The 112,884-nt window shown below is 73.2% G+C and carries 101 protein-coding genes, 1 tRNA gene and 5 pseudogenes (1 of these 107 only partly in view); 59 read left to right on the forward strand and 48 right to left on the reverse strand.

Going from position 1 to position 112,884, the window contains the following annotated elements; genetic code table 11:
• Positions 1-245 precede the first annotated feature (245 nt).
• On the reverse strand, positions 246-845 hold the full coding sequence (locus ABZ783_RS20895) for a methyltransferase domain-containing protein (RefSeq protein WP_357440717.1): 600 nt from the start codon (positions 843-845) through the stop codon (positions 246-248).
• A 131-nt stretch (positions 846-976) separates the two neighbouring features.
• Here ABZ783_RS20895 and ABZ783_RS20900 point away from each other — a divergent pair, with 131 nt between their 5' ends.
• The 3 genes from ABZ783_RS20900 (at position 977) to ABZ783_RS20910 (ending at position 3,681) form a co-directional block, all read left to right on the forward strand.
• Positions 977-2,182 (forward strand): histidine kinase, encoded by a 1,206-nt coding sequence (locus ABZ783_RS20900; protein WP_357440719.1) that lies wholly within the window; start codon positions 977-979, stop codon positions 2,180-2,182.
• Positions 2,179-2,883, forward strand: a complete 705-nt coding sequence (locus ABZ783_RS20905; protein ID WP_357440721.1) for a response regulator transcription factor — start codon at positions 2,179-2,181, stop codon at positions 2,881-2,883. The genes ABZ783_RS20900 and ABZ783_RS20905 overlap by 4 nt, the downstream gene beginning before the upstream one ends.
• Positions 2,884-2,964: 81 nt before the next feature.
• The gene (locus ABZ783_RS20910; protein ID WP_357440724.1) at positions 2,965-3,681 is read left to right on the forward strand and encodes a DedA family protein; all 717 of its coding nucleotides are present in this window, start codon (positions 2,965-2,967) and stop codon (positions 3,679-3,681) included.
• 21 nt (positions 3,682-3,702) lie between these two features.
• Here the strand turns inward: ABZ783_RS20910 and ABZ783_RS20915 are convergent, their stop codons facing one another.
• On the reverse strand, positions 3,703-4,122 hold the full coding sequence (locus tag ABZ783_RS20915; protein WP_357440725.1) for a VOC family protein: 420 nt from the start codon (positions 4,120-4,122) through the stop codon (positions 3,703-3,705).
• Positions 4,098-4,670, reverse strand: coding sequence for a cob(I)yrinic acid a,c-diamide adenosyltransferase (locus tag ABZ783_RS20920; RefSeq protein ID WP_357440728.1), 573 nt, complete (start codon positions 4,668-4,670; stop codon positions 4,098-4,100). Before ABZ783_RS20920 ends, ABZ783_RS20915 begins: the two co-directional genes overlap by 25 nt.
• On the opposite strand from ABZ783_RS20920, the gene murA reads away from it, so the two are divergent.
• Together murA and ABZ783_RS20930 are read left to right on the forward strand one after the other, a co-directional pair.
• On the forward strand, positions 4,669-6,108 hold the full coding sequence (gene murA / locus ABZ783_RS20925; RefSeq protein WP_357440734.1) for a UDP-N-acetylglucosamine 1-carboxyvinyltransferase: 1,440 nt from the start codon (positions 4,669-4,671) through the stop codon (positions 6,106-6,108). The two genes, ABZ783_RS20920 and murA, sit on opposite strands and share 2 nt — an antisense overlap.
• A 136-nt stretch (positions 6,109-6,244) precedes the next feature.
• On the forward strand, positions 6,245-7,093 hold the full coding sequence (locus ABZ783_RS20930) for a 3-hydroxyacyl-CoA dehydrogenase family protein (RefSeq protein WP_357440737.1): 849 nt from the start codon (positions 6,245-6,247) through the stop codon (positions 7,091-7,093).
• A 46-nt stretch (positions 7,094-7,139) separates the two neighbouring features.
• Here ABZ783_RS20930 and ABZ783_RS20935 read toward each other — a convergent pair whose 3' ends face one another.
• Both ABZ783_RS20935 and ABZ783_RS20940 read right to left on the reverse strand, forming a co-directional pair.
• Positions 7,140-7,988, reverse strand: coding sequence for an ABC transporter permease (locus ABZ783_RS20935; RefSeq protein WP_357440740.1), 849 nt, complete (start codon positions 7,986-7,988; stop codon positions 7,140-7,142).
• On the reverse strand, positions 7,988-8,890 hold the full coding sequence (locus ABZ783_RS20940; protein WP_357440742.1) for an ABC transporter ATP-binding protein: 903 nt from the start codon (positions 8,888-8,890) through the stop codon (positions 7,988-7,990). Before ABZ783_RS20940 ends, ABZ783_RS20935 begins: the two co-directional genes overlap by 1 nt.
• A gap of 151 nt (positions 8,891-9,041) precedes the next feature.
• Here ABZ783_RS20940 and ABZ783_RS20945 point away from each other — a divergent pair, with 151 nt between their 5' ends.
• Entirely contained in the window at positions 9,042-11,048 is a 2,007-nt protein-coding gene (locus tag ABZ783_RS20945; RefSeq protein WP_357440744.1) for a protein meaA, read from the forward strand.
• A 154-nt stretch (positions 11,049-11,202) separates the two neighbouring features.
• On the opposite strand, the gene ABZ783_RS20950 is transcribed toward ABZ783_RS20945, so the two are convergent.
• Positions 11,203-11,820, reverse strand: coding sequence for a DUF4126 domain-containing protein (locus tag ABZ783_RS20950; RefSeq protein ID WP_073835941.1), 618 nt, complete (start codon positions 11,818-11,820; stop codon positions 11,203-11,205).
• Between the two features lie 71 nt (positions 11,821-11,891).
• Between ABZ783_RS20950 and nucS the strand changes: the two genes are divergently transcribed.
• The gene (gene nucS / locus ABZ783_RS20955) at positions 11,892-12,551 is read left to right on the forward strand and encodes an endonuclease NucS (RefSeq protein WP_076472317.1); all 660 of its coding nucleotides are present in this window, start codon (positions 11,892-11,894) and stop codon (positions 12,549-12,551) included.
• Between the two features lie 18 nt (positions 12,552-12,569).
• Here nucS and ABZ783_RS20960 read toward each other — a convergent pair whose 3' ends face one another.
• On the reverse strand, positions 12,570-14,072 hold the full coding sequence (locus ABZ783_RS20960) for an aldehyde dehydrogenase family protein (RefSeq protein ID WP_357440747.1): 1,503 nt from the start codon (positions 14,070-14,072) through the stop codon (positions 12,570-12,572).
• Between the two features lie 284 nt (positions 14,073-14,356).
• Here ABZ783_RS20960 and ABZ783_RS20965 point away from each other — a divergent pair, with 284 nt between their 5' ends.
• The 7 genes from ABZ783_RS20965 to ABZ783_RS20995 all read left to right on the forward strand — a co-directional run bounded on the left by ABZ783_RS20965 (position 14,357) and on the right by ABZ783_RS20995 (position 20,778).
• Positions 14,357-14,761, forward strand: a complete 405-nt coding sequence (locus ABZ783_RS20965; protein WP_357440750.1) for an FHA domain-containing protein — start codon at positions 14,357-14,359, stop codon at positions 14,759-14,761.
• Between the two features lie 86 nt (positions 14,762-14,847).
• Positions 14,848-15,912 (forward strand): alpha/beta hydrolase, encoded by a 1,065-nt coding sequence (locus ABZ783_RS20970; RefSeq protein ID WP_357440752.1) that lies wholly within the window; start codon positions 14,848-14,850, stop codon positions 15,910-15,912.
• Positions 15,913-16,142: 230 nt separating this feature from the next.
• Positions 16,143-17,933, forward strand: coding sequence for a 3-hydroxybutyryl-CoA dehydrogenase (locus ABZ783_RS20975; protein ID WP_357440755.1), 1,791 nt, complete (start codon positions 16,143-16,145; stop codon positions 17,931-17,933).
• A 41-nt stretch (positions 17,934-17,974) separates the two neighbouring features.
• Positions 17,975-18,469 (forward strand): SigE family RNA polymerase sigma factor, encoded by a 495-nt coding sequence (locus tag ABZ783_RS20980; protein ID WP_357440758.1) that lies wholly within the window; start codon positions 17,975-17,977, stop codon positions 18,467-18,469.
• On the forward strand, positions 18,466-19,512 hold the full coding sequence (locus ABZ783_RS20985; protein ID WP_357440760.1) for a hypothetical protein: 1,047 nt from the start codon (positions 18,466-18,468) through the stop codon (positions 19,510-19,512). The genes ABZ783_RS20980 and ABZ783_RS20985 overlap by 4 nt, the downstream gene beginning before the upstream one ends.
• A 57-nt stretch (positions 19,513-19,569) precedes the next feature.
• The gene (locus ABZ783_RS20990; RefSeq protein WP_073836015.1) at positions 19,570-19,902 is read left to right on the forward strand and encodes a hypothetical protein; all 333 of its coding nucleotides are present in this window, start codon (positions 19,570-19,572) and stop codon (positions 19,900-19,902) included.
• A 66-nt stretch (positions 19,903-19,968) separates the two neighbouring features.
• The gene (locus ABZ783_RS20995) at positions 19,969-20,778 is read left to right on the forward strand and encodes an alpha/beta hydrolase (protein ID WP_357440763.1); all 810 of its coding nucleotides are present in this window, start codon (positions 19,969-19,971) and stop codon (positions 20,776-20,778) included.
• Positions 20,779-20,797: 19 nt separating this feature from the next.
• Here the strand turns inward: ABZ783_RS20995 and ABZ783_RS21000 are convergent, their stop codons facing one another.
• From ABZ783_RS21000 to mce, 5 genes are all read right to left on the reverse strand, one after another.
• Positions 20,798-22,003 carry an AI-2E family transporter gene (locus ABZ783_RS21000; RefSeq protein ID WP_357440766.1) on the reverse strand — a complete coding sequence of 402 codons (1,206 nt, stop codon included), beginning with the start codon at positions 22,001-22,003 and terminating at the stop codon, positions 20,798-20,800.
• A gap of 455 nt (positions 22,004-22,458) precedes the next feature.
• Positions 22,459-24,771: a hypothetical protein gene (locus tag ABZ783_RS21005; protein ID WP_357440769.1), complete on the reverse strand. Its 2,313-nt coding sequence runs from the start codon at positions 24,769-24,771 to the stop codon at positions 22,459-22,461.
• 166 nt (positions 24,772-24,937) lie between these two features.
• On the reverse strand, positions 24,938-26,188 hold the full coding sequence (locus ABZ783_RS21010) for a DivIVA domain-containing protein (protein WP_357440772.1): 1,251 nt from the start codon (positions 26,186-26,188) through the stop codon (positions 24,938-24,940).
• Between the two features lie 276 nt (positions 26,189-26,464).
• The gene (ccrA, locus tag ABZ783_RS21015; protein ID WP_357441074.1) at positions 26,465-27,820 is read right to left on the reverse strand and encodes a crotonyl-CoA carboxylase/reductase; all 1,356 of its coding nucleotides are present in this window, start codon (positions 27,818-27,820) and stop codon (positions 26,465-26,467) included.
• Positions 27,821-28,089: 269 nt separating this feature from the next.
• Positions 28,090-28,560 (reverse strand): methylmalonyl-CoA epimerase, encoded by a 471-nt coding sequence (gene mce / locus ABZ783_RS21020; protein ID WP_357440775.1) that lies wholly within the window; start codon positions 28,558-28,560, stop codon positions 28,090-28,092.
• A gap of 61 nt (positions 28,561-28,621) precedes the next feature.
• Between mce and ABZ783_RS21025 the strand changes: the two genes are divergently transcribed.
• From ABZ783_RS21025 to ABZ783_RS21050, 6 genes and pseudogenes are all read left to right on the forward strand, one after another.
• A complete protein-coding gene (locus ABZ783_RS21025) occupies positions 28,622-29,818 on the forward strand; it encodes an acetyl-CoA C-acetyltransferase (RefSeq protein WP_357440778.1) in 1,197 nt (398 codons plus the stop codon).
• 44 nt (positions 29,819-29,862) lie between these two features.
• Complete coding sequence (gene meaB / locus ABZ783_RS21030; RefSeq protein WP_357441077.1) at positions 29,863-30,798, forward strand: methylmalonyl Co-A mutase-associated GTPase MeaB; 936 nt, start codon at positions 29,863-29,865, stop codon at positions 30,796-30,798.
• An 84-nt stretch (positions 30,799-30,882) separates the two neighbouring features.
• Positions 30,883-31,296, forward strand: coding sequence for an Asp23/Gls24 family envelope stress response protein (locus tag ABZ783_RS21035; protein WP_357440780.1), 414 nt, complete (start codon positions 30,883-30,885; stop codon positions 31,294-31,296).
• A 96-nt stretch (positions 31,297-31,392) separates the two neighbouring features.
• Positions 31,393-33,081: a methylmalonyl-CoA mutase family protein gene (locus ABZ783_RS21040; RefSeq protein ID WP_357440783.1), complete on the forward strand. Its 1,689-nt coding sequence runs from the start codon at positions 31,393-31,395 to the stop codon at positions 33,079-33,081.
• Positions 33,082-33,196: 115 nt separating this feature from the next.
• On the forward strand, positions 33,197-34,102 hold the full coding sequence (locus tag ABZ783_RS21045; RefSeq protein WP_073835956.1) for a tetratricopeptide repeat protein: 906 nt from the start codon (positions 33,197-33,199) through the stop codon (positions 34,100-34,102).
• A gap of 67 nt (positions 34,103-34,169) precedes the next feature.
• Positions 34,170-35,078, forward strand: a pseudogene (locus ABZ783_RS21050) (arginase family protein); the annotation flags it as partial.
• A 527-nt stretch (positions 35,079-35,605) separates the two neighbouring features.
• On the opposite strand, the gene ABZ783_RS21055 reads toward ABZ783_RS21050, so the two are convergent.
• Positions 35,606-37,573, reverse strand: a complete 1,968-nt coding sequence (locus tag ABZ783_RS21055; RefSeq protein ID WP_357440786.1) for a penicillin-binding transpeptidase domain-containing protein — start codon at positions 37,571-37,573, stop codon at positions 35,606-35,608.
• Between the two features lie 278 nt (positions 37,574-37,851).
• Here ABZ783_RS21055 and ABZ783_RS21060 point away from each other — a divergent pair, with 278 nt between their 5' ends.
• Positions 37,852-42,918 (forward strand): NAD-glutamate dehydrogenase, encoded by a 5,067-nt coding sequence (locus tag ABZ783_RS21060; RefSeq protein ID WP_357440789.1) that lies wholly within the window; start codon positions 37,852-37,854, stop codon positions 42,916-42,918.
• Between the two features lie 70 nt (positions 42,919-42,988).
• Here ABZ783_RS21060 and ABZ783_RS21065 read toward each other — a convergent pair whose 3' ends face one another.
• Together ABZ783_RS21065 and ABZ783_RS21070 are read right to left on the reverse strand one after the other, a co-directional pair.
• Positions 42,989-43,753, reverse strand: coding sequence for a class F sortase (locus tag ABZ783_RS21065; protein ID WP_357440792.1), 765 nt, complete (start codon positions 43,751-43,753; stop codon positions 42,989-42,991).
• On the reverse strand, positions 43,740-44,735 hold the full coding sequence (locus ABZ783_RS21070; RefSeq protein WP_357440795.1) for a hypothetical protein: 996 nt from the start codon (positions 44,733-44,735) through the stop codon (positions 43,740-43,742). The genes ABZ783_RS21065 and ABZ783_RS21070 overlap by 14 nt, the downstream gene beginning before the upstream one ends.
• A gap of 603 nt (positions 44,736-45,338) precedes the next feature.
• On the opposite strand from ABZ783_RS21070, the gene ABZ783_RS21075 reads away from it, so the two are divergent.
• Positions 45,339-47,069, forward strand: coding sequence for a glycoside hydrolase family 6 protein (locus ABZ783_RS21075; RefSeq protein WP_357440798.1), 1,731 nt, complete (start codon positions 45,339-45,341; stop codon positions 47,067-47,069).
• A gap of 114 nt (positions 47,070-47,183) precedes the next feature.
• On the opposite strand, the gene ABZ783_RS21080 is transcribed toward ABZ783_RS21075, so the two are convergent.
• From ABZ783_RS21080 to ABZ783_RS21090, 3 genes are all read right to left on the reverse strand, one after another.
• Entirely contained in the window at positions 47,184-47,588 is a 405-nt protein-coding gene (locus tag ABZ783_RS21080) for a hypothetical protein (RefSeq protein WP_073835962.1), read from the reverse strand.
• Positions 47,589-47,655: 67 nt separating this feature from the next.
• Positions 47,656-48,606 (reverse strand): hypothetical protein, encoded by a 951-nt coding sequence (locus tag ABZ783_RS21085; protein ID WP_357440802.1) that lies wholly within the window; start codon positions 48,604-48,606, stop codon positions 47,656-47,658.
• Between the two features lie 13 nt (positions 48,607-48,619).
• Positions 48,620-49,213 (reverse strand): hypothetical protein, encoded by a 594-nt coding sequence (locus tag ABZ783_RS21090; protein WP_357440804.1) that lies wholly within the window; start codon positions 49,211-49,213, stop codon positions 48,620-48,622.
• Between the two features lie 406 nt (positions 49,214-49,619).
• Between ABZ783_RS21090 and ABZ783_RS21095 the strand changes: the two genes are divergently transcribed.
• The 7 genes and pseudogenes from ABZ783_RS21095 (at position 49,620) to ABZ783_RS21125 (ending at position 58,191) form a co-directional block, all read left to right on the forward strand.
• On the forward strand, positions 49,620-52,040 hold the full coding sequence (locus ABZ783_RS21095) for a nitrate- and nitrite sensing domain-containing protein (protein ID WP_357440807.1): 2,421 nt from the start codon (positions 49,620-49,622) through the stop codon (positions 52,038-52,040).
• Entirely contained in the window at positions 52,040-52,459 is a 420-nt protein-coding gene (locus ABZ783_RS21100) for a roadblock/LC7 domain-containing protein (protein WP_073835966.1), read from the forward strand. Before ABZ783_RS21095 ends, ABZ783_RS21100 begins: the two co-directional genes overlap by 1 nt.
• Positions 52,449-52,838, forward strand: a complete 390-nt coding sequence (locus ABZ783_RS21105; RefSeq protein ID WP_357440810.1) for a DUF742 domain-containing protein — start codon at positions 52,449-52,451, stop codon at positions 52,836-52,838. The genes ABZ783_RS21100 and ABZ783_RS21105 overlap by 11 nt, the downstream gene beginning before the upstream one ends.
• Positions 52,819-53,422: pseudogene (locus tag ABZ783_RS21110) on the forward strand (ATP/GTP-binding protein). Before ABZ783_RS21105 ends, ABZ783_RS21110 begins: the two are co-directional and overlap by 20 nt.
• Before the next feature lie 128 nt (positions 53,423-53,550).
• On the forward strand, positions 53,551-54,585 hold the full coding sequence (locus ABZ783_RS21115; protein WP_357440813.1) for a lactonase family protein: 1,035 nt from the start codon (positions 53,551-53,553) through the stop codon (positions 54,583-54,585).
• 177 nt (positions 54,586-54,762) lie between these two features.
• On the forward strand, positions 54,763-56,508 hold the full coding sequence (locus ABZ783_RS21120) for a substrate-binding domain-containing protein (RefSeq protein WP_357440815.1): 1,746 nt from the start codon (positions 54,763-54,765) through the stop codon (positions 56,506-56,508).
• Positions 56,509-56,709: 201 nt separating this feature from the next.
• The gene (locus ABZ783_RS21125) at positions 56,710-58,191 is read left to right on the forward strand and encodes a sugar transferase (RefSeq protein ID WP_357440818.1); all 1,482 of its coding nucleotides are present in this window, start codon (positions 56,710-56,712) and stop codon (positions 58,189-58,191) included.
• Positions 58,192-58,231: 40 nt separating this feature from the next.
• Here the strand turns inward: ABZ783_RS21125 and ABZ783_RS21130 are convergent, their stop codons facing one another.
• Positions 58,232-59,362: a PP2C family protein-serine/threonine phosphatase gene (locus tag ABZ783_RS21130; protein ID WP_357440820.1), complete on the reverse strand. Its 1,131-nt coding sequence runs from the start codon at positions 59,360-59,362 to the stop codon at positions 58,232-58,234.
• A gap of 95 nt (positions 59,363-59,457) precedes the next feature.
• Here ABZ783_RS21130 and ABZ783_RS21135 point away from each other — a divergent pair, with 95 nt between their 5' ends.
• Positions 59,458-59,988: a MarR family transcriptional regulator gene (locus ABZ783_RS21135; RefSeq protein WP_357440822.1), complete on the forward strand. Its 531-nt coding sequence runs from the start codon at positions 59,458-59,460 to the stop codon at positions 59,986-59,988.
• Between the two features lie 9 nt (positions 59,989-59,997).
• Here ABZ783_RS21135 and ABZ783_RS21140 read toward each other — a convergent pair whose 3' ends face one another.
• The gene (locus ABZ783_RS21140) at positions 59,998-61,257 is read right to left on the reverse strand and encodes an ROK family transcriptional regulator (protein ID WP_357440825.1); all 1,260 of its coding nucleotides are present in this window, start codon (positions 61,255-61,257) and stop codon (positions 59,998-60,000) included.
• 49 nt (positions 61,258-61,306) lie between these two features.
• Between ABZ783_RS21140 and xylA the strand changes: the two genes are divergently transcribed.
• Genes xylA through ABZ783_RS21155 form a run of 3 tightly spaced genes read left to right on the forward strand, consistent with a single transcriptional unit; the run spans position 61,307 to position 65,394 of the window.
• On the forward strand, positions 61,307-62,494 hold the full coding sequence (gene xylA, locus ABZ783_RS21145) for a xylose isomerase (RefSeq protein ID WP_357440828.1): 1,188 nt from the start codon (positions 61,307-61,309) through the stop codon (positions 62,492-62,494).
• 11 nt (positions 62,495-62,505) lie between these two features.
• Positions 62,506-63,957: a xylulokinase gene (xylB, locus tag ABZ783_RS21150; protein WP_357440831.1), complete on the forward strand. Its 1,452-nt coding sequence runs from the start codon at positions 62,506-62,508 to the stop codon at positions 63,955-63,957.
• Between the two features lie 24 nt (positions 63,958-63,981).
• The gene (locus ABZ783_RS21155) at positions 63,982-65,394 is read left to right on the forward strand and encodes an MFS transporter (RefSeq protein ID WP_357440834.1); all 1,413 of its coding nucleotides are present in this window, start codon (positions 63,982-63,984) and stop codon (positions 65,392-65,394) included.
• Positions 65,395-65,471: 77 nt separating this feature from the next.
• Here ABZ783_RS21155 and ABZ783_RS21160 read toward each other — a convergent pair whose 3' ends face one another.
• From ABZ783_RS21160 to ABZ783_RS21180, 5 genes are all read right to left on the reverse strand, one after another.
• Positions 65,472-67,127 carry an alpha-amylase family glycosyl hydrolase gene (locus tag ABZ783_RS21160; protein ID WP_357441080.1) on the reverse strand — a complete coding sequence of 552 codons (1,656 nt, stop codon included), beginning with the start codon at positions 67,125-67,127 and terminating at the stop codon, positions 65,472-65,474.
• An 83-nt stretch (positions 67,128-67,210) separates the two neighbouring features.
• Positions 67,211-68,284: a LacI family DNA-binding transcriptional regulator gene (locus ABZ783_RS21165; RefSeq protein ID WP_357440837.1), complete on the reverse strand. Its 1,074-nt coding sequence runs from the start codon at positions 68,282-68,284 to the stop codon at positions 67,211-67,213.
• 64 nt (positions 68,285-68,348) lie between these two features.
• Positions 68,349-69,314, reverse strand: coding sequence for a carbohydrate ABC transporter permease (locus tag ABZ783_RS21170; RefSeq protein WP_357440840.1), 966 nt, complete (start codon positions 69,312-69,314; stop codon positions 68,349-68,351).
• A gap of 1 nt (position 69,315) precedes the next feature.
• The gene (locus ABZ783_RS21175) at positions 69,316-70,365 is read right to left on the reverse strand and encodes a sugar ABC transporter permease (RefSeq protein WP_357440843.1); all 1,050 of its coding nucleotides are present in this window, start codon (positions 70,363-70,365) and stop codon (positions 69,316-69,318) included.
• 70 nt (positions 70,366-70,435) lie between these two features.
• Entirely contained in the window at positions 70,436-71,782 is a 1,347-nt protein-coding gene (locus ABZ783_RS21180) for an ABC transporter substrate-binding protein (protein WP_357440845.1), read from the reverse strand.
• A gap of 263 nt (positions 71,783-72,045) precedes the next feature.
• Between ABZ783_RS21180 and ABZ783_RS21185 the strand changes: the two genes are divergently transcribed.
• Positions 72,046-72,825: a peptidoglycan DD-metalloendopeptidase family protein gene (locus tag ABZ783_RS21185; protein WP_357440847.1), complete on the forward strand. Its 780-nt coding sequence runs from the start codon at positions 72,046-72,048 to the stop codon at positions 72,823-72,825.
• 175 nt (positions 72,826-73,000) lie between these two features.
• Here ABZ783_RS21185 and ABZ783_RS21190 read toward each other — a convergent pair whose 3' ends face one another.
• The 4 genes from ABZ783_RS21190 to ABZ783_RS21205 are packed head-to-tail and all read right to left on the reverse strand — an operon-like array spanning position 73,001 to position 74,845.
• A complete protein-coding gene (locus tag ABZ783_RS21190) occupies positions 73,001-73,147 on the reverse strand; it encodes a GPGG-motif small membrane protein (RefSeq protein WP_167402562.1) in 147 nt (48 codons plus the stop codon).
• Positions 73,148-73,183: 36 nt separating this feature from the next.
• Positions 73,184-73,912, reverse strand: a complete 729-nt coding sequence (locus ABZ783_RS21195; protein ID WP_357440851.1) for a metallophosphoesterase — start codon at positions 73,910-73,912, stop codon at positions 73,184-73,186.
• A 13-nt stretch (positions 73,913-73,925) separates the two neighbouring features.
• Entirely contained in the window at positions 73,926-74,135 is a 210-nt protein-coding gene (locus ABZ783_RS21200; protein WP_357441083.1) for a hypothetical protein, read from the reverse strand.
• A gap of 56 nt (positions 74,136-74,191) precedes the next feature.
• Positions 74,192-74,845 (reverse strand): nucleotidyltransferase, encoded by a 654-nt coding sequence (locus ABZ783_RS21205; protein ID WP_338013298.1) that lies wholly within the window; start codon positions 74,843-74,845, stop codon positions 74,192-74,194.
• 83 nt (positions 74,846-74,928) lie between these two features.
• On the opposite strand from ABZ783_RS21205, the gene ABZ783_RS21210 reads away from it, so the two are divergent.
• Positions 74,929-75,660, forward strand: coding sequence for a dTMP kinase (locus ABZ783_RS21210; protein WP_357440854.1), 732 nt, complete (start codon positions 74,929-74,931; stop codon positions 75,658-75,660).
• Here the strand turns inward: ABZ783_RS21210 and ABZ783_RS21215 are convergent.
• Positions 75,645-76,400, reverse strand: a complete 756-nt coding sequence (locus ABZ783_RS21215) for an SDR family NAD(P)-dependent oxidoreductase (protein WP_357440856.1) — start codon at positions 76,398-76,400, stop codon at positions 75,645-75,647. The two genes, ABZ783_RS21210 and ABZ783_RS21215, sit on opposite strands and share 16 nt — an antisense overlap.
• A gap of 300 nt (positions 76,401-76,700) precedes the next feature.
• On the opposite strand from ABZ783_RS21215, the gene ABZ783_RS21220 reads away from it, so the two are divergent.
• The 3 genes from ABZ783_RS21220 to ABZ783_RS21230 all read left to right on the forward strand — a co-directional run bounded on the left by ABZ783_RS21220 (position 76,701) and on the right by ABZ783_RS21230 (position 80,000).
• Positions 76,701-77,615: a MurR/RpiR family transcriptional regulator gene (locus ABZ783_RS21220; protein ID WP_357440857.1), complete on the forward strand. Its 915-nt coding sequence runs from the start codon at positions 76,701-76,703 to the stop codon at positions 77,613-77,615.
• Complete coding sequence (gene murQ, locus ABZ783_RS21225) at positions 77,612-78,559, forward strand: N-acetylmuramic acid 6-phosphate etherase (protein WP_357440860.1); 948 nt, start codon at positions 77,612-77,614, stop codon at positions 78,557-78,559. Before ABZ783_RS21220 ends, murQ begins: the two co-directional genes overlap by 4 nt.
• Before the next feature lie 451 nt (positions 78,560-79,010).
• Positions 79,011-80,000 carry a sigma-70 family RNA polymerase sigma factor gene (locus tag ABZ783_RS21230; RefSeq protein ID WP_357441086.1) on the forward strand — a complete coding sequence of 330 codons (990 nt, stop codon included), beginning with the start codon at positions 79,011-79,013 and terminating at the stop codon, positions 79,998-80,000.
• 88 nt (positions 80,001-80,088) lie between these two features.
• Here the strand turns inward: ABZ783_RS21230 and ABZ783_RS21235 are convergent, their stop codons facing one another.
• Positions 80,089-81,057, reverse strand: coding sequence for an NlpC/P60 family protein (locus ABZ783_RS21235; protein WP_357440863.1), 969 nt, complete (start codon positions 81,055-81,057; stop codon positions 80,089-80,091).
• Between the two features lie 501 nt (positions 81,058-81,558).
• On the opposite strand from ABZ783_RS21235, the gene ABZ783_RS21240 reads away from it, so the two are divergent.
• The gene (locus ABZ783_RS21240; protein ID WP_357440865.1) at positions 81,559-82,083 is read left to right on the forward strand and encodes a DUF6232 family protein; all 525 of its coding nucleotides are present in this window, start codon (positions 81,559-81,561) and stop codon (positions 82,081-82,083) included.
• Position 82,084: 1 nt separating this feature from the next.
• Here the strand turns inward: ABZ783_RS21240 and ABZ783_RS21245 are convergent, their stop codons facing one another.
• Positions 82,085-82,414 carry a DUF3817 domain-containing protein gene (locus tag ABZ783_RS21245; RefSeq protein ID WP_357440868.1) on the reverse strand — a complete coding sequence of 110 codons (330 nt, stop codon included), beginning with the start codon at positions 82,412-82,414 and terminating at the stop codon, positions 82,085-82,087.
• Positions 82,415-82,440: 26 nt separating this feature from the next.
• Positions 82,441-82,881, reverse strand: coding sequence for a hypothetical protein (locus ABZ783_RS21250; protein ID WP_357440871.1), 441 nt, complete (start codon positions 82,879-82,881; stop codon positions 82,441-82,443).
• Positions 82,882-83,002: 121 nt separating this feature from the next.
• Here ABZ783_RS21250 and ABZ783_RS21255 point away from each other — a divergent pair, with 121 nt between their 5' ends.
• From ABZ783_RS21255 to ABZ783_RS21265, 3 genes are read left to right on the forward strand one after another with little or no spacing between them, the layout of a single operon-like run.
• Complete coding sequence (locus ABZ783_RS21255) at positions 83,003-83,320, forward strand: DUF6158 family protein (RefSeq protein ID WP_357440874.1); 318 nt, start codon at positions 83,003-83,005, stop codon at positions 83,318-83,320.
• Positions 83,320-83,649 (forward strand): hypothetical protein, encoded by a 330-nt coding sequence (locus ABZ783_RS21260; RefSeq protein WP_357440876.1) that lies wholly within the window; start codon positions 83,320-83,322, stop codon positions 83,647-83,649. Before ABZ783_RS21255 ends, ABZ783_RS21260 begins: the two co-directional genes overlap by 1 nt.
• 31 nt (positions 83,650-83,680) lie before the next feature.
• The gene (locus ABZ783_RS21265) at positions 83,681-84,220 is read left to right on the forward strand and encodes a DUF1360 domain-containing protein (protein ID WP_357440879.1); all 540 of its coding nucleotides are present in this window, start codon (positions 83,681-83,683) and stop codon (positions 84,218-84,220) included.
• Positions 84,221-84,294: 74 nt separating this feature from the next.
• Here ABZ783_RS21265 and ABZ783_RS21270 read toward each other — a convergent pair whose 3' ends face one another.
• The 3 genes from ABZ783_RS21270 to ABZ783_RS21280 form a co-directional block, all read right to left on the reverse strand.
• Positions 84,295-84,504, reverse strand: coding sequence for a hypothetical protein (locus ABZ783_RS21270; RefSeq protein ID WP_357440882.1), 210 nt, complete (start codon positions 84,502-84,504; stop codon positions 84,295-84,297).
• A gap of 96 nt (positions 84,505-84,600) precedes the next feature.
• Positions 84,601-84,825 carry a hypothetical protein gene (locus ABZ783_RS21275; RefSeq protein ID WP_357440885.1) on the reverse strand — a complete coding sequence of 75 codons (225 nt, stop codon included), beginning with the start codon at positions 84,823-84,825 and terminating at the stop codon, positions 84,601-84,603.
• 146 nt (positions 84,826-84,971) lie between these two features.
• On the reverse strand, positions 84,972-86,057 hold the full coding sequence (locus ABZ783_RS21280; protein WP_357440888.1) for a 3-deoxy-7-phosphoheptulonate synthase: 1,086 nt from the start codon (positions 86,055-86,057) through the stop codon (positions 84,972-84,974).
• 470 nt (positions 86,058-86,527) lie between these two features.
• Here ABZ783_RS21280 and ABZ783_RS21285 point away from each other — a divergent pair, with 470 nt between their 5' ends.
• Positions 86,528-86,740: a hypothetical protein gene (locus ABZ783_RS21285; RefSeq protein ID WP_357440891.1), complete on the forward strand. Its 213-nt coding sequence runs from the start codon at positions 86,528-86,530 to the stop codon at positions 86,738-86,740.
• On the opposite strand, the gene ABZ783_RS21290 is transcribed toward ABZ783_RS21285, so the two are convergent.
• Complete coding sequence (locus tag ABZ783_RS21290) at positions 86,707-87,429, reverse strand: phosphodiesterase (RefSeq protein ID WP_357440893.1); 723 nt, start codon at positions 87,427-87,429, stop codon at positions 86,707-86,709. The two genes, ABZ783_RS21285 and ABZ783_RS21290, sit on opposite strands and share 34 nt — an antisense overlap.
• Positions 87,430-87,509: 80 nt before the next feature.
• Here ABZ783_RS21290 and ABZ783_RS21295 point away from each other — a divergent pair, with 80 nt between their 5' ends.
• The 7 genes from ABZ783_RS21295 (at position 87,510) to ABZ783_RS21325 (ending at position 95,128) form a co-directional block, all read left to right on the forward strand.
• Positions 87,510-88,808 carry a pitrilysin family protein gene (locus ABZ783_RS21295; protein ID WP_357440896.1) on the forward strand — a complete coding sequence of 433 codons (1,299 nt, stop codon included), beginning with the start codon at positions 87,510-87,512 and terminating at the stop codon, positions 88,806-88,808.
• Positions 88,805-90,151: a pitrilysin family protein gene (locus ABZ783_RS21300; protein WP_357440898.1), complete on the forward strand. Its 1,347-nt coding sequence runs from the start codon at positions 88,805-88,807 to the stop codon at positions 90,149-90,151. The genes ABZ783_RS21295 and ABZ783_RS21300 overlap by 4 nt, the downstream gene beginning before the upstream one ends.
• A gap of 232 nt (positions 90,152-90,383) precedes the next feature.
• Positions 90,384-91,409 carry an aspartate-semialdehyde dehydrogenase gene (locus ABZ783_RS21305; protein ID WP_357440900.1) on the forward strand — a complete coding sequence of 342 codons (1,026 nt, stop codon included), beginning with the start codon at positions 90,384-90,386 and terminating at the stop codon, positions 91,407-91,409.
• Between the two features lie 91 nt (positions 91,410-91,500).
• On the forward strand, positions 91,501-91,941 hold the full coding sequence (locus tag ABZ783_RS21310) for a PPOX class F420-dependent oxidoreductase (protein WP_357440903.1): 441 nt from the start codon (positions 91,501-91,503) through the stop codon (positions 91,939-91,941).
• Between the two features lie 168 nt (positions 91,942-92,109).
• Positions 92,110-92,526: a CBS domain-containing protein gene (locus ABZ783_RS21315; RefSeq protein WP_073836006.1), complete on the forward strand. Its 417-nt coding sequence runs from the start codon at positions 92,110-92,112 to the stop codon at positions 92,524-92,526.
• 167 nt (positions 92,527-92,693) lie between these two features.
• A complete protein-coding gene (locus ABZ783_RS21320; RefSeq protein ID WP_357441089.1) occupies positions 92,694-93,065 on the forward strand; it encodes an SCP2 sterol-binding domain-containing protein in 372 nt (123 codons plus the stop codon).
• Entirely contained in the window at positions 93,065-95,128 is a 2,064-nt protein-coding gene (locus ABZ783_RS21325; RefSeq protein WP_357440905.1) for a glycogen debranching N-terminal domain-containing protein, read from the forward strand. Before ABZ783_RS21320 ends, ABZ783_RS21325 begins: the two co-directional genes overlap by 1 nt.
• A 50-nt stretch (positions 95,129-95,178) precedes the next feature.
• Here the strand turns inward: ABZ783_RS21325 and ABZ783_RS21330 are convergent, their stop codons facing one another.
• Positions 95,179-95,838 (reverse strand): alpha/beta hydrolase, encoded by a 660-nt coding sequence (locus tag ABZ783_RS21330; RefSeq protein WP_357440908.1) that lies wholly within the window; start codon positions 95,836-95,838, stop codon positions 95,179-95,181.
• A gap of 122 nt (positions 95,839-95,960) precedes the next feature.
• Here ABZ783_RS21330 and ABZ783_RS21335 point away from each other — a divergent pair, with 122 nt between their 5' ends.
• Positions 95,961-96,710 carry a lysophospholipid acyltransferase family protein gene (locus ABZ783_RS21335; RefSeq protein WP_357440911.1) on the forward strand — a complete coding sequence of 250 codons (750 nt, stop codon included), beginning with the start codon at positions 95,961-95,963 and terminating at the stop codon, positions 96,708-96,710.
• Positions 96,711-96,762: 52 nt separating this feature from the next.
• Here the strand turns inward: ABZ783_RS21335 and ABZ783_RS21340 are convergent, their stop codons facing one another.
• The 5 genes from ABZ783_RS21340 to ABZ783_RS21360 form a co-directional block, all read right to left on the reverse strand.
• Positions 96,763-97,506: a hypothetical protein gene (locus ABZ783_RS21340; RefSeq protein ID WP_357441091.1), complete on the reverse strand. Its 744-nt coding sequence runs from the start codon at positions 97,504-97,506 to the stop codon at positions 96,763-96,765.
• Positions 97,507-97,579: 73 nt separating this feature from the next.
• On the reverse strand, positions 97,580-98,296 hold the full coding sequence (locus tag ABZ783_RS21345) for a response regulator transcription factor (RefSeq protein ID WP_357440914.1): 717 nt from the start codon (positions 98,294-98,296) through the stop codon (positions 97,580-97,582).
• Complete coding sequence (locus ABZ783_RS21350; RefSeq protein WP_357441094.1) at positions 98,266-99,432, reverse strand: hypothetical protein; 1,167 nt, start codon at positions 99,430-99,432, stop codon at positions 98,266-98,268. Before ABZ783_RS21350 ends, ABZ783_RS21345 begins: the two co-directional genes overlap by 31 nt.
• A 43-nt stretch (positions 99,433-99,475) precedes the next feature.
• Positions 99,476-100,654, reverse strand: coding sequence for an ATP-binding protein (locus tag ABZ783_RS21355; RefSeq protein WP_357440917.1), 1,179 nt, complete (start codon positions 100,652-100,654; stop codon positions 99,476-99,478).
• A gap of 247 nt (positions 100,655-100,901) precedes the next feature.
• On the reverse strand, positions 100,902-101,702 hold the full coding sequence (locus ABZ783_RS21360; RefSeq protein WP_357440919.1) for a class I SAM-dependent methyltransferase: 801 nt from the start codon (positions 101,700-101,702) through the stop codon (positions 100,902-100,904).
• 9 nt (positions 101,703-101,711) lie between these two features.
• Here ABZ783_RS21360 and ABZ783_RS21365 point away from each other — a divergent pair, with 9 nt between their 5' ends.
• On the forward strand, positions 101,712-101,882 hold the full coding sequence (locus tag ABZ783_RS21365) for a hypothetical protein (RefSeq protein ID WP_357440921.1): 171 nt from the start codon (positions 101,712-101,714) through the stop codon (positions 101,880-101,882).
• A gap of 199 nt (positions 101,883-102,081) precedes the next feature.
• Here the strand turns inward: ABZ783_RS21365 and ABZ783_RS21370 are convergent, their stop codons facing one another.
• Both ABZ783_RS21370 and ABZ783_RS21375 read right to left on the reverse strand, forming a co-directional pair.
• Positions 102,082-102,561 carry a hypothetical protein gene (locus ABZ783_RS21370; RefSeq protein ID WP_357440923.1) on the reverse strand — a complete coding sequence of 160 codons (480 nt, stop codon included), beginning with the start codon at positions 102,559-102,561 and terminating at the stop codon, positions 102,082-102,084.
• Between the two features lie 174 nt (positions 102,562-102,735).
• Positions 102,736-102,811 (reverse strand) — tRNA-Arg (locus ABZ783_RS21375).
• A 165-nt stretch (positions 102,812-102,976) separates the two neighbouring features.
• Here ABZ783_RS21375 and ABZ783_RS21380 point away from each other — a divergent pair.
• The gene (locus ABZ783_RS21380) at positions 102,977-103,717 is read left to right on the forward strand and encodes a hypothetical protein (RefSeq protein WP_357440926.1); all 741 of its coding nucleotides are present in this window, start codon (positions 102,977-102,979) and stop codon (positions 103,715-103,717) included.
• Positions 103,718-103,725: 8 nt separating this feature from the next.
• On the opposite strand, the gene ABZ783_RS21385 is transcribed toward ABZ783_RS21380, so the two are convergent.
• Entirely contained in the window at positions 103,726-104,754 is a 1,029-nt protein-coding gene (locus ABZ783_RS21385) for an alpha/beta hydrolase (protein WP_357440928.1), read from the reverse strand.
• 282 nt (positions 104,755-105,036) lie between these two features.
• Between ABZ783_RS21385 and ABZ783_RS21390 the strand changes: the two are divergent.
• A pseudogene (locus ABZ783_RS21390) lies at positions 105,037-105,194 on the forward strand (single-stranded DNA-binding protein); the annotation flags it as partial.
• A 5-nt stretch (positions 105,195-105,199) separates the two neighbouring features.
• On the opposite strand, the gene ABZ783_RS21395 reads toward ABZ783_RS21390, so the two are convergent.
• Positions 105,200-107,167: a zinc ribbon domain-containing protein gene (locus ABZ783_RS21395; protein WP_357440931.1), complete on the reverse strand. Its 1,968-nt coding sequence runs from the start codon at positions 107,165-107,167 to the stop codon at positions 105,200-105,202.
• 188 nt (positions 107,168-107,355) lie between these two features.
• Here ABZ783_RS21395 and ABZ783_RS21400 point away from each other — a divergent pair.
• From ABZ783_RS21400 to ABZ783_RS21410, 3 genes and pseudogenes are all read left to right on the forward strand, one after another.
• Positions 107,356-107,568: pseudogene (locus tag ABZ783_RS21400) on the forward strand (single-stranded DNA-binding protein); the annotation flags it as partial.
• A 393-nt stretch (positions 107,569-107,961) separates the two neighbouring features.
• Positions 107,962-108,978, forward strand: a complete 1,017-nt coding sequence (locus ABZ783_RS21405; protein WP_357440934.1) for a cobalamin biosynthesis protein — start codon at positions 107,962-107,964, stop codon at positions 108,976-108,978.
• Positions 108,975-110,629: pseudogene (locus ABZ783_RS21410) on the forward strand (cobyric acid synthase); the annotation flags it as partial. The gene ABZ783_RS21405 and the pseudogene ABZ783_RS21410, both read left to right, overlap by 4 nt.
• On the opposite strand, the gene ABZ783_RS21415 reads toward ABZ783_RS21410, so the two are convergent.
• A complete protein-coding gene (locus tag ABZ783_RS21415; protein WP_073836632.1) occupies positions 110,528-110,929 on the reverse strand; it encodes a rhodanese-like domain-containing protein in 402 nt (133 codons plus the stop codon). The pseudogene ABZ783_RS21410 and the gene ABZ783_RS21415 overlap by 102 nt on opposite strands.
• 333 nt (positions 110,930-111,262) lie before the next feature.
• Here ABZ783_RS21415 and ABZ783_RS21420 point away from each other — a divergent pair, with 333 nt between their 5' ends.
• On the forward strand, positions 111,263-111,991 hold the full coding sequence (locus tag ABZ783_RS21420) for a hypothetical protein (RefSeq protein ID WP_357441097.1): 729 nt from the start codon (positions 111,263-111,265) through the stop codon (positions 111,989-111,991).
• A 45-nt stretch (positions 111,992-112,036) separates the two neighbouring features.
• A protein-coding gene (locus ABZ783_RS21425; RefSeq protein ID WP_357441100.1) for a dipeptidase crosses the window boundary here: on the forward strand, positions 112,037-112,884 show its 5' portion. Its footprint extends 505 nt past the window's final position; the window shows 848 of its 1,353 coding nt (coding positions 1-848); its start codon is at positions 112,037-112,039; its stop codon lies off the right edge, out of view.

A 112,884-nucleotide genomic window follows, 5' to 3' on the forward strand; every position in this document is an offset into this window, starting at 1 on the left:
ACGGGCGGGCAGGGCCCACGACGGGGCTGGGGGCGACCGTGACCGGCGGAGGGATCAAGCCTGACCGCCCGGAGCCGGGCACGGTCGCCCCCAGCCCCCAAGCGGAGAGCAGGGATCAAGCCAGCCGGGCACGGTCGCCCCCAGCCTCAGCGGAGAGCAGGGGTCAAACCCGAAGCCCCTCACCCTCGCCCCCAGCCCCCAACAGCAACCAAGAAGCAACCGCGAGACGCGCAGCACCCGGCCGGTCAGAGTTCACGGCGGAGCGGGCGGCGGCAGTGGTAGACCAGGGCCGGCGGCAGGTTGGCCCAGACGGTCCGGCCCACGGTCACCTCGTCGAAGACACCGGTCAGCAGCCGGTGGAAGCGCCGGGCCGGGCGGGTCGGCAGGGCGTGGCGGTACGCGAAGGTGGTGAACACCCCGCCAACGTTGAGCGCCCCGACCACCGCGTCGAGGATCGCCCGTTGCCGTCCGGCCGGAAAGGCGGCCCAGGGCAGCCCGCTGACCACCACGTCGGCCGACACCAGCCGGCGTTCCGCCAGCAGTTTTCCGAGCGCGGCGGCGTCGGCGCGGACCACTTCGACGGCGGGGTGCCGGCGGGCCAGGCCGGTGGCGAACGTCGGGTTGAGTTCGACCGCCAGGTGGTGGCCGCGGCCGGCCAGCCGTCGCTGGATCGCCCGGGTGAACACTCCGGTCCCGGGGCCGAGCTCGACCACCAGCGGATGTCCCGCCCGCGGCACCGCGGCCGTGATGTCCCGGGCCAGCGTCGGCCCGCTGGGCAGCACCGCGCCGGTGGCGAGTGGGTGCCGGGCGAACTGGGTGAGGAAGGTCGGCGCGTCGCTGATCACGCTGGTCGACGCTAGGCGTGGGACGGCGGGGCAACCCTCGTGCCGGCGGCCGGCTTACCGGCCACCTGGAGGAGGTGCGGCGGCCGATGGGAGGGCCGCCGGCGGGACTGCTCCTCCGTATGGTTGGCCAGGTGACGGGTGGGTGGCGCGGCTGGTGGCGGGAGCTGCTGCTCGGGTTGGTCGCAGCCGGACTGGGCCTGGCCGGCAGCTGGATGGCCCGGGCCGGGGTGGCCCGCGAGGAGTGGGCGGCGGTCTTCGCGGTCCTCGCCGGGCTCGCCCTGGTGGCCGTACGGCGGTGGCCCTGGCCGGTGCTGCTCGCGGAGTCGGCGCTGATGGTCGTCGGCGGCGCGGTGACGCTGGCCGGTGGCGGCGTCCCGCAGCTCGCCGGGGCGGTCGCGCTGGGCTACGTCGCGTACTGGTGCGGCCGGTCGGCGACGGTGGCGGCGTACGCCCTCTACCTCGGGGCGACGCTGGTCGACGTCCTGTACCGGGGAAACGCGGGCGTCCTCTCCGGCGGCACGGGGGTGATCCGCCTGGTCATCCTGGCCGCGGTCGTCGCCGCGCCGGTGGCGTTCGGCCGGTACCTGCGCGGGGTGCGGCAGGCCGCAGCGGCGGCCGAGGAGCGGGCCCGGGAGGTGGAGGAGCGCCGCGCGGCGGAGACCCGGGCGGCCCGCCTCGCCGAGCGGGCGGGTATCGCCCGGGACCTGCACGACATCGTGGCCCACCACATCGCGGCGATCGCCCTGCGCGCCGGCGCGGCCCGGTACGCCGTGCAGCACACCGGCCGCACCGACGAGGCGGTGTCCGCCTTCGGCGAGCTGCGCGACACGGCCGGGCAGGTGCTGGACGAGCTGCGGGAGCTGCTGGAGGTGCTCCGGGACCCGGAGGCGGTCGAGCCGACCGACCCGCAGGTGGAGCCGGAGCAGCTGATCCGGGACGCCGCCCGGCGGGTCCGCGAGGCGGGCGTGGCGGTCCAGGTGACCGTGTCGTCCGCGCTGGCCGGGGTGCCGCTGGTGGTGGGGACGACGGCCGCGCGGGTGGTGCAGGAGGCACTGACCAACACCCTCAAGCACGCCGGGCCCGGGGCGATCGCCTCGGTGGACGTCCGGGGCGTAGACGGTGCGCTGCTGCTCGAGGTGCTGGACAGCGGGCCGGTGCGGCACCAGCTCGTCGAGCCGGACCGCGGCCGGCCGGGGCCGGCGCTGCCGGTGTCCGGGTACGGGTTGAGCGGGATGCGGGAGCGGGTCGGCCTGCTCGGTGGCACGCTCACCGCGACGGGCACGGAGGGTGGTGGCTGGCGGGTGCAGGCCCGGCTGCCGATCAGGGAGAACGCATGATCAGGGTGCTCGTGGTCGACGACCAGACGCTCGTCCGGGCCGGGGTCGGCCTGCTGCTGCGGACGGCCGGTGGTTTCGAGGTGGTGGGCGAGGCGGGGAACGGCCACGACGCGGTACGCCTCGCCGAGCGGCTGCGGCCGGACGTGATCCTCATGGACCTGCGGATGCCCCGGATGGACGGCATCGAGGCGACCCGGCGGATCCTGGACCGGCAGCCGTCCGCCCGGGTACTGGTGCTGACCACCTTCGCCGACGACGTCAACGTGTACGGGGCGCTCGGCGCTGGGGCGATCGGCTATCTGGTGAAGGACGGCGCCCCGGAGGAGCTGATCGACTCGGTACGCCGGGCGGCGCGGGGGGAGACCCTGCTGGCGCCGCCGGTGCTGGCCCGCGTACTGCGTCGGGCGCTCGCCGCCCACGACCGGGACCGGCGGCCGCACCCGGACCCGCGCGCGGCGGGCCTGCGGCTGCTCAGCCCCCGGGAGCGGGAGGTGCTGGCGCTGGTCGGTGCCGGGCTGTCGAACGCGGAGATCGGCGTGCGGCTGCACCTGGGGGTGACCACGGTGAAGACGCACGTGTCGGCCGCCATGGAGAAGCTGGAGCTGCGTAACCGGGTGCAGGCGGCGGTGCTGGCGCACCGGCTCGGCCTGGTCGACGACGACTTCAACCCCCTCCCGGGTGCCTCGGGAAACAGCCCGTAAGGGGGTCGCCGGCCACCTGGAGGATCCGGGCCGGCCGGTGGGAGGACGGCGGGGCCGCCCCGGCGCGGCACGCTGGTTGACGTGACCCTCCTGGATTCCCTGCTGGACCGGCTCGACACCCTGCCGCCGGGTTACGTGTTGCTGGCCGCCGCGGCGGTGCTCGCCGCCGAGGTGGGCCTGCTGGTCGGCCTGGTGCTGCCGGCCGCCACCACCATGCTGACGGTCGGCCTGCTGGCCCGGGCCGGTCGTCTCGACCTGGGCCTCGCGCTCGCCGTCACCACGCTCGCCGCGTTCGCCGGGGACCAGCTCGGCTACCTGGAGGGGCGGCTGCTCGGGCCCCGGCTGCGGCGCGGCCGGCTGGGCCGCTGGGTGGGGGAGCGCCGCTGGCAGCGCGCCGAGACCCTGGTCGCCGCGCGGGGCGGCCCGGCGGTGCTGCTCGGACGATGGACCGCGTTCGTCCGTACCCTGGTGCCCCGGGTCGCCGGGGCGGCCGGGCTGCGGTACCGCCGGTTCGTGCTCTTCGACGGCCTGGCGGTGGCGGTCTGGGTGCCGGGGACGGTGCTGCTCGGCTGGGCGGTCGGCGCGGCGCCGACGGCGCTGCCGGCCGCCGCGGGGGTGCTGGTCGCGGCGACGGTCGCCGCCGCGGTCGGCCACCGGGTACGCCGGGCGCGCCGCCCGGCCGGGCGGGCCTGTTCCGGTCCGGTCCGGGGAAGTCGCCAACGCGGCGGCCGGCGGGGTGGTTCCCGCCGGCCCGGCGCCGGCCACAGCGCGCCGGCCCGCCGGGGTGCCCTGTTCTGAACGCCGGGCCGGGGTGACCGGTCAGTCGGGTGCGGCGACCAGCTCCACCTCGTACCCCTGCCCGTCGGCCAGGTAGGCGGCGTACGTTCCGGGGCCGCCGGCGTGCGGGTGGCGATCCGGGAAGAGCAGCTCCCACCCGTGCCCGGGTGCGGCCGCGACCAGCCGCTCCACCGCGGCCGGCGGGCCGGCGTGGAAGGCCAGGTGGTTGAGGCCCGGCGCGAGCCGGTCGTGCACCCGTCCGGAGAGCGCGGGAGACTCCTCGATCACCAGGTACGTCGGGCCGAGCCGCCAGGAGCAGCCGGCCGGCCAGTCCTGGTACGACGTCCAGCCCAACTCGCCAAGGAGCCAGCCCCAGCTGTGTCTGGCGGCGGCGAGGTCGGGTACCCAGACCTCCACGTGGTGCAGGGTCCCGGCGGTCAGCGCTTCCCGCCCGGCACCCATAGCACATCTCCGTTCGGATTTGCCGTTCTTGACAGGATAAAGAGCAGATCGGAGAGCCGGTTGAGATACTTTGCCGGGAGCGTGCTGGTCCGGTCCGGATCATGCGCGATCAGGGCCCAGGCCGCCCGCTCGGCGCGCCGGGCGATGGTCCGTGCCACGTGCAGCAGCGCCGCGCCAGCGGTGCCACCGGGGAGGATGAAGGAGTCGAGCTTGCTCAGGCGCGCGTTGTACTCGTCGCACCAGCCCTCGAGGCGCTCGACGTACGCCTCGGTCACCCGCAGCGGCGGGTACGCCGGCTCCGGCTCCACAGGGGTCGCCAGGTCCGCCCCGACGTCGAACATGTCGTTCTGGATCGACCCGAGCACCGCCCGCAGCTCGTCGTCGAGCTGCCCGAGGGCGAGCGCGACGCCGATCGCGGCGTTGCACTCGTCCACGTCCGCGTACGCGGCGATCCGCGGATCGGTCTTCGGCACCTGCTCGTTGTTGCTCAGCCTGGTCATGCCGGCGTCGCCGGCCTTTGTGTAGATGCGCGTGAGGTGGACGGCCATGACGCACAGCCTACGGATACCGGACCTGACCATCCCGGCGCGGCCAGGCCAGGCCGGCTGGCCGGCCGGGGTCGGGCCGGGCGACGCCGGTGACCCGGCGGTCAACGACGTCGACGTCATCCGGGTGCTCGGTGAGGCCCGGCTGGCGGGCACGGTGCACGTGGTCGGTGCGAAGAACTCGGCGCTGAAGCTGATGGCCGCCGCGCTGCTCGCCCCCGGACGCAGCGTGATCACGAACGTGCCCCGGATCACCGACATCGCCATCATGGGGGAGGTGTTGCGCCGGCTGGGCTGCGGTGTCCGGTTCGCCGAGGACGACCCGGTCGACCCGATGGTGGCGCGGGGCGGGGTGGAGCGCTCCCGGTCGGTGGTCATCGACGTGCCGGAGCAGCCCGGCGCGGAGGCCGACTACGACCTGGTCCGCCGGCTGCGTGCGTCGATCTGCGTGCTCGGCCCGCTGCTGGCCCGGCGGGGGTACGTGCGGGTGGCCCATCCCGGCGGGGACGCCATCGGCTCGCGCGGCCTGGACATGCACATCTCCGGCCTGACCCGGATGGGTGCCGACATCTCCGGCGAGCACGGCTTCGTCATCGCCGAGGCCCCGGACGGCCTGCACGGCGCGGACATCGTGCTGGACTTCCCGAGCGTCGGCGCCACCGAGAATTTGGTGATGGCGGCGGTGCTGGCCGGCGGCACGACGACGATCGACAACGCCGCCCGGGAGCCGGAGATCGTCGACATCTGCACCATGCTGAACTGCATGGGCGCCCGGATCGAGGGGGCCGGCAGTTCGACCCTGCACATCGTCGGGGTGCCCGAGCTGCAGCCGGTGCGGCACGCCACGGTGGGCGACCGGATCGTCGCCGGCACCTGGGCGTTCGCCGCCGCGATGACCCGCGGGGACGTGACGGTGACCGGCATCGACCCGGCTTTCCTGGAGGTCGCGCTGGACAAGTTGGTCTCGGCCGGCGGCCTGGTGGAGACCCGGGCCGACGCCTTCCGGGTGCGCGTCGACGACCGCCCCGCGGCCGTCGACGTGGTGACCCTGCCGTTCCCGGGTTTCGCCACCGACCTGCTGCCGATGGCGATCGGGCTGGCCGCGGTGAGCGACGGGGCGTCCCTGATCACCGAGAACATCTTCGACGGCCGGTTCATGTTCGCCAACGAGATGATGCGGCTGGGCGCGGACATCAAGACCGACGGCCACCACGCCCTGGTGTGCGGCCGCGAGCGGCTCTCCGGCGCCCCGGTCCGCGCCACGGACATCCGGGCCGGCGCCGGCCTGATCATCGCCGGGCTCTGCGCCGAGGGGGTCACCGAGGTCTCCCACGTGCACCACGTCGACCGCGGCTATCCGGACTTCGTCGCCGACCTGCGGGCGCTCGGCGTGGAGGTGGACCGCGGCACCGCGCCCGAGGAGCCGGATCTCGCCATCTGACGGCTCGCACGGCGCTCGCTCGGCGGCGCCCGCGAGACCGACCGCCTCGCCCCGGCCCCGAAGACGTGCCTTAGCACTCGTTCAGGCTCGCCGACTAGGGTGCTGGCAGACACTCAATCAGGCGAGGGAGAAGCAGATGGCGGGTCGACTCGCGGTCGTCGGTGCTGGGCTGATGGGTTCGGGCATCGCCCAGGTCGCGGCGCAGGCGGGCTGGCAGGTGACGCTGCGGGACCTGGACGACGCGGCCACCAAGCGGGGTGTCGACGGCATCCGGAAGTCGCTGGAGAAGTTCGCCGAGAAGGGGAAGATCGAGGCGTCCGAGGTCGAGGCCACCCTGGCCCGGATCACCCCGACCACCGATCTGGAGGCGGCGGCCGACGCGGACATCGTGGTCGAGGCGGTCTTCGAGAAGATCGAGATCAAGCACGAGGTGTTCCGCGCGCTGGACAAGATCTGCAAGGCGGACGCGGTGCTGGCCACCAACACCTCGGCCATCCCGGTCACCCAGATCGCCACCGCCACCGAGCGCCCGGAGTCGGTCGTGGGCACCCACTTCTTCTCGCCGGTGCCGATGATGAAGCTCTGCGAGCTGGTCCGCGGCTACAAGACCAGCGACGAGACCCTGGCGACCGCGAAGGCGTTCGCCGAGGGGGTGGGCAAGACGGTGGTGGTGGTCAACCGGGACATCGCCGGCTTCGTCACCACCCGGCTGATCTGCGCGCTGGCCATGGAGGCGGTCAAGCTGGTCGAGTCCGGCGTGATTTCCGCCGAGGACCTGGACACCGCCTGCAAGCTGGGCTTCGGTCATGCCATGGGCCCGCTGGCCACGGTCGACCTGACCGGGGTGGACGTGCTGCTCAACGCCACGAAGAACATCTACACCGACACCGCGGACGAGAAGTTCTTCCCGCCGGAGCTGCTCCAGCGCATGGCGACCGCCGGCGACCTGGGCCGCAAGACCGGCCAGGGCTTCTACCCGTACTGAGTCGGGCGGAGGGCGCCCCCGGCCGAGGCGGCCGGGGGCGTCCCGCTCAGCCGTCGCGCTTGGTGGTCCACCGGAAGGTGGTCAGGCAGAGGACCAGGCCGATCACGCACCACAGCGCCAGCACCAGGGCGACCCGGCCCAGCTCGAACGAGCCGGCCGGCTCCTGGGCGCCGAAGCTGTCCGGCAGGAAGACGGCGCGCAGCCCCTGGCACATCCACTTGAGCGGGAAGAGCGCCGCGACCTGCTGCATCCAGCCCGGCAGGCCGGTGAAGACGAAGAACACGCCGGAGATGAACTGCAGGATCAGCGCCACGGGGGTGACCACCGCCGAGCCGCTGCGGGCGGTCCGCGCCAGCGACGAGATGGCGATGCCGCACAGGGTGCAGGCGGTGACCCCGAGGGCGGCGACCCAGCCGAAGGTCAGCCACCTGCCCGCCGTGCTGGGCAGGTGCAGATCGAAGAAGACGGCCGAGACGGCGAGCAGCAGCACGGTCTCGGCGACGCCGATCGCCACCACCATGAGCACCTTGCCGGCGAAGTAGACCCATTTCGGCATCGGGGTGCCCCGGTAGCGCTTGAGCACGCCCCGGTCCCGCTCGATCGGGATCCAGATGCCGAGGTTCTGGAAGCTCACCGTCATCAGCCCGGTCGCGATCATGCCGGTGACGAAGTACTGGGTGAACCGCACTCCGGGTGTGATCTCCCAGGTGAAGATCGAGGCGAAGATGGCAATCATCACGACCGGGAAGAGCATGGTGAAGACCACGGACTCCCGGCTGCGCAGGAACTGGGTGATCTCCAGCCGGCCCTGCCGCAGCGCCAGGGTGCCCGCACCCGGCCGACGCGCTCCGGGGGCGGCGGCGACCGGGGTCGCCGGCTTCGTGGTGGTCGTCATCAGTGTCCGATCATCCGCAGGTAGACGTCTTCCAGGGTCGGCCGGGTCACCGTGAGCCCGGGGACCTCGCCGCCGAAGCGCGCGGCCAGCTCCGCGACCAGCGCCGTCGGCGTCGCGGTCGCCGCGGTCTCCAGCGTTCCCTCCGGGGTACGCCAGGAGACGGTGGTCAGGGCCTCCTGCCGGTTGCCGAGCCGGTTCGGCGGGGCCACCTCGACCACCCGACCGGCGGCGATCACGCCGACCCGGTCCGCGAGGGCCTCGGCCTCGTCCAGGTAGTGCGTGGTCAGCACGATGGTGGTGCCGGCGGCGGCGAGGTCCCGGATCAGCTCCCAGAACTCGCGCCGGGCCTCCGGGTCGAAGCCGGTGGTGGGCTCGTCCAGGAACAGCAGTTCGGGGCGGCCGATGATGCCCAGCGCCACGTCCAGTCGGCGCTTCTGCCCGCCGGAGAGGGTGTGCGTACGGGCCTTGGCCTTGGCGCCCAGCCCGACCCGCTCGATGACCTTGTCCGGGTCGTCCGCGCCGGGGTAGAAGCCGGCGAAGTGCCGGACCACCTCGGCGACGGTCAACTCGTCGAACTCGCCGGTGCCCTGGAGCACGATGCCGACCCGCGAGCGCCAGTCGCGGGCCGGGTGTCGCGGGGCGCGCGAGGAGCGAGCTTGCGAGCCCCGCAGTCGCGACCCGGAGACGAGCTCAGGGTCGACGCCGAGCACCCGCACCTCGCCGGCGTCGCGCTGCCGGTAGCCCTCCAGGATCTCCACGGTGGTGGTCTTGCCGGCGCCGTTCGGGCCGAGCAGGGCGAACACCTCGCCCCGGTGGACGTCCAGGTCCACGCCGGCCACCGCGACGTTGTCGCCGTACGCCTTGCGCAGCCCCCGGACCGAGATCGCCAGCTCGTCTTCCATGACGTCCAGTGTGCGACTCCGGCACACCCACCGGCGGCGCGGGGGGTGGTGGTCTCGGACATGTCGCGCCGCTCGTGCCCGGTGGTCCGCTCCATGGACCTGTGTGGTTTTCCACAGCCCGTTTTACTGAACGGTAACTTAGACTCCGGCCATGGACGAGAAGGCTCCCTCGGGGCGGTTGCCGGAGCGCGACCGGCCCTGGGTGATGCGCACCTACGCCGGGCACTCCTCCGCCGCGGCCACCAACGCGCTCTTCCGCCGCAACCTGGCGAAGGGGCAGACCGGTCTCTCCGTCGCCTTCGACCTGCCCACCCAGACCGGGTACGACCCCGACCACGAGCTCGCCGCCGGTGAGGTGGGCCGGGTGGGGGTGCCCGTGGCGCACCTCGGCGACATGCGGGCGCTCTTCGAGGGCCTCCCGCTGGCCGAGCTGAACACCTCGATGACCATCAACGCGCCGGCCATGTGGCTGCTCGGCCTCTACGGCACGGTCGCCGCCGAGCAGGGCGCGGAGTTGGCCCGCTGCGCCGGCACCACCCAGAACGACATCATCAAGGAGTACCTGTCCCGCGGGACGTACATCTTCCCGCCGGCGGCGTCGCTGCGGCTGACCGCGGACGTCATCGCCTACACGCTGCGCGAGATGCCGAGGTGGAACCCGGTCAACATCTGCTCGTACCACCTGCAGGAGGCCGGGGCGACGCCGGTCCAGGAGGTCGGCTTCGCTTTGGCCACCGCGGTCGCCGTGCTCGATGCGGTGCGCGACGCCGGCCAGGTGCCCGCCGACCGGATGGGCGAGGTGGTGCAGCGGATCTCCTTCTTCGTCAACGCCGGGGTGCGCTTCGTCGAGGAGATCGCCAAGATGCGCGCGTTCGGCGCGCTCTGGGACGAGATCACCCGCGACCGGTACGGCGTGGCGAACCCGACGCAGCGCCGCTTCCGGTACGGCGTCCAGGTCAACTCCCTCGGCCTCACCGAGGCCCAGCCGGAGAACAACGTCCAGCGCATCGTGCTGGAGATGCTCGGCGTCACGCTCTCCCGGGACGCCCGGGCCCGCGCGGTACAGCTGCCCGCCTGGAACGAGGCGCTCGGCCTGCCCCGCCCCTGGGACCAGCAGTGGTCGCTGCGGATGCAGCAGGTGCTGGCGTACGAGTCGGACCTGCTGGAATACCCGGACCTCTTCGCCGGCTCGCACGTGATGACCGCGCTGGTCGACGACATCGTCGCCGGCGCCCGGGTCGAGCTGGCGAAGGTGCTGGAGATGGGCGGCGTGGTGGCCGCCGTGGAGACCGGCTACCTGAAGAGCGCGCTGGTGGCCTCGCTCGCCGACCGGTGGCGGCGGATGGAGGCCGGCACCGACGTGGTGGTCGGCGTCAACACGTTCACCGAGACCGAGCCGTCGCCGCTGACCGCGGCCGGCGCCGAGGCGATCGAACAGGTCGATCCCGCCGTCGAGGATGCCGCCGCGACCGCCGTACGCGCATGGCGGGCCGGCCGGGACGCGGCCGCGGCGGCCGCGGCACTGGCTCGGCTGCGCGCGGACGCCGCGACCACGACGAACCTGATGCCGGCGACGCTGGCGTGCGTGCGGGCCGGGGTGACCACCGGCGAGTGGGCCGGCGCGCTGCGCGAGGTTTTCGGCGAGTACCGGGCCCCGACCGGCCTCTCCGGCGCCGCCGGGTCGGGCGGGGACGCGGGGCTGGCGGGGGTCCGCGAGCGGGTCGCCGCGACGGCACGCGAACTGGGCAGCGGCCGGCTGCGGCTGCTGGTCGGCAAGCCCGGCCTGGACGGGCACTCCAACGGCGCCGAGCAGATCGCGGTACGCGCCCGCGACGCCGGCTTCGAGGTGATCTATCAGGGCATCCGGCTGACCGCCGGGCAGATCGTCGCCGCCGCGGTCGAGGAGGACGTGGACCTGGTCGGCCTGTCGGTGCTCTCCGGCTCGCACCTCGCCGCCGTGCCGGCGGTGCTGGACGGGCTACGCGTCGCCGGGCGGGGCGACCTGCCCGTGGTGGTCGGCGGCATCATCCCCGGCGGTGACGCGGCGGCGCTGCGGTCGGCCGGTGTGGCCCGAGTCTTCACCCCGAAGGATTTCGCGCTGACCGGCATCATCGACGACCTCGTCACCGTGATCCGCGAGGCCAACGGCCTGAGCTGAGAGAGCCCCTGGTCAACGCCTCGGGCACCTCCTCAGCCGGGCCGTGATCGACGCCGTGTCGGCGATATAGCGGTATCGCAGCGTGCCGGATACCGCCGGTTGCGCGATCTGGTGTGAATACCCGAGTCCTGGCTGGCGCCCGCCGCAGGAAGGATCAGACCCGGAACCCAGCCGCGCGGGCTGCCGCGCGTTCCCGACGCCGATCCTTGCGCCGCCGCAGGAACCAGCCGAAGAACAGCACGAACCCGAGCAGGAACGCCAGCACCAGCACCGGCAGCAGGATCGCCACCACCGACATCACCGCGCTCGTGGCGTCCTCGGCGGTGCTGGCAACCGGGGCGCCGAAGCCAGCGGTGGTCGCGTTGATGACCGGGCGGGCCGCCGACTTGAGCAGGTGCACGCCGAGCGCGATGAGGACGCCGACCACCACCGGCACCCACTGGTGCGAGGAGAAGAAGGTGTCCGGGTCGCTGACCGTGACGGTCTCCGAGCTGGAGCCGGCGCCGAAGGCCAGGCCGCCGGCGGTCGGCCGGACCACCGTCTGCACCACGTCGTTGACGTGGTCGACCACCGGCACCTTGTCGGCGACCACCTCGATGGTGAGCAGCACGGCGAGGATCAGGATGACCCAGCCGTTGCCCAGCCACTGCCACCCGCCGGGCAGGTCGACCAGGTCGGTGTAGCGCGCCAGCAGACCCATGAGGAGGAGCGGGATGTAGGCGTTCAGGCCGGCCGAGGCGGCGAGGCCGGAACCGGTGAGGACTTCGAGCACGATCTCAATATCGCACCGGTACGCCAGTGGCGCTCGCCGGCGGGCGTCGGGTGCTCGGCTACCCTCGTCGGGTGCGGTTGGTGATTGCGAAGTGCTCGGTGGACTACGTCGGACGGCTCTCGGCACACCTGCCGCCGGCCACCCGGCTGCTCATGGTGAAGGCGGACGGCTCGGTGTCGATCCACGCGGACGACCGGGCGTACAAGCCGTTGAACTGGATGAGCCCGCCGTGCCGGTTGGAGGAGGCCCCCGGCGTCTGGCGGGTGGTCAACAAGGCCGGCGAGGAGCTGCGCATCACCCTGGAGGAGATCTTCCAGGACACCTCGTACGAGCTGGGTGTCGACCCGGGCCTGCGTAAGGACGGTGTGGAGGCCCACCTGCAGGAGCTGCTGGCCGCCAACCCGGAGACCCTGGGCGAGGGCTTCACGCTGGTCCGGCGGGAGTACATGACCGCGATCGGCCCGGTCGACCTGCTCTGCCGGGACGCCAACCAGGGTGCGGTCGCGGTCGAGGTGAAGCGGCGCGGCGAGATCGACGGCGTGGAGCAACTCACCCGCTACCTGGAGCTGATGAACCGCGATCCGCTGCTGGCCCCGGTCGCCGGTGTGTTCGCCGCCCAGGAGATCAAGCCGCAGGCCCGGGTGCTCGCCACCGACCGCGGGATCCGCTGCGTCGTGGTCGACTACGACAAGCTGCGCGGCATCGAGCGCGACGAGCTGACCCTGTTCTGATTCCGGGTCCGCCGACCGTCAGCGGCCCCGGCCGTACCTCAGCTTGGCGGCCTTGACCAGGCGGGCGACGTCGGCCGGGGTGCGTTCGAAGGTCATCGACGGCAGCAGGGAGGGCCCCCGGCGGCGGGTGATCGCCTTGGCCCGGCCGAACTCGCGCAGCCCGTCCTCACCGTGGATCCGGCCGAAGCCGGAGTCGCCGACCCCGCCGAACGGCAGGGTGGACATGCCGGCGAAGGTGAGCGTCGAGTTGATCGCGGCCATCCCGGAGCGCAGCCGCCGCGCGACCGCCACCGCCCGCTTCCGGCCGAAGACCGAACCCCCGAGACCGTACGGGAGGGCGTTGGCCCGCTCGACGGCCTCGTCGACGTCGCGGACCCGGTTGACCGTCAGGGTCGGGCCGAAGGTCTCCTCGCGGACGGCGGCCGAGTCCTCCGGTACGTCCACCAGCACGGTCGGGTGCACGTACGGCGGTCGCACCGCCTCGGGGCCGCCGAGCACCGCCCGGCCGCCGCGGGCGACCGCGTCGTCGATGTGCCGGCGGATGATGTCGAGCTGGGCGGGCATGGTGATCGGGCCGATGTCGGCACCCTCCGGGCCGACGGTGAGCCGGCCGGCCTTCGCCACCACCTTGTCGAGGAAGGCGTCGTAGACCGGGTCGACGGCGTAGACCCGCTCGATGCCGATGCAGGTCTGGCCGGCGTTGGTCAGCGCGCCCCAGACGCATGCCTCGGCGGCGGCGTTTAGGTCGGCGTCGGCGTCCACGATCATCGCGTCCTTGCCGCCCGCCTCGAGCAGCACCGGGGTGAGGGTTTCGGCACAGGCCGCCATCACCTTCTTGGCGGTGGCGGTGGAGCCGGTGAAGGCGAGCTTGCCGACCCCGGAGCGGCACAGCGCGGCACCCACGTCGCCGAGCCCGTGCACGGCGGTGAGGACGGGCTGCTCCGGCACCACCTCGGCGAAGCGGTCCACCAGCCACTGCCCGACGGTCGGGGTGTACTCGCTCGGCTTGAACACCACCGCGTTGCCGGCGGCGAGGGCGTACGCGGCGGAGCCGATCGGGGTGAAGACGGGGTAGTTCCACGGGCCGATCACCCCGACCACCCCGTACGGCTGGTATTCGAGGTGTCCGGCGAACTCGGCGAGGATCAGCCGGGTGCGCACCCGGCGTGGCCCGAGCACCCGGCGGGCGTTGCGGGCGGCCCAGTCGATGTGCTCCAGCGCGGTGAGGATCTCGACGACCGCGTCGCCGACCGGCTTGCCGCCCTCGGCGTGCACCAGTTCGGCCAGTTCCTCGATCCGTCCGGCGAGGACGCCGCGCCAGCGCAGCAGCCGCTGCCGGCGGCCGGTGAAGCCCAGCCCGGCCCACCACTGACTGGCGGCGCGCGCCTGTTCGACCGCGTCCCGTACGTCCGCCGCGGTCGCCACCGGGAGCCGTCCGGCCTCAGCGCCGGTGGCCGGGCTGGTGGACACCAGCCGACCGTCCTCGATGATCGGGGTCCCCGGGACATGCACAGCCGTCATGGCCGAAGTCTAGACCCGAACGTTACTCGCCGGTAGGTCCGGCGTCCCGCGTGACCTGCCCCTGGCTGCGACGCCGGAAGTCCGGGGGATCGACGGACGTGACTGGTGAATGAAGCCGAAACGGCGAACGGAAGTTGACCGGCCGGGGTCGCGGGGGTGACCACCCGGTGGTGACGGCGATTACGGTGAGCTGGCAGGCTGACGCCGCAGGGCGACCGGAGGGGCGACTGTCAATGGAGGAACATCCGGAGCTGATGCCGCTTTTGACGGTGTCGGGTGGGGCGATGCGCGGACTCAGCTTCCGCGTCGGTCGGGACCCGCTGGTGATCGGCCGGGCGCCGAGCGCCCACATCGTGCTCGCCGACGCGCATCTGAGCCGGCGGCACGCCACGGTGCAGCTGACCCCCGAGGGGGCCTGGCTGACCGACCTCGGCTCGACCAACGGCACCTGGCTCAACGACCAGCGGATCAGCGGTAGCGTGCCGCTCTCCGACGGTGACGTGGTCCGGCTCGGCCGTACCGACCTGCGCTACTTCGACCCGGGCGTGGCCCGGACCGACCCGGTCGGGATGAGCTTCGGCCTCCCGGCCCCGAGCCACCGGCCGACCGTGCCGCTGCCCCGGCCGTCGGCCCCACGGGTGCCCGTGCCGCGCGAGGCCCGGTCGCTGCCGGTCGACGCGCACTCCTGACCACCGGGCCCGTCCACACCGGGGAGCGGCCCGGGATGGGGAGCGGGCACATGGACCGGGTCGGGCCGGTGTGCCAGCATGCGCGGATGCGGAGCACACGGCACACCGTCCAGGCCAACGGCATCACCCAGTCGGTGCGGGTGGCCGGTCCGCCGGACGGCGTACCGGTGCTGCTGGTCCACGGCAACGTCTCGTCGTCGGCGTTCTGGGAGCCGCTGCTGCGCCGGCTGCCGGAGACGCTCCGCGTGATCGCGCCCGACCTGCGCGGGTACGGCGACACCGCCACCGCCCCGGTCGACGCGACCCGGGGCCTCGCCGACTTCGCCGACGACGTGGCCGCCCTGCTCGATGCCCCCGGGCTGTTCGCCCCTGGCGCGCGGCCGGTGGTGGTCGGGCACTCGCTGGGCGGCGGGGTGGCGATGCGGCTGCTGGTCGACCACCCCGAGCGGGTGGCCGGGCTGCTGCTGGAGGCGCCGGTCTCGCCGTACGGGTTCGGCGGGACCCGGGACCTCGACGGTACCCCGACCACGCCCGACTTCGCGGGCACCGGCGGCGGCACCGCCAACCCCGACTTCGTCGCCCGGCTCGCCGCGCAGGACCGGGGCGAGGAGGGCCCGACCAGCCCGCGGAACGTGCTGCGCGCGGCGTACGTGGCTGACCCGGCGTCGCTGGGCGAGGACGAGGACCTGCTGCTGGACAGCATGCTCACCACCGCGACCGGGGACGACAACTACCCGGGCACGGCGATCACCTCCGCGCACTGGCCGGGAACGGCGGCCGGCGAGCGCGGGGTGCTGAACGCGTTGGCACCCGCCTGGTTCCGGGTCGCCGACGAGCTGGTCGCCGTCTCGGCCAAGCCGCCGGTGATCTGGGTACGCGGCGACGCCGACGTGATCGTCTCGGACACCTCGCTGTTCGACCTGGCGTACCTGGGATCGCTGGGGGCGGTGCCGGGCTGGCCGGGAGCGGCGGACTGCCCGCCCCAGCCGATGGTGGGCCAGACCCGGGTGGTGCTGGACCGGTACGCCGCCGCCGGCGGGACGTACCGGGAGGTGGTGCTGCCCGGTTGCGGCCACAGCCCGCACCTGGAACGGCCGGCCGAGTTCGTCGCGGAGCTGCTGGCACTGGTCGGGGCGCCCGCGGAGGCCTGACCCGGCAACGCCGGCGGAGGCCTGACCCGGCGGCGCCGGCGGGCGTCGGTGCCCGGCCTGCGGTGGCGGCCCACCCCCGGGGCCGGCCGTGCGCCGGGGCGGAGAGTGACGGACGTCGTGAAATATCCCACGGCGTCTCGACAACGTAGAGTCACGTGGCAGACTCCGGCGCATAACCTTAGCGGCCGTTCATGTCGGCAACGGCGGAGTCAACCAAGGGGAGGCCGGTCGTGGCGCGCGAGTTCACCAGGGTGGGTGTGGTGGGTCTGGGCACCATGGGTGCCGGCATCGTCGAGGTGTTCGCCCGCAACGGCATCGACGTGGTGGCCGTGGAGATCTCGGCGGCCGCCCTGGAGCGTGGCCGGGCCACCCTCACCGGGTCGACCGACCGCGCCGTGGCCAAGGGCAAGCTCGCCGAGGCCGACCGGGACGCCCTGCTGAGCCGGGTCGACTTCCAGGTCGGGCTGGGTGCGCTGCACTCGGTGGACCTGGTGATCGAGGCGGTGCCCGAGCACCTGGACCTGAAGCAGCGGATCTTCGCCGAGCTGGACCGGGTCTGCAAGCCCGAGGCCATCCTGGCCACCAACACCTCCTCGCTGAGCGTCACCGAGATCTCGGTCGCCACCACCCGGCCCAACCAGGTCATCGGCATCCACTTCTTCAACCCGGCGCCGATCATGAAGCTGGTCGAGGTGGTCCGCACCGTGGTCACCTCCGCCGACGTGGTGGCCGACGTGGAGGCGCTCTGCACGCGGCTCGGCAAGGTCGACGTGACCATCAACGACCGGGCCGGCTTCATCGCCAACGCGCTGCTCTTCGGCTACCTGAACCACGCGGTGAGCCTGTTCGAGGCGCGGTACGCGAGCCGCGAGGACATCGACGCCGCCATGAAGCTCGGCTGCGGCCTGCCGATGGGCCCGCTCGCGCTGATGGACCTGATCGGCCTGGACACCGCGTACGAGATCCTGGACACCATGTACCGGCGCGGCGGCCGGGATCGCCGGCACGCCCCGGTGCCGCTGATCAAGCAGATGGTCACCGCCGGGCTGCTCGGGCGGAAGTCCGGCCGCGGCTTCTACACCTACGAGCGGCCGGGCTCGCCGAAGGTCGTACCGGACGAGCAGACGCCGGTGGCGACGAAGTCCTCGCTCGCCGACGGCGCGCGGGCCATCGCCAAGGTCGGCATCGTCGGCTCCGGCACCATGGCCACCGGCATCATCGAGGTCTTCGCCAAGGCCGGGTACGAGGTCATCTCGGTGACCCGGGGCGCGGAGAAGTCCGCGAAGGTCTGCGAGGCGGTCAAGACCTCGCTCAACAAGGGCGTGGTCCGGGGCAAGCTCAGCGAGACCGACCGGGACGCCGCGCTGGGCCGGGTCACCTGGTCGGCCACCCTCGACCACCTCGCCGACGTCGACCTCGTGGTCGAGGCGGTGGTCGAGGAGTTGAGCGTCAAGAAGGCCCTCTTCGCCAGCCTCGACGAGATCTGCAAGCCGGGCGTGGTGCTCGCCACCACCACCTCCTCCCTGCCGGTGATCGACGTGGCGATGGCCACCCAGCGCCCGGCGGACGTGATCGGCCTGCACTTCTTCAACCCGGCGCCGATCATGCCGCTGGTGGAGATCGTGCGGACCATCCGCACCTCGGCGGAGACCGCCGCCACCGCCCGTGCGGTCTGCGCGGTGCTCGGCAAGACCGGCGTGGTCTGCGGTGACCGGTCCGGCTTCATCGTCAACGCGCTGCTCTTCCCGTATCTGAACGACGCGGTGAAGATGCTGGAGGCCAGCTACTCGACCGCCGACGACATCGACCACGCCATGAAGCTGGGCTGCGGCTATCCGATGGGCCCGTTCGAGCTGCTCGACGTGGTCGGCCTGGACGTCGCACTGGCCATCCAGCGCGAGCTCTACCTGGAGCTGCGCGAGCCGGGCTTCGCCCCCGCGCCGCTGCTGGAGCACCTGGTCACCGCCGGCTACCTCGGTCGCAAGAGCGGGCGCGGTTTCCGCGACCACACCAACCGCTGATCCGGGTCAACACCGGAGGCCGGTGACGGCGTCTTGAGGGTGTGACCTTCGAGGAGTACGTCGGCAGCCGCGGCCCGGCCCTGTTACGCCTGGCTCGGCTGCTGACCGGCGACGTGCACCGCGCCGAGGACCTGACCCAGGACGTCCTGGCCCGCGCGTACGTGCACTGGCGAAAGATCGCCCGGGCCGACCGGCCGGACGTGTACGTGCGGCGGATGCTGGTCAACGCCAACGCCTCCTGGTGGCGCCGGCGGTCGAACCACGAACTGGCTGTCGACACCTTCGCCGAGCAGGCCCACCGGGGCGACCTCGGCGGCGAGGCGGCCGCCCGGGATGAGATGTGGCGGCTGATTCGGGCGCTGCCCGACCGCCAGCGTGCCGTGCTGGTGCTGCGCTACTACGAGGACCTGGACGACGCCACGATCGCTCAGATCCTCGACTGCTCCCCGGTCACCGTCCGTACCCACGCGATGCGGGCGCTCGCCCACCTCCGGGAGCGCTGCGGCATCCCGACGACCGACGGGAGCCGGCCGTGACCGACCTCGACGACCGGATCGCCTCGGTGCTGCGCGAGCGCGCCGAGGGGGATATCGACACTGACCGGCTGCTGAGCCGGTCCCGGGCCCGGGGACGCCGGAGGCAGGTGCGCCGCCGGGCCGCGACAGGCATGGCACTGGCCCTGGTCGGGGTACTCGGCCTCGCCACGATGACCGCACCGGGGCTACCCGGCCTGCCGGGAAGGCTGCCCTGGACGACCGCCACCCCGGCCATCGTCAACCCCGTGCCACCCCGGGCCGGCGGGGTGCCCGGCGCCGCCCAGCAGCCCGAGCTGGTGGGTACCGATCCGCAGGTGCTGCACCTGGGCGTCGACCCGGCGAAGGGACGCTACCTGGGCTGGCAGGTCGTGGGCGATGGCGTGGAGACCCTCCGGATCGGGCCCCCGGGTGGGCGGCCGGTCACGATCGACGTGGCCAGCACGGCCGCCGCGGTCGATGGTCTCGCGATCGATGGGCTTTCGATCGATGCGCCGAGGGGAGGTGCCTTCGACGGCAAGGTGTGGCAGCTGGGGAGCAACCCGGGCGGCTTGGTCATGCTCTGGCAGCCCGCACCGGGCGTGTACGCCCGAGCCGCCATGCCAGGGAGGGACCGAGCTGCTCTGGCGCGGGCGGTAAAGGCCCTGAAGTGGGACGAGGCGCGCCGGTGCGGCGGACCGCTGCGACTCACCGCGCTGCCCGCAGGGGCCCGGATCGCTGGATGCCGGGTGGACGTGTCTTCCTTCCCTGGCACGATGGACGTGGTGGTGACCCTCTACCGCGGCACGTCCGACATGATGTCCGTCCGCCTCCAGTACAACGCCGGAATAACCGGCGCGCGCAGCGACAGCAACCGCACCATCGGCGGGCGTCCCGCCTACCTCTATCCGGATGGCATGGGACTGGAGCTGCTCGGGCTCCCGAAGGCTCACCTGATCGCCGAGTTCGGCTCGCCGTGGAAGGGCTTCACCGAGGCCGACGCGACGACCGTACTGGCCGGGGCGCAGGTGGCGAAGGATCTGACCGACCCGGAGACCTGGAAGTGAGGGGCGCCGGCCGGGCCGCCCGATCCGGGCCGGTCCGGCCGGCGGAACGTACGCTTGTTGACCGTGAGCCCCCGTCGCAACCGTCCCCGCCGGGACGAGACCACCCACCTGGACTCCGAGCGGGCCCGCCAGGGCGTGCCCACCGTCCAGCAGTGGCGCGACGGCGACTGGCAGGTACGCGGGATCACCGGCGGGGCGTCCGTCAAGACGTACCGCTGTCCCGGCTGCGACCAGGAGATCCGTCCGGGGGTGGCGCACGTGGTGGCCTGGCCGGCCGACGACCGGGGCGACCTCACCGACCGGCGGCACTGGCACAGCGGCTGCTGGCGCGCCCGGGACCGGCGCGGGCCGAACCTCCAGCGCGGACGCGGCGCCCCCCGGTACGGCTGAGCGATCTGCGTCACCCTGTTTCCGCCCGGGCAGGCGGCGAGGGCGGCGGCGCGCGAGACTGGGACGGTGAGCACCCCGATCCGTGCGTCGTCGATCCTGCCCGGTCACCGGGAGGACATCGAGCTGCACACCGCCGACGGGCTGACGCTGGTCGGTGAGCTGGCCCGGCCGCTGGACCGGGCACCGGCCGGCACGCTGGTCTGCCTGCACCCGCTGCCCACCCACGGCGGGATGATGGACAGCCACGTCTTCCGGAAGGCGGCGTGGCGGCTGCCCGCGCTGGCCGACCTGGCCGTGCTGCGGTTCAACACCCGAGGCACCAGCAGCGTCCGGGGGACCAGCGAGGGAGCCTTCGACGGCGCGGTCGGCGAGCGCTTCGACGTCGCCGCCGCCATCGAGTACGCCGAGTTCCACGAGCTGCCGAACATCTGGCTGGTCGGCTGGTCCTTCGGCACCGACCTGGCGCTCAAGTACGGCTGCGACCCGGCGGTGGCCGGGGCGATCCTGCTCTCCCCGCCGCTGCGTTTCTCCGAGCCGGCGGACCTCGCCGTCTGGGCCGAGTCGGGCCGCCCGCTCACCGCCCTGGTGCCCGAGTTCGACGACTACCTGCGCCCGGAGGAGGCCCGGCAGCGGTTCGCGGCCGTGCCGCAGGCCGAGGTGGTCGGGGTGCCCGGCGCCAAGCACCTGTGGGTCGGCGACGCGGAGACCGTGCTGGACGAGATCGTCCGGCGGGTCAACCCGGCCGTGCCGGTGCCGCTGCCGACCACCTGGGACGGGCCGATGGAGACCGGCGACGTCAGCGCGTACGCCGACCGGACGGTGGCCGCGTTCGCCGACACCCCGGTCCCCGGCCCGCAGCAGCGGCAGGCGGGCTGACCCCGCGCACCCGGGTCGGTCAGCGGGAGTCCTGCCGGGGCAGGACCACCTCCCGGAGGATGAGCTGGAGGGCGGCCACCATCGGGATGGCGATCAGCGCGCCGACCACGCCCAGCAGCGACACCCCGAGCAACGCGCCGAGCAGCGCCGCCACCTCGTTGACCGAGACCGCCCGGCGCATGATCTTCGGATAGATCAGGTAGTTCTCCACCTGCTGGTAGACCAGGAAGAAGACCAGGCAGGCGACGCCGACGGGCAGGTCGGTGGCGAAACCCACCAGGGACACCACCACCGCGCCCAGGGTCGCCCCGATCTGCGGGATCAGGTCGGTCACCGCGACCACCACGGCCAGCGCGAACGGGTACGGCAGCCCGACCGCCAGCGCGAAGACGAAGGTGCTCGCCCCGGCCAGCACCGCGATGGCGAGCGCGCCCACCATGTACGCGCCGACCCGGGTGAGGATCTCGTCGCCGATCAGCCGGACGCGTTCCCGGCGGGTGCGGGGCACCAGCGCATAACCGAGGTCACGTAGGCGGTCGAAGTACGCCAGGAAGTAGATCGTCAGCACCAGCACGGTCAGCACCCGGAGGATGGTGCCGAAGATCAGCTGAGCGCCGCCCAGCACGCCGCCGAGGGCCCGGCTGATGGTGTCCGCGTTCGCCGCCGCGCGGACCCGTTCCATCACGTCGTACCGCTCGATGAGATCGTTGACGGTGGGGTTGCGGCGCAGTTCCTCGACGTAGCCGGGCAGGTGCGTGATGAACTGCCCGGACTGGGTCACCACCGGGGGCACCAACGCCAGCAGCCCACCGATGATCAGCAGCAGTACGGTCAGGGTCACCACCGCGACGGCCAGCCCGTGCGGCAGCCCCCAGTGGCGCAACCGGACCACCGCCGGGTGCAGACCCACCGCGAGGAACAGCGCGATGACCACCAGCACCAGGATGCCGGCGGCGTTGCGGATGCCCAGGAAGACCGCGTACGCCAGCAGCACGCCGAGCGCCCCGGTGAAACCGACCAGGAAGGCGCTGCGGCGCAGCGGCTTGCCCGGCACGCCGAACCGCCCGCTCGGCTCGAACTCGGTCGGTTCGGTCACCTGCTCGACGGTGCGCCGCCCGGACTCGTCGGTCGCGCCGTCCTCGGGCCGGAGCGCGCCCAGCGGGTCCTCGTCCTCCGGTCGGGCGTCGCCCGGCCGCCCGTCCTGCGCCACCTGACCTCCCCGCATCCCGCTCCGTCGTACGCGATCGGAGTCCAGCTCGCCGGGCCGGCCGGGTGACCCGGATCGGCCAGCCGGGCGTCGCCGTCCACGCGGCAGCCCGTTGCTCGGCAGGTTATCCGGCCGGGCTTTCCTCGGCCAGCCCTCCCACCGGCTGGCCAGGGCACGTCCCGCCTGAATCGTTTACGCCATCAGGTCCATAGCGTCCCAGTGGCAACGGTCCGGCCACCGTCGGCCACCGCCGCGGCCAGTCGGCCGCCAGGCCGGCGGTGCCGGGCGTGACGGCGGCGGCGGTGCGGCTGATCGGGCGGATGCCGGGCGTGGGGCCGTGACCACGTCGCCGATCCGGCGGGGTCCGGGCGGGTTGGATACCGCGAGGTCGCCGAACTGTGGCGCCCCGGCGGGCTACCCGCGGCAAGGGCGCCGACCTGGCGGGCGTGCCGTTCGGCGGGATGTCGCCTGCGTCAGTCGGACTCGACCTTCACGGCGCTCGGCTTGGCGCTTCGCTCGTCGGTGGTGGGCTTGGTCGGGCGCTTGCCGTTCTCGCCAGTGCTGGTGATCTTCGTGGGAGTGGCGCCCCGGCCGCCCTCGCCGGGTACGGCGGCCACGGTCGGCTCGCCCTCCACGCCAGCGGTGGCGGCGCCTCCGTCCACGGTGGTCACCGGTTCGGCGACCGGGCGGGCCGGGCTGCCGTCCGTCGCCGGCTCCGGGGCCGTCGCCGGCTCCGGGGCCGTCGCCGGCTCCCCGGTCGCCGCCGGCGCGGAATCGGCGCCCTCGGGGGAGACCGTCGCGGTGCTCTTCGCGCTGACCGGCGCGGTGTCCTTGCCGGTGGCTGGCGCCGTGACCGTGTCGGGCGTCATTTCCTTGCCGGCCACCGGCGTCGTGTCCTTCCCGGAGGTCACCGGCGCGGTCTCCTTGCCGGCCGTCGGCGTGGTGCCCTTGCCGGCCGCCGGAGTGGTGGCCTTGCTGGCCCCCGGCGGGGTGCCCTTGCCGGTGACCGGCGTGGTGTCCGGACCGGCCGTCGGCGCGGCCGCGCCGGAGTCACCCCCGGGCGTCGCGGCCAGCTCGTCCGGGTCCACCGGGGTGGTGGCCAGGCCGGCGCTGCTCGCCGACAACCGCAGCTCGGCGAGCTTGCGCTGGAGGTCGTCGGACTCCTGGCGGGACTTCCACGTCTCCGTCCGCAGGTCCGCCAGCTCCTGTTGGGCGTGGGCGATCTCCAGCATCACCTGGGCGAGCTGCTGCCGGCCGGCGGCCACCTCCTGCTGGGTGGCGGCGAGGTGCTGCTGGGTGGTGGCCAGGTGCTGCTGGGTGGTGGCCGCATACTCCTCGAACTGGCGGCGCGAGGCGGCGACGTGCTCGTCGGCCTTGCGGCGCTTGTCGGCGGCGTCGACCTCGGCCCGGCGCAACAGCTCGGCACCCTCCTCCTCGGCCTGCCGGCGCATGTTGAGCGCGTCCTGCTCGGCCGCCTTTCGGATCTTGGTGGCACCCTGCTCGATCTCCTGGCGGCGGGTGGCGTACGCCTTCTCCAGCTCGTCCTGCCGCTTCTTGTGCTGCTTGTCGAGCTCGTCGCGGCGCTTGGCGTACTCCTGCTCGGCGGTCGCGCGGCGCTGGGCGAACTGCTTGTCGGCCGCGTCCCGCCTGGCGTTGACCTCCTTCTCCACCCCGGCCCGCCAGGCGCCCAGCTCCTGCTGCGTCTGGGCGCGGGCCTGCTGGACGTACGCCTCGGTCTCGGTGCGCATCCGCTGGACGTACGCGTCGACCTCGGCGCGGTTGCGCTTGCCGGCCTCGGCAGCCTCGGCGGTGAGCCGGCTGGCCTCGGTGCGGGCCTGGCCCCGGGTGGCCTTCGCCGCCTCCTCCGCGTCTTCGACGATCTTCTTGGCCTCGGCGAGCGCCTTGGCGTGGGTGGCCCGGCCGGCCTCGGCCGCGGATTCGGTGAGGCGCTTGGCCTCCTGCTGCGCCTTGCCGTGCACCTCCTTGGCCGCCTCGCGGAGCTGGGTCGCCTCCTGCTGGGCCTTGGCCAGCGCCTCCTTGGCGGCCTCGCGCAGTCGGGCGGCCTCCTGCTGGGCGCGGCTGTGGATCTCCTTGGCGGTGTCCCGGAGCTGGGTCGCCTCCTGCTGCGCCGTGGCCAGCGCCGTCTGAGCCGTCCGGCGCAGCCTGGTGGCCTCGTCGTTCGCGTCCCGACGGAGCTTGGTGGTCTCCTCGGCGGCGTCCTTGCGAAGCTTGGTGGTCTCCTCGGTGGCGTCCTTGCGGAGCTTGGTGGCCTCTTGCTTGGCCGCCGTGAGGGTGGCCTCCGCCTCGGCCTTGCGAGCGGCGGTGAGTCGCTCCTCCTCGGCCCGCCGGGCGGCGAGGGCGATCTCGAAGTCCTTGAGGGCCTGGGCGGACTGCTCGCGGGCCTCCTCGATGATGTGCTCGGCGGCCGCACGACGGGCCTCGATCTCCTCGTTGGCCGCGGCGACGATCTCGTCCGCCTGCTCCTCGGCCATCAGGAGGATCTGCTCGACCCGGGGACCGAGGTGCCGGAACGAGGCCCGGTCCACCACGCCCACCTGCTTGCGCACCTGGGCGAGGTCGCGTTGCAGCACCTCGACCTGGCCGGCCAGCTTGTGGATCTGGGTGTACGCCTGCTCCCGCTCGGCCGTCAGCGCCGTGATCTCGTGCTCCGCACGAGCGACGTATCGGTCGACCTGTCGTTTGTCGTACCCCCGCAGCGCGGACTCGAAGCTGGGCTCCGTGGTCACGTCCCCGCCGAGAGCGAACAGTTCCTCGCCGTGCGACATGCTCCCATCCTCACACGCATCCGGCTCTGCTGGGGCGATACGGACGCCCCTGCTGGGACCTACTTCACTGACAGGTCGAAACGGGCGGGAAATGCATGACGGCGCGGGGTGACACCGGTTACCCGGTGTCACCCCGCGCCGTGGCTCATGCCCCGGTGCGGGTGTCTCAGCTGGCCGACTCGGCGGTCACCTTCTCCTCGGCGTCACCGGACTTGGCCGCCGGCTTGGCGCCGCCGCCCGGCACGCCAGGCACGATGCCGGCGAGGCCGGAGAGCATCTGCCCGAGCTGCGAGGTGACGGCGTCCTTCTGCCGGGTGAGGTCCTCGACCTCGCGGCGGGCCGCCTGGGTGGTCAGTTCCGCCTCGGTACGGGCCTCGCTGAGCAGGCGCTGCGCCTCGGCCTTCGCCTCGTTGAGGGTCTTGTCGGCCAGCGCCTTGGCCTTGTCCACCGTCTCGTTGGCGGTGCGCTCGGACTCGACCCGGCGGGCCTCGGCCCGCTGCTCGATCTCCTTGGCCCGCTCCTGGGCGGCCCGGGCCCGCTGCTCGGCCTCGCTGACCAGCTTCTGGGTCTGCGCGACCTGGGCGGCGTGCCGCTCGGACTCCTCGCGCTCGGCCTTCTCCCGCCGCTCGGCGAGCTGGAGCTCCAGGGCCTGGAGGTCCTTGTCGCGCTTGTCCCGCGCGTCGGTCAGCAGCTTGGTCGCCTCGGCGCGCTTCTCCTCGGCCTCCCGAGCGGCCTTGGCCCGCTGCTGGGTGATCTCCCGCTCGGCGGTGGCGCGCAGGGTGGCGACCTCACGCTCGACGGTGGACTTCAGCTCGGCCACCTCGTGGGCGGTGACCGTACGCAGCTGCTTGGTCTCCCGCTCGGCGTCGGCGCGCAAGGTGTCCGCCTCGCGGCGGGCCTGCACCCGGACCTCGGCGGCCTCCCGCTCGGCGGCGGTACGCACGCTGCCGGCCTCCCGCTCGGCGGTGGCCTTCATGGCGGCCGCCTCGGCGCGTGCCTTGTCGGTGATCTCGCGCGCCTCGAGGCGGGCCGCGGAGAGGATGCCCTCCGACTCGCGCTTCGCCTCGTTGCGGTGGTCGTTGGCCTGCTCCTCGGCCAGCCGGAGGATCTGCTCGACGCGGGTGCCCAGGCCGGAGAGGGTCGGCCGGCTGTTCTCCTCGAGCTGCTTGTTGGTGTCGGCGAGCTTCTGCTCCAACGCGCCCTGGCGCTGCTCGGCCTGGCGGAGCCGACGCTGGGCGTCGTTCATCCGCTGCTCGGCCTCGGCCCGGGCCTGCTCGGACTGGCTCAGCGCGGCGCTCAACCGGCCGATGAAGTCGTCGACCTGGTTGGTGTTGTATCCGCGCAGGCCAACGGTGAAATCTGGCTGCGTGTTCGCGTTATCGAAGAACGCAAGAGGGGAGGACTGCTGCTGGGGCATTGGGACATACTGGCAGACGCCCCAGGGTGCTTCGCAAGAGCGGTCCGCAGCTTTCGTGTCCTGTTTACATGGTCAACTTCGGGAGCCGGTTGGGACCGGACCGAACCGGCGATCTTGGCAGGTCCCAGGCGCGCCGGGCGGGACGCGAGGCGCGCGCGGAAAGGGCCGTGGGTCGGTGGCCCGCGGCCCTTTGTCGAGCATCGCCGAATCGCGCGCCGCGCAATGGAAAGCGCAATGCCGCCACCATGCGGATGGTGCCGGGACCACCCGGACGGGTCAGTGCCCGCGGAACCGGTTGATCGCCGTTTCGTGCCGGTCGCGCAGCTCGGTGTCCCGGACACCGAGGCCGTCGGTCGGGGCGAGGCAGCGCACACCCACCTTGCCCTGGTGTGCGTTGCGGTGCACCTCGTACGCGGCCTGGCCGGTCTGCGCCAACGGGTAGGTCCGCGAGACCGTCGGGTGGACCTTGCCGAGCGCGACAAGCCGGTTGGCCTGCCAGGCCTCGTGGTAGTTGGCGAAGTGGCTGCCGACGATCCGCTTGAGGTGCATCCAGAGGTAGCGGTTGTCGTACTGGTGCTGGTAGCCACTGGTGGAGGCGCAGGTGACGATGGTGCCGCCGCGCTTGGCGACGTAGACGCTGGCGCCGAAGGTCTCCCGGCCGGGGTGCTCGAAGACGATGTCCGGGTCCTCGCCGCCGGTCAGTTCGCGGATCCGCTCGCCGAAGCGGCGCCACTCGTCCGGGTCCTGGGTCTCCTCGTCGCGCCAGAACCGGAAGCCCTCCGCGGCCCGGTCGATGACCAGCTCGGCGCCCATCCGCCGGCACAGCTCGGCCTTTTCCGGCGAGGAGACCACGCAGACCGGGATCGCCCCGCCGCCCAGCGCCATCTGGGTGGCGTAGCTGCCCAGGCCGCCGGAGGCGCCCCAGATCAGCACCACGTCGCCCTGCTTCATGTTCGCCCCGTGGTGGGAGACGAGCTGCCGGTACGCGGTGGAGTTGACCAGGCCGGGGCTGGCCGCCTCCTCCCAGCTCAGGTGGCGCGGTTTCGGCATGAGCTGGTTGGCCTTGACCACGGCCAGCTCGGCCAGGCCACCGAAGTTGGTCTCGAAGCCCCAGATCCGCTGCTGCGGGTCGAGCATGGTGTCGTCGTGGCCGGCCGCGTCCTCCAGTTCCACCGAGAGGCAGTGCGCGACCACCTCGTCGCCGACCTTCCACCGGGTCACCCCGGGCCCGGTCCGCAGCACCACGCCGGCCGCGTCCGACCCCACCACGTGGTAGGGCAGGTCGTGCCGGCGGGCCAGATCGGAGACCCGGCCGTAGCGCTGGAGGAACCTGAAGGTGGGCAGCGGCTCGAAGATGCTGGTCCAGACCGTGTTGTAGTTGATCGCGCTGGCCATCACCGCGACCAGCGCCTCACCCGGGCCGAGCTCCGGGGTGGGCACCTCCTGGAGGTGCAGCGCCTTGCGCGGGTCCTTGTCCCGGGTGGCCATGCCGTCGAACATCCGGGTGTCCTCGGCGCGGACGACCACGCCCCGGTAGCTCTCCGGTACCGGCAGGCCGGCGAGGCCGGCGAGTTCCCGCTCCGGCTGCGCGGAGCCCTCCGCCGCCATGATCGCATCGAGGATGTCGTGCACGGTGACCTCCCGTTCGTCCGCACCCACACCGGGGCAGGGGTGCTGCCATCGTCGGCGCCGGTGCGACGGGTCCGCCATGTCGGCAATCGACACATCCGGCACCGGTCGCACTCCTGTGGGGCCGGACGTTACTGAACGGTAGCTAGGGCCGGAAGTCTCCTGTGAAAAACTGCATCCGCCGATGCGTGGAGGCGTCCGTGGGACCGCTGAACCGCGCACCGCCGCGCGTTTCCGCGGGTGGGGAGGGCCGCTCGGCCCTCCCCGGCGGCTCACCGGGTGGCCGGCTCGACCAGCTCGACCAGCACGCCGCCGGCGTCCTTCGGATGCACGAAGTTGATCCGGGAGTCGGCGGTGCCCCGCTTCGGGGTCTCGTAGAGCAGCCGTACGCCCCGCTCGCGCAGCGCCGCGCAGGCCGCGTCGATGTTGGTCACCGTGTACGCGACCTGCTGCACGCCCGGCCCGTTGCGGTCCAGGAACTTCGCGATCGTCGACTCCGGCGACAGCGGGGCGAGCAGCTGCACGCAGCCACCCTCGGTGGTCGGCCCGACGGCCAGCATCGCCTCGCGTACGCCCTGCTCGGCGTTCGTCTCGGTGTGCACGCAGCGCATCCCGAAGGTGCGCTGGTAGAAGTCGATCGCGGCGTCCAGGTCCGCCACGGCGATCCCGACGTGGTCGATGCGGCGCAGGCCGATGTCTGTGACATAGTCGGCAGCGGGCTCGACGGGGGAGTTCTCAGCCATGGCGCTAGTCTGACCGAACAATCGTTAAGGCGTACAGGTCGGCACCCCCTCGGAGGCAGGCATGGCTTCGGTGATCGTCAGCGGCGCGCGGACCCCGATGGGGCGCCTGCTGGGCAACCTCAAGGATCTCCCGGCGACGAAGCTCGGTGGCATCGCGATCAAGTCGGCGCTGGAGCGCGCCGGCGTGACCCCCGACCAGGTGCAGTACGTGATCATGGGGCAGGTGCTCCAGGCCGGCGCGGGTCAGATCCCGGCCCGCCAGGCGGCCGTCGAGGCGGGCATCCCGATGACCACCCCGGCGCTGACCATCAACAAGGTCTGCCTCTCCGGCCTGGACGCCATCGCGCTGGCCGACCAGCTCATCCGGGCCGGCGAGTTCGACATCGTGGTGGCCGGCGGCATGGAGTCGATGACCAACGCCCCGCACCTGCTGCTCGGCCAGCGCAGCGGCTACAAGTACGGCGACGTCACGATCAAGGACCACATGGCCCTGGACGGCCTCACCGACGCCTGGGACTGCTGCTCGATGGGCGAGTCGACCGAGCGGCTCGGGGCGAAGCACGGCATCACCCGCGCGGAGCAGGACGCCTTCGCGGCGGCCAGCCACCAGCGCGCCGCGGCCGCCCAGAAGAACGGCAACTTCGCCGAGGAGATCACCCCGGTGGTCATCCCGCAGCGCAAGGGCGACCCGCTGGTGATCAGCGAGGACGAGGGCATCCGTCCGGACACCACGGCCGAGTCGCTGGCCAAGCTGCGCCCGGCGTTCACCTCCGACGGCACCATCACCGCCGGCAGCTCCTCGCCGATCTCCGACGGCGCCGCCGCCGTGGTGGTGATGAGCAAGGCCAAGGCCAGGGAGCTGGGGCTGACCTGGCTGGCCGAGATCGGCGCGCACGGCAACGTGGCCGGCCCGGACAACTCCCTGCACTCGCAGCCGTCCAACGCCATCAACCACGCCCTGAAGAAGGCCGGCCTGACCGTCTCCGACCTCGACCTCATCGAGATCAACGAGGCGTTCGCCGCGGTCGGCATCCAGTCCACCCGGGACCTGGCCGTCAGCCCGGAGAAGGTCAACGTCAACGGCGGTGCCATCGCGCTCGGCCACCCGATCGGCATGTCCGGCGCCCGGCTGGTGCTCACCCTGGCGCTGGAGCTCAAGCGCCGGGGCGGCGGCACCGGCGCGGCCGCGCTCTGCGGCGGCGGCGGCCAGGGCGACGCGCTGATCATCCACGTGCCCTCGGGTGCCGCTGACCGGTGAGCGTGAGGAGTGAGCCATCGGTGCGCCGCAGCCGGGACGTACCGATGCTGGTGGAGCGGGCCCGCACGGGTGACCCCCGCGCGGTGGCCCGGCTGATCACCCTGGTCGAGTCCGGCGACGAGGTGCTGCCGCAGGTCGCGGCGGCCCTCGCGCCGTACGCCGGGCACGCCCAGGTGGTCGGGCTGACCGGGTCGCCCGGGGTGGGCAAGTCGACCACGACCAACGAGCTGGTCCGGGCGCTGCGGGCGCGCGGTCACCGGGTCGGGGTGCTGGCCATCGACCCGTCCAGCCCGTTCACCGGCGGGGCGATCCTCGGCGACCGGGTCCGGATGCAGGACCACGCCACCGACCCCGGCGTCTACATCCGCTCGATGTCCAGCCGGGGGCACCTCGGCGGGCTCTCCGCGGCGACGCCGCAGGCGGTCCGGGTGTTGGAGGGCGCCGGCTGCGACGTGGTGCTGGTGGAGACGGTGGGCGTCGGGCAGGCCGAGGTCGAGGTGGCCTCGCTGGCCGACACCACGCTGGTGCTGCTCGCCCCGGGCATGGGCGACGCCATCCAGGCGGTCAAGGCCGGCATCCTGGAGATCGCCGACGTCTTCGTGGTCAACAAGGCCGACCGGGACGGCGCCGACGCCACCGTCCGCGACATCCAGGGCATGATCGCGCTGGGCGAGCGCGGGCCGGGGGAGTGGCGGCCGCAGGTGGTCCGGGCGATCGCCGCGCGTGGCGAGGGGATCGACGACATCGCCGCCGCGATCGACAAGCACCGGGACTGGCTGGAGCGGCACGGCGAGCTGCGCCGCCGCCGGGAGGCGCGGGCCGCCGCCGAGATCGAGGCGATCGCGCTCGGCACCCTCCGGGCCCGGATCGGTTCGCTGCGCGACGGTACGCAACTGCCGACGCTCGCCGCCAAGGTGGCCGAGGGCGCGATCGACCCGTACGCCGCCGCCGCCGATTTGCTGGCCCAGCTGGGGGCCTGAGCGGTCCACTGCGGACCCGGCCCAACTAGTACGCTCGCACCGCCTCATGGCGGTCGTGGGGTTGGACGAGGGGGCGGGTGGAGCATGGCTGACGAGGCGACCCAGGAGCTGTCGGTGACGCCGGACGCGGTGGCGGGCGGCGCGACGCACGTCTCCGACGAGGTGGTGGAGAAGATCGCGGTGGCCGCCGCGAAGTCCGTGCCCGGGGTGGCCGAGCTCGGTGGCGACGTGGCGCGGTTCTTCAACGCCGTGCTGGACCGGGTCGGGCTGGACCAGGTCGGCGACGCGCGGCGGGGTTGCTCGGCGCACGTCACCAACGGCGCGGCGCTGGTCAACCTGGTCATCGTGATCGACGGCGGCCGGCCGGTCCCCGAGGTGACCGACGCGGTCCGCTCGGCGGTGACCTCGGCGGTGGAGGCGTACGGGCTGCGGGTCGACGAGATCAACATCCGGGTCGACGACGTGGCCCTGGGCGGCCCCGCGGCACCCTCGGCCTGAGCCAGGTTACCGGCCGGTACCCAGATCCTTAGCGATCGTTCAGGCCACCGTTCTACACTCGGTCTTCAGTCGAGGACTCGAGGAGGAGCTCCGCGCATGGACGCCGACGAGATCGCCGCCGGTCGGGCCCGCTGGCAGGCCCGCTACGACGCCGCCCGCAAGCGGGACGCGGACTTCACCACGCTCTCCGGCATGACCGTGGACCCGGTGTACGGCCCGCCGGAGGGCGTGCCCTACCCCGGATTCGAGCGGATCGGCTGGCCGGGCGAGTTCCCCTACACCCGGGGGCTCTACCCGACCGGCTACCGCGGGCGGACCTGGACCATCCGACAGTTCGCCGGCTTCGGCAACGCCCAGCAGACCAACGAGCGCTACCAGATGATCCTCGGCGCCGGCGGCGGTGGGCTCTCCGTCGCCTTCGACATGCCGACGCTGATGGGCCGCGACTCCGACGACCCGCAGTCGCTCGGTGAGGTCGGCCACTGCGGCGTGGCCATCGACTCGGCCGCCGACATGGAGGTGCTGTTCAACGGCATCGACCTGGCCGGCGTGACCACCTCGATGACCATCTCCGGCCCGGCCGTGCCGGTCTTCTGCATGTACCTGGTCGCCGCCGAGCGGCAGGGCGCCGACCTGTCCCGGCTGGACGGCACGCTCCAGACGGACATCTTCAAGGAGTACATCGCGCAGAAGGAGTGGCTCTTCGACCCGGAGCCGCACCTGCGCCTGATCGGCGACCTGATGGAGTACTGCGCCCGGGAGATCCCGAAGTACAAGCCGCTGTCGGTCTCCGGCTACCACATCCGCGAGGCCGGCGCGACCGCCGCGCAGGAGCTGGCGTACACCCTGGCCGACGGGTTCGGCTACGTCGAGCTGGGGCTCTCCCGCGGGCTGGACGTCAACGTCTTCGCGCCGGGGCTGAGCTTCTTCTTCGACTCCCACGTGGACTTCTTCGAGGAGATCGCCAAGTTCCGGGCCGCCCGCCGGATCTGGGCCCGCTGGCTGCGCGACGTCTACGGCGCCACCAGCGAGAAGGCACTCTGGCTGAAGTTCCACACCCAGACCGCCGGGGTGTCGCTGACCGCTCAGCAGCCGGTCAACAACGTGGTGCGTACCGCGGTGGAGGCCCTCGCGGCGGTGCTCGGCGGCACCAACTCGCTGCACACCAACGCCCTCGACGAGACCCTGGCCCTGCCCACCGACGAGTCGGCCGAGATCGCCCTGCGTACCCAGCAGGTGCTGATGGAGGAGACCGGGGTGACCAACGTGGCCGACCCGCTCGGCGGCTCCTGGTACGTCGAGGCGCTCACCGACCGGATCGAGGCCGAGGCGGAGGAGATCTTCGCCCGGATCAAGCAGCTCGGCGGCGAGGGCCCGCACAAGATCGGCCCGATGACCTCGGGCATCCTGCGCGGCATTGAGGACGGCTGGTTCACCGGGCACATCGCCGAGTCGGCCTTCGTCTACCAGCAGGCGCTGGAGAAGGGCGACAAGAAGATCGTCGGCGTCAACTGCCACACCGGCACCGTCGCCAAGGAGCTGGAGATCCTGCGCATCTCGCACGAGGTGGAGCTGGAGCAGCGTCGGGTGCTCGCCGAGCGCAAGGCCGCCCGCGACGACGCCGCGGTCAAGGCCGCCGTGCAGCGCATGGTCGAGGTCAGCCGGACCGGGGAGAACATGATCCCCGCCATGCTGGACGCGGTCCGCGCCGAGGCCACCCTCGGCGAGATCTGCGACGCGCTGCGCGCCGAGTGGGGCGTCTACCGCGAGCCCGCCCGCTTCTGAGTGGCCGCGCCGGTGCCGGGACGCCCGGTACCGGCGCCCACCTGGCGTGAGAGTTGCAACTGTCGCCGTCGCGGTTGATCTGAGTTCAGCGGGACACGTGCGAGACTAGATAACCATGAGCGACCCACGGATCACCTCGTCGATCTTCACCCGCGGCGCGGTCGACCTCAGCGCCCTGCGCAGCACCGCCCCCAACCCCGCCCCAGCCAAGTCCGGTCCCCCCGCCGGCGCGCCCGGCGGCGCGGTCGGTGGGGTCAGCGTCATCGACGTCACCGAGGCGACTTTCCAGTCCGAGGTCCTCGAACGCTCGCTGACCACCCCGGTGATTGTGGACTTCTGGGCCGAGTGGTGCGAGCCGTGCAAGCAGCTCTCCCCGGTGCTGGAACGGCTGGCGGTGGAGGGCGCCGGCGCGTGGGTGCTCGCCAAGGTGGACGTGGACGCCAACCCGCGGATCGCCCAGATGTTCCGGGTGCAGGGCATCCCGATGGTCTACGCGATCGTCGGCGGGCAGCCGATCGACGCCTTCTCCGGGGTGGTGCCGGAGGCCCAGCTGCGCCAGTGGATCCAGGCCGTGCTGAAGGCCGGCGGGGTCAGCGTCGAGGCGCCCGAGGACCCGCGCCTCGCCGAGGCCGACGACGCGCTGATGACCGGCGACCTCGACGCGGCCGAGCGGGCGTACCGGAAGATCCTCGCGGAGTCCCCGGCGGACGCGGCGGCGGAGGCGGGGCTGGCCCAGGTCGGACTGGCCCGCCGGGTGGCCGGCGCCGACCCGCAGGCCGCGCTCGTCGCCGCGCAGGCCAACCCCGACGACGTCGACGCCCAACTGCTGGCCGCGGACATCGAGGTGCTCAGCGGCCTGGCCGAGCAGGCCTACCAGCGCCTGGTCGGCCTGGTTCGCCGCACCGCCGGTGACGACCGGGAGAAGGTACGCCAGCACCTGGTCGGCCTGTTCACCATCGCCGGTCCGGAAGACCCCGCGGTCGCTTCGGCCCGGCGGGCCCTGGCGAGCGCCCTGTTCTGAGCACGTAGCACGCCAGCGCGGGCCGGCGTACCGGCCGGCCCGCCCCGATCATCGAGGACGGGAGCCCATGATGCGCCGAATCGCCGTCCTCGACGCGCCGACCAACCTCGGCTTGCGCCCACCCACGGCCAGCTCGGTCCCGGGCTGCGCCAAGGCGCCGGGCGCGCTGCGTGACCACGACCTGCTCGCCCGGCTGCGGGCCCGCGACGCGGGCTGCCTCACCCCACCCCGGTACGACCCGGGCGACTGGCGCCCCGGCGACGGGGTCTGCCACGCCCCGGAGATCGCCGCGTACTCGGCGGCGCTGGCCGACCGGATCGGCGCGATCATCGACCGGGGGGAGTTCCCGCTGGTGCTCGGCGGGGACTGCTCGGTGCTGCTCGGCTCGGCGCTGGCCATGCACCGGCTCGGCGAGGCGGTCGGCGGCCGGATCGGGCTGGTCTTCGTCGACGGCCACTCCGACTTCCGGCACCCCGGCAACGCCTCGTACGTGGGCGCGGCGGCGGGGGAGGACCTGGCCCTGGTCACCGGCCGGGGGCAGGCCGACCTGGCCGCCATCGAGGGGCGACGCCCCTACTTCCGCGACATCGACGTGGTGGTCCTCGGCATCCGGGCGCAGGACGAGTACCGGCTCGACCTGCAGGCCGCCGGCATCACCACCCGGCCGGTGCCGGCGCTGCGCGCCGAGGGCGCCGCCCGTACCGCCCAGTGGACGCACGAGCAGCTGGCGGACTGCGCCGGCTACTGGGTGCACATCGACGTGGACGTGCTCGACCCGGCGGTGATGCCGGCCGTCGACGCCCCCGACCCGGGCGGGATCGCCTTCGCCGAGCTGGAGATCCTGCTCACCGGGCTGGTGGACACCCCGCACTGCCTCGGGGTCGAGCTGACCGTCTTCGACCCCGACTACGACCCCGACGGGTCGTACGCCGCGGAGATCGTCAACACCGTGGTGGCCGGGCTCGCGCCGGTCTCCGCGCCCAGCGCGGCGCCGCCGCGGCTGCTGCCAGCCGGCCCGGTCGCACCCGCCCCCCGACCGGGCAACGGCCGTCCCGCGAACCGCCGCGTCCTGCCCTCCCCGGTGACGACCCCGGCCCCCGCGGTCGCCGTGGAGCCGATCGGCCCCGCACCGACGCCGAGCGAGCCCGCCGACGGCGACCCCGCTGTCTCCCTGGCCGCCGACGTGGACAGCGACGAGGCGCCGCCCGCCGGGACTGCCGGGCCGGGCCTGTCGCCACAGCTGGTGGCGGACGAGGGCGACGGGCCCGAGCAGGTCGGTCCGGGGTCGGGCCGGCTGCGGCGCGTCCCGGCACGGGACGAGTCTGCGCCCTCCGAGCCGGTCGGGCCGCCCGCGTCGGCGGGTCCGGGCCTGCTCCGCCGGGTGTCCGTCGCCGAGGACGGCCCGACCGCGTCGACCGGCAACGCCTCGTCGCGGCCGGGCATCGACATCGCCTGACCTCCGCCGGCGCTTGCCTGATCGGGAGAGGGGCGGCGGGACACGGGTCAGCGGGTGGGGAGGGCGCGGAGGAAGCGCGCGGCGATCGGGACCGCGCTGGCCGTGCTCGACCCGCCCTGCTCCACGAAGACCGCGAAGGCGATGTCGCCCTGCCAGCCGACGAACCAGGCGTGCGTGTGCGCCGGGTTGTTGTCGTATTCGGCGGTGCCGGTCTTGCCGTACACCGGGCCGCCCGGGACGCCGGCGAGGGCGCTGCCGGTGCCGCTGGTGACCACCGCGCGCATCATCGTCTTCAGCGCCGCCACCGACTCGGGCTTCAGGTCCGGGCCGGCCGGGGCGGGCTGCTGCGGGGCGGGATCGAGCAGCAGCTTCGGCTGCTCCCAGTGGCCCCGCGCGACGGCGGCGGTGGCGGCCGCCATGGCGAGCGGGCTGACCACCGTGGTGCCCTGGCCGATCGCCGCGGCGGCCTGCTCGGTGGGGCCGCCGTTCGCCGAGACCTTGCCGGTGAAGGCGTCCACGCCGAGGTCCCACTTCGCCTCCAGGCCGAGGGCGCGGCCGGTGACCGCGAGCCCGTCCGGCCCGAGCTGCGGCGCCAGGGAGGCGAAGGCGGTGTTGCAGGACTTCGCGAAGTCGGTGGTGAACGGGACCGACCCCAGCTCGAAGTTGTCGGAGTTCTTGAACGAGCGGCCGTCCACGTCCAGGGTCTTGGGGCAGTCCACCCGGGCGTCCGGAGTCACCGCCCCCTTGTCCAGCAGGGTGAGCGCGCTGACCATTTTGAACGTCGAGCCGGGCGGCACCTGGGCGGTGAAGGCGAGGTTCTCGCCGGCCGGGCCGGGGCCGTTGGCGGCGGCCAGCACGGCGCCGTCGCTGATCCGTACGGCCACCAGGGCGGAGCGCCGGGCCTGCCCGCGCAGCGCCGCGTCGGCGGCGTTCTGGGTGGCCACGTCGAGGGTCGTCTTCAGCGGCTGTCCCGGCTTCGGCTCGCTGCGGAAGACCTCGATGCCGGTGGGGGTGGTGGTGCCCTCGGACCCGGGACGCTCGGTGACCACGGTCAGCCCGGGGACGCCGCGCAGCCGCTCGTCGTACCGGCCCTGGAGGCCGCCGTGCCCGACCAGGTCACCGGCGACGTAGCGGTCGGGGTGGGCCTTGAGGTCGTCGGCCTGCGCCGGGTCGACCGAGCCGAGCAGGGCCCGGGCGAACTCCCGGGTCGGTGCCAGGTCGAGCTGGTCGGTGGGGAACCTCGTGCCGGGCAAGTCGTAGATCCTGGGCTTGATCTGGCGGTACGCCTCCTCCCGCAGGGTCACCACCTCGACGAGTGCTCCCTGGTCGGCCTCCTCGATGCGCTTGGGCAGGTCGGAGAGGTCGACCGGCGGGGTGAGCGGGGGCCGGATCGCCTTGAACGCGGCGTCCAGCTGGCGGACCAGCGCCGGGACGTCCTTGACCTCGGCGGGGTGCACGCCGACCCGGACCACCGGGCGGGGCGCGACGATCGGTTTGCCCGCGGCGTCCAGCACCCCGGCCCGGGCCGCGCGGTCGCGGCGCAGCGCGAGCCGGTCGCCCGGCTCCAGCTTCTCGTGCACCACGGCGGGCTCCCAGATCACCTGCCACTGGTCGTCGGCGCCGTGCCGGAGGCGTACCGGTGTCTCGTAGCTCCAGCGGGTCTGGCCGGGCAGCGTCCAGGTGACCTGGACCCGCGCGGTGGCGATGTCGGCGGTGATCTTCGGCTCGCCGGCGGCCTTCAGCTCCGGCGGGGTGCCGGCCAGGTCGCCGGAGAGCGCCTTGAGCTCCTTGGCCACCTCGGCGGCCGGGACGCGCGCCCCGGTGGGGTCGATGAAGCCCACCGCCTGCAGATCGCCGGAGCGCCAGCCCGTCAGGAACGCGGCGACGCTCCGCTCCGGCCCGTCCGCGCCGGAGCAGCCGACCAACCCGCCCCCGACGAGCACGGCGGCGGCCAGCGCCGCACGGACCGGCCGGCGAGGGGAGAGGCGGTGGCGAACGGGGTACGACGTGGGCATGCAGCAGTCCTCCGGTAGGAAACTGCCCTGCACGCTAGTACGGCGCGCCCTTCTCCACCGCCCCGCGAGCAGGCAAAGAGCGCAGCGGGGCAGTGTGATGAACATCGCCAGTCCGGGTACTCCGCGACCGGGCCGACCACGGAACCGCAACGGGTGAAAGGACAGAGTCCCGATCCGGACGTCCGGCCAGTGGTCCGCCGACGAACGGGCAGACCGGTAGGGCCTAGGCTGGGCGGGAGAGTGACCCACAACGCGGTGGGTCGAGGGGAGTGGCACCGATGGACCGGCGTCCGGCGATCAAACCGGGACCCGACCTCCGGCAGGTTGATACCAGTCGGGACGATGACAGCTTCGATTCGGCGACCGACGGGGACGGTTTCGGCCGTCTCGACACAGGAGCGACCGGGATGACCGGTTCGAGCGTCGACACGCTCTACGAGCTGGGCCTGCCCACGCAGGCGCTGGCCGAGGAGTCGGACGACGCCGAACTGGACGAGCCGGTACCCAACGCGGAGCGCCTGGTGGCCCAGGCGGTCGCGCTGGCCGGCGACGACCACGACGCGGCGACGCTGGTCAGCCGCTTCTGGCGGTTCGCGCCGGACGAGGAGCTGATCGGCTTCACCGCCGAGGAGATGCTCGACGCCGCCCGGGCGCACCGGGACCTGGCTCAGCAGCGCGTACCGGGCGAGCTGAAGCTGCGCATCCACGAGCCGGACGCCGACCAGCACCACACCGTCATCGAGATCGTCACCGACGACATGCCCTTCCTGGTCGATTCGGTGACCGCTCTGCTCAACTCGCACCACATCGACGTGCACCTGCTGGTGCACCCGCTGGTCGTGGTCCGCCGCGAGCCGCTGGGCCGGCTCACCGAGGTCTCCGCCGACGTGGAGCCGGACGACGCGATCGCCGGTGACCTGGTCGAGAGCTGGATGCACATCGAGATCGACCCGATCCGGGACCCGGCCGAGCGGGAGAAGCTGCGCAAGGAGCTGCAGCGGGTGCTCACCGACGTCCGGGAGGCCGTCGAGGACTGGCCCAAGATGCGCCAGCGGGCCCTCGCGCTCGCCGACGAGCTGGCCGCCGCGCGTACCTCGGACAGCCGGCCGCCGGTGCCGGAGAAGGACATCACCGACTCGGTGGAGCTGCTGCGCTGGCTGGCGCACGATCACTTCACCTTCCTCGGCTACCGCGAGTACCGGCTCGTCGACACCGACGGCGCGGACGGCGGCCAGGCCCTCGAAGCCGTCCTCGGCACCGGGCTGGGCATCCTGCGCTCCGACTCGCCGGAGGCCCGGGCGCTGTCCTCGATGACCCCTGAGGCGCACGAGAAGGTGCTCGAGAAGCGGCTGCTGATCATCACCAAGGCCAACTCGCGGGCCACCGTGCACCGCTCGGCCTACCTCGACTACATCGGCTTCAAGATCTTCAACGACGCCGGCGAGGTGGTCGGCGAGCGCCGGTTCCTGGGCCTGTTCTCCACGGCGGCCTACCGGACCAGCGTCCAGGAGCTCCCGGTGGTCCGCCGCAAGGTCGCCGAGGTGCTGGACCGCTCCGGACTGAGCCTGCGCAGCCACTCCGGCAAGGACCTGCTGCAGATCCTGGAGACCTACCCGCGCGACGAGCTGTTCCAGATCAAGACCGACGACCTCTACCACGCGGTGATCGGCGTACTGCGCATGGCGGGCCGCCGGCAGCTGCGGGTCTTCCTGCGCCGGGACGGGTACGGGCGGTTCATCTCCTGCCTGATCTACCTGCCCCGGGACCGGTTCACCACCCAGAACCGGCTACGCATGCAGGACATCCTGCTGCGCGAGCTGAACGGCGTCGGGGTCGACTACACCACCCGGGTCACCGAGTCGATGCTGGCCCGGGTGCACTTCATCGTCCGGACCGACCCGAACAACCCGCCCGGGGAGATCGACGCCGACCTGCTCGCCGAGGAGTTGGCCGACGCCACCCGGCTCTGGGACGACGACTACCGGCTGGTGCTCGAGCGCAAGCTCGGCGACGAGCAGGCCAAGCACCTGTTCAGCAGGTACGCCGACGCGTTCCCGGAGGGCTACAAGGACGGGCACACGCCGTACGAGGCGATGAAGGACCTGGCCAAGCTGGAGCTGCTGGAGGAGCCCGGCCAGCTCGAGATGCACCTGTTCCGCAAGCAGCTCGCACCGCGGGTGAACGGCGGCGGCCGGGGCGCGGATGTCGACGAGACGATGGACGTCCGGTTCAAGGTCTACCGGTACGGCGAGCCGATGATGCTCTCCGCCGTGCTGCCGGTGCTGCACTCGCTCGGCGTCCGGGTGGTCGACGAGCACCCGTACGAGGTGGAACGGGTCGACGGCCGGATCTGGCTGTACGACTTCGGCCTGCGACTGCCCGAGGTGCACCAGGACCTGGCCGAGGTGCGCCCGCACGTGGAGAACGCCTTCGCCGCCGCCTGGCGGGGGGAAGCCGAGGTGGACGGCTTCAACGAGCTGGTGCTCCGGGCCGGGCTCACCTGGCGGCAGGTGGTGGTGCTCCGGGCGTACGCGAAGTACCTGCGGCAGGCCGGCACGGTCTTCTCGCAGGAGTACATGGAGCAGACCTTCATCGCGTACCCGGCGATCGCGTCGCTGCTGGTGGAGCTCTTCGAGACCCGGTTCGCCCCGGGCGCCACCACCATGGACGAGCGGCGGCAGCGCAGCGGCGAGCTGGTCGGGGCGATCGGCGCGGCGCTGGACGACGTGGTCAGCCTCGACCAGGACCGCATCCTGCGGTCGTACCTGACGTTGATCCAGGCCACCCTGCGGACCAGCTTCTACCAGAAGCCGGTCGGCGGGCGGCCCAAGTCGTACGTCGCGTTCAAACTGGACCCGCAGGCGATCCCGGACCTGCCGGCGCCGCGGCCGAAGTTCGAGATCTTCGTCTACTCGCCCCGATTCGAGGCGGTGCACCTGCGGTACGGGCCGGTGGCCCGGGGCGGCCTGCGCTGGTCCGACCGGCGGGAGGACTTCCGCACCGAGGTGCTCGGCCTGGTCAAGGCGCAGATGGTGAAGAACGCCGTGATCGTGCCGGTGGGCGCCAAGGGCGGCTTCGTGCTGAAGCAGAAGCCGGGCGACCGGGACGAGGCGGTGGTCTGCTACAAGGAGTTCGTCGGGGCGATGCTGGACGTCACCGACAACATCGCCAGCGGGGAGATCGTGCCGCCGGAGGACGTGGTCCGGCACGACGGCGACGACCCGTACCTGGTGGTGGCGGCGGACAAGGGCACCGCGACGTTCTCCGACATCGCCAACGAGATCTCGGCCGCGCACAACTTCTGGCTGGGTGACGCCTTCGCCTCCGGCGGTTCGGCGGGCTACGACCACAAGAAGATGGGCATCACCGCCCGGGGCGCCTGGGAGTCGGTGAAGCGGCACTTCCGGGAGCTGGGGCACGACACCCAGACCCAGGACTTCACCGTGGTCGGCGTCGGCGACATGTCCGGCGACGTGTTCGGCAACGGGATGCTGCTCTCCGAGCACATCCGGCTGGTGGCCGCCTTCGACCACCGGCACATCTTCCTGGACCCGGACCCGGACGCGGCCACCTCGTACGCCGAGCGGAAGCGGCTCTTCGAGCTGCCCCGGTCGTCCTGGGAGGACTACAACCAGGAGCTGATCTCCGAAGGCGGCGGGGTGTACCCGCGTACCGCCAAGTCGGTGCCGATCTCGCCGCAGGTGCGTGCAGTGCTCGGCCTCGACGAGAACGCGACGCAGCTCAGCCCGCAGGAGCTGATGAAGGCCATCCTGACCGCGCCCGTGGACCTGTTCTGGAACGGCGGCATCGGCACCTACGTGAAGGGGTCGACGCAGACCAACGCCGAGGTCGGGGACAAGTCCAACGACGCCATCCGGGTGGACGGCAAGACTCTGCGCTGCCGGGTGGCCGGCGAGGGCGGCAACCTGGGCTGGACCCAGCTCGGCCGGATCGAGTACGCGCAGAACGGTGGGCGGATCTACACCGACTTCATCGACAACGCGGCCGGAGTGGACTGCTCCGACCATGAGGTGAACATCAAGATCCTGCTCAACACGGCGGTCGCCGACGGCGAGCTGGACCGGCCCGCGCGCGACGAGCTGCTGGCCGAGATGACCGACGAGGTCGCCGAGCTGGTGCTGCGGGACAACTACGAGCAGGCCCGCGCGATCAACAACGCCCAGGCGCAGGCCGCCTCGCTGCTCCCGGTGCACCGCCGGATGATCAACGAGCTGGAGCGTTCCGGGGCGCTGGACCGGGCCCTGGAGGCACTCCCGCCGGACGAGGAACTCGCGGTCCGGACCGAGAACGGGCTGACCGCGCCGGAGTTCGCGGTGCTGCTGGCGTACGTCAAGATCGTGCTGGAGCGGGAGATCGTCGCCGAAGGACTGGCCGACGAGGAGTGGACGACCGACATCCTGGTCAACTACTTCCCCACTCCGCTGCGCGAGCGGTTCGCCGGCCGGATGGGCCAGCACCGGCTGCGCCGGGACATCGTCACCACCGTGCTGGTCAACGAGGCGATCAACCGGGGCGGCATCTCGTTCGTCTTCCGGACGGTCGAGGAGACGGCCGCGTCGGCCGCGGACGTGCTGCGGGCGTACGTGGTGGTGCGCGAGGTGTTCGGGCTCCGCGAGCTCTGGAACGCGATCGAGGCGCTGGACAACAAGGTCTCGCCCGACTTGCAGACCAGCGTCTTCCTCGACACCCGCCGGCTGCTCGACCGCGCGGTGCGCTGGCTGGTGACCAACCGGCGCTCGCCGATCGACGTGCCGGGGGAGATCGCTCGGCTGCGGGACGGGGTGGCCCGGCTCCTGCCCGACCTGGAGAACCTGTTCTACGGCAGTGAGCGGGAGGCGATCGCCGCCCACATCGACTCGCTGACCGGGAAGGGGCTGCCCCGGGAGTTGGCCGCGCAGGCGACCCGGCTGATGTACAGCTTCGGCCTGCTGGACGTGGTGGAGACCGCCCAGTCGACGGGCCGGGACGTGGGCGAGGTGGCCTCGGTCTACTTCGTCCTCTCCGACCGGTTCCGGGTGGACGCCCTGCTGTCGAAGATCTCCCTGCTGCCGCGCGAGGATCGCTGGCAGACGCTGGCCCGGATGGCGCTGCGCTACGACCTGTACGCCGCGCTGGCCGCGCTCACGGCAGAGGTCCTCGGCTCCACCCCGGACAGCGTGTCGCCGGCCGACCGGGTGCAGGAGTGGGAGCAGGCGAACGCCACCTCGATCCACCGGGCGCACCGGGCGATGGGGGAGTTCGACGAGTCCCGCGCCGACCTCTCCGCGCTGTCGGTGCTGCTGCGGCAGATCCGTACCCTGGTGCGGACCTCGGCGGCGGCCTGACCCGTACGGACGCCGGCGCGGCCCGGTGGTCGGTCACCCGACCACCGGGCCGCGCCCGTTCCGCACCGCCTCACCGGGTCATGGTGGCGAAGGCGATGACGTTGTTGAGGTAGCTGCCGGAGCTCTGGTCGAACTGCCCGCCGCAGGTGACCACGCGGAGGCTGGGCTTGTCGCTGGGGCCGTAGACCAACTCGGTGGGGAAGGCGGTCTTCGGGTACGACTTCACCTCGTTGACCGTGAACGTGGCGGTCGAGCCGTCCTCCCGGGCGACGCTGATGGTGTCGCCCGCCTTGAGCGAGCCGAGGTTGAAGAAGACCGCCGGCCCGAGCTTGGCCGAGTCGACGTGCCCGACGATGACCGCGTTGCCGACCTCTCCGGGGCTGGCCCCGGGGGCGTACCAGCCCGCCTTCATGGCCTGCTCCAGCGGGGGCACCTGGACGGTGCCGTCCGCGTTCAGACCAAGGCGCATGATCTCGGCGTTCACCCCGATCCGGGGGATCGAGATGGTCGTCGGGGCCGACCGGGGCAGCGCGGCGGGGGCGAGATCCGGGTTCGGCGTCGCCGTGTCGTCGGCGGACGCCTGGTCGGCAGTCACCGTACCGCTGTCGTCGGAGGGGCCCGGGAGGGTGGGCGAGGTGGGGGTCGAGGCCGTCCCGGCGGCTCCGGCCTGGGCGAGCGGCTGGGGTGGCCGGGGAGGCGGCACGGTCCGGACGGAGGCCCCGATCAGGCCGGCGCCCAGCATGGCGATCAGGACGACGACGACCACGCCGGCGGCGCGCCACGGTCTCCCGTGACGGCCGCCGGCCCGAGTCGCCGTCCGGTCAGACGAGGTCATTGGCCCGACGCCGGCGCAGCAGGACCATCCCGCCCAGTGCGGCGGCGCCGATCACGCCCACCCCGCTGGCGGCCATGCCGCGGTCCATGCTGGTGGTGGTCATGCCACCGTCACCACCGTCAACGTGGCCCTTCGGGAAGCAGTGGTCCCGGTCCTCGTCCTTGCGGTCGAAGTCCTTGCGGTCGTGGTCCTTGCGGTCCTCGTCCTTGAAGCCGTTGTCCTTGCGGTCCTCGTCCTTGCGGTCGTGGTCCTTGCGGTCCTCGTCCTTCATGTCCTTGCGGTCGTGTTCCTTGTTGTCCTGGTCGTTCCGGTCCTCGTCCTTGGCCTCGTGGTCCTTGCGGTCCTGGTCCTTGCGGTCCTGGTCCTTGCGGTCCTTGTCCGACTGGTCGTCGACCATGCCGCCGCCCTGGCCGAAGGCACCGGGCTGCCAGCTGTCGTTACCCTGCCAGTCCTTGCCCTGCTCGTCCTTCTTGTTCTCTTCCTTCTTGTTTTCTTCCTTGCCGTGCTCGTCCTTCTTGTTCTCTTCCTTGCGGTCCTCGTTCTTGAAGTCGTGGTCCTTGCGGTCGTGGTCCTTGCGGTCCTCGTCCTTGAAGTCGTGGTCCTTGCGGTCGTGGTCCTTGCGGTCCTCGTCCTTGAAGTCGTGGTCCTTGCGGTCGTGGTCCTTGCGGTCGTGGTCCTTGCGGTCGTGGTCCTTGCGGTCGTGGTCCTTGCGGTCCTCGTCCTTGAAGCCGTGGTCCTTGAAGTCGAAGTCCTTGCGGTCCTCGTCCTTGCGGTCGAAGTCCTTGCGGTCGAAGTCCTTGCGGTCCCAGTCCCCGTGCCCCCCCGGGCAGGTCTCAAGAAGGCTGACCTGCGGCTTGGCGGCGACGTCGCCCGCGTACGTGCCGGGGCCGGCCGCGTTCGCCATCCCGGGCGAGAACAGCAGCAGGGACGCGCCGCCGAGAGCGGCACCCGCAACGACCTTCCCGAGCATCTTCTTTCCCATGACCTGCGTCACTCCATCCCTGTTTGTCCTGAGCCCGACGGCGGTCGAGCTACGCCCGACGTTAGACCTTTTCGCGAGCTATCCGGGGAAAGATTCGTGTTTAAGAGTTTGTTGGCGCTTAGGGGGATAGAGGTGCTAGGAGCCTTATGTGGCATTGCCGAGCCTCTTCGGAGGGTTCCGCAGTGCCGCAGCCCACCTGGACGTACCTGTGCCGCACGCCCCGCTGCGGCGCTGCCCTGCCGTGTTCCACCGGCTCGGGCCCGTCTGCCGGCAACCGGCCGTGCCGATACCGCCTGGGCTGTTCTCCCCTTTGCCGACCGGGAACTCATATCGAGGCATTGCCATGGAAGCGCTCCCATGCAAGAATCGCTGCACGCGGTTGGGGAGCCACACCGCGAGTCCAGACGTCGAGGGCACCCGGGTCGATCGGGCGGCGTCCGACTCCTCGGCCGGCGGTGCCGGCCGGTCGATCACCACCACCGCCCGTCCGGGTCGGGCATCCCCGAAAACACCCGTGGCGCCGACGGCCGTCCCAGCCGGACGTCCCGAGGGCCATTCGCCGGGCCGTACGCGGATCCGGCCTCGCCCAAGGAGATCAGTGGCATGAATCTGTGGAGAAGGCTGTCCGGCCGGAGCCGGGCACTCGCGCTGACCGGTGCGGGCGTCCTGGTCGCCGGCGGGCTGGTGACCCTCCCGGTCACCGCGGCGCAGGCCGCGACCCAGTGCGGTGTGGACTACACCACGAACGACTGGCCGGGTGGCTTCACCGCCACCGTGACGATCAAGAACCTCGGTGACCCGCTCAGCGCCTGGACGCTTGGTTTCACCTTCCCGGACAGTTCGCAGTCGGTCGTCAACGGCTGGTCGGCGCGGTGGTCGCAAAGCGGTCAGAACGTCACGGCGCAGAACGAATCGTACAACGGCTCGCTGGCCACCGGCGCCAGTACCACCATCGGGTTCAACGGCGCCTGGAGCGGCGCCAACCCGAAGCCCACCCAGTTCACCCTGAACGGCACGGTCTGCACCGGCGGCACGCCGCCCACCACCCCGCCGCCGTCCAGCCCGCCGCCCTCGAGCCCGCCGCCGGGGCAGAAGGCGGACAACCCGTACGTCGGGGCGAAGGGCTACGTGAATCCGGACTGGAAGGCCAAGGCGGACGCCGAGCCGGGCGGCAGCCGGGTCTCGAACAACCCGACGGGCGTGTGGATGGACCGGATCGCCGCCATCAACGGCACCCCCGGGGCCCGGGGCATGCGCGCCCACCTCGACGAGGCACTGCGGCAGGGCGCCGGCTACATCCAGTTCGTGATCTACAACCTGCCCGGCCGGGACTGCGCCGCGCTGGCCTCCAACGGTGAGCTCGGCCCGAATGACCTGCCCCGCTACAAGGCCGAGTACATCGACCCGATTGCGGCGATCCAGGCCGACCCGAAGTACGCCAACCTGCGGATCATCAACATCATCGAGATCGACTCGCTGCCCAACCTGGTGACCAACACCTCCGGGCAGGCGGGCGGCACCGCGATGTGCGACACCGTCAAGGCCAACGGCGCGTACGTGAACGGCGTCGGCTACGCCCTGGCCAAGCTGGGCGCGATCGGCAACGTCTACAACTACATCGACGCTGCGCACCACGGCTGGATCGGCTGGGACAGCAACTTCGGCCCGACCGCGGACATGTTGAAGAGCGCGGCCGTCGCCTCCGGCAGCACGGTACGCAACGTGCACGGCTTCATCGTCAACACGGCGAACTACTCGGCTCTGCGCGAGCCGTACGTCAAGATCACTGACTCGGTGAACGGCACGTCCGTCCGCCAGTCCAAGTGGATCGACTGGAACCAGTACGTCGACGAGCTGTCGTTCGCCCAGGCGTTCCGGCAGAAGCTGGTCTCCGTGGGCTTTGACAGCGGCATCGGCATGCTGATCGACACCTCCCGTAACGGCTGGGGCGGCTCGGCGCGGCCCACCGGGCCGGGCGCGACGACGAACGTCGACACCTATGTCAACGGTGGCCGCATCGACCGCCGGATCCACGCCGGCAACTGGTGCAACCAGGCCGGCGCGGGCCTCGGCGAGCGGCCGAAGGCCGCGCCCGAGGCGGGTATCGACGCCTACGTCTGGATCAAGCCCCCGGGTGAGTCGGACGGTTCCAGTAGCGCCATCCCGAACGACGAGGGCAAGGGCTTCGACCGGATGTGCGACCCGACCTACACCGGTAACGCCCGCAACGGCAACAACCCGAGCGGCGCGCTGCCCGACGCCCCGGTCTCGGGCCACTGGTTCGCCGCCCAGTTCCAGGAGCTCATGCGCAACGCCTACCCGCCGCTCTCCTGAGCCGGCGGCCGGCCCACCCGCAGCGGAGTGAGGCGCCGCCGCGCGGGTTCCCCCGGGCCCCTGGTCGGCACTCGGTCGACCAGGGGCCCTCGGGTCCCTCTCGGCGTACGGCCGTCAGGGAACCGTCTTCTCGATCGCCGCCCGGCCCAGCTCGGCCAGGTCACGGCGGGCCCGTTCGATGTTCTCCCGGGTGAGGTCCTGGCCCCGGGCCAGCACCAGGTCCTCCGGGTCCCACGGCTGCTCGGCGCCGGTCCGGATGTTGCGCCCGGCCCCCTCGGTGCCGGTGCCGGTGGCCCCGGTCCCGGTGCCGGTCGGCCCGGTGCCGGCCGCGTACGGGTCGCCGAGGATGTCCGGTGACCCGGTGTCGGGCACCGCGCCGTCGGGCTCGGTGAAGGTCGGGTTGTCCCGGTCGGCGCCGCCGCCGCTGCGCAGCTGCGGCACCGTGCTGTCGTCGTCCACCGCCGCGGCCACCTCGGGGGTCTCCTCCAGCGGCCGCTCGCCGCGGTCACGATCCGTCATGCTGCTGCCCTCCTGTCCCGTTCCGTGATCCCCCTGGCGTACCCCGCGGGGGCCGGGCCATGCCGCCTCAGCGCCCGAGGACCCGGTCCAGGAAGTCCCGGTAGTCGCGGACAGCCACCCGGAGCTGCTCGGTGTCGGTCGAGCCGGACGCCTGCCAGCCGCCGAGCCGGGCCTTCTGGTCGCGCAGCGCGGCCGACAGTGCCTCGATCGCCTCCTCGACCAGCGACTGCGCCGCGCCGACCGCGGCCTGCGGGTCGTCCACGAAACGGAGCTGGACGTCCCGCCAGCGGTCCCGGAAACCCTGCGCGATGTCCGGGGCGAAGAGCGTGGCGGCGTCCGACGGCACCGCGCCCGGGGTCGGCCGGGCCGCCCCGGCCAGGGCCGCGTCGGCTGTGGAACCGGCCGCGGCGGTGCTGGTGTCCGGGTCGACCATGGCCGGCTCGGCGCTGCCGTAGCCGGTCGCACCGGCCGCCGGCGCGTCGTCCCGCGACCCGGCGGAGCGCCCGGCCGCCGCGCGCTCGGGGCTGTGCAGCCGGTCGCCGGCCGTCGGGTCGGCCCGCTCGTCGTCGAACGCGTCGGTCCGCCCCGGTGCCCCGTCGCCCGGCTGGGCGGTGTCCTCGCCGCGCGGATCCCGCTCGTCCTCGGGCCGCCCGCTGGCCATCGCCGAGGCGGCCACCGCGTCGCCCACCGAGGTCGCGCCGAACACCGAGGGCAGCGGCGCCGGATCGTGGTACTCCGGCCGTTCGTCGACGTCGGCGGCCTCGGCGTCCCGTGCGTCGTACGCCCGGGTCTGGTCTGGCTCCGCGTCCCGCCGGTCGTCGGCGCGCTCGCCGGCCACCCCCGGGTCGTCGAAGGTGCCCCGGTCGTCCAGCGCGTCCTCGGGTACGTCGACCCGGGCGGCCCGGTCGGGCCGGGGCCCGTCGCGCTCGGCGGGCGCCCCGGCCGGCGGGACCGGCACCGGCGTGGACCGGACGGTCTCCGGGTGCTCGTGCGTGACCTGCTGCTTCTCCTGGCGCATCGCGGCGGCCTCCTCAGCGGCTCGGGACGTCGTGCTCGTGTTCGGGTTGGCGCTGCGCGGGCGGCTGGTGCCCGACCGGGTCCGCGCCGAGCAGATCGGCGAAGAGGGCCCGGTAGTGCACGAGCGCCTGCCGGAGTTCCTCGGTGCTCGCCTCGCCGCGCTCGTGGCGCAGCCGGATCTCGTGGGCGTCCCGGTAGTGGGCCAGGGTGCGGGCGTGCTCGACGGAGAGGTGGGCGATCTGGTCGTCGAAGTCCCCGGTCGGGTACCCGCGGTCGGCGATGAGCCGGGTGACCAGTTCGTCGGCGTCGCCGACGGTCTCGCCCGGGGAGTCGACGAAGCGGACCTGGAGTTCCTCCCAGGCGGCGGCGTACCGGGCCCGGGACTCGGGGGCGAGCGGGGTGAGCTGCAGCTCGGCGTGCCGGCGCTCCCGCTCCCGCAGCTCCCGCTCGGCGGCGCCCCGGCTGTCCTGCTCGGCGACGACCCGGTCGTACTCCGGGCCGAACCGCTGCTTGAGGGCGCGCCGGCGGCCGGCGCGTACGGCGACCGCGGCCAGCGCCGCGAGCACCACCAGCACGATGACTGTGACGACTACCTGCGTGGGCGACATGGCTCCTCCTTCGCCCGCTGGTATTCCCTCCGCGCACTGATCGCCAATCCCGGTCCGGGGCACTTTTCCTGGGATTTCCCGACCGAAACCTCGCGGAACCTGGGTGCGACCGACAGGTCGTACGTACCGCTGAAACTTGACTCATTCCAGAAGGTGCTGCGAGGTGGCGTGGGTGCGGAGCGCCGCTGCGACCAGTGGCCCGCCGGTCCCTTCCGGCGGGGTGCCCACTCCGTTGGTGTCCACAACGGAACATCCCGGACGGTAGCGACGAGCGAGACGGCCGGTAGTGCAACGGCCCGGGATTACGTATCCTGCCCAAGGCGCCCGGGCTGGGCTCGGCGTCACGGTCGGGGACCTTCCGGCCGGTGCCGGCGCCACCCCTGCGACACCTTCCGGGCGAGGTCTGATGAACACCCGTGACTGGCCGATCCGCGCCAAGCTGACCGCGCTGGTCGTCGGTCCGGTGACCGCGCTGCTGGCGCTCTGGATCTTCGCCACCACGCTGACCTTCGGACCCGCCCTCGACCTGCTCGCGGCGCGTACCTTCCTCTACGACCTGGGCCGGCCGGGTGAGGCCGTGGTCGCCGAACTGCAACAGGAACGGCGGCTCTCCGTCGTCCAGCTCGCCGGCGCCAGCACCCTGCCGGCACTGACCGAGCAGCGGACCCGCACCGACCGGGCGATCGCCGAGCTGCGCCGCCGGGTCGACGGGAAGGAGCTGCGCGACGCCGCCGACGAGCTGCTCGACGCCCGGCTGGATCAGCTGGTCTCCGCGCTCGATGCGCTGCCCGCCGGCCGGGGCTTCATCGACGGCCGGAAGGTGGACCGGGCCGGGGCGATCGGCCTCTACAGCGGGATGATCAGCTCCGCCTTCCAGGCGTTCTCCGCGATGGCCGCCTTCCCCGACCACCAGCTCAACCGGGAGGCGCTGGCGCTCACCGCGCTGGGCCGGTCCCGGGAGCTGCTCGGCCAGGCGGACGCGCTGCTCGCCGGCGCCGTCACCGCCGGCGGGTACGCCGAAGGCGAGCACGAACAGCTCGTCCGCACCATCGACAACCAGCGCTTCCTGGCCGAGACGGCGGTGGCCGACCTGCCGCCGGGGGAGCGCACGGCGTACCAGCGGCTCACCGAGGGGGACGCGTTCGTCCGGCTGCACGGCCTCCAGGACACCCTGATCCGCGCCCGCGACCTGCCGGCCCAGCTCGACGTCCGCGCCTGGGAGTCCAGCCAGAGCGCGGTCTGGCAGGGCCTGCGGGACTTCGAGCTGCGCGGCGCCGACGGGCTGGCCGAACGGTCCGTGCCGATGGCGGTGGGCATCCTGAGCCGGCTCGCCGCCGCCGGGGTGCTCGGCCTGCTCGCCGTGGTGATCTGCGTGCTGGTGGCGCTGCGGGTCGGCCGGTCGCTGGCCGGACGGCTGATCGGGGTGCGCACCGCCGCGCTGGAGATGGCCGAGCACCGGCTGCCGGACGTGGTCGCCCGGCTGCGCCGCGGCGAGCAGGTCGACGTCGCCCGGGAGGCGCCCGAGCTGGACCACGGTGGCGACGAGATCGGCCAGGTGGGGCGGGCCTTCAACGAGGTACGCCGGACCGCCGTGCAGGCCGCCGTCGACGAGGTCACCCTGCGCCGGGGGCTCAACGAGGTGTTCCTCAACATCGCCCGGCGCAGCCAGGGGCTGGTGCACCGGCAGTTGGCGCTGCTGGACCGGCTGGAGCGGCAGACCGAGGACCCGGACGAGCTGGCCGGGCTGTTCCAGGTCGACCACCTCGCCGCCCGGCTCCGGCGGCACGCCGAGGACCTGGTCATCCTCGCCGGCGCGGCCCCGGGCCGGGGCTGGCGGAACCCGGTCGCCGCGGTCGACGTGGTGCGCGGCGCCATCTCCGAGGTGGAGCAGTACGACCGGGTCGACATCGGCGAGGTGCAGCCGGCCGGGGTGCTCGGCCGGGCCGTCGGCGACGTCATCCACCTGCTCGCCGAGTTGGTCGAGAATGCCCTCGCCTTCTCTCCGCCGGGCACCCGCGTCGACGTCACCGGGCGGACGTCACCGGGCGGGTACGCCATCGAGATCACCGACCACGGGCTCGGCATGTCGCCGCAGGCCCTGGCGGACGCCAACCGCAAACTGTCCCGCTCCCCGGAGTTCGACCCGGCCGACAGCGCCCGGCTGGGTCACTTCGTGGTCGCCCGGCTGGCCGCCCGGCACGGCGTCCGGGTCGAGCTGCGGCCGGCCACCCCGAGCGGCAGCACGGCGCGGGTGCTGATCCCGGCCGATCTGGTCACCGACGAGCCGCCGGTGGGCGCCGGCCCGGACGCCGGGGCAGCGGGCGCCGGTGACCGGCGGATGGCCAAGGTGACCCGGCTGTCCACGCTGCCCCGGCCGCGTACCGCCCGGCCCGGCCGGGAACGCCCCGACTCGGCCGTGGTGCCGCGCTCCGTCGGCCGTACCTCCTCGGTCGAGGCACCCGCGGACGGCGACGGCCTGCCCCGCCGGGTCCGCCGGCGCGGGCCGGCGACGGCACCCCGGCCGGCCGCCGCGGACACCCCGGCGTACCGCCCGCCGGAGGAGGCCCGGCGCGCCATGTCCGCCCTCCAGGCCGGCACCGCCCGGGGCCGCCGGGACGGGGTGGCCCGCGCCGCCGCCGGCCCCACCGGTACGGCCGCCCCGACCGTCCGGGGTGTCGCCCGTCCGGCCGGCCAACCCGTCGACTCCGCTGCCCGGCTCCGAGGTGGCCCGTCCACCGACGCGGCCTGGGACCGGGCCGCCGAGCCCTCCCCTCCGGAGCCGGCGCCGGCCCCGGAACCTCCGACCGCGACTGAGAGGGACGCCTAGTGGTGTACACGACGCGGCAGAACGCCGATCTCGACTGGCTGCTCGACGACCTGGTGGAGCGGGTGCCGGCCGCCCGCCAGGCGGTGGTGCTGTCGGCGGACGGGCTCCTGCTCGGCGCCTCGGCCGAGCTGAGCCGTACCGACGCGGAGCACCTCGCCGCCATCGCCTCCGGCTTCTCCAGCCTGGCCAAGGGGACCACCCGGCACCTGGCCGGCGGCGCGGTCCGGCAGACCGTGGTGGAGATGGAGTCCGCGTACCTGTTCGTCACCGCCGCCGGGCCGGGCGGCTGCCTGGCGGTGGTGAGCGACGCCGACGCCGACATCGGCCTGGTGGCGTACGAGATGGCGATGCTGGTCATCCGGGTCGGCGAGAACCTGAGCGTCCCGGCCCGTACGGCGGGTGCCGTCGATGCGGACTGAGTCACCGGGGCCGCAGCACGAGTGGCTGGACGACGCCGCTGGTCCGGTCGTCCGTCCGTACACCCTGACCGGCGGCCGGGTGCGGCCGCCCGGAGCCGGCTTCGACCTGGTGGCCTTCGTGCTGGCCCCGCCGGCGGCCGACCCGGCCGGCGTGCCGGGCCTGCAGCCGGAGCACCGGCGCCTGGTCGAGCTGGCCCGGCGACCGGTGGCCGTGGCCGACCTCGCCGCGGACCTGGACCTCGCCGTCGGCGTGGTCCGGGTGCTGCTCGGCGACCTCCTCGACCGTGGGCTCGTCGCGGTGCACCAGCCGCCGACCGCCGCCCACCTGCCCGACGACAACATCCTCAAGGCGGTGGTCAGTGGACTTCGTGCGCTCTGAACCGGGGACGGCCGCGCCGCGGGTTCCGCTGGCCCTGAAGATCCTCATCGCCGGCGGCTTCGGCGCCGGCAAGACCACGCTGGTGAGCGCGCTGAGCGAGGTCCGGCCGCTGCAGACCGAGGAGGTCCTGACCGGCGCCGGCGTGGGCACCGACGACGTCTCCGGGGTGGAGGAGAAGTCCACCACCACGGTGGCCATGGACTTCGGCCGGATCACCATCACCGACGACCTCCAGGTCTATCTCTTCGGCACCCCGGGCCAGGACCGCTTCTGGTTCCTCTGGGACGAATTGGCCTTCGGCGCCCTCGGCGCGGTGGTGCTCGCCGACACCCGCCGGCTGGCCGACTGCTTCCCCTCGATCGACTACTTCGAGCAGCGCGGCATCCCGTTTGTGGTGGGGGTGAACTGCTTCGACGGGGCCCGGCGGTTCAGCCTGGAGGCGGTACGCGACGCGCTGGACCTGGACCCGGACGTGCCGCTGGTGCTCTGCGACCGTCCGGGACCGGCAGTCCGGGAAGCTGGTGCTGATCTCGCTGGTCGAGCACGTCGCCCGGCAGCGGGGCGAGCCGGTGCCGGTGGGCTGACCGGGCTGCGACGGGTCGCGGGCGTGCGGCCGACCGCCGAAACTGGTTCTTGGAAGACGGCCAACGGCCCGGCCGACCCGGAGGGCCTCTGGTTGGATCGACGGAGGAATCGGCGGAAGGTGGGACCGGTGACCGCGCAGCACGCAATCGTCCACGTCGGTGGCTACACGGCGGAGATGGGCGGGCGGGCCGAGGGCATCGTCGCGGCCCGGCGGGATCCGGTGTCCGGGGAGCTGACCCCGCTCGGCACGGTGGCGGTGACCTCGTCGCCGTCGTTCCTCGTCCGGCACCCGGCCCGGCCCGTGCTGTACGCGGTCAACGAGCTGTCCGAGGGCCAGGTCAGCGCGTTCCGGGTCGCCCCGGACGGCGATCTCGCCCTGCTCGGCGTCCGCCCGACCGGCGGGGCCGAGCCCTGCCACGTGGCGGTCGCCCCGGACGGGCGGCACCTCTTCGTGGCCAACTACGGCGGCGGCAGTGTGGCGGTGTTCCCGCTCGACCCGGCCGGCGTACCGGGGGAGCGCTCCGATCTGGTCCGGCACGAGGGGCACGGCGCCGACCCGCAGCGGCAGGAGGCGGCGCACTGCCACATGGTCTCGCCCGATCCGGGCGGTGGGCCGCTGCTCGCCGTCGACCTGGGCACCGACTCGGTCTACCGGTACGACCTCGACGCCGCCTCCGGTCGGCTGCTGCCGCGCGCCCCGCGGCTGCGTACGCCGGCCGGCAGCGGCCCCCGGCACCTGGCCCGGCACCCCGACGGGCGGCGCTGCTGGCTGGTCGGCGAGCTGGACGGGACGGTCACCGCGTACGACCTGACGGCCGACGGGCTGCACCAGCGGGTCCGGGTCGACGCGAGCGGGCGGGTTGGGCACGTGCAGCCCTCCGAGGTCGCGGTCGGACCGGACGGCCGGTTCCTCTACGTGGCCAACCGGGGAGTCGGCACGGTGGCCGTCTTCGCGCTGGCTGGTGAGGCGCCGGAGCTGGTGGCCGAGGTCGACACCGGCGGCGAGTGGCCGCGGCACTTCGCCCGGGCGGGCGAGCACCTGTACGTGGCCGACGAGCGGGCCGACATGATCAGGGTCTTCCGGGTGGACCCGGTCACCGGGGTGCCGGAGCCGGTCGGGGAGCCGGTGCCGGTGGCCAGCCCGACCTGCGTCCGGCCGTGACGGAGCGTTGCCGCGAGCAGCATCCATCATGGACCGGCATCACCTCTGATGACTGATCGGTCACTCAACGTAAAGTTTTGCAGATCAACTGTTTCTGCTGCGTAACTTTCGTCCGAACGGTTGTGGCACTAACCCCACGAGATACGCAAGATGGTCACCGTGTCTGGCCGCCATCGCATGCGTTCGAACCTCCGTGGGGTAGGCGCCGCCGCTGCGGCCACCGCCCTCGTCGCCGTCGTAGCCGGGACCTGGTTCGGCTACCAGCAGCTGGCGGGGCCGTCCTGCTCGGGGCAGATCCAGCTCTCCGTCGCGGCCACCCCGGAGATCGCGCCCGCCGTCAAGGGAGCGGCCGACCAGTGGGTCAAGGACGGCGCGGCGGTCGGCGACACGTGCATCGCGGTGAACGTGACCCCCGCCGAGTCGGTCGAGGTGGCCGCCACGGTGGCCAGCAAGCACGGCGCCACCTTGGCCGGTGTGGGGCAGGCGAGCGGCACTGCGGTGACGCCGGACGTCTGGGTGCCGGACTCGTCCACCTGGCTGCTGCGGCTCAAGTCCGGCGGGGCCACCGCCTTCGCCCCGGCGAACGGCGCCTCGATCGCCCGTAGTCCGGTGGTGGTCGCGATGCCCGAGCCGGTGGCCACCCGGCTCGGCTGGCCGGACAAGAAGTTCACCTGGGCCGACCTGTTGGCGCAGGTCAACAGCAGCAAACCGCTGCACGCCGGCATCGTCGAGCCGACCCAGGACGCGGCTGGTCTGTCCGGCCTGCTCGCGCTGACCGCTGCCGCCAGCTCCACCGGCGGCGCCGGCTCCCCGCAGGCGCGGGAGGCGACGATCGGGGCGTTGCGGGCGGTGGCCACCAACAGTTCCCGGCTGCGGCAGGATCTCCTCGCGCGCTTTCCGCGCTCGTCCGAACCGACGGCGGTCGCCAACGGCCTCGGAGCGGCCGCGCTGTCCGAAGAGGACGTGATGGCGTACAACGCCACCAAGCCGCCGATCCCGCTGGCCGCCCTCTACCTGGACCCGCCGCCGGCCCCCCTGGACTACCCGTTCGCGGTGCTGCCCGGTATCGAGCCGGCGAAGGCGTCCGCCGCGAAGGTGCTCTTCGAGGTGCTGACCAGCCGCGGCTTCAAGAGCCGGCTGGCCGCCCAGTCGCTGCGCGCGCCCGACGGCAACTGGAGCGAGGGCTTCAAGGCGTTGCCCGGTGCCCCGAGCCCGGCGGGCGGGAACACCGCGCCGGCCGGTCAGGGCGCCGCGGGCGGACTCGACCCGACCGCCATCCAGAAGGCCACCAGCACCTGGTCGGCGGTCACGCTGTCCGGCCGCATGCTCTGCGTCATCGACGTTTCGGGCTCGATGAAGCAGAAGGTGGAGACCGCCGGTGGCGCCACCCGGGAGCAGGTCACCGTCGCCGCGGCGACCCAGGGCCTGAACCTCTTCGACGACTCCTGGTCGATCGGGCTGTGGACCTTCTCCACCAAGCTGAACGGGTCGCAGGACTACCGGGAGGTGGTCCCGATCAGGCCGCTGTCGAGCAATCGGGGCGCGATCCAGCGCGGCCTGGCCACGGTCAAGCCGTCGAACGGCGACACCGGCCTCTACGACACCCTGCTGGCGGCCTACAAGACCGTCCAGCAGGACTGGGAGCCCGGGAAGGTCAACTCGATCGTGCTGTTCACCGACGGCAAGAACGAGGACGACGACGGCATCTCCCAGAAGGAGCTGCTGGCCAAGCTGCGCAAGCTCCGCGACGCGGAGCAGCCGGTGCAGGTGATCATCATCGGCATCGGGAGCGACGTCAGCCAGGCCGAGCTGAAGTCGATCACCGACGTGACCGGTGGTGGTGCCTTCGTCACCGCCGACCCGACCAAGATCGGCGAGATCTTCCTGCAGGCGATCGCACTGCGCCCGCCCGCGCCGCGCTGATCCGCCACTCAACGGGCCGCCGTACCGGAATCCGGTACGGCGAGCCACTTCTCGCCTCCTCGACCGCAAGGCAACTGACGGTAATCCGTCCGAAGCAATCGGTGCCCATAGTTGTCGAGGCAGGATGTCCTGGTGCTCCGAGCCGGCCCGCCAGAGCCGTCACGCGGTACGGGGTGGTCCTGAACGAAGTGGGGAGGGCCGGTGATCTCGGCGACGCTGCTGACCCCTGCCAGGACGTCGTCGCGACCGGGCGGCGACCGTCCCGGCCCGACGCGGGCCGCGGAACGGGCCTACATCGGGGTCCTGCTGGTGCTGGACACCACCGTGCTGGCGGCGGCCACCCTGATCGGATACCTGGCCCGCTTCGGGGACGAGCAGCCGGTCGGATCGGAGATTCCGTACGTGGTGGTGGCGCCCGCCCTGCTGCTGGTCTGGCTGATCTCGCTCAAGGCGATGCGCTGCTACGACGATCGGGTGCTCGGTTACGGCGCCGACGAGTATCGGCGGGTCAGTTCGGCGAGCCTGCGGTTGGCCGGCGGCATCGCGATCGCGGGGTACATCGCCGACGTCGGCGTGTCCCGGGGCTTCCTGGCCATCTCCTTCGCGGTCGGCACGATCGGCCTGGAGGTGGCCAGGTACGCCGCGCGCAAGCGGTTGCACCGGGCCCGTGACCGGGGCGCCGGCTGGTCCCGCAAGGTCCTCGTGGTGGGCGACACCGCGCACGTGCTGGAGCTCGTGCACACCCTGCGCCGCGAGCCGTACGCCGGCTACCAGGTGGTCGGCGCCTGCATCCCGGACGCGCTGCTCGCCCCGGTGCCGCAGCGGCTGGGCGACGTGCCGGTGGTCGGCTCGTTCCGGGACATCACCGAGGCGGCCAGCGCCATCGGCGCGGACACCGTGGCCGTCACCGCCTCCGGTTCGCTCACCGCCACCCGGCTGCGCCGGCTCGGCTGGCAGCTCGAGGGGACCGGGGTCGACCTGGTCGTCGCCCCCGCGCTGACCGACGTCGCCGGCCCGCGCATCCACACCCGTCCGGTCGCCGGCCTGCCGCTGATCCACGTCGAGGCGCCCGAGTTCCGGGGCGCCCGGAAGCTGGTCAAGGGGCTGGTCGACCGCTCGCTGTCGCTGCTCGCGTTGCTCCTGCTGCTGCCGGTGCTGGTGGTGATCGCGCTCGCCATCAAGCTGGACAGCCGGGGGCCGGTGCTGTTCCGTCAGGTCCGGGTCGGCCAGGGCGGCGAGGAGTTCGGCGTCTTCAAGTTCCGCACCATGGTCGTCAACGCCGACGCCCTGCTGGCCGAGTTGGCCGCGCGCAACGAGACCGACGGCCTGATGTTCAAGATGCGCGACGACCCGCGGGTGACCCGGACCGGCCGGCTGCTGCGCAAGTGGTCCCTGGACGAGCTGCCCCAGCTGGCGAACGTGCTACTCGGTCAGATGAGCCTGGTCGGGCCCCGCCCGCCACTCCCCTCCGAGGTGGCCCGGTACGACGGTGACCTGGCCCGCCGCCTGCTGGTCAAGCCCGGCATGACCGGCCTCTGGCAGGTCAGTGGCCGGTCCGACCTGAGCTGGGAGGACGGCATCCGGCTCGATCTCTACTACGTGGAGAACTGGTCGCTCGCCGCCGACCTGACCATCCTCTGGAAGACCTTCGGCGCGGTCATCCACCGCCGCGGCGCGTACTGACCCCGCCCCCGCTGCAGCCCGCCGAGGCGGGACCGCCGGGTCAGGGCTGCGGGCCGAGCCAGTCGAGACAGACCGCCACCGCGTCGTCGATCAGGTCGCCGGCGACGAAGGCCCGCAGATCGCCGATCAGGGACCGGACCGCGTCCAGCGGCTCCATCGGCCCGGTACGCCGAAGGAAGCGGTCCAGCGCGGTCTCGCCGTAGCGGATCTGCCGGGCGGTGGCGTCGACCACCCCGTCGCTGACCACGAAGAGCCGGTCCCCGCGCCGGAGCTGGAACTGCTGCGCCCGGTAGTCCGTGGCCTCGAACATGCCGAGCGGGAACTGCTTCTCCAGGACCTGCTCGCTGACCTCGCCCTCGCGCAGCAGCAGCACGCGCGGCGACCCGGCGTCGACCACGGTCATCGCTCCCGACGCCAGGTCCAGCTCCAGCAGGAGCGCGGAGAGGTACTGCTCGCCCCGGTGCAGCGCGTAGATCGCCTGGTCGGCCAGGGCGGCCTGGTCGGCCAGGGCCAGCTCGGCGCGGCGGGCGTTGCGCAGCGCGTGAATGGCCAGCGAGGTGAGCATGGACGCGGCCACCCCCTCACCCGAGCCGTTGATCACCGAGAGCCAGAGCCGCCGACCGTCGTCCGACCAGTCGAAGCTGTCGCCGCGCACCGCGTACGCCGGCTCCAGCTGTCCGGCCAGGCGGAACGACGGCCGGATCCGGCTGCGACCGGGCAGCAGTTCCCACTGCATCTCGGCGGCCAGGGTCAGCCGGCGGTCCCGCCGGGCGGTGACGTAGACGTCGGTGCTGGCGGTCACGGCGGCCAGCTCGTGCCCGAGCGCGGTGGCCATCGCGTCCAGCTCCCGGAGGGCGGCCGGGCCGGCCGGCAGCGGCGACAGCCGGAGCACGCCGCGCCGCTCGCCGCGCATGCCGACCGGGAACCAGCCGGTGCCTTCCGACACCACCGGCTCCTGGTGGTCGAAGCAGCGCCAGGCCGGATGGCCCGGGCTGGTGATCGCCTCGCCGTCGCCGAGCGGCAGCAGCACCGCGAGCCGGTAGTCGACCTGGTAGAGCTCGGTGCGGGTGATCCCGTAGGCCCGCGCGAGCTCGGTGGCGAGCCGGTCGATCAACAGGTCGGCCGGGGCCTCACCGAGAGCCCGGCGCACCCGATCCTCCGGTCCGCTCATCTTTGCTCCTTTGCACAGGTCGGCCGCCTGGTACGGCGGGTAGTCTCGGGCGCACCATGGCCGAAGAACGCGGTCCTTACGGACCTGAAGCGAGTATGGCCGCCGCCCTGGACGAGGCGGCGGGCACCCTGCTGGCTGTCTGGGAGGCGGCCCGGGAGCGCACCACGAGCCGACTCTCCGGTGCCCAGTTACGCGCGGTCATGGTCGTCGAGCAGTACGACGGGATCAACCTTCGCCGCCTCGCCACGCTGACCGACATGCTGCTCTCCTCGGCGAGCCGGCTCTGCGACCGGCTGGTGGCGGCCGGGATGCTGGAGCGGGAGCCGGGCCGGTTCGACCGACGGGAGATCGCCCTGCACCTCACCCCGGCGGCGACCCGGCTGCTCGCCGAGCTGCGGGCCGACCGGCGGCACCGGCTGGAGCAGATCCTCGCCGGGATGAGCGCCGAGGGCCGCGCGGCGCTGCTGCGCGGGATGCAGGAGTTCGACACGGTCGCCCGGCGTGCTGAGGCCGGCGCCCCGGAGGGGTGGCCGGTGCTGCAGCCCTCCGGCGAGCGGACCGGCGACCCGCTGGCCGAGCCGGGGGCGCCGTCGACCGGCGAGCCGCCGGTGGCGCGTACCGCCTGAAGGCCGGGATCAGCCGGACCGGGCCAGCCAACCGACCGGGCGGTCGATGATCCGGCGGGCCACCGAGGCGGCCCCGCCGACCGCCGCGGACTGCGCGCCGAGCGCGGCCGGGCGCACCGTGACCGGTGACCATGCCGCGGTGAGCACCCGCCGGGAGATCTCGGCGACCACCGGCGGCGCGAGCCAGGGGGCGAGCGGGGCGTATCCGCCGCCGAGCACCACGGTGTCCAGGTCCAGCAGGTTCACGACGCCGGCCACGGCCACGCCGAGGGCCGCCCCGGCGCCGGCCAGGGCGGCCAGGGTGGCCGGATCGCCGGCGGCCGCGAGGTCCGCCAGCCGGGTCGCGGCGGTGTCGGCGGGCAACTCGCCGCCGGACAGCCCGGCGGCGGCCAGGATGGCCTCCTGGCCCGCGTACCGCTCCAGACAGCCGCGGCCGCCGCAGCGGCAGGGCCGCCCCTCGGGGTGTACCGGGATGTGGCCCAGTTCGCCGCTCCAGCCGCGCGCGCCCCGGTACAGCACCCCGTCGAGCACGATCCCGGCACCGATGCCGATCTCACCGGAGATGTGCAGGAAGCTGGCCGACCCGGGCGGGCCGGCGTGCAACTCGCCGAGGGCGGCGAGATTGGCCTCGTTGTCGACGACCAACGGCGGGATCCCGTCGACCGGCTCGGCGAGCGGGTGCCCGGCGAGCAGCCCGGGGACGTCCACGTCCCGCCAGCCGAGGTTGGGCGCCAGCCGGACCAGGCCACCGTCGCCGACCAGGCCCGGCACGGCGAGCGTCGCGCCGGCCAGGGTCAGCCCATCGCGTACGGCCGTGGCGCGGGCCTCGGCGGCGAGCGCGGCGAGCCGGTCCAGGGCGTCGGCGGGGGAGACCGGCCGCAGGTCGGCGCGGCGCACCACGTGGTGGCGTACCGCGCCGGCCAGGTCGACCACGCAGGCGGCCAGGTAGTCGACGTTGACCTCCAGCCCGAGCCCGGCCGGCCCGTCGGCGGCCAGCACCAGGCCGCGGGCCGGCCGCCCGGCCCCGGTACGTGGCGCGGGCTCCGCCTCGGCGACCAGCCGACCGGCGATCAGGTCGTCGACGACGGCGGAGACGGTGGCCCGGGTCAGCCCGGTCCCGGCGGCGATCTCGGCCCGGGAGGGGGGCCGCTCGGCGGCGGCGATCCGCCGGAGCACCACCGCCAGGTTGAGCTCGCGGAGGCTGCCCTGCCGGACCGCCCCGGCGGTGCTGGAGCTGGTCACCCCTTGACACTGCCACACCGTGGTCATTTAATTCAACCACTGAACTAATTGCGGACGACACCACCGGAGGTCTGCTATGGCACCCCGTCCCACCCCCGCCGACAAGTTCTCCTTCGGTCTCTGGACGGTCGGCTGGCAGGCCCGTGACCCGTTCGGCGACGCCACCCGGCCGGCCCTGGACGCGGTCGAGGCGGTGCACAAGCTCGCCGAGCTCGGGGCGTACGGGATCACCTTCCACGACGACGACCTGGTCCCCTTCGGCGCGGACCCGGCCACCCGGGACGCCCACCTGACCCGGTTCCGCAAGGCCCTCGACGAGACCGGCCTGGTCGTGCCGATGGTCACCACCAACCTCTTCACCCACCCGGTTTTCAAGGACGGCGGCTTCACCAGCAACGATCGCGACGTCCGCCGTTACGCACTGCGCAAGGTGCTGCGCAACGTCGACCTGGCCGCCGAGTTGGGTGCCCGCACCTTCGTCATGTGGGGCGGCCGGGAGGGCGCCGAGTACGACCTGGCCAAGGACGTCCGTGCCGCGCTGGACCGCTACCGGGAGGCCGTCGACCTGCTCTGCCAGTACGTCGTCGACCAGGGCTACGACCTGCGCTTCGCCCTCGAGCCCAAGCCGAACGAGCCGCGCGGCGACATCCTGCTCCCCACCGTCGGGCACGCGCTGGCCTTCATCTCCACCCTGGCCCACCCCGAGCGGGTCGGGCTGAACCCGGAGGTCGGGCACGAGCAGATGGCCGGGCTCAACTTCGCCCACGGCATCGCCCAGGCGCTCTGGCAGGGCAAGCTGTTCCACCTCGACCTCAACGGCCAGCGGGGCATCAAGTACGACCAGGACCTGGTCTTCGGCCACGGCGACCTGCTCAACGCGTTCGCCCTGGTGGACCTGCTGGAGCACGGCGGCCCGAACGGCGGTCCCGCGTACGACGGGCCGCGGCACTTCGACTACAAGCCCTCGCGTACCGAGGACATGACCGGGGTGTGGGCGTCGGCGGAGGCGAACATGCGCACGTACCTCCTGCTCAAGGAGCGGGCAGCGGCGTTCCGGGCCGACCCGGAGGTGGCCGAGGCGCTGGCCGCCAGCAAGGTCGGCGACCTGGCGACGCCGACGCTGGCCCAGGAGGAGAGCTACGCCGACCTGCTCGCCGACCGGTCCGCGTTCGAGGAGTTCGACCCGGAGGCGGCCGGGGCGCAGGGCTACGGCTTCGTCCGGCTCAACCAGCTCGCCGTCGAGCACCTGCTCGGCGCGCGCTGAGGCGGGCCACCATGCCGCTCGTCGCCGGGGTCGACTCGTCCACCCAGTCCTGCAAGGTCGTCGTCCGCGACGCGGAGACCGGCACGCTGGTCCGGCAGGGCCGGGCTCCTCACCCGGACGGCACCGAGATCGACCCGCAGGCGTGGTGGGAGGCCCTGCTGGCGGCCGTCGACGCGGCCGGCGGGCTGGCCGACGTCGCGGCCGTGTCGGTCGCCGGCCAGCAGCACGGCATGGTGTGCCTGGACGAGGCGGGCCAGGTGGTCCGCCCCGCCCTGCTCTGGAACGACACCCGCTCCGCCGGCGCCGCCCAGGACCTGATCGCCGAGGCAGGCGGCGGCGAGGCCGGCCGGCGGTTCTGGGCCGAGGCGACCGGCAGCGTGCCGGTGGCCAGCTTCACCGCCACCAAGCTGCGCTGGCTGGCCCGGCACGAGCCGGCGCACGCCGACCGGGTGGCCGCGGTCTGCCTGCCGCACGACTGGCTCACCTGGCGGCTGGCCGGCGCGCCGGGGCTCGACGCGTTGCGCACCGACCGGGGCGACGCCAGCGGCACCGGCTACTGGTCGCCCCGGACCGGCGCGTACCGTCTCGACCTGCTGGAACGCGCCTTCGGGCGGCAGCTCCGGGTGCCCGCGGTGCTCGGTCCGGCGGACCCGGCCGGGCCGCTGGACCCGGCGGCGCTCGCCGGCCGGGGCGGCACCGGTGGCGCCCTGCTCGGCCCCGGCACCGGCGACAACGCGGCCGCGGCGCTCGGGGTCGGTGCCGGCCCGGGCGACGTGGTCGTCTCGATCGGCACCTCCGGCACGGTCTTCGCGGTGGCCGACGCGGCCGCCGCCGATCCGAGCGGGGCGGTGGCCGGCTTCGCCGACGCCACCGGCCGCTTCCTGCCGCTGGTCTGCACGCTCAACGCGGCCCGGGTGCTCGACGCCGCCGCGGCCCTGCTCGGGGTCGGCCTCGACGAGCTGAGCGAGCTGGCCCTGGCCGCCCCGCCCGGCGCCGACGGGCTGGTCATGGTCCCCTACCTGGAGGGGGAGCGGACCCCGGACCGGCCCTCCGCCACCGGGTCGCTGCACGGCCTCACCCTGGGCAGCTCGACCCCGGCCCACCTGGCCCGCGCCGCCGTCGAGGGGATGCTCTGCGCGCTCGCCGACGGCCTGGACGCGTTGACCGCGCAGGGTGCCACCGCCCGCCGGGTCATCCTGGTCGGCGGCGGGGCCCGGTCGGCGGCCGTGCGGCGGATCGCCCCGCAGGTCTTCGGCCGGCCCGTGGTGGTGCCGCCGCCCGGCGAGTACGTCGCCGACGGCGCCGCCCGCCAGGCCGCCTGGGTCGCCCTGGGCGGCGCGGCGCCACCGGCATGGACGGTCGGCGACACCGAGGAGTACGCGGCGATGCCCGTACCCGCCGTCCGGGCGCGCTACACCCGGGCCCGGGACCTGGTCGTGGACCGCCTCGACACCGTCCCGTGATCTCCACCTGATTGGCTGCCGGGCATGAGCGGCACCAGGATCCCCCGGCGCGGCAGCGCGGCCCACCGGTTCTACAGCGTGCTCGTGTTCGTGGTGCTCGCCTCGCTGGACAACGTGGCGATCGGCCTGGTCCCGCCGCTGTACGGGCCGATCTCCGGCGCGCTGGGCGTGCCGCAGCGGCTCCTCGGTCTGGTCACCGCGGTGAGCTTCCTGGTCAGCGCGGTCGCCGCGGTCGGCTGGGCGTACGTGGGCGACCGGACCAACCGCAAGCCGCTGCTGATGGTCGGCACGCTGGCCTGGGCGGCCGGCACCGGCGGCAGCGCCCTCGCCCAGCACTATTCGACGTTCCTGGTCGCCCAGCTCGTCGCCGCGGTCGGATTGGGCGCCGTCGGCTCGGTCGGGTTCTCGGTGGTCACCGACCTGATCTCGCCCCGCCGCCGGGGCCTGGTGATGAGCTTCTGGGGGCTGTCGCAGGGCGTCGGCACCCTCGCCGGGACGCTCGTCGGCGGCATCCTCGGCGCCACCGACTGGCGACGGCCGTTCCTGCTGCTCACCGTGGTCGGCCTGGCCGCCACCGTCGCCTACCTGTTCACGTACGACATCCGGCGCGGGCAGAGCGAGCCGGAGTTGGCCGCGGTCCTCGACGCCGGCGCCGAGTACGACTACCGGATCAGCCGCGCCGACCTGCCCCGGATCCTGGGCCGGCGGACCAACCGCTGGCTGATCCTCCAAGGACTGACCGCGCAGGCGGCGTTCGGGTCCCTGGTGTGGCTGCCGGTGCTGTTCGCCCAGCGTGCCGAGGCGCAGGGCTACTCACCCGCCACCGCCGTGGTGGTGGGCAGCGTGTTCGCCACCCTGTTCCAGCTCGGCGGGGTGCTGTCCATCGTGGGTGGCCTGGCCGGCGACGCGCTCCAGCGGCGTACGCCCAGCGGCCGGGCCCTCGTCGCGGCGGTGGGCATCCTCGCGGCCGTGCCGTTCTACCTGGTGCTCTTCCTCGTGCCGATCCGGATCGACGTGCCGAACGGCGGCAGCTCCGGCGCGGTGATCGCCGCGGTGCTGGCCAGCGTGGTCACCGAGCCCACGGTCGGGCTGAGCCTGCTGACCGCGGTGCTGGCGCTCGCGCTTACCTCCGCCAACTCGCCGAACTGGTTCGCGCTGATCGCCGACGTCAACCCGCCCGAGCACCGGGGCACCGTCTACAGCCTGGGCAACCTGGTCAACGGGGTCGGCCGGGCGGCCGGCAACGGGCTGGTCGGGGTGGCCTTCCACGCACTGCGGGCGGCCTTCCCGCCGCCGCTGAACTACGCGGTCGGCCTGGCCGTGTTCCAGCTCTTCTTCATCCCGACCGGCCTGATGTACTGGCTCGCCGCCCGTACCTCGCCGCGCGACATCGCGCAGGTCCACGACCTCCTGCACACCCGCGCCGGCCGCCTCTGACGTCTCTCGCGCCTCCGCTTCGTGGCCCGCCCGCCCGCCGGCCCCGGCAGACGGTGGGACCGGCGGGCGGGCCACCGTCAGCCGCGGTACCAGACCGTGACGTCGGTGGGAACGGCGTCGTCCTCCAGCGGTGCGCTGGCCACCAGCACCTCGGCACCGGCCGGCAGGGGCACCGACGCCGGGCCGAAGTTGGTCAGCACGGTGAGCCCGGCGTTGGTGAAGGTGAGCACCTCGTCGCCGGAGGAGAGCCAGCGCAGCGCCCCGGCGCCCAGCCCGTGCTCGCGGCGTAGCCGCAGCGCGGTCCGGTACAGCTCGTACGTCGAGCCGGGCACCCCGCGCTGCCGGTCGAGGGCGTACTCGGCCCAGATCGGGGGCTGGGGGAGCCAGCTCGCGTCGGTCGGCCCGAAGCCGTACGACGGGGCGTCGGCCTCCCACGGGATCGGCACCCGGCAGCCGTCCCGGCCCCGCTCGGTGTGCTGGCTGCGCTCCCAGGTCGGGTCCTGCCGCACCTCGTCCGGCAGCGTGGTGTGCTCCGGCAGCCCCAGCTCCTCGCCCTGGTAGAGGTACGCGGAGCCGGGCAGCGCCAGCATCAGCAGGGTGGCCGCCCGGGCCCGGCGCAGGCCGAGCGCGGCGTCGGGCTGCGGATCGCCGATGCCGATCCCGTTCGGCCGGGGAATGCCGATCGGCAGGCCCAGCCGGGAGGCGTGCCGGACCACGTCGTGATTGGACAGCACCCAGGTGGTGGGCGCGCCGACCGCGTCGGTGGCCTCCAGCGAGCGGGTGACGACCGCGTACTGGGCCGGGGCGGTCCAGGCGGCGAGCAGGTACTCGAAGTTGAACGCCTGGTGCATCTCGTCGGGCCGGACGTAGCGGGCCAGCCGCTCGGCCGGCTCCACCCAGGCCTCGGCGACCAGGATGCGATCCCCGCCGTACGAGTCGAGCAGCCGCCGCCAGTCCCGGTAGATCTCGTGCACCCCGTCCTGGTCCCACATCGGCGGGCGGGGCTTGTCCACCTCGGGGCCGGAGAGGATCTCCTGCGGCTCCTGCCAGTCGGCCAGGTCGGCCTGCTTGATCAGGCCGTGCGCCACGTCCACCCGGAAGCCGTCGACACCCCGGTCGAGCCAGAACCGGAGGATGTCCAGGAACTCGGCGCGGACCTCCGGGTTGCCCCAGTTCAGGTCGGGCTGGCCGGGGTCGAAGAGGTGCAGGTACCACTGCCCGTCGGGCACCCGGGTCCACGCCGGACCGCCGAAGACGCTCTGCCAGTCGTTCGGCGGCTCGGCGCCCTGCGGGCCGCGGCCGTCGCGGAAGATGTAGCGCCGCCGCTCCGGGCTGCCCGAACCGGCGGCCAGCGCGTCCTGGAACCAGCGGTGCGCGGACGAGGTGTGGTTGGGTACCAGATCGACGATCACCCGTAGCCCGCGCGCCTTCGCCTCGGCGATCATCGCGTCGGCGTCCGCGAGGGTGCCGAAGAGCGGGTCGACGTCCCGGTAGTCCGCCACGTCGTACCCGGCGTCGGCCTGCGGTGACGGGTAGAAGGGGGACAGCCAGACCGCGTCGACCCCCAGCTCGGTCAGGTGACCGAGGCGGGCGGTGATGCCGGGGAGGTCGCCGATCCCGTCGCCGTTCGCGTCGGCGAACGAGCGCGGGTAGATCTGGTAGATGACGGCCTCGGTCCACCAGCCGGTGGCCGGGCCGCCGGCCGGTTCCTGCTGCGTCGCGTCGGTGTTCAGAGCCTTCTCCCCTGTGTCGAGCGGTGGCCGTCCGCCGGCCGGTCGGTCATTCCCGCGGCCGTCACCCGGACGGCCGAATCCGTTCAGTTTGCCCGCGGTGGTGCGGTCGATTCACGCACCACCAGTCGAGTGGGCAGGATCACCGACCGCGTCGGTGGCTCGCCGTCGGCGTCCCCGAGGCGTGGTCGCGGCACCACCCCCGGGTACGGGTCGGCGGTGCGCACCCCCAGCGGGTCGAGCAGCATCCGTGCGGCGAGCAGCCCCTGCTCCGCGGCGGGTTGGGCGACGGTGCTCAACCCGAGCACGCCGGCCAGGTCGTGGTCGTCGATGCCGATCACGCTGACGTCGTGCGGCACCCGCAGCCCGGCGTCGCGTAGTGCCGTCATCGCGCCCATGGCCATCTCGTCGCAGGCGGCGAAGATCGCGGTGGGCGGCTCGCCCCGGGCCAGCAGCTCGGCGGTGGCCCGGATGCCGCCGTCGATGGTGAACTGCGACTCGACGTCCAGGCTCGGGTCGGGCCGGATCCCGGCCGCGCGCAGCGCGTCCTGGTAGCCGCGGCGCCGGTCCAGATGCGTGGTGAAGGCCAACTCGTCGTCCGGATCGCCGGAGATGTGCGCGATCCGGGTGTGGCCGAGGTCGAGCAGGTGCCGGGTGGCGGTCCGTCCCGCGGCCACGTCGTCGATGCGTACCCGCGGCCAGCCGGGCACGCCGCTGCCGGAGCTGATGGTCACCCCCGGCAGGGCCAGCCTGGTCAGCGCGGCCACGTCCGCCGGCCGCAGCGGGGTGGCGACCAGGATGATCGCGTCCATCCGCTTGTCCAGGTTGGCGGTCCGCAGCACCCGCTGCCGGGTCTGCTCGCGGCCACCGAGGTTGTAGAGGAGCAGGTCGTACCCGTTCTGGTGGAGGAAGTCCTCGACGGCCTCCACGACTGTCCCGAAGAACCAGCGGGTGATCCGGGGAACCACGACGCCGACTGTGCCGGTCTTCCCGCCGGCCAGCCGGGAGGCGCTCGGCGAGACCGCGTACTGGAGCTGCTCGGCGGCGGCGAGGACCCGGCGCCGGGTCGCGGCCGAGACCGTCGGAAGGCCGCGCAGCGCCCGGGAGACGGTGGCCGTGGAGACCCCGGCCAGGCGGGCGACGTCGTCAATCTTCGTCATCGTTGTTCCCCCCGCTCCGCCCCGCGTCCGCCGCCGCCGGGGCCGGCGGCGGCGGAGCAGCGGGTCAGCCCTTGACGCTGCCGGCGAGCAGGCCGCGCACGAAGTAGCGCTGGAGGGACAGGAACACGATCAGCGGTACGACGATCGACACGAACGCGCCGGACGTGAGCCGCTGCCACTCGTTGCCCCGGGTGCCGGCCATCTCGGCGAGCCGGACGGTCAGCGGAGCGGTCTCGTTCCCGCCGCCCGCGAAGATCAGCGCGACCAGCAGGTCGTTCCAGACCCAGAGGAACTGGAAGATGCCGAACGCGGCCAGCGCGGGCGTGATCAGCGGCATGACGATGGTACGGAAGATCTTCGGGTGGGTGGCCCCGTCGACCCGGGCCGCCTCCATCAAATCCCTGGGCAGCTGCGAGATGAAGTTGTGCAGCAGGAACACGGCGAACGGGAGCGCGAAGCAGGTGTGCGCGAACCACACCTGCGCGAACTTCTGTGCACCGTCGAGTTCCCAGGCCGGCAGCAGGGTGAACCCGCCCAGACTGACGCCGTTGGAGAAGAAGCTGAGCAGCGGCACCAGGGCCATCTGCAGCGGCACGATCTGCATCGCGAAGATCCCGATGTAGACCCAGTCCCGGCCGCGGAAGTTGATCCACGCCAGCGCGTACGCGGCCAGGGCAGCGAACGCGAGCGGGAACAGCACCGACGGGATGGTGATCGCCAGCGAGTTGATGAAGTAGCTGGCCAACTGCCCGGACGACGAGGAGGTGCCGAACAGCACCTCCTGGTAGTTCTCCAGCGTGAACTGGGGGTCGCTGAAGAACGTCCACCAGCCGGTGGTCTTGATCTGGGCCTCCGGCCGGAAGGACGAGATGAACAGGCCGAAGGTCGGCACGGTCCAGAGCAGCGCGATGACGATTGAGACCACGGTGGCGGTCCGGGTGTTCAGCCGCTTGCGGACCCGCCGGGCGATGCCGCGGCGCTCATCCACCTGCTGGGTGCCGGTGCCGAGCGTGGGCGTGGTGGTGGTCATTTCACCCCTCCCGCTGCTGACGCAGGTTGCGGATCTGGTAGATCACGATCGGGATGACCAGAACGAAGAGGAAGACCGCCAGCGCGGAGCCCCGCCCGTTCTCGCCGTACCGGAACGCCTGGTTGTACATCTCGTTGGCGATCACGCTGGTTTCGTAGTTGCCGTTCGTCGCGGTCCGGACGATGTCGAAGACCTTCAGTGTGGCGATCGACAGGGTCACCACCACGACGATCAGGGCCGGCCGGATGCTCGGCAGGGTGATCTGCCAGAACATCTGCCACGGGGTGACCCCGTCCAGGCGGGCCGCCTCGACGATGTCGGCCGGGATGGCCTTGATCGCGGCGGAGAGCACCACCATGGCGAAGCCGGCCTGGATCCATATCATGATCACGATGAGCAGCAGCGTGTTCAGCGGCGACTCCAGCAGCCACTGCTGCGGTTTGCCGCCGAGGCTGACCAGGATCTGGTTGAGTAGGCCGATCTGCTCCTGGTCCTCGCCCCGGTACGCGTAGATGAACTTCCAGATGATGCTGGCACCTACGAACGAGATCGCCATCGGCATGAAGATCAGTGACTTGGCGAGCGCCTCGAACCGGGCCCGGTCGACCATGACCGCGTAGAGCAGACCGATCGAGGCGGCCACCAGCGGCACCAGGACCACCCAGGTGAGCGTGTTGAGCAGCACTCGGACGATCGCATCATCCGCGAACATCCACCGGTAGTTGGCCAGCCCCACCCAGTTCTGGCTGCCGCCGTCCATGAACGACAGCAGCGTGGTGCGGATCGCCGGGACGACCAGGCCGACGAGGAGCAGCAGCGTCGTCGGCAGCAGGAAGAAGAGCGCGAAGAGCCCTTCGCGGGGCTTCCGTCGCCGAGGCGGCGGCGCGCCGCCGGCCGATGCGGCGACCAGTTGAGCCTCACGGCGCCGGGCGAACCAGGACGGCACCACGTCCAGCAACAGGAGCAGGCCGCCCACCACCGCGACGAAGGCCACCAGCCCCCAGAGCAACATGAAGAGCTTTGGCGACTCCTCCGCGAAGTCGAAGTTCATCAACCCTCCCACGGGTGTCGACTGTGCCGGTGGGCCGGCCCGTGGTCACGGGCCGGCCCACCTTCCCAGATCACTTCGGCCAGCTGCCTTCGATGTCCTTCAGCGCCGACGCGGTGTCCTTGCCGTTCACCCAGGCGACCATGCCCTTCCAGAAGGTCCCGGCGCCGACCGCGGCCGGCATCAGGTCGGAACCGTCGAAGCGGAAGACCGCGCTCTTGTCCTGGAGGATCTGAACCGAGAGCTTGTCGATGGGGCTCTCCACGTTGGCGAGGTCCAGCTTGTTGTTCGCCGACGCCCAGGCGCCCAGCTTGGCCCGGCTGTTGGCGTGCTCGCCCGAGGCCAGGAACGTCTGCACCGCCTGTACCTCCGGCCGGTCGCTGAAGGCGACGGTGAACTGCCCGGCGCCGAGCACCGGCTTGCCCTTGGCCGGGTCGATCGCCGGGAAGTAGAAGGCGAAGACGTCCCCGTCCTCGCCCACCTTGGTGCCTTCCGGCCAGTTGTTCGCGTAGAACGACGCCTGCCGGTGCAGCGCGCACTTGCCCTGCAGGATCGGCAGGCCCGCCTCCGAGAACGCGGTGGTGGCGATGCTCTTCACGCCGCCGAAGCCGCCGTTGACGTACTTCTCGTTCTTCAGGATGGTGCCGGCCCGGTCCAGGGCCTCGGCGACCTTCGGGTCGTTGAACGGGATGCCGTGGGTGGTCCACTGGTCGTAGACCTCAGGGGTCTGCGTCCGCAGCATCAGGTCCTCGATCCAGTCGGTGGCCGGCCAGCCGGTGGCCTCACCGGACTCGATGCCGGCGCACCACGGCTTCGTGCCGCTCGCTGCGATCGTGTCGCTCAGCTTGATGAGGTCGTCCCAGGTGGTCGGGACCGCCCAGCCCTTCTCCTTGAACGTCTTCGGCGAGTACCACACGAACGACTTGACGTTCGAGTCCAGCGGCACGCCGTAGAGGGTTCCGTTGACGGTCGCGTACTTCAGCCAGTCGGCCGAGTAGTTCTGCTCGGCCATCGCTTTCGTGTCGCCCGCGAGGGGCTTCAGCTTGCCGGCGTCGGCAAACCGCTTCAGCAGGCCCGGCTGCGGAATCGTCGCCAGATCCGGCGCGTTGCCACCGTCCACTCGCACGGGCAGCTGCGCCTCGAATTCACGGCTGCCCTCGTAATCGATCTTGATGCCGGTGCAGTCGACGAACTGCTTCCAGGACTCCTGCAGCTTGTCGGCCTCGACGTCGGTGTTCGTCGAGTAGATCGAGACCTTCTTGCCCTCGTGGCCCTGGTACTTCTCATAAGCGGCACACTCCGCGGAGCCCGCCTTGCTGCTCTTCTTGTCGCTGCTGCCGGTGCCGCAGGCGGTGACGCCGAGCGCCAGCCCCAGAACGCCGGCGACCGCGAGAGCCTGGCGCGATCTGGCAAACGCCATGCCGATCTCCTTCCTAGCCGGCGCGTGGAGGGATCGAAACTCGCGCCGGTCCGATGGTCGTCCCCACATGTAAGCGCTTGCATCTTGTCGGGTCCACCCCCCTGCCGGACACGGCCCGGTAACAATCCCGAAACCCACTTACCGCGCGTGGGCGCGCTCCCACGCTCCGCTGATTCCGCCGGCAGGGCACCCCTTTCCATCAATGGCGCTTTCTGTCACGCTGAGCACGGCAGATAGAAAACTTTCAACATAGGAGGAAGTGGATGCGCAAGCGGTGGTTCAGCCTGGCGGCCGTGGGCGCCGTCCTCGCGGCGACCCTGGTGCCGGCGACCCCGGCCATGGCGGCCCCGACCTTCAAGGTCCCGTTCCCCTGCAACCAGTCCTGGTCCGGCCAGACCCGGTCCGACCACAGCCCGGCCTACGCCATCGACTTCAACCGCACCGACGACCTGGGTGACCCGGTGGTGGCCAGCGCGCCGGGCACGGTCGACCGGGTGACCGACCTCGGCGGCACCAGCTACGGCAAGTACGTCCGGATCGACCACGGCAACGGCTACACCACCTACTACGCCCACCTGAGCGGCTTCAACGTCTCGGTCGGGCAGACCGTCGGCTACGGCCGGGTGATCGGGTACGTGGGCAGCACCGGTGGCTCCACCGGCCCGCACCTGCACTACGAGCAGCGGCTCAACGGCAACGACATCCAGGTCCGGTTCAACGGGGCGCTCGCCCTCTACTGGGGCACCAAGACGTACACCAGCGACAACGGCTGCTCCGGCTCGAACACCGGGGAGGGCACGGTCAACACCACCTCCGGTGTGAGTCTGACCGTCCGCTCCGGACCGGGCACCAACTACAGCGCGGTCGGCTCGGTCGCCGACGGCGCGAAGGTCACCATCTACTGCCAGACCAGCGGCACCACGGTCACCGGCACGTACGGCACCAGCTCGATCTGGGACCGGATCGGCACCGGACGATACATCTCCGACGCGTACGTCTACACCGGCTACGACGGCTACATCCCCGGCGTACCCCGCTGCTGACCGGCAGCGCCGCGGGCCCCGGCCGAGCCCCACGTCCGACCGGCGAACCGGTCGGTCGGGTGGGTGACCGCCCGGAACGCGAAGCGCCGGGGTCGTCGCGTCCGCGGGCTCCAGTCTGGGAGGACGGAGGCCGCGGACCCGGCGACCCCGGCGGGTCAGGGGTGGGGTGCGGCGGCTAGCTGCTGAAGATGCTGACGCCGCCCGGGCCGACCAGCAGGCCGACGATGATGAGGACGATGCCCCACAGGATCTGCCGGCGGAACAGCGCGAGGATGCCGGCGACCACCAGTACGACTGCGAGAATCCAGAGAATCAGCTCCATGGCTCGTGCAGTACCCGGCCGCCGAATCCGAGAAACCTAGCCCCGGTCGAGGTGATCTCCCAGGTGGAAGATGCTGTACGCCTGCTTGATCACGGGGTGGGCGACGTTGCGGACGCGGACGCCGCCGGGGGTGGTGCCCCGCTCCGATCCGTGGTGGGCGTGCCCGTGCAGCGCCAGCGCGGTGGGCGCCGAGTCGATCGCCTGGCCGAGCTGGTAGCAGCCGAGGAACGGATAGATCTCCAGCGGTTCGCCGGCGAGCGTGTCCGGCACGGGGGAGTAGTGGGTGAGAGCCACCAGCACGTCGCACTCCAGCCCGCGCAGTGCCCGGCCCAGCGCGTCGGCGCTGTCCTTGGTGGTCTGGACGAAGGCCTTCATCTCCGGCTCACCGAAGTCGCTGGCGCAGCGCCCGGCGAAGCCACCCCCGAAGCCCTTCGCCCCGGCCACGCCGAGCCGCCCGCCGGCGCACTCCAGCACGATTCCGTTCCCCTCCAGCACGGTGATGCCGACGTCCTCCAGCACCTTCACCACCTGTGGCACCTCGTCACACTGGTGCTCGTGGTTGCCGAGCACGCTGATCACCGGCACCCCGAGGTTGCCGAACTCCCGCGCCACGCAGCGCGCCTCGGACTCGCTGCCGTGCCGGGTCAGGTCGCCGGCGAGCAGCAGCGCGTCGGCGCAGTCGGGCAGCTCGTCCAGCGCCGGCCGGAACCGCCCGACCACGTCCTCGTCCATGTGCACGTCGCCGACCGCGGCGATCCGGATCACGGTCCGACCTCCCTCACGGCAGCTCCTCGACCTGGCTGGGCGCCTGTGTCCGGATCACCCCGATGTCGCTGGTGATCGGCACGTTCGGGAATCGCTCGGCGACCCGGCGCAGGATCTCCTCCCGTCGGTGCGGGCTCTCCACCTCGCCGTAGAGCACCAAGCCCCGCTCCAGGCAGACCACGGTGATGCCCTGCTCGGCGATCGCCGGGTCCTCGGCCAACATGCGCTGGATCTCCGCCTCGACGTACTCGTCGGGCGGCGCGTCGCCGTGCTGCTCGGTCACGGTGTCTCCCTTCCCTCGGTGGTGCCGCTCTCCGGCAGCACGTCCAGCCGGTCGAGCAGCACCAGGAACGCCTCGGCATACGGCGAGTGCTGCGTCTCCTTCCGTACCCGTTCCCAGTCGATCTGTTCGCGCAGCGAGCGGGCCAGCGGCAGGGCCCGGGCGAAGTCGCAGTAGTGCTGGGAGAAACTCAGCAGCTTGTGCACCATCAGCTGGGTGGCCGAGAGCACCGGCATGTGGATCGCGTCGACCGGCCGCACGATGGTGTCGGCGAAGGTCTCCTCGGTCACCGGAGTCTCGATCGGCCGGTGGATCAGATCCACCATCCGCCCCTCGTCATAGACCTTGACGAGCCAGTCCTCGGGCGGGCGCTCGGCGGTGAAGCCGGCCTCGACCAGCGCCTCCAGTGCCCGGTCGACGTCCTGCTCCCGGATCAGGAAGTCCACGTCGTGGTCGCTCGAGTGGCCGCCGTGGGCGTACACGGCGAAGCTGCCGCCGAGCGCGAAGGGGATCTCGGACTGCTTGAGCACGGCGGCGACCTTCTTGAGGGTGTGCACCAGGGTCTCGTCCCCGCGCTCGGCCATCTGGTTCTCCCGTCGTCGTGGGTGGCGGTGGGAATGAAGTTGCGTACCCGGCGAACCGGTCGGCCACACCTGTTGCCGCAGTGGCGCGGACGGGGCGGGCCGGAACGGGACAAACCGCCGGGGACGGGCACCGGTCCGCTAGCCTGGGGCAGGTGGCCAGGTCACTGCGGGGGCGGCGCGGCAGGGCCCGACTGCGCGCCGTCGCTCTGATCGGCATCGATGGCTCGGGCAAGACCACACAGGCCCACCGGCTCGCCGAGGCGCTCACCGCCGCCGGCCACGCCGCCACCTACCACCGCAACGCCGGCGGTCGTCGCTGGCTCGGCCGGCTCGCGCAACGGCTCGGCCGGCCGGACGCGCAACGGCTGGTCGGCCGCGACGGGCTGCTCGCCGTCGAGTCCGTGCTCCGCTGGCTCGCCATCGCCCTCGCCCTGCTGAGCTGCCTGGTGACCGGTCGCACCGCGGTGATGGACCGCTGGTCCCCCTGCCAGTACGCCAGCATCCGGGCGCACGGGGGACAACGGTGGGAACGGCTGGCCCGGGCCGGCTACCGCATCTTCCCCGCGCCGCGGGTCACCTTCCTGCTCAGCGTCGACCCGGCCGAGGCGTACCGGCGGATCGAGCGGCGCGGCACCGACCACGAGACCATGCGGTGGCTCACCTCCGCCGCCACCGCCTACCGGACGCTGCCGGAATACGCCAGCTTCGTGGTGGTCGACGCGAACGGCACGCCGGACGAGGTGTCCCGCCGCATCCGCGCCCACCTCACCGAGTGGCTCCCGGGCGACCCGCCGTCGTCGACGGGTGGGCCGCCGGGTGGCCCCCGCCCACCCTCGGGCGGGGCGGGCCGGGGTGACCCGCTGCCGGCTCAGGCCCGCCCGTAGACCGGGATGCTCGCCCCGCTGGTCGGCGCGGACTCGTCGGAGGCGAGAAAGCGGATCACCGCGGCGATCTCGGCGGGCGGCACCCAGCGCCGGTGGTCGGCCTCCGGCTGGGCGGCCCGGTTGGCCGGGGTGTCGATCACGCTCGGCAGCACCGTGTTGCACCGCACCCCGCGCTGCCGGTATTCCACCGCCACCGCGTTGGCGAAGGCCAGCACCGCGGCCTTGGCCGTGGCGTAGCCGGCCGCGCCGGGGAAGGGCGCCACCGCGGCCCGCGCCGACACGCAGACCACCGCGCCGCCGCCGGCCGCCACCAGGTGCGGCAGTGCCGCCTGGGTGACCAGGTACGTGGGGCGCAGGTTGATCCGCAGCATCCGGTCGAACTCCTCGACCGGGGTCTCGTGCACCAGCCCGCCGCTGGCGTACCCCCCGACCAGGTTGACCACCGCGCGCAGCGGCGCGCTCGGCTCCGCGGTCGCCGCCGCGACGGCCCGCGCCGCCCCGGCGGGTTCCAGCAGGTCCGCGCCGACGGCCTCCGCGACGGCGCCAGGTCGCGGCGCGGCGCCCGAGGCGTCGGGCTGGAGCTGCCGCCGGACCTGGACCGGCCCGGACGCCGCCGGCGCCGTCGGATCGCCCTCCCGTTCGGGTACGACCACCCGCCAGCCCGCCTTGAGGAAGGCCGCGGTGACCGCACCGCCCAGTCCGCCCGTGCCCCCGGTCACCAGCACCGTGCGCTCCGCCATGGGCCCACGCTAGTCGGCCGCCGGGCGGGGCGGTGGTCGGGGGCGTTCCGGCCGGGTCGATGCCGACTGGGCGTCCGGAGCCGTCCGTCCGGCGGCCCGCTCCAAGCCGTCCGGTCGGCGTGACCTGCACGAAGGCCGGTTGGACGGTCGGTCGGCGTGGCCGACTCGACCGGAGCGGATGAGGTGGGCGGGCGGCGGGAATGGGACCCTTGCGGCGATGATCCGGCGCGGAAGGGGGTACTTTTCCCGATACGCGCGGTCATGGTTGACGGTCGCGCCTCATGAAAGTAAGTTTCATCCGTGGCGAAGAGTCCGAAGATTTCTGCGAGTCACGAGCCCGGTGGACTGATCGTCCACATCAGTGGCCTGCTCCCGTCGCTGTCCCCGGCCGAGCAGCGGGTCGCCCGGCTGGTCGTCGCCGATCCGGCGGACGCCGCCCGGCGCACCATCACCGACCTCGCCACCGCCGCCGAGACCTCGGAGGCCACCGTCATCCGGTTCTGCCGGTCGGTGGGCATGGAAGGCTACCCTCAGCTGCGGATCCGGCTCGCCGCCGAGGCCGCCCGGCGGATCGAGCCGCCGGACGCCCGAGTGGTCGGCGGCGACATCCCGCCCGGCGCCGACCTGGCGCAGATCATCGCGACCATCGCGTTCAACGACGCACGGGCCGTCGAGGAGACCGCCGAGCAGCTCGACCCGGCCGTCTGCGAGCAGGTGGTCGAGGCGATCGGTGCGGCCGGCCGGATCGACGTCTACGGCGCCGGCGCCAGCGGCTTCGTCGCCTCCGACTTCCAGCAGAAGCTGCACCGCATCGGCCGGACCGCCTTCTACTTCCCGGACGTGCACACCGCGTTGACCTCGGTGGCCCTGCTGGGCCGGGGCGACGTCGCGGTCGGCATCTCGCACACCGGCACCACATCGGACGTCATCGAGGTGCTGGAGCAGGCCCGGGCGCGGGGCGCCACCACGGTCGCGCTGACCAACTTCCCCCGCTCGCCGATCACCGAGGTGGCCGACTTCGTGCTCACCACCGCGGCCCGCGAGACCACCTACCGCTCCGGGGCGATGGCCAGCCGGCTCGCCCAGCTCACCGTGGTGGACTGCCTCTTCGTCGGAGTGGCCGCGCGCAACCGGGCCAAGGCGAAGAAGGCCCTGGAGGTGACCGCCGAGGCCGTCCAGTCGCATCGGGTGGGCGCCGGGCGGAGGCGGGGATGACGACCGGACGGGTGGAGCCGGGCGAGGTGACCGCGGTGCGGCCGGTGGTGCGGGTGGGGGCGCCCACCGAGCGGCGCAACCCGCACAGCGTCGACCTCGACCTGATGTCGACCCGGGAGGTGCTCACCGTCATCAACGAGGCCGACCGGCGGGTGCCGGGGGCGGTGGCGGCGGTCCTCGACGAGATCGCGGAGACCGTCGACCTGGCCGTGGCCGCGCTGCGCGGCGGGCACCGCGTGCACTACTTCGGCGCCGGCACCTCCGGCCGGCTCGGCGTGCTGGACGCCGCGGAGCTGGCCCCCACCTTCAACTCGCCGCGGCACTGGTTCTGCGCCCACCTCGCCGGTGGCCCGGAGGCCATGTGGCGGGCCGTGGAGGACGCCGAGGACGACGAGCGTGCCGGTGCCGCCGACGCCACCGGCTGCGTACGCGCCGGCGACCTGGTGGTCGGGCTGGCCGCCAGCGGACGCACCCCGTACGTCCTCGGGGCGCTCGCCGCCGCCCGGGCACAGGGGGCCTCAACCGTGCTGCTCTGCGCCAATCCGGAGGCCGACGCCGCCTCGTCGGTGGACGTCTTCATCGGGGTGGACACCGGACCCGAGGTGATCACCGGGTCGACCCGGATGAAGGCGGGCACCGCGCAGAAGCTGGTGCTCAACACGTTCTCCACGGCCGTGATGGTGCGCCTCGGTCGGGTCTACTCGAACCTGATGATCGACATGGTCGCCACCAACGCCAAGCTGCGCGGCCGGATGATCTCGATCCTCATGGAGGCCACCGGCTGCGCGGAGGAGCTCTGCCGGGTCGCGCTGCACGAGGCCGACGGCGATCTCAAGACCGCCCTGGTCTCGCTGGTCTCCGGCGCGGAGGTCTCCGCCGCCCGGGCCGCCCTGGCCCGCTCCGCCGACCAGGTGCGCGGCGCGCTGGCCCTGCTCGCCTCCTGACCCTCCGGCGTCCCGTTCGCCCCGCCCGCTCCGGCGGCTGCGACGCACGTCACGCCGTGGCCGGGACGGCTTCCGCGCTGCGGATTGTTCACTGAAGCGTGGGGTAATCCTGACCCGTGGCTGAACCGCCCGGTCCGCCGATGCGTATCTCGCAGTGACCAGGATCGCAATGCCACGGTGACGCGGGTCGCTGTGTTCTTGGAATTCGCAATGGTGCGATTTCCCGGGCGGCAACGATTCCGCTGCTCCGAGCGTCTTTTCAGCAGGGCGTGCGCGAGCCACCCGAGCAGGGGTCCTGACAGCAAACATGGACCGGGCTCTCAGCTACTACTCAGGCATTCGTGACAGTTTCGACTCACGACATGGAATCCCCAACGCGTCTCAACTGTTGTGTAGGTGTCAGCACCTACGGGCACAGCAGAGGTTACGGGGAGGGCTGATGAACGTGGGGATGGCAAGGAACCGGGCAACCGGCGCTAGCGAGGGGACCGTGGCAATCGTGGACAAGAACATCGGCATGCGTACCGACGAGGTCGCCGAGGAGCGCGACCTGGTCGGCGTCTACCTGCACGAGATCTCCCGGACGCCGCTGCTGGACGCCGCCAAGGAGGTCGACCTCTCCAAGGCGATCGAGGCCGGCCTCTACGCCGAGCACCTGCTCGGCGAGGACCGCGTGCCCGTCGGCGTCGAGCGGGAGGAGCTGGAGCGGCTGGTCGTCGAGGGTGAGCGCGCGAAGGATCTGTTCATCCGCGCCAACCTGCGGCTGGTCGTGTCGATCGCCCGCCGGTACGTGCGGTCCGGCATGCCCATGCTGGACCTGATCCAGGAGGGCAACACCGGCCTGGTCCGGGCGGTCGAGAAGTTCGACTACGAGCGTGGCTACAAGTTCTCCACCTACGCGACGTGGTGGATCCGCCAGGCGATCAGCCGGGCCATCGCCCAGCAGGAGCGGACCGTCCGGCTGCCCGTGCACCTGGTCGAGGACGTCAACCGGATGCGGAACGTGACCCGCCAGCTCACCCGTGAGCTGGGCAGCGACCCGGAGCCGGAGCAGATCGCGGCGGCGCTCGGCGTCACCGTCGAGCGGGTCAACGAGCTGGTCCGTTGGTCGCAGGACACGGTCTCGCTGGACACCCCGGTCGGTGACGACGGCGACACCAACCTGGGCGACCTGGTCGCCGACAGCGACGCCCCGTCGCCGGAGGACATCGTCCTCACCGGGCTGGAGCGGCAGCGCATCGAGGGCCTGCTCAACCACCTCGACGACCGGTCGGCCGGCATCATGCGGGCCCGCTACGGCCTGGAGGACGGCCGGGAGCACTCGCTGACCGAGGTGGCCTCGCGGTTCTCGCTGTCCCGGGAGCGGATCCGCCAGCTGGAGATCCAGGCTCTCGGCCGGCTCCGTGAGCTGGCCCGGGCCGAGGGGCTGCAGGCAGCCTGAGCTGGTAGTAATGACAAGACGAGCGGCCGGCGTCCGATAGGGGGACGCCGGCCGTTCGCCGTCCGGGAGTCCGCGCGGGCTCTTGGGGTCAGCGCACCCGGCCGTAGCCGGCGATGGACATGATGTTCATGTCCCGCTTGTTGACGTTGCGGCCGGCGCTGGGCGCGTCGATGATCTGACCGCCACCCACGTAGAGCGCCACGTGACCCAGGCCGGAGTAGAAGACCAGATCACCGGGCTTCAGCGAACTGCGGCTGATCCGCGCGGTGGCGTTCCACTGCATCGCCGCGTTGTGCGGCAACGACTTGCCGGCCGCTCGCCACGCGGCCAGCGTGAGCCCGGAACAGTCATAGCCGCTGGGGCCGTCGGCCCCGTAGACGTACGGCTTGCCGACCGCTCCGTACGCGTAGCGCACCGCCACCCCGGCGGAGCCGGAGACAGCCGGTGGACTGCCTGCGGAACTGGCCGAGCCGGGCGCCTCGGTGGCCCGGCCGTACGCCTGCCGCCGCAGTTGATAGAGGCGGTCCAGGTCGGCCTCGATCTTCTTCTTGGCAGCCCTGAGCTGCCTCGCCTGAGCCGCCTCACGGGCCAGCGTGGCGTCGAGCCGGGTCTTCTGGTCGATCAGCCGGCGCTGGTCCGCGGTGAAGCCGGCGATGATCTGCTGGCGCTGGCGGGTCAGCTGGTCCAGCGTGCCCAGCCGCTCCGGCAGCGAGGCCGACCCGCTCGGCTCCAGCAGCGCCTGCGCGGTGCGCAGCCCGCCGGTCTTGTACGCGGTGACGGCGAGGACGCCCACGTCGGCGCGGCTGCGCTCGGCCTGCGCCTGCAACGGGCCGATCCTGGCCTGCAACGCGGCCGCGGCGGCCTGGTTGGCCTTGATGTCCTCGTTGAGCTTGTTGTAGGACTCGACGATTCGCTCCAGCTCAGTCGAGGACTTCTCGATCTGCTTCGTCAGCTCGGCGGGGGTGGGCTCGGCCCGAGCCACCGACGCCGGGGCGATCAGCACGGCCGAGAGGCCGGCGACCACCAGCGAGCGCAGCAGGATCCGTAAGGACGACAAGAGCGGAAAGCTCCTCTCCCACGGTCGCCGGGAGCGTTTCGCACCCCGGCGACACCGGCCCGGGGCCATCCGGGTGGATGGCGGTCGACCGGACCGGCCTGCCCAACCTAACCCGTGACGGGAGTGCCCGGCAGTTGAAGTAGGGGCGAATGTTGGCAAAGTGTCAGGAAGTGATGCTGGTGACCGTGACGCTTTGTGCCCGTTTCGCGACCCGAACGTGGCGACCCTCGCGCCCGATGGCCGCATCGTGAGGCTCGCCCCATTCGTCGTTCTCGGCGGATGTCGCCAGGCAACGGGGCGTGAAGTCACGACATAGCCCCAAATGGCTTCTGTTTCCGGGCGGAATCCCCGCCGGGGGTGGCCCCGGGGACCAGGAGAAACGCCGGGCCGGGGTGGCGCGCCCCCAACACAATGAAGCGCGGAGCCGGGAATCCGGCCAGCGGCATCGGCACTGGTCAGGGCTGGCGCGGAGAACCCGGCGCGCGACCCCTGGAGGACGCCGTGCAGAGCGATGGCTCCACCACCCGCCCGCCCCGGTCGCCGCAGGCGACCACCCCGACCCTGCTCTATGCCCGGCCGGGCATCGTCGTCACCGCCGAACGCTTCACCGTCGGCCGCAACAGCTGGCGGGTCACGGAACTCACCCAGCTCTGGACCACCCGCGGGCCGCACGACCGGCTGGCCCTCCGGGCGGTCGTGGTCACCGCCGCGCTGATCGGCGCGGTCGGGGTGCTGCTCGGCTTCACCGGCGGGCTGCAACGACTCACCGCGGCCGCGTACCTGGCGCTGGGCGCGGTGGGTCTGCTGCCGCTGGTGCTGATCCTGGTCGGCGACCGCTGGCGGCCCCCGGCGTACGAGCTGTGGGGGCTGCACCGGGGCGCCGAGGTGCTGCTGTTCAGCAGCGACGACGAGCGGCAGTTCGGCCAGGTCACCCGGGCCCTGAACCGGGCCCGGGAGGGGGTACGCCACGGTGCCGGCTGGGCGGACCCGCTGGCCTCCGCCGACCCGTGGCGGCCCAGCCGGTGACTCAGCCGGCGACCGGCTCCGGGGTGCGGGGCCGGTCACCGGCCGACACCCAGTGGCTGACCCGGCGCTCGGCGTAGAACGAGACGAACGGCACCGTGCCGGCGAGCATCACCAGCAGCATCCGCTTCAGCGGCCATTCGGCCCGGCGCGACAGGTCGAACGTCGCGGCCAGGTAGAGCATGTACAGCCAGCCGTGCGCGGTGCCGACCACGGCCACCACGGTCGGCTTGTCGAAGCCGTACTTCAGCGGCATGCCGATCAGGACCAGCACCGCCAGCGCGACGCCCACGATCCAGGCGATCACGCGGTACCGGGTAAGCGCTCCGCCCACCGTCGTCCGTCCTTCCGAACCGGCCATCAGCCGGGATAGTCGCCGGGCCGCGCGCCCGGGTTGGCGTTCAACCATGACAGATAGCGGTTGTACGCGGCGAGGTCGCCGTCCTCGACCGCCTCGACCGGGGTGGCCGGCACCCGGCTGACCCGCACCGGTCGGCGTACCACCGGGGTGGTGGGGGCCGGCTCGGGCCCGGCGGCCGCCGGCGGCGCCGGAGTGGCCGCCGGCGGCGCCGGAGTGGCCTCCGGCTCACGCGGGCCCCGCAGTGCGTGCCGCACCTCACGCCACCAGAGGAAGACCACGAAGCCGGCGAAGACCGGCCACTCGATCGCGTACCCGAAGCTCAGCGTGTTGCCCTCGGCGGCCCGGGTGACCTGCCACCAGCCGAGCCCGAGGCAGCCCGCGACCAGCACGACCATGGCCACGTGGCGGGCGATCCACGCCGGTGTCCGGAGCCGCTTCATGCCTTTGAGGGTACCGGGGCCGGCGGCCGTCTCCGACGCGGTGTCGTAGGTCGCGGGGTTTGGTGGCATCCCGGGTGGGCATCCGTCTAGACGCCAGCCCGAACGAGACGAGGGGGCGACAATGACCGAATCAGTACGCCGGCCCGCCGACGCCAGCCCGGAGCAGCGGATGCCCGAGTGGGACGGCGACCACGCCCGGACCGATACCGCGCTGGGCGACGTCGACGGCGAGCTGCTCGGGGTGGACCCCGCCGAACTGGGCGACGAGGACCTGATCCGGGAGATGCAGAGCCTGCACCGGACCCGGCTGGACACCCTGCGGCACGCCACCGACTCCGCGCTCGCCAACCACCTGCGTCGCACCGCGGAGCTGGAGACGGAATACCTCGCCCGGCACCCGGGGCGGGAGGTCGACCCGAGCCGGCTCCGGGGGGCCTGATGGCGGCGCACGTCGAGCGGGGGATGTCTGCGCCGCCCGAGGTGGTCTTCAACACGGCCATCGACCCGGACCGGGCGGCGGCGTGGCTGCCCGAGCCGCTGCGGCAAGACGGCGGGCGCCGGCCGGAGGTGGTCAGCGTCGAGGAGATGCGAGCGACCTGGTACAGCGACTCCGCGCCCGACTGGTCGGCGGAGATCCGGGTGGAGGCGGCCGACGCCGGGGGCGCCCGGGTCCGGCTCGACCTGGCCGGCGGGGACGTCCCGGCGCTGGCCGAGGAGACGCTGGCCAACCTCGCCCGCGAGGTGGATGACAACCTGACCGCCGGCTGAGCCGGCGATGCCACGAGAACGAGGAGGCCGGGTGTCCCGGAGTGGCCTGAAGCACAAGGTGGCGCGCCTTCGTCAGGCGTACGCGCCGCACGAGCACCGACCGCTGGGCGGCTACCTGGTGGCGATGGGCACGTACGCGACGGTCACCGCGTCGCTGGTGGGCCTGGTCCGGGCGACCGGGCGGCCGGTGCCGGAGCGGCCCTCGCCGGCAGACGTGGTGCTGCTCTCCGTCGCGACCCACAAGCTCAGCCGGCTGCTCTCCAAGGACGCGATCACCAGCCCGCTGCGTGCTCCGTTCACCCGCTACGACCACCCGATCGGCAGTGGCGAGGTGATGGAGCAGGTCCGGGACCAGGGCAGTGCCACCCGGCACGCGGTCGGGGAACTGCTGAGCTGCCCGTTCTGCCTGGCGGTCTGGGTCGCCACCGGGCTCACCGGCGGGCTGGTACTGGCGCCCCGGCTGACCCGGCTGGTCGCTACCGCGCTGACCGCGGTGGCCGCCTCAGACTTCCTCCAGATGGGGTACGCGGTCGCCCAGCAGGCGGCCGCGGGTGGGCAACGCGGAAAGTGAGTTGCGACGGCTCCGAACCGGAGTTTGTCGAGACGAGGGGCGGACGCTGGCGCGCCCGCCCCTCGTCCGTGCGCTCAGGTGGGGTTGGTGCCGTGGTTCTCGCCGGCCCAGCCACGCGACGACTCGGGCTCGCGTCGGCCCCCGTCCTCGCCGGTGATGATGTCCTCGTCCACCGCGGTTTCCTCGTGCTCCTCCGCGAACTCCGGATCAGCGTCGGGGGGCGCCGCCGTCGGCGGCTGGCCGAGCGCCTCCGGTTGGCGCTGCCCCTCGTCCCGGTCGGTCATCCCACTGTCCTCTCCGTCGTGCCACCGGCGGTCTCCGGGCGGGCGCCGTCCCGGCCCGCTCCGGCCGGTCGGCGCGGCGTCCATCCGGCCGGCCGTTCAGGCGACGGTCCCGCCCAGCAGGTCGTTCACCTCGTCGATCGCGTACTCGCCCTGCGGGAGTGCGGCGATCCGGGTGAGCAGTTCCGCGGGGAGTTCGGCGGCGACCGCCCGGCGGTAGATGTCCGCCTGGGTGATCCGCTCCTGGCCGTGGTAGATGTCGTCGAGCAGTTCGTCGAGCTGCCGGGTGTCCGGCTGTTCGGTCACGGGCGCGTCGTCGGTCACCCCGGTCAGCTACCCCGGCCCGAATCGGTCAAACGTCGCCGGTCCCGGCGCTGCCCCGGCTCCCCGTTGATCACGAGGTTGGCGGCGATGTGGATCTCGCTGACCGCCGCCAACCTCATGATCAACAGATGGGTGGACAGGGGAGGTCAGGCGGGGGTGGGGAGGGTGGCGCGGCGGGTGCGGACGGCCTGGGCCAGGTCGGTGAGGACCTGCGCGGTGGTGTCCCAGCCGATGCAGGCGTCGGTGACGGACTTCCCGTACTCCAGCTCCCGCGTGGGGTCCAGGTCCTGGCGGCCGGCTTGGAGGAAGCTCTCCAGCATGATGCCGACGATGCCGCGCTGGCCGGCGGCCAGCTGGGCGGCCACGTCGGCGGCGACGAGCGGCTGCCGGCGGTGGTCCTTGCCGCTGTTGGCGTGGCTGGCGTCGATCACCACTCGTTCGGGCAGGCCGGCGGTGCGGAGCAGGTCGAGCGCCCCGGCCACCGACTCCGCGTCGTAGTTGGACCGCCCGCCCCCGCCGCGCAGCACCAGGTGGCCGTCGGCGTTGCCCCGGGTGTGCATGATCGCCGGGGTGCCGGAGACGTCGATGCCGGGGAAGACGTGCGGCACGCCGGCCGCCCGGATCGCGTCCACGGCGGTGGAGATGCTGCCGTCGGGGCGGTTCTTCATGCCGATCGGCATGGACAGGCCGGAGGCGAGCTGCCGGTGCACCTGGCTTTCAACCGTCCGGGCGCCGATCGCTCCCCAGGCCACCGTGTCGGCGATGTACTGCGGGGTGATCGGGTCGAGGAACTCGCAACCCACCGGCAACCCGAGCCGCAGCACGTCGAGCAGGAGCGACCGGGCCGTCCGCAGGCCGGTGTTGACGTCGCCCGAGCCGTCCAGCCCCGGGTCGTTGATCAGGCCCTTCCAGCCCACCGTCGAGCGCGGCTTCTCGAAGTAGACCCGCATCACCACCAGCAGGTCGTCGGCGAGCCGGTCGGCGGCCTCGCGCAGCCGGCCCGCGTACTCGAGGGCGGCGGCGGGGTCGTGCACCGAGCACGGGCCGACCACGACCAGCAGCCGGTCGTCGGCACGGTCCAGCACCCGGCCGACGGCGCGTCGGCCGGTGACCACGGCCTCCGCGAGCGCCGCGTCCAGGGGCAGGTGGTGGTGCAGCAGGGCCGGGGTGGTCAGTGGTACGACGCGGTCGATCCGCTGGTCGATGACCCGATGGGCGTCCTGGGTCGGCACGGTGGGGTTCCTTCCGCCGACCGTGCCCGGGGCCGGCGCCCGGGGTCGAGCCGGCTGCTCGTACGCGAAAGGGCAGGGAATGATCCCTGCCCGGCCGGCTCGAAGAGGAGTGACGTCAGATCATGGTCGAGTCACCGGCTCCTCCAGCCGGCTGCCTAAACCATCGATACGACCGCGTCACGCCAGCCAGCTTACCCGACGCGACGGGCTGGGCTCACTCCATCGTCGGCAGGGCCCCGCCCCGCGTTCAACTTCATCTATGCTGCCAACGGTGGCACCGAGGGCGCGACAAGCGCCCGGCGGGGCCATCAGCGCCACGCGGCGCCGCGACGGAACGATTTCCGCGGCGTACCGGATCCTGGGAAAGCGGAACCGGAACCGCACCACCTGGCCGACGACGACGGCACCCTGTACGCCCGAACGAGGTGCGTGGCCCGTTCCGCTGCGCACCCGCGGGGTATGGGAACGGCATGAGCCACCAGCAGAACGACCAGGACCGGATCGAGTCCCGCGCCCACCTCCTGCCGGAGGAGGCGGCGGTGGGCAGCGAGGACCCCGAGGCCCAGGCCGACGCGATCCTCGCCGAATCGGACATCCGGGAGGATCGGAACGTCGCCCAGGACGCCACCCTGGAGCGCCGGACGTCGGATCAGACCGTGACCCCGAGCGAGCCTCCGGACTGAGCGGACGCACCCCGGACCCGGCGGGAGCCGCGGTAGGTGGTGTCGCGCAGCCAGGCGAGCAGCCCCTCCGCCCGCAGACCCGCCGGCAGGTTGCCGATCGGATCGAAGGCCAGCGCGGCGTCCTCCCGGGCGCCGCGCCGGCCGTCGAGGCAGACCTGCCCGAACGGCCGCCACGGCCCGACCGTCGAGGCCACCGCCAGCACCAGCCGGGGCGCGTCCGGGCCCGCCGCCGACGAGACCTCGGCGAGGCTGCGGCCCAGCTCCGGCGAGTCCGGGTCGGCCAGCGCGGCCACCAGGAGCCGGCACCGGCCGGCCCGGAAGGGCAGGATCGAGCTGTACGTCCCGGTGAAGCGCCGCCGGGGCAGCGGCAGTTGGCGCAGCACCGGCGGGGCGGCGCTGGAACTCATCAGCAGATCCACCGGCGGGTCCGGGTCCCGGTGCAGCCGCACGCCCAGCCCCAGCACGTCCGGCCAGCTCCCCGGCGTGGCGACCCCCTTCGACAGCCGGACCGTGCCCCGCCACCGTCCGGGCCGGTCGAAGAGCGGGACCCCGGTCGGCGGACCGGGCGTACCCCAGATCATCACCTCGGCGGAGAAGGTGCGGCCGGCGGGATGCAGCAGCCGGGCCCGCCGACGGCAGGCCAGCGCGGCGGCGGCACGTTCGGTGGCGGTGGATGCGGGGTCGGGCATGCCCCGGGGATACCCCGCCGCGCGGCGAGGATGCTCCCGCCCGTCCCCTTTCCGCCCGCGAGATCGGATAGCGTCGTGCCATGCCCGACAGCGGTTACCCCTGGCCGATCGAGACGACCCGACTGGACAACGGCCTGCGCGTGGTGGTGAGCGAGGACCGCACCGCACCCGCGATCGCCGTGAACCTCTGGTACGACGTGGGCTCCCGGCACGAGCCGGCGGGCCAGACCGGCTTCGCCCACCTCTTCGAGCACCTGATGTTCGAGGGCTCGGTGAACGTGGCGAAGACCGAGCACATGAAGCTCATCCAGGGGTCCGGCGGTTCGCTGAACGCCACCACCAACCCGGACCGGACCAACTACTTCGAGACGGTCCCGGCCGAGCACCTCGAGCTGGCGCTCTGGCTGGAGGCCGACCGGATGGGCGGCCTGGTGCCGGCGCTGACCCAGGAGACGCTGGACAACCAGCGCGAGGTGGTCAAGAACGAGCGCCGCCAGCGGTACGAGAACGTCCCGTACGGCGACGCGTGGCTGCGCCTGCTGCCGCTGCTCTACCCGCCCGGGCACCCGTACCACCACGCCACGATCGGGTCGATGGCCGACCTCAACGCCGCCGGCCTGCCCACCTTCCAGGCGTTCCACCAGACCTACTACGCGCCGAACAACGCCGTGCTCACCGTGGTCGGCGACACCACGGCGGCCGAGGTGTTCGCGCTGGCCGACAAGTACTTCGGCGCCATCCCGCCGCGCGCCGACATCCCCGCCGCGCCGGACGGACGCACCGTGCCGACGGCCGGGCGGCCGGCCGTGGAGACGGTCACCGCCGACGTCCCCGCTCCCCGGGTGTACGTGGCGCACCGTACCCAGCCGTTCGGCACCCCCGGCTACGACGTCGCCACCGTGCTCGCCACCGTCCTCGGCAGCGGCCGGGGCAGCCGGCTCTACCAGCGCCTCGCCGACGGGGAGCGGATCGCCCAGCCGGATCTGGTCGGGGCGTACGGGGTGGACCTGGCCCACGCTCCCGCCCCGCTGATCGCCACCGCCACCGCCCGCCCCGGGATCACCGTCGAGCGGCTGCGCGACGGGCTGGCGGAGGTGGTCGACGAGCTGGCGACGGTGCCGGTGACCGCCGCCGAGCTGGACCGGGCCAAGGCGCTGCTGAGCACCATGTGGTGGCGGCAGATGTCCACGGTGGAGGGCCGGGCGGACACGCTGGGCCGGTACGCCACCCAGTTCGGCGACCCGGCGAAGGCCGGCGAGCGGCTGCCGGGGTGGCTCGCCGTCACCGCCGAGCAGATCGCCGAACAGGCCGCCGAGCTGCTCCGTACCGAACACGACCGGGTGACCCTGTGCTACGTGCCGGAGGAGAAGACCGCATGACGCTGATCACCGAACGTCCCGGGCCGGGCGCCGCCCGCCCGTACCGGTTCCCGCAGGTGGTGCGCCGGGCCGTCGCCGGCGGGCAGGTCGTCGCCGCGCACCTGCCCGGGCAGAGCCTCGCGGTCGCGCTGCTGCTCCTCGACGCCGGCGCCGGCCGGGAGCCGGTCGGCAAGGAGGGGCTGGGCGCGGTGCTCGCCAAGGCCCTGGAGGAGGGCACCGCGCAGCGGGACGCCACCGCGTACGCGCTGGCCGTCGAGGCGCTCGGCACCGAGCTGGTGACCGCGCTGGACTGGGACTCCTTCCAGGTCAGCGTGCAGGTGCCGGTCGATCGGCTGAACGCCGCCGTGGAACTGCTCGCCGAGGCGGTCCGGACGCCGAAGCTCGACCCGGCCGACGTGCTGCGGGTCCGCGACGACGAGGCGACCGCGCTGCGGATGGACTGGGCCAACCCCGGCCCCCGGGCGGACGCGGTGCTGCGCGGCGACATCTTCGGCACGGACAACCGCTGGGGCCGCCCGATGTACGGCGACCCGGACAGCGTGGCCGCACTGGACGTGGACGACGTGACGGTCTTCCACTCCGAGTGGTTCATCCGCCCGGGCACCCTGGTCATCGCCGGTGACCTGGACCGGATCGACCTGGACGCACTCGGCGCGACGGCGTTCGCGGGCGCCGGGGGCGGGCCGGTGGAGAAGGGCGGCCCGGTCGAGGTGCCGCGGCACGACCGGCGGCGGATCATCCTGGTCGACCGCCCCGGCTCGGTGCAGTCCACGCTCCGTCTCGGGCACCCGTCCCCGCACCGCGCCCACCCGGACCACGTGCCGATGTCGCTCGCAGGCACGGTGCTGGGCGGGGCCTTCACCTCCCGGCTGAACCATCTGCTGCGCGAGGTGCACGGCTACACCTACGGCATCCGGGGCGACTTCGCCTCGTCCCGCCGGTTCGGCCGGTTCGCGATCAGCTCCGGGGTGCAGACCGCGGTGACCGCGCCGGCGCTGGTCGAGGCGGTCGGCGAGGTGTCGCGGACCCGGTCGGAGGGAGTGACCGAGGACGAGCTCGCGGTGGCCCGCTTCTGGCGGGCCGGCCAGCTCTCGGTCGAGCTGCAGACCCCGCGGGCCATCGCCTCGGCGCTGACCACGCTGGTGGTGCACGACCTGCCGGACGACTACCACGCCCGGCTGCGCGAGTCGCTGCTCGCCGCCGACGTGGAGCAGGTCTCCGCGGCGGCCACGGCGCACCTGCACCCGGATTCGCTCACCCTGGTCGTGGAGGGCGACGCGGCGATCATCCGGGACGAGTTGGTCGCGACCGGGCTCGGGGAGGTCGTCGACCACACTCCCTGACCGCCCGCTGGGGTGTGATTCCGGTCGCGTCCGGCCGCCGACCCCGGCGGGCGGGGCGCGGATGCTCCGGCCGGGCGGGCCGACGGCGGGTGATCTTCCGGGACGAGCGGGCCTGGAGCGCCGTCGTTGCAGCTCCTGGCGGCTGCCGTCCGGCGAGGGCGGGGCCGGCCGCCGGCCCGCGCGGTGGGAAAGCCTTCCCGGTCCGGCCGCCCGGCTGGGTAGCCTCGCGGGCATGAGGATCGGCATTGTGGGGGCCACCGGCCAGGTCGGTGGCGTGATGCGGCAGGTGCTGGCGGAGCGCGAGTTCCCGGCGGAGCAGGTGCGATTGTTCGCCTCGGCGCGGTCGGCCGGGCGGACCCTGCCCTGGCGGGACGGCGAGGTCACCGTCGAGGACGCGGCCACCGCGGACTACCGGGGGCTGGACATCGTGCTCTTCTCGGCGGGCAAGGGCACCGCCCGCGAGCTGGCCCCCCGGGTCGCCGACGCCGGCGCGGTCGTCATCGACAACTCCTCGGCGTTCCGGATGGACCCCGAGGTGCCGCTGGTGGTCGCCGAAGTCAACCCGCACGCCATCGCCGACCGGCCGAAGGGCATCGTGGCCAACCCGAACTGCACCACCATGGCCGCCATGCCGGTGCTGCGCCCGCTGCACCAGGCGGCCGAGCTGGTCAGCCTGGTCGTGGCGACGTACCAGGCGGTCTCCGGCGCCGGCCTGGCCGGCGTGGCGGAGCTGGACGAGCAGGTCCGCAAGGTGGCCGAGGACGCCGCCGGGCTCACCTTCGACGGTGCGGCCGTCGAGTTCCCCGCGCCGCGCTCGTTCGCCCGCCCGATCGCCTTCAACGTGCTCCCGCTGGCCGGTTCGATCGTCGACGACGGCTCCTTCGAGACCGACGAGGAGCAGAAGCTGCGCAACGAGAGCCGCAAGATCCTGGAGATCCCGGGGCTGAAGGTCTCCGGCACCTGCGTCCGGGTCCCGGTCTTCACCGGGCACTCGCTCCAGATCAACGCCCGCTTCGCCCGGCCGATCACTCCGGCCCGCGCCCGGGAGCTGCTCGACGGCGCACCGGGGGTGGCCCTGTCGGACGTGCCCACCCCGCTGCAGGCGGCCGGCCAGGACCCGACGTACGTCGGGCGGATCCGGGCCGACGAGACCGTCGAGCACGGGCTGGCGCTCTTCTGCTCCAACGACAACCTGCGCAAGGGCGCCGCGCTCAACGCCGTGCAGCTCGCCGAGCTGGTCGCCGCCGAGCGGCGCTGAGCCGGCCGGCCCGGCCGGGCGTCGGGCACGCCGGCCGGGAATGCGGTGAGATGGGGGTCGACCGCGCGACCAGTCGACCCGGGAGGCCCCCATGGCGGACGAGCAGACCCAGCAGGCCCTGACCGATCTCATCGCGAGCCGCCGGATCGGGGTGCTCGCCACCATCAAGCGGGACGGCCGGCCCCAGCTGTCCAACGTGGTCCACTCCTTCGACCGGGAGCAGGGCGTGATCCGGATCTCGGTGACCGACGACCGGGCGAAGACCGCCAACCTGCGCCGGGACCCCCGGGCCAGCTTCCAGGTCAGCAGCGCGGACGGCTGGGCGTACGCGGTGGCGGAGGCGCGGGCCGAGCTGACCCCGGTGGCCCAGCGGCCGGACGATCCCACCGTCGAGGAACTGGTCGGGCTGTACCGGGCGGTGCAGGGCGAACACCCGGACTGGGACGACTTCCGGCGCGCCATGGTCGCCGAGCGCCGCCTCGTGCTGCGGCTGCACGTCGAGCGGGTCTACGGCGCGCCCCCGCGCGCCTGACCACGCGTCCGCCACGCCCCTGGCCTCCCGTCGTCCCCGGCCCGACGTTCTTCGGCCGGTCCAGGACCGGCTGCCACTACCCTGCGCTCGCACCACCGCCGAACGGGGCGTGTTACCCGGCCCGCGGCGGCGGGTAGACCGCGGTGCCGACACCGAGAGGGGAGCACCATGACAACGGTCGGAGAGTTCATGACGACCCGGTTGGTGACGATGGACGGCGACGACACCCTGACCGCGGCGGCGCAGGAGATGCGCGACAGCGCCATCGGCGACGTGGTGGTGACCGATGGTGACCGCGTGGTGGGCATCGTCACGGACCGGGACATCACGGTCCGGGGCGTCGCCGAGAACATGGACCCCGCCACGACCAGGCTCAACCAGATCACCAGCAAGGACGTGGTGACGGTGAGCCAGTACGACGACGCGGTGGCGGCCGCGGACCTGATGCGCACGTACGCCGTCCGGCGGCTGCCGGTGGTCGACGACGGCCGGCTGATCGGACTGGTGTCGATGGGTGACCTCGCCGTCGAGCGGGAGCCGCAGTCGGTGCTCGCCGACATCAGCGCCGACGAACCGAACAACTGACCCGTCCGCCGCGGCGACGCCGGCCCCCGGTTCAACGGGGTGCCGGCGTTCGCGCGTTCCGCCCCCGCGCGAGGTCGGCGGCTCACCCGAACCGGGCGAGATTGACCCCGTACCCGATGGGCACCCCTTCTCGGACGTCGCACGCCGCGGACCGCGGGAGGAGTGAGCTGGTGGACGCGACCACGAAGTTCTTCGAGGACCTGGACCGGCGGGGGTACGAACCCCTGCTGGCGAAGACCAGCGGCACCCTGCGCTTCGACCTGCACGAGGGGGCGCACACGACACACTGGCTGCTGCACATCGACCGGGGCAACCTCCGGGTCCGGCAGGAGGACCAGGAGGCGAACACGGTCGTGGGGACCGCGCCGCGACTCTTCGGCGAGTTGGTCAGCGGCCAGGAGAACGTCATCGCGGCGCTGCTGCGCGGCGACATGACCGTGCTGGGCGACCTGCGGCTGGTGTTGCAGGTCGAACGGATCTTTCCCGGTCCGCCGGACTCTCGCGGGCCGCATCACGCGTTCCAGAGGGGGGCTTCCTGATGGCGGGCACGGACACCGTCCGGATCCTGGACGGCAACACGTTCGTGGTGTCCGAGGACACCGGCGACATCGAGGCGACGCCGAGCGAGCCGACCGGCCTCTTCGCCATCGACACCCGTTTCCTCTCCAAGTGGGTGCTGACCGTCAACGGTGAGCGGCTCAACGCCCTGTCGTACGACGACCTCCAGTACTACGAGGCCAGGTTCTTCCTGGTGCCGGGCATGGCCACGCACTACATCGACGCGAAGTTGTCGATCATCCGGGAGCGGGCGGTGGGCGGCAGCTTCCGGGAGACGCTGACCATCCTCAACCACGACGAGAAACCGGTCGACCTGGAGATCCGGATCGACGCCGCGTCGGACTTCGCCGACCTGTTCCAGGTCAAGGACGAGATCCTGAACAAGAAGGGCGAGATCTACGCCGAGGCCGAGTCGGACCGGCTCAGGCTGGGCTACCGGCGGGGCAACTTCAAGCGGGAGACGGTCATCCAGTCCTCCCAGCCGGCCCGCTACGACCGGAACGGCCTCGCCTTCACGGTCCACCTGGAACCGAACGAGCAGTGGGACACCGGCATCGACGTACAGACCTTCGCGGTCGGCCCGGGCGGTCGGGACCTGCGGATGGGGCTGCGGACGCACGGCGTCGAGCGGCTGGCCCTGCAGCAGGACCTGGAGCAGTGGATCGCCAACGCACCGAAGGTGAACAGCGAGCACCGCGAGGTCTGCTCGACGTACCGGCGCAGTTTGATCGACCTGGCGGCGCTGCGTTTCTCGCCGTTGTCGCTCGGTGGGCAGACACTGCCGGCCGCCGGCCTGCCCTGGTTCATGACCATGTTCGGCCGGGACAGCATCCTGACCTGCCTCCAGGTGCTGCCGTTCGCGCCGGAGCTCTCCAAGACCACGCTGCGGATCCTCGGGGCCTTGCAGGGCACCCGGTTCGACGACTTCCGGGACGAGGACCCGGGCCGGATCCTGCACGAGATGCGCTACGGCGAGACGGCCGCCTTCGAGGAGCAGCCGCACTCGCCCTACTACGGCTCGGTGGACGCGACGCCGCTGTTCGTGGTGCTGCTCGACGAGTACGAGAAGTGGACCGGCGACGTGGCGCTGGTCAAGGAGCTGGAACGGGAGTGCCGGGCGGCGCTGAAGTGGGTCGACGACTACGCCGACCTGGTGGGCAACGGCTACATCTGGTACGAGCGGCGCAACACCGACACCGGCCTGGAGAATCAGTGCTGGAAGGACTCGTGGGACTCCATCTCCTACCGGGACGGCACGCTGCCGCCGTTTCCGCGGGCCACCTGCGAGGTGCAGGGCTACGCGTACGACGCGAAGATGCGGGCCGCCCGGCTGGCCCGGGAGTTCTGGGACGACCCGGCGTACGCCGACCAGTTGGAGCGGGAGGCGGCGGAGCTCAGGGAGCGGTTCAACCGGGACTGGTGGGTGGCGGACGGCGAGTACTACGCCCTCGGGCTGGACCCGGACGGCCGGCACTGCGCGGTGCTCAGCTCCAACATCGGCCACCTGCTGTGGAGCGGCATCGTCGAGCCGGACCGGGCGAGGAAGATCGCCGACCACCTGCTCGGGCCGCGGCTCTTCTCCGGCTGGGGGGTGCGCACCCTGGCCGAGGGCGAGGTCCGCTACAACCCGATCGGCTATCACAATGGCACGATCTGGCCGTTCGACAACTCGTTCATCGCCTGGGGTCTGCGCCGGTACGGCTTCGCCGACGAGGCCGCCGTCATCGCCAACGGCATCCTCGAAGCGGCGCGGTACTTCGACGGCCGGCTGCCGGAGGCGTTCGGCGGCTATCCGCGGGACCTGACCAAGTTCCCCGTCGAGTATCCGACGGCATGCAGCCCGCAGGCCTGGTCGACCGGGACGCCGCTGTTGTTGATCCGGACGATGCTCGGGCTGGAGCCGCACGAGGGGCACCTGGCGGTGGACCCGCGGCTGCCGGTCGGCATGGGGCGGATCGAGGTGCTGGACATCCCGGGCCGGTGGGGAAAGGTGGACGCCTTCGCCCGGGGCCGGGTCGACCTGCACCGGCTGGCCGCCCAGTAACGCGACCGTGGGGCGCCGCCGACCACCGGGCCGGCGGCGCCGCCGCGTGCTCAGCGCCCCGGCACCAGCGGCGGCAGGACGGTGTCCAGGAACGCGGCGGTGACCGCCTGGATGTCCGGACGCGCCAAGTCGAGGGCGTGCCCGCCGTGGGTGATCCAGGTGTGCACCGGGTGCCCGGCGGCGAGCAGTTGCCCGGCCAGCGCCACCGACTGCGCGGCCGGCACCGACGCGTCCTCGCGCCCCTGCACCAGCAGCACCGGTACGCCGGACCCGAGGTGGGACGCGACCGTGGCGTCGACGGTGGCCGGGTCGCCCGCGGCGGGCGGGTGGCCGAGCAGGTCGGCCCACGGGTCGTCGTGGGCGCGCAGCCGCCGCCACTGCGGGTCCAGCGGGTCGACCGGCGCCCAGTACGCCAGCCCCGCCGCGACGTCGCCCGGCCGGTCCACTCCCCGCAGGGCGAGGTGCAGGGCGAGCATCCCGCCGGCCGAGTCGCCCCCGACCAGCAGCGGCAGCCCGCCCGCCGCGGCCCGCGCGGCCCGGGCCGCCGTGCGTACGTCGGCGAGCTGGGCCGGCCAGTGCGCCTCGGTCACGAACCGGTAGGTCGCCGCGACCACCCGGAGCCCGAGCGGGGCCAGGGCCGCGCCGTCCTCGTGGTACCGGGCCCGCCAGCCGCCACCGTGGATCCAGAGCAGCACTCCGCGTTCGATCATCCCGCCATGCTGGCCCGTCCCGGGCCGGCCCGCGACCCGGCTCTGCCCAGGGCAGAGCCCGCAGATCGGACCGCACGATCCTTTCCTACGGTCGCGTAACCTACTCGGGGTAAAGTCGGCGGATGCCGGAGCTCGTGTACCCGCCCGTGATCGCCGCCGCCAAGACGATGTTCCGGGTCCTCGACCTGCGCCTACGGGTGGAGGGAAGTCATCACGTGCCGCGCACCGGCGGAGCGGTGCTGGCCAGCAATCACGTCAGCTACCTGGACTTCATCTTCTCCGGGTACGGCGCACGCGACTCCCGCCGCCTGGTCCGGTTCATGGCCAAGGACTCGGTCTTCCGACACAAGGTCTCCGGGCCGCTCATGCGGGGCATGAAGCACATCCCGGTCAACCGGGCGGCCGGCGCCGGGTCGTACCAGACCGCGGTGTCCGCACTGCGGCGTGGCGAGGTGGTCGGCGTCTTCCCGGAGGCGACCATCAGCCACTCCTTCACCGTCAAGGAGCTCAAGAGCGGGGCCGCCCGAATGGCCCAGCAGGCCGCCGTGCCGCTGCTGCCGGTCGCACTCTGGGGCACCCAGCGGCTGTGGACCAAGGGCCGCCCGCGCACCCTCACCCGTCGGCACACCCCGATCAGCATCCTGGTGGGGGAGCCGATGGACCCGGCCGGCTACCCGGACGCCGCCACGATGACGGCCGAGCTGAAGAACCGGCTCAGCGCGCTGGTGGATCGGGCCCAGCGGGAGTACCCGGAGCAGCCGGCCGGCCCCGACGACGCCTGGTGGCAGCCCGCCCACCTCGGCGGCGCCGCCCCCACGCCCGAGGAGGCCGCCGCGCTGGACCGTCGAGGCCCTCGCGCTGCCACCTCCTGACCGCCGGCCGCAGGCCCGGGTCCGGCCCGACCGGCCCGCGCTGATCTGAGGGTCAGCAGGCGGAACCGGGCCCCACCCGGGCCGGGGAGGCCGCCCGGGGCCAGGCCGCCGCCTCGGTCGCCGCCGGCCGGTAGTAGTCCTCCCGGGACAGAAACTCCACCGGCAGTGAACCGGGCAGGGTCAGCGAGCCCCGGGCCGGGCCGGGCGCGCCACCCACTCGGGTCAGCAGGGTGTCCCGTTCCGGCGGGGAGAGGTCCACCAGTTCGGGGTGCACCAGGCGGAACGCGGCCACCGCGCGGCGTACCTGGCGAGCCAGCGCGACGATCAGGGCGTCCGGGCCGGCCAGCGCGAGGGCCGGCTGCCGGATGGTGCGCAGCGCGTCGCAGACCAACAGCAGCTCGACCTCGTCGTCCGGGCCCTCGGCCAACTCCAGCCGGGACGGCCACTGCCAGCGGATCTGGCCACTGACCAGGCGGGACAGCCGGAGCGGACGCCGGTGCCGGGCACCTGTCCGGCCGTCCCGCCCCGAGACCAGGGCCAGTTCGGAGCCGGTGCAGACATACGCGAGGCGCCGGTCCGTCACGGTGACCGTCGCCGGCGCGGGCAGGTGCCAGGCGGGCGCGTTCTCGGTGGGACCGAGCAGCTGCCCGGCGATCCGCAGCCGGTGCTGCCCGAGCAGTTGCTCGCCCGGTTCGGGGACCAAGGCGTATCGCCGGTCGAGGGTGGGACGGGCGGGGTCCCCGTCCGCGTCGAAGCGGTGCGGTCCGATGAAGAACGGTGCGGCGTCCTCCTGCACGGTCACGACCTCCCGGGGACGGTTGGCGGTACGTCGAGCCTGGCCCACGCCGTGGTGGCTGTCATGACAGCCGTTAGGGGGTCGGCCGGTCGGTGGACGCCTGTGACCGGTAGATGCCGATCTCTTCCGGCCGGACGAGGCCGTCCTCGATCGCCCGGGCGAGCAGCGCCGCCTTCGTGGCGGCCGGCCGCCCCGCCCGGGTGTACTTGATCCGCGCCCGGTCCACGTACTGCTTCACGGTGTGCTCGCTGATCCGCATCCGGCGGGCCACCGACGCCTTCGACATCGACTGGAACCACAGCAGCAGGGCCTCGCGCTCCTTGTCCGACAGGGCCGGCCGGTCCGGCCGAGGATCGCCCACCATGGCCCCGGCCAGCGCCGGCGGCACGTACGGGCGGTCGCTCGCCGCGGCCAGTACGGTCGCCACGCAGTGCTCGCGCCCCTCGTGCTTGGCCAGGAACGCGACCGCCCCCGCGTCCAGCGCGGCGAGCATGGTGTCCGGGTCGGTGTGCTGGGAGTAGACCACCACCCGCCGACCCGCGGCGCTCAGCTCGGCGAGCTTGTCGAACGCCATCCGCCCGTGCAGCCGCAGGTCGAGCAGCACCACCTCGGCCTCCGGGGCGGCCCGCAGCACCGCGTCCGGGTCGTCCCCGGTGGCCAGTACGCGCAGTCGCGGCTCGCTGGCCAGCCAGGCGCGTACCCCGTCGATCACCACCGGGTGGTCGTCCACGATGGCCACGCCGATGGGCCGCCCGCCGGTCACGTCCGCCGCCACCGGGTCTGCGTCCATCTGATCTCCCCGTCCCGCTCGTGCACGTGTTCCACCGACCCGTTCCCGTCCCCGTCCGCCTGCGGACCGGTCGGGCCTGGCGGCCCACTCGCGTCGGGCCCGTCGTGGTCGGGCGTGACCAGGCTGACCACCACCTCGTCCGGGCCGGTCACCACGGTAAGCCGGGCCCAGTCCCGGGCGTCGGCGAGCGCCGCGGTGAGCGGGTCGGCCAACCGCCGGCGTACCTCGACGGGCAGCTCCGGCGGGACGCCGACGGCGACCAGCTCGATCGGCAGGCCGTTCCGTTCGGCCAGGTCGGCGGCGGCGCGCAGCTCGTGCAGCAGCGGGTCGGGCACGTCGTCCGACTCGGCGATCAGCCGGCGCAGCCGGGCCGCGGCCAGCACGCAGCGGCGGCGTACCTCCGGGTCGGCCGGGTCGGCGTCGCCGGCGGCGAGGGCGGCCAGCACCTCCTCGGCGGTGCCGCTGGCCAGGGCCAGCCGCGCTCGCCGCTCCGCCTGGGCCCGTTCCGCCGCCATCCGTTCCGCCTCGACCGCCAGCGCCGCCGCGGCCGTGCCGGCCCTGGCCTGGGCCAGGGCGGCGAGCGCGACGCCGCCGACGAAGACCGCGACGGGCAGCGACGACACGCCGTAGACGTACATCGCGTAGCGGGCCAGGTCGGCCGGGGCGGTGGCGCCGGAACCGAGCAGCGCGGCGAGGGCGATCATCGCGTGCGCGCCGAGCAGCGCCAGCAGCCACCGGACCGGCCGTCGCCAGAGCACCAGCGGGAAGAACCAGACCATGCCGCCCCACGCCCAGTTCGCCGCGGCGAACAACTGCCCGCCGCCGACCGCCGCGAAGACCGCCGCGTCGACCACCAGCAACACCGCCGCCAGCCGCCGGGCGGGCGGCAGGCCACCGCGCAGCAGGCGTACGCCGGCCACCACGCCGACCGCCGCGGTCACCAGCCAGCCGGCGGCGACCACCGCCGAGGCGGCGGGTGAGGACCCGGCGCCGGGCAGCGCCGGCAGGTCGATCGCCAGGTGCCAGGCGAGCGCGATGGTGACCGCCGCGATCCGGGCGGCCCGGTCGGAGGCACTCGCCACCGCGATCGCCGCCCCCGCGGCGTCGGGTGGGGCCGGAGCGCCCGGGGCCGGGATCGGCGCGAGGCGGTCGGCCGGCCCGACCGCGCGCGCGTCGAGGTCAGTGCTCACCGGTCCACTCCAGCCGGATCCGGGTGCCCGCACCAGGGCCGGACGTCACCTCGGCGCGCCCGCCGACGGTCGCCATGCGACCGTGGACCGACTCGCGCAGCCCGTACCGGTGGGCCGGGACCGTGGCCGGGTCGAAGCCCGGACCATCGTCGGTCACCTCGACCACGACGGTGTCGGCGTCCCGGGCCAGCCGCAGCGCGGCGGACGCGCCCGGCGCGTGCCGGACCACGTTGGCCAGCGCGGCGGCGGCGCTGTCGGCGAGGGCCTCGGCGACCTCCGGCGGCACCGCGCATGGAGTCAGCGCCGCGGACAGCGGCAGCTCGGGCAGCCGGGCGACGACCGCCCGCAGCCGGTCGTCCAGCGCTACCACGCCGGCCGGCGGCGCCGACCGCGCGTCCGCCAGGGCGGCGAGGGTACGCAGGTCCGCCGCGCACCGCTCGCGCAGCGCGGCCGACGGGCCGGAAACCGCGCCGAGCCCCACCATGGTCAGCGTGGCGAGGGCGGTGTCGTGCAGGTCCCGGTTCTGTCGCCGCTCGGCCTCGCGCGTGGAACGCGCCATCACCGCCTCCCGGGCCAGCCGCTGGTAGTCGGCGAAGGCGGCGTCGGCGCGCCCGATCCGGCGCCGCACCACCGCGATCAGCACCGCCGTGAGGCCGGTCTGCACCAGCAACGTGGTCGCGTGTGCCTGCGCCTCCACCGGGTTGCCCGCCGCGGTCGCGCCGGCCGCGTAGCCGGTGGTGACCAGCAGGCTGGCCGGAACCGACCAGCGGGCCGGGGCGGTGACCTGCGCGTTGATCACGGTGGTGCTGGCCAGCACCGCGACCCAGCTCACCTCGCCCGGCAGCACCTCCGGCGCCACCAGCCACGGGATCGCCAGCCCGGCCGCCGCCGAGAGCGCGACATCGCCGGCCACCAGCCCGGCGGTGATCCGGTGCCGCAGCGCGCGGACGGCGTACCAGACGGACCAGCCGGTCAGCACGGCGACCGCCGGCACCAGCAGCGCCACCCGGACCGGCGGGGTGCGGACCGCCAGGGCCACCACCGCGCAGACCAGGCCACAGGTCAGCCGGAGCAGCGCCGGCAGGGTGGTGAAGACAACGGTGAACGCGCCGCCGGCCGGCCGGTCCAGCGGGCTCGGTGGCGAGGTCGTGGCGGCAACGACCGGCATGGGGAGGGTGTCCTTCCGGCAGCGACCCGGTCGGGTCCGGGCGGCCTAGATCGACGCCGGAGAATAACATGCAAAACAGCAACTGGTCACCCTCCGTACGTGGTGCGTCGCCGTCGCCGTCGTCGGCCGGTGCCGTCCGCCACATCGGCGATGTGGCGGTGTGCCGGGTGATCTGTTCCCGCCATCTCGGCGATGTGGCGTCGCGCCGGGAGGCAGATCCCGCCACTTCGGCGACCTGGTCGGCGGGTCAGACCGACGCGACCGCCAGCAGGTGCGCGCTGGCGCCGAGCACCGCCGGATCCCGCTCGAACGTCTCCGCGCAGGCCATCGCGTCGGCGAAGAGCCGGTCCTCCGGGCCGGTGTCCATCGCGTTCAGCAGCGGCCAGAGTGGACCCTCCACCCCGTACAGCTGGGGTGTCGGCAGCCCGGCCGCGGTGAACTCGTCCACCACCTGTTCCGGCCGATGGAAGTAGGCGGTGGTGAAGCCCGTCTCCGGGTCGTTCACCCCGGTGACGTACGCCCCCAGCAGGCGCGATCGGGTGCGTTCGTCCACCCGCCCCTGCGCGGTCAGGTCGATCAGGGCCGCGTTGCGGCTGATCACCGCCGCGACGACCGGCCCACCGGGCCGGGTGAGCCGCGCCGCCTCGCGCAGCGCGGCCACCCGGTCCGCGCGCTCGGTCAGGTGATAGAGCGGCCCGAGCAGCAGCGTCGCGTCGGCCGCGTCGTCGGGCAACGGCAGGTCGCGGGCGTCGCCCACGGTCGCCGTGAGCTCCGGGTACGCCGTCCGCGCGGCGGCCACGTGCGCCGGCACCAGGTCGACCAGATGCACCCGGTGACCGACCGCCGCGAGCCAGCCCGCGTACGTGCCGGGGCCGCCGCCCACGTCGAGCACGGCGGCCGGTGGCGGTGGGAGCAGCCGGGTCAGCAGCTCCCGGGTCCGCCTCGCCTCCAGGCGTCCCTGCGGCGTACGGTCCAACCGCTCCGCCTCGGCGAAGACCTCGGTGTAGTAGCGCTGGATGTCCGGCTCGGCCGGGCGATGCTGCGGCATCCGTCGATCGTGGACGACAGCGTCGAACAGGTCATCCGGGTTTCCGGCGACGCGATGCCGCTCACGCCGGGGCTGTCGCCCATCGCCGTCCGTCCGGTCGTGGTGCCCGTCGGTGACGGTGTGACATTCGGCCGGCAGCCGGCGCTGAGGGCACGGAACGATCGCATCAGATTCAGCTGATCCATGACGCCGGGCCGGCCACACCCCCCCATCGCCCGCCCGGCGTCGACACCGCGGCCCGCCCGGCCGACCCGCCCCCCTGGGTCGACCACCGGGTCGCGATCCGCGCCGGAGCCGGCGCGGCGAGGCGGCGGCCCGTCCCGTGGCCGCCGCCTCACCCACTCCCGATCTGCGGCCAGGACGACGAGGGGATTGCGGGCTAGGTGCGGACCGCAGGTGCCGGCGGCCGGAAACGCCGCCAGATCGAACTGGCTTTCAGCACGCCGTGGGCGACGCCGACGTAGACCGCAGTGGGGCCGAGCACGGCGACCACGCCGCCCAGGCATGCCAACAATGTGCCGAGGATCGGTACGTCAGTTGCCACTGCCACGATGGCAACGTAGCTCGTGGCCAGCACAGTGGCGACGGCGAACGCGATCAGCAACTTCAGGGGAAGTCGTCCGCTCTTCGTGGCAACCTCGCCAACCAGGCCGGCTGGCACGAACAGCAGCGGCACCAGGGCGGCGCCCACCCCGCCGGCAAGCAGCACCAGCAGTGGCCCCGCGAGCGGACCACCCGGGTCCGCATCGGTCATCACCGCGTACGCAAGTAGTCCGACGTAGCTGACGCCCCCCTGCACGACGAACGCCAACCAGGCGGCTGCCGCTCCAGCAAGGTGCCGGGCAATCTTTCCGATCATGGCGCCTCCTCGCACAACGGCTTCAGGAGGCTACGCCACGCCGCGTTTCTGCGGGGCGTCGCGCCGGACGGTGATGAAGGTGCTCAGCCAGATCGGCCTGACCATGAACACCTACGCCCATGTCCTGCCAGAGATGCGGGCCGGCAACGACAATCCGTTGACCTGGGGTGACGGTGGTGCGCCCGGCAGGATTCGAACCTGCGGCCTTGGGATTAGAAGTCCCCTGCTCTATCCGCTGAGCTACGGGCGCGCGTCGACGTGTCGCGCCAAGAGGGTACCGCCGTCGCCGGGCTTGCCGGAGGAATGGGTGGTCGCGGGCCACGTCGGTGATCAGGGTCGCACGAGGTGTCCCGCGCCGGCACCCGGGTTACGCCCCGCCCGCCGAGCGTCCGGCCCGGTTTGTACCCTCTGCGTCGTGTTGCTCGACCAGGAAACCGAGAACGAGGTCGTCCACGAGCTGTGTCAGCTCCTCGGACGTGCCATCCTGCCCGTCAGCCGGTTCGACCGACCGGGGGCGGCCGCCGACGGCTACGGTACCGCCTTCTTCTACACGGAGTTGGTCGGCTCGACCGACGACGGGGAGGTGGTGCACGAGTGGTTGCTGACCGCGGACGCGTGCGCCGGGGCGCCGTACGGGGAGATCGGCCTACGGCCGAGCGTCACCGAGCCGGCGGGCGTGGCGTCGGACGCCATCCTGCTGCCCGACTTCGCCGGTCAGTGGCTGCATCTTCCGGAGGTGGGGCTGGCCGCCATGCCCACCGGCGGGCTGCACGGGCACGCCGAGGACCGGGGCTGGCACTGGCGTACCCAGCAGGTCACCGAAGCGGTGGCTGCCGGGGCCGACGCGGTCGCCCGGGTGGGCGCGGAGCCCGGCTCGGCGTTCGTGCTGGCGCTCGGCGTCGCCGAGGACGGGTCGCGGCCGCTGGAGGCGGCGGTCGAGCGGGTCGCCCGGGTCGGCGACGACGTGCGCGTCACCACCGAGCTGCCCACGGGGTACGTCGGCGCGCCGGTGTTCGCCGTCGAGGCGGCCCCGGGCGGCGAGCTGGCGCTGCGCTGCCTCGGCCTGGTGCTGCCCGGCGCGGACGGCGGCCATCCGGTCGCGACCTTCGACCGCATCCGATCGGCGCTCGCGGCGGCCACCGCCGGCTACCGCTGACCGTCGGCTCAGCCGTCGGCCGCCGCGCCGGCCCGGTCCTCGACCGGTAGCCGAGCCGCCGGCGGGCCGTCCGGCGCCGGCTCGGTCGGCCCGGCGCCGAGGAACGCCTCGGCCCACCGCCCAGCCTCGGCGAAGACCTTTTCGCGTACGGCGGGGCCGGACAGCGTCAGGTCGTGCAGCCCGCCGTCGAAGCGGGCCAGCGTGACGTGCCGGCCGAGCCGGGGCGCCCAGCGGACCATGTGTTCCACGTCGAGCACCGCGTCGGCGAGGGTGGCCGACTCGTGCCACTTCGTGCCCCGGTAGCTGCGCGTCGAACAGGCCAGCAGCACGGGCACGGGGATGTCCAGGCCGGCCCGGAGCTGCCGCTGGCCGGCGCGGATGGCGTTGATCCAGCCGGCCCGCACCGGAAACCCGGCGAGCGGCTTCCAGGCCAGGTCGTACCGCCATTCGCCGCGGTGGTCGACGTGCAGGCTCTCGCCGTACACGGTGCCGAGCCCGAACGGGAGGATGCGGTGCGGCGCCCGGCGGCCCAGCCGGGAGACGGCGGCCGCGAGGGGTCGACGGACCAGCCAGGGTGCGTTGATGTCGAAGAACGGGCTGTTGAGGAAGAGCCCGTCGACCAGGCCTGCGTCCCGGCGGGCATCGGCCCAGAGCGAGATGATCAGGCCGCCGGTGGAATGGCCCATGGCGAGCAGGGTGTCGTGCCCCTCGTCCGCCCGGATGATCTCGGCGGCGGCGTCCAGCTCCGGGAAGTAGTCGCTGAGGTCGTGGCAGAAGTTCGGGGTCTGGTGCGGCAGCAGGCTGCGGCCGTACTTGCGCAGGTCGAGCGCGTAGAAGTCCCAGCCCCGCGCGGCGTAGAAGTCGGCGACGTGGGTCTGGAAGAAGTAGTCGACGAAACCGTGGACGTAGAGCACGGCCCGCACGGTGGGGCGCTCGGCCCGCCGGCGGACCAGGGTCGCGACGACCGGTCCCTCGTCGTCGGTGCCCAGGTCGATCGTGCGCCGCTCGTACGGCGGCCCCAGCACGTCCGGTTCCACGACCCGACGGTACGCCGCCAAGCTACCCGGCGGTAGCCCCGGCCCTGCTGGCCTGCCCGGTCCGCCCGCACCAGTCCGGAACCGCCGCACCCGCCGGCCCGTTCGATCAGGTGGCGGCGCAGGTCGGCGCCACCGGATCGATGGCGGCTAGCAGACGGGGACCTTGATCAGGTCGTTGTCCACAGGCCGGTCCGTCGTCCACAGCCGGGGGCGGCGCGGCTGGTGGCCGGGACGCCGCCGGTCGAGGCTCGGTCCGACAAGCCGAGTCTCCGTGGAGGGACGATGTTCGACACCTACGTCACGATCGTCGGCAACGCGCTGACCGCGCCCGAGTGGCGCCGTACCACCCAGAGCAACACCCTGGTGGCCAACTTCAAGGTCGCCTCCACCGCCCGCCGCCTCGACCGGACTCCGGCCGCTGGGTCGACGGGAACAGCGTCTCTGGTCAGCTTAGTGATCCTGAGTCGGATTGAGTTTCCGGGATCGTTTCCCACCGTGGTGGGGTAGCGTGGGCATTCAGGTGGAATCCTGCGCCCAGTGCTGCTCCGCGTGGCCGGTGGCCGGTGGTGGGTGTGCTGATCGTTGTCACGCCCTGGTGCCGGTGGGCTGCGCGGGGCAGCCGGGTCCGGTCCGTTGGTGCGTGTCCCTCCGGACGCTTGCCCGCTCGGCGGTGGGGCCGGGTGGGGGAGGGTGCCCTGCGTCGCCTGGGCGCGGGGCGTGTTGCCTTGTGCTGGGTAGGGCCGGTCTTCGACCGATCTCCCCGACTGATCTTGGTGACGACCGCTGTGGCTTCGAGTTTGTCGACCACGTCGCGGATCACCATCTGCCCGCTGGTCTTGTCGATGACGGTTTTGGCTTGATGGGTGAGTCCGCGGGCGGCGATCCGCCGCCAGGCGCCGTGGTCGCGGTCGCCCTGCCAGCCGCAGCTGCCCGTGTTGGGGCAGATGGCCCACTTCCAGCCGGCCACCGTCGGCTGGTCTGGCGCTTTGCGATGCTGCAGCGGAGTCAGACACTGCGGACAGTGCTTGGACGTGTTCCGCGCGGGCACGGTGACCACGGCGACACCCGCCTCGGCGGCGACGTGCCGCATCCGGTCGACGATCTGCCCGCGCACCTGCTGGGACAGGCGCGTGTTCAGGGTGGCGCCCATGCCCTTGGCTTCCATCGACCGCAGGTCTTCCACATAGATCACGCTCGCTCCGGCGGCGATCGCCTGGTCCACGGTCCAGCGGGCGGCGGCCCACGCGAGCGCGTCGTTCAGGTTCGCGCGGCGGGCGGACACGTGGCGGATCTCGTCCCGGATTACCGCATGTTTGCCGACAAGGTGATGCCGCTCGTCACCGCCGGTGAGCCGCTGGTAGTGGTCGGCCTTCGCGTGCAGCCGCTCACTCTGGCGGCGCAGGCGGTGCTGCTTGGCCAGGACGCCGGCGGCCCGGAACTGGCCACCGGCCCCCAACGCCGTGATCCGCCCATCCTGTCCCAGTCGTAGGGCTCCGGCGCTGAGGAGGGTGTTGAGGCCCCAGTCCACACCGACCGCCACCGTGTGGCCGGTGCGCGCGGCTTTCGGCACGGCGTGGGTGTATGCCATGTCGGCACGCACCTTGCCGTCGGTGAGGCGGAGGGTGGGCAGGTGCAGCACCGCCGAGGCGGGAACCGTGGACGGCAGCCTGATCGGACACTCGACCCATGTCCAGTCCCGATACGTCTGCGGATCCGGACGTGACGGCAGTTGCAAGCGCAGCAGCGCTCTGCCCGGGTCGGTGTCGCTGCGCTCGATGATGGCCTGCTGCCGATCACACGCGGCCAGCAGCAACATCCGCGGAATCCTCGGGACACCTTCGAGTTCGAACACGTCCACCGGCAGCCGACCGTTGACCTTGGCGAACGCGGCGGCCTGCCGGGTGCGGCCCTTGATGACGCTGGATGGCAGATGCTGCCCGCCGGGGATCGAGGCCCGCACCTGATCCCACTCCGCAGGGGTGCGCTTGCGCGGATCAGCCGGCCACGCCGCCAGGACCCCGGCAGCCACATCGGCACGCCACTTCACCGACCGTAGCGCACGTCCCGCCTGCTCCTGCGCCATCCGCACGACCCGGTCATTGACCCTCACACCCCCAGGCGGGGCGACCGTCCAGCCCAGCCGTCGCAACGCCATCCACGCGTGCGACGGCAACCGCCGCCCACCCGCATCCACCCCGGCCGCCAACACCTCCACATCCACGCGGTTCCAATGCTCACCGACCAGGACGCCCACCATGCCCGCCACCAGATCGGCACACCAACCGACCCGCCGCGCCAACACCGCCGCAGACAGCACCTCACCGGTCTCCTCGTCCACACCGGTACGCAGCAACGCGCGGGCACACGCAGTCCGGGCCGTCTCGCCTTCGCCCAGCCGCACCTTCCCGCTCACCGACTCAACGACCCACCATCGATCGAGCAGAACCAACGCTCACGGCCGGACCGCGTCCCCGGAATCCTCCCCGAACCAACCCAACCACCAAACGTCACGAGGTGAAGACCAACGGGAGTCCCGCGGTCTGCGAGAATCGAAGAAGACCCACACGACCAACCTACGATCACTGACGATCCATAATCAACTTGGTCGTCGCCGGTCGCCTCTACACCCGCGACTGGACCGACGACGCGGGCAATCACCGCGCGCTCTACGAGTTGGAGGCGGTCGCGGTCGGGCACGACCTGTCCCGGGGGCGGGCCCGGTTCCTGCGCAACCGGCCCAGCATGACGACCAGCACCGTCGAGGATGCCGAGGCAGAGGGCCGGGTGCTCGGCGAGGCGACCGAGCCGGTGCCGGTGGCACAGACGCCGGCCTCGCTCGACGACCGGCCGTTCGACGACGACTTCGAACTGCCGGAGTTCGACGCCCCGCGCGGGGGCACGGCGTGCCCGGCGACCCGGACGGACCGGCGGATGACCTCGACGAACTGGCCGACCCGTTCGACGGCCGCACCGCCGGCACCGCCGACGACGCGGCGGACGACGAACTGGCCCCCGAGCCCGGCGACGGCACGGGCGAGCCCGCCCCGGAGGGCGAACTCGAGGGGGTCACGCCAGCCGGCCGGGGCCGGCGCGGCCGGCGGACGCCGGTCCCTGCCTGACCGTCGGGTCGTGCACGGGGCAGCCGGGGCGTACGCCGGCGTGGCCACCCCGCCGTACGACTAGGCTGCCGGCCGGAGGTGGTGCGGGGTGCGGCAGGCGACCGCCATGGCGAACGCGGCGGGGCTGGTGGCGGGCTACGCCCTGGACTCGCTGCTCGGCGATCCTCGCCGGTGGCATCCGGTTGCCGGCTTCGGTCGGGCGGCCGGCGCGCTCGAGCAGCGGATCTACCGGCCCGACCGGCCCGCGGGCACGGCGTTCACCGCGCTCGCCGTCGGTACGCCGGTGCTCCTCGGCGCTGCCGCCGCCCTCGCCACCCGGCGTCGGCCGGTGGCCCGCGCGGTGCTGGTGGCCGCCGGCACCTGGACCGTGCTGGGTGGTCGCACCCTGCGCCACGAGTCGACGCTGATGGCGCGCGCGCTGCGCGACGGCGACCTGCCGGGTGCCCGTCGCCGGCTCAACCACCTCTGCGGCCGGGACCCGTCGGCGCTGGACGAGCCGGAGCTCGCCCGGGCCACCGTCGAGTCGGTCGCCGAGAACACCTCCGACGCGGTCGTCGCGCCGCTGGTCTGGGGCGCGATCGCCGGGCTGCCCGGCCTGCTCGGCTACCGCGCGGCGAACACGCTCGACGCGATGGTCGGCCACCGCTCCCCCCGCTACGCCCGCTTCGGCACCCCGGCCGCCCGCCTGGACGACCTGCTCAACCTGGTCCCGGCCCGGCTGACCGGGCTGCTCACCATCGCGGTCGCGCCGGTCGCGCACGGGGACCGCGGGTCCGCCTGGCGGGTGTGGCGCCGGGACCGCAACGACCACCCGAGCCCGAACGCCGGGCAGTGCGAGGCCGCCATGGCCGGGGCGCTCGGCGTACGGCTGGGCGGCCGGAACGTCTACTTCGGGCGCTCGGAGACCCGACCGTTCCTCGGTGACGGGCCCCGGCCGGAGGCGCGGCACCTGAAGCGGGCCGCCCGGATCTCCGGCGCGGTCGGCCTGGCCGCGCTCGGCCTCGCCGCGGGATACCCGCTGACCGTGGGCCGGCTGGTCGGCGCCGCCGGCCGCGCCGCACTGCGCGGGGTCGGCGGACCGGTGCGACGGGGGAGTGGGCGGTGAGCGGCGGGCTGCTGGTCGCCGGCACCACCTCCGACGCCGGCAAGAGCGTGCTCACCGCCGGTATCTGCCGGTGGCTGCGCCGCCAGGGCGTGCGAGTGGCGCCGTTCAAGGCGCAGAACATGTCCAACAACTCGGCGGTGGTGGTCGGTCCGGACGGGCGGGGCGGCGAGATCGGCAGGGCCCAGGCGATGCAGGCCGCCGCCTGCGGGCTCGCTCCGGATCTCCGCTTCAACCCGGTGCTGCTCAAGCCGGGCAGCGACCACGCCAGCCAGGTGGTGCTGCTCGGCGAGGCCGTCGACACCGTCACCGCCGGCAACTACCGCCAGCTGCGTCCCCGGCTCGCCGAGACGGCGTACCGGGCGCTGGACGAGCTGCGGGCCGCGTACGACGTGGTGATCTGCGAGGGGGCCGGCAGCCCTGCTGAGATCAACCTGCGGGCCGGCGACTACGTGAACATGGGGCTGGCCCGGCAGGCCGGGCTGCCCTCCATCGTGGTCGGTGACATCGACCGGGGCGGCGTGTTCGCCTCGATGTTCGGCACGGTCGCCCTGCTCGACCCGGCCGACCAGGCCCTCGTCGCCGGCTTCGTGATCAACAAGTTCCGGGGCGACCTGGGGTTGCTCCAGCCGGGGCTGGACATGCTGCGCCGGGTGACCGGCCGGCCCACGTACGGGGTGCTGCCCTGGGAGCTGGACCTCTGGCTGGACGCCGAGGACTCACTGGCGTACGGCCGGGTGCTCGGCCGGCCGGCGGCGCCTCGGGGCACCGACTGGCTCGACGTCGCGGTGGTCCGGCTGCCCCGGATCAGCAACGCCACCGACGTCGAGGCGCTCGCCACCGAGCCCGGCGTTCGGGTGCGGCTGACCATCGAGCCGGCCGAGTTGGCCGCCGCCGATCTGGTGGTGCTCCCCGGTTCGAAGTCGACCGTCGCCGACCTGGCCTGGCTGCGGGAGACCGGCCTGGCCGACGCCGTCCGGGCGCACGCCGCCGCCGGTCGGCCGCTGCTCGGCATCTGCGGTGGGTTCCAGATGCTCGCCCGGGTGATCCACGACCCGGTGGAGAGCGGCCAGGGCAGCGTCCCCGGGCTCGGGCTGCTGCCCGTCGAGATCACCTTCGACCCGCACAAGACGGTCCGCCGTGCCGCCGGCACGGCCGCCGGGGACGTGCCGGTCCACGGTTACGAGATCCACCACGGGCAGGTCTCCGCCGCCGACCCGGGGCTGGCGCCGCTGCTGAGATACGCCGACGGCACCGGCGAGGGCGCCCGGCTCGGCCCGGTGCATGGCACCCACTGGCACGGCGCCTTCGAGTCCGACGCCTTCCGCCGCCGGTTCCTCACCGAGGTGGCCGGGATGGCCGGGCGGACGGGCTTCAAGGTCGCCCCGGACACCGCGTTCGCGGCCGCCCGCGAGCGGACCCTGGATCTCCTCGGTGACCTGGTCGAGGAGCACCTGGACACCGCAGCCCTCTGGCGGCTGGTCGAGTCCGGGCCACCGCCGGGCCTGCCGTTCATCCCGCCCGGCGCCCCGCCCGTGACCGGGCGCGGGTCTCAGTAGCGCACGTCGGCGGGGCGCTCGGACATCGGCAGTCCGGCCTCCTGCCATCCCTGCACCCCGCCGATCATGTCGGTCGCGTGTCGCAGGCCGAGCGTCTGGAGACTCGCCGCGGCCAGACTGGAGCTGTAGCCGTGGCGGCAGACCACCACGACGACCCGGTCGTACCCGGTCGCCTCCGGGATGCGCCAGGCGCTGGCCGGGTCCAACCGCCACTCCAGCGCGGTCCGTTCGATCACGATCGCCCCGGGCAGCTCGCCCTGCTCGCGCCGCTGCGCCTCGGTACGGGTGTCGACCAGCAGCGCACCCTTGCGGACCGCCTCGACGGTCTCGTGCGGGGTCAGCCGGTGGAGCCCGGCCCGGGCCTGTTCCAGCAGGGCGTCGACGCCCGGACACATCACGTCATGGAGCACCACCCGATGATGCCGGTGACGACGCCGACCCGACCGGCGAACGGCTCGCTGCACCACAGGATCCAGCGGACGGGGGACTTCCCGTGCCACGGAAGCGGTAGCCCGGCCGCCGCGCGGTGGTCGGCAGCCCGGTCGGAGCTCGCGGGCGGCCGTCGGCGCGGCCAGGCAGCACGGCCCGCGATGGGGGTTCCCCACGGCACCGGTACGCCACCGAAACGGTTCCCTAAGGCAGGCGCATCCACCCACCGGCCGAAGACGTGGCGGTGGGCGGCGGGATGAACGCCGGCGCGCGGCGCTAGCGTCGGTCGGGTGACGGCGGTGGTGGCGGTGGTCGAGGCGTACGCCGGGTTGGCGCGGCGGGTGCTCGCGGCGCCGGCGCGGCTGGGGCGTACCCGACTGGTGGCCGTGGACGGGCCGAGCGGCGCGGGGAAGAGCCTGTTCGCGACCCGCCTCGCGGACGCCCTCGCCGCGCTGCCCGGCGGTGAGCGGCCGCCGGTGGTCCGCACCGACGACCTGCTGGACGGCTGGGACGACCAGCTCACCTTCTGGCCCCGGCTGGAGCGGTGGGTGCTCGCGCCGGTACGCGCGGGCCGGCCGGGGGCCTACCGCCGGTACAGCTGGCTGCGGCGGTGCTTCCTGGACGGGGCGGTGCCGGTGCCCGCCGGGCCGGTGCTGATCGTCGAGGGGGTGAGCGCCGCCCGCGCGGCGATCCGGCCGGAGCTGACCCTGTCGGTGTTCGTCACCGCGCCGGCGGAGCTGCGGCTGTCCCGCGCGCTCGCCCGCGACGGCACGGAGATCCTGCCCGAGCTGCGCCGCTGGCACGTCGGGGAGCGGGCGCACTTCGCCGCGGACGGCACCGAAGCCGTGGTGGACGTCGTGGTCGACGCCGCGCCCGCCCTGCCGCACGACGCCGACCGGTACTACGTCCGCCGCCCCCGACCGGACCGGGTCCCGCGCACCCGTCAGGTGGTTGGTGCACCGGTACCGGCGCCACCGGGTCCCGGCGGTGCTCTCCGGGCAGGTCACGGGGACGGGCTCGGGAGGTGACCCCGGTAAGGCCGGCATACGATGCCGGTCATGACCACACCGATCATGTCCGAGTCCGAGGTACGGGCCGCCGTCGAGCGTGAGCTGCCCGGAGTCCGTGCCGACCTGGAACGCCTCGTCCGCATCCCGGGCATCGCCTTCGACGGCTTCGACCACTCGCACCTGGAGCGCTCCGCCGAGGCGGTGGCGGAGCTGCTGCGCGGCTGCGGCCTCGACACCAAGATCGTGCGTTCCGGCGGCCAGCCGGCGGTGATCGGGAAGAAGCCGGCCCCGCCCGGCGCGCCCACCGTGCTGATGTACGCCCACCACGACGTGCAGCCGGTCGGCGACCTGTCGCTGTGGGAGTCCGACCCGTTCGAGCCGGTGGAGCGGGACGGCCGCCTCTACGGCCGGGGCGCGGCCGACGACAAGGCCGGCATTATGGCGCACATCGCCGCGCTGCGTGCCTTCGGCGACCGGCTCCCGGTCGGCGTGGTCCTGTTCATCGAGGGCGAGGAGGAGTACGGCTCGGACTCGCTGGAGCAGCTGCTCATCGCGCACCGCGAGGAGCTGGCCGCGGACGTCATCGTCATCGCCGACTCGACCAACTGGGACGTTGGCGTGCCCGCGCTGACCACCTCGCTGCGCGGCATCGTCAACTGCTTCGTCGAGGTGCGCACCCTCGACCACGCCGTGCACAGCGGCATGTTCGGCGGCGCCGTGCCGGACGCCCTCACCACGCTGGCCAGGCTGCTCGCCACGCTGCACGACGCCGCTGGGAACGTGGCCGTCGAGGGCCTCGTCGGCCGGGAGGGCGCCACGGTCGACTACCCCGAGGACCGGTTCCGCGCCGAGGCCGGGCTGGTCTACGGGGCTGAGCTCTTCGGCACCGGCCGGATCACCGACCGGCTCTG

It is taken from the genome of Micromonospora sp. NPDC047738 (assembly GCF_040642675.1).
In the GTDB taxonomy this organism is placed as follows: Bacteria; Actinomycetota; Actinomycetes; order Mycobacteriales; family Micromonosporaceae; genus Micromonospora.

Bases quoted from the DNA above. Each gene is read 5' to 3' on its own strand.
- ABZ783_RS20905 (WP_357440721.1), top strand. From the start codon at position 2,179: ATGATCAGGGTGCTCGTGGTCGACGACCAGACGCTCGTCCGGGCCGGG.
- ABZ783_RS20915 (WP_357440725.1), bottom strand. From the start codon at position 4,122: ATGGGTGCCGGGCGGGAAGCGCTGACCGCCGGGACCCTGCACCACGTG.
- murA (WP_357440734.1), top strand. From the start codon at position 4,669: ATGACGCACAGCCTACGGATACCGGACCTGACCATCCCGGCGCGGCCA.
- ABZ783_RS20920 (WP_357440728.1), bottom strand. From the start codon at position 4,670: ATGGCCGTCCACCTCACGCGCATCTACACAAAGGCCGGCGACGCCGGC.
- ABZ783_RS20930 (WP_357440737.1), top strand. From the start codon at position 6,245: ATGGCGGGTCGACTCGCGGTCGTCGGTGCTGGGCTGATGGGTTCGGGC.
- ABZ783_RS20935 (WP_357440740.1), bottom strand. From the start codon at position 7,988: ATGACGACCACCACGAAGCCGGCGACCCCGGTCGCCGCCGCCCCCGGA.
- ABZ783_RS20940 (WP_357440742.1), bottom strand. From the start codon at position 8,890: ATGGAAGACGAGCTGGCGATCTCGGTCCGGGGGCTGCGCAAGGCGTAC.
- ABZ783_RS20945 (WP_357440744.1), top strand. From the start codon at position 9,042: ATGGACGAGAAGGCTCCCTCGGGGCGGTTGCCGGAGCGCGACCGGCCC.
- ABZ783_RS20960 (WP_357440747.1), bottom strand. From the start codon at position 14,072: ATGACGGCTGTGCATGTCCCGGGGACCCCGATCATCGAGGACGGTCGG.
- ABZ783_RS20965 (WP_357440750.1), top strand. From the start codon at position 14,357: ATGCGCGGACTCAGCTTCCGCGTCGGTCGGGACCCGCTGGTGATCGGC.
- ABZ783_RS20970 (WP_357440752.1), top strand. From the start codon at position 14,848: ATGCGGAGCACACGGCACACCGTCCAGGCCAACGGCATCACCCAGTCG.
- ABZ783_RS21000 (WP_357440766.1), bottom strand. From the start codon at position 22,003: ATGCGGGGAGGTCAGGTGGCGCAGGACGGGCGGCCGGGCGACGCCCGA.
- ABZ783_RS21005 (WP_357440769.1), bottom strand. From the start codon at position 24,771: ATGTCGCACGGCGAGGAACTGTTCGCTCTCGGCGGGGACGTGACCACG.
- ABZ783_RS21010 (WP_357440772.1), bottom strand. From the start codon at position 26,188: ATGCCCCAGCAGCAGTCCTCCCCTCTTGCGTTCTTCGATAACGCGAAC.
- mce (WP_357440775.1), bottom strand. From the start codon at position 28,560: ATGGCTGAGAACTCCCCCGTCGAGCCCGCTGCCGACTATGTCACAGAC.
- ABZ783_RS21025 (WP_357440778.1), top strand. From the start codon at position 28,622: ATGGCTTCGGTGATCGTCAGCGGCGCGCGGACCCCGATGGGGCGCCTG.
- meaB (WP_357441077.1), top strand. From the start codon at position 29,863: ATGCTGGTGGAGCGGGCCCGCACGGGTGACCCCCGCGCGGTGGCCCGG.
- ABZ783_RS21035 (WP_357440780.1), top strand. From the start codon at position 30,883: ATGGCTGACGAGGCGACCCAGGAGCTGTCGGTGACGCCGGACGCGGTG.
- ABZ783_RS21040 (WP_357440783.1), top strand. From the start codon at position 31,393: ATGGACGCCGACGAGATCGCCGCCGGTCGGGCCCGCTGGCAGGCCCGC.
- ABZ783_RS21045 (WP_073835956.1), top strand. From the start codon at position 33,197: ATGAGCGACCCACGGATCACCTCGTCGATCTTCACCCGCGGCGCGGTC.
- ABZ783_RS21055 (WP_357440786.1), bottom strand. From the start codon at position 37,573: ATGCCCACGTCGTACCCCGTTCGCCACCGCCTCTCCCCTCGCCGGCCG.
- ABZ783_RS21060 (WP_357440789.1), top strand. From the start codon at position 37,852: ATGGACCGGCGTCCGGCGATCAAACCGGGACCCGACCTCCGGCAGGTT.
- ABZ783_RS21065 (WP_357440792.1), bottom strand. From the start codon at position 43,753: ATGACCTCGTCTGACCGGACGGCGACTCGGGCCGGCGGCCGTCACGGG.
- ABZ783_RS21070 (WP_357440795.1), bottom strand. From the start codon at position 44,735: ATGGGAAAGAAGATGCTCGGGAAGGTCGTTGCGGGTGCCGCTCTCGGC.
- ABZ783_RS21075 (WP_357440798.1), top strand. From the start codon at position 45,339: ATGAATCTGTGGAGAAGGCTGTCCGGCCGGAGCCGGGCACTCGCGCTG.
- ABZ783_RS21080 (WP_073835962.1), bottom strand. From the start codon at position 47,588: ATGACGGATCGTGACCGCGGCGAGCGGCCGCTGGAGGAGACCCCCGAG.
- ABZ783_RS21085 (WP_357440802.1), bottom strand. From the start codon at position 48,606: ATGCGCCAGGAGAAGCAGCAGGTCACGCACGAGCACCCGGAGACCGTC.
- ABZ783_RS21090 (WP_357440804.1), bottom strand. From the start codon at position 49,213: ATGTCGCCCACGCAGGTAGTCGTCACAGTCATCGTGCTGGTGGTGCTC.
- ABZ783_RS21095 (WP_357440807.1), top strand. From the start codon at position 49,620: ATGAACACCCGTGACTGGCCGATCCGCGCCAAGCTGACCGCGCTGGTC.
- ABZ783_RS21105 (WP_357440810.1), top strand. From the start codon at position 52,449: ATGCGGACTGAGTCACCGGGGCCGCAGCACGAGTGGCTGGACGACGCC.
- ABZ783_RS21120 (WP_357440815.1), top strand. From the start codon at position 54,763: ATGCGTTCGAACCTCCGTGGGGTAGGCGCCGCCGCTGCGGCCACCGCC.
- ABZ783_RS21130 (WP_357440820.1), bottom strand. From the start codon at position 59,362: ATGAGCGGACCGGAGGATCGGGTGCGCCGGGCTCTCGGTGAGGCCCCG.
- ABZ783_RS21135 (WP_357440822.1), top strand. From the start codon at position 59,458: ATGGCCGCCGCCCTGGACGAGGCGGCGGGCACCCTGCTGGCTGTCTGG.
- ABZ783_RS21140 (WP_357440825.1), bottom strand. From the start codon at position 61,257: ATGACCACGGTGTGGCAGTGTCAAGGGGTGACCAGCTCCAGCACCGCC.
- xylA (WP_357440828.1), top strand. From the start codon at position 61,307: ATGGCACCCCGTCCCACCCCCGCCGACAAGTTCTCCTTCGGTCTCTGG.
- xylB (WP_357440831.1), top strand. From the start codon at position 62,506: ATGCCGCTCGTCGCCGGGGTCGACTCGTCCACCCAGTCCTGCAAGGTC.
- ABZ783_RS21155 (WP_357440834.1), top strand. From the start codon at position 63,982: ATGAGCGGCACCAGGATCCCCCGGCGCGGCAGCGCGGCCCACCGGTTC.
- ABZ783_RS21165 (WP_357440837.1), bottom strand. From the start codon at position 68,284: ATGACGAAGATTGACGACGTCGCCCGCCTGGCCGGGGTCTCCACGGCC.
- ABZ783_RS21170 (WP_357440840.1), bottom strand. From the start codon at position 69,314: ATGACCACCACCACGCCCACGCTCGGCACCGGCACCCAGCAGGTGGAT.
- ABZ783_RS21175 (WP_357440843.1), bottom strand. From the start codon at position 70,365: ATGAACTTCGACTTCGCGGAGGAGTCGCCAAAGCTCTTCATGTTGCTC.
- ABZ783_RS21180 (WP_357440845.1), bottom strand. From the start codon at position 71,782: ATGGCGTTTGCCAGATCGCGCCAGGCTCTCGCGGTCGCCGGCGTTCTG.
- ABZ783_RS21185 (WP_357440847.1), top strand. From the start codon at position 72,046: ATGCGCAAGCGGTGGTTCAGCCTGGCGGCCGTGGGCGCCGTCCTCGCG.
- ABZ783_RS21190 (WP_167402562.1), bottom strand. From the start codon at position 73,147: ATGGAGCTGATTCTCTGGATTCTCGCAGTCGTACTGGTGGTCGCCGGC.
- ABZ783_RS21200 (WP_357441083.1), bottom strand. From the start codon at position 74,135: ATGTTGGCCGAGGACCCGGCGATCGCCGAGCAGGGCATCACCGTGGTC.
- ABZ783_RS21215 (WP_357440856.1), bottom strand. From the start codon at position 76,400: ATGGCGGAGCGCACGGTGCTGGTGACCGGGGGCACGGGCGGACTGGGC.
- murQ (WP_357440860.1), top strand. From the start codon at position 77,612: ATGACGACCGGACGGGTGGAGCCGGGCGAGGTGACCGCGGTGCGGCCG.
- ABZ783_RS21230 (WP_357441086.1), top strand. From the start codon at position 79,011: ATGGCAAGGAACCGGGCAACCGGCGCTAGCGAGGGGACCGTGGCAATC.
- ABZ783_RS21250 (WP_357440871.1), bottom strand. From the start codon at position 82,881: ATGAAGCGGCTCCGGACACCGGCGTGGATCGCCCGCCACGTGGCCATG.
- ABZ783_RS21255 (WP_357440874.1), top strand. From the start codon at position 83,003: ATGACCGAATCAGTACGCCGGCCCGCCGACGCCAGCCCGGAGCAGCGG.
- ABZ783_RS21260 (WP_357440876.1), top strand. From the start codon at position 83,320: ATGGCGGCGCACGTCGAGCGGGGGATGTCTGCGCCGCCCGAGGTGGTC.
- ABZ783_RS21270 (WP_357440882.1), bottom strand. From the start codon at position 84,504: ATGACCGACCGGGACGAGGGGCAGCGCCAACCGGAGGCGCTCGGCCAG.
- ABZ783_RS21285 (WP_357440891.1), top strand. From the start codon at position 86,528: ATGAGCCACCAGCAGAACGACCAGGACCGGATCGAGTCCCGCGCCCAC.
- ABZ783_RS21290 (WP_357440893.1), bottom strand. From the start codon at position 87,429: ATGCCCGACCCCGCATCCACCGCCACCGAACGTGCCGCCGCCGCGCTG.
- ABZ783_RS21295 (WP_357440896.1), top strand. From the start codon at position 87,510: ATGCCCGACAGCGGTTACCCCTGGCCGATCGAGACGACCCGACTGGAC.
- ABZ783_RS21300 (WP_357440898.1), top strand. From the start codon at position 88,805: ATGACGCTGATCACCGAACGTCCCGGGCCGGGCGCCGCCCGCCCGTAC.
- ABZ783_RS21305 (WP_357440900.1), top strand. From the start codon at position 90,384: ATGAGGATCGGCATTGTGGGGGCCACCGGCCAGGTCGGTGGCGTGATG.
- ABZ783_RS21310 (WP_357440903.1), top strand. From the start codon at position 91,501: ATGGCGGACGAGCAGACCCAGCAGGCCCTGACCGATCTCATCGCGAGC.
- ABZ783_RS21315 (WP_073836006.1), top strand. From the start codon at position 92,110: ATGACAACGGTCGGAGAGTTCATGACGACCCGGTTGGTGACGATGGAC.
- ABZ783_RS21325 (WP_357440905.1), top strand. From the start codon at position 93,065: ATGGCGGGCACGGACACCGTCCGGATCCTGGACGGCAACACGTTCGTG.
- ABZ783_RS21330 (WP_357440908.1), bottom strand. From the start codon at position 95,838: ATGATCGAACGCGGAGTGCTGCTCTGGATCCACGGTGGCGGCTGGCGG.
- ABZ783_RS21335 (WP_357440911.1), top strand. From the start codon at position 95,961: ATGCCGGAGCTCGTGTACCCGCCCGTGATCGCCGCCGCCAAGACGATG.
- ABZ783_RS21345 (WP_357440914.1), bottom strand. From the start codon at position 98,296: ATGGACGCAGACCCGGTGGCGGCGGACGTGACCGGCGGGCGGCCCATC.
- ABZ783_RS21355 (WP_357440917.1), bottom strand. From the start codon at position 100,654: ATGCCGGTCGTTGCCGCCACGACCTCGCCACCGAGCCCGCTGGACCGG.
- ABZ783_RS21360 (WP_357440919.1), bottom strand. From the start codon at position 101,702: ATGCCGCAGCATCGCCCGGCCGAGCCGGACATCCAGCGCTACTACACC.
- ABZ783_RS21370 (WP_357440923.1), bottom strand. From the start codon at position 102,561: ATGATCGGAAAGATTGCCCGGCACCTTGCTGGAGCGGCAGCCGCCTGG.
- ABZ783_RS21415 (WP_073836632.1), bottom strand. From the start codon at position 110,929: ATGTGTCCGGGCGTCGACGCCCTGCTGGAACAGGCCCGGGCCGGGCTC.